Genomic DNA, 115,343 nt, shown 5'->3' with positions numbered 1-115,343 from the left:
GTTCGCCTCGGTGGCCGCCGCGGCCTTCGACCACACCGGGAGCCCTGCGGCGGCGATCGGCCTGACCGTCCCCAGCGCCCGGCCGGTCACGCCCGCCGCGCTGGCCGCGCGCGCCCGCGACGCCGCGGCCGAACTCACCCGCAGGCTGGGCGGTCGGGCGCCGGCCTGACGCCGACGCTCCGGACGCTCGAAGGACCGGGCCCGCCCCGAAGGAGCGCCCGGAAAAACGAGATGCCCCGCCGTCGGGCGGGGCATCGCCGTCGTGGTCGCCGGGTCCGGCTCAGTTGGCGTTGGCCCTCATCGCGGCGTCGATGGCCGCGCGGTCGGCCCGCAGCTTGGCCAGGGCCTCATCCAGGATGGCCTGGCCGTCGGCGTCGCTGCGCCGCTCCTTCACGTAGGCCAGGTGGGTCTTGTAGGGCTCGGTGCGCGGAGGGGCCGGCGGGTTCTCGGGGTCCTTGCCCGCGGGGAAGCCGCAGCGCGGGCAGTCCCACTCCTCGGGCACCTGAGCCTCGTGCGAGAAACTCGGCACGACCTCGTGCTTGTTGGCACAGTAGAACGGGACTCGAATCCGCGGCGCGGACTCGCCGCGCTCGGCCTCGCCCATCGGGCCGGCACCGACGCGGCTGCCACGGATGGCACTGCCACTACCCACGAAAAACTCCTTCGCAAGGACATACCCCGGTGAGGGGAAACCTGGTATGCGCTCCGCACGGCGGCAGGGTGCCGGGCGCTGGTGCCCGGACCGTAACGGGCACGAGGGGGTACTGGGGGGTTAGGCTCCCCGGTTGAGCAGCAGACCCAGGGCGACGACGCAGACGATCCACAGCGAAGCGGTGATGATCGTCAGGCGGTCGAGATTGCGCTCCACCACCGACGAGCCGCCCAGGGAGGAGGTGACGCCGCCGCCGAACAGGTCGGACAGGCCACCGCCCTTGCCCTTGTGGAGCAGCACCAGCAGGATCATCAGCACGCTGAAGATCATCAGGACAACGGACAGACCGAGGATCACGTGCTCACCCGTAACTCGACCCCAACGAGGGGGAATTGACGATCTAGGGTTCCTCCGCGGTCGCACCGCCCGAGGCGGTCGGCGGCCCGGCGGATGAGGAACCGGGGACAATACTGAATTTTACCGCGTGACTTGCGCATCGCGGACCGGTTCGACGAAGAACCTTGCGCGCAGTGTAGCGCGCGTTACCCTTCTGTACCGCCATGCGGGCGGCCGGATCGCGCCGTTTCGGGGACGAAGGGCCCTTCCCCGGGCATTCGGACCCGCACGCGGAGCAACGGCGCGGGCCCGAATGAATCGGCGCGGGAGGTCAGGACTGCTCGCGGAAGCGGACCAGCTTGACGAACTCGTCGGCCTTGAGGCTCGCACCGCCCACCAGGGCGCCGTCGACGTCGCTCTTGGCCATGATGCCGGCGATGTTGTCGCTCTTGACCGAGCCGCCGTAGAGGATCCGCGTCTCGCGCGAGGCCTCCGGCGAGTACAGCTCGCCCAGGCGCACGCGCAGCGCCGCGCACACCTCCTGGGCGTCGTCGGGGGTGGCGACCTCGCCGGTGCCGATGGCCCAGACCGGCTCGTAGGCGATGACCAGGCGGCGGGCCTGCTCCTCGGTGACGCCCTTGAGCGCGCCGTCGAGCTGGGCGACGGTGTGGGCCACCTGGTCGCCGGCCTTGCGCACCTCCAGCCCCTCCCCCAGGCACAGGAGCGGGGTGATGTCGTTGGCGAAGGCCGCCTTGACCTTGGCGTTGACGACCGCGTCGTCCTCGTTGTGGTGCTCGCGGCGCTCGGAGTGCCCGGCCAGCACGTAGGAGCAGCCGAGCTTGGCCAGCATCGGCCCCGAGACCTCGCCGGTGTAGGCGCCCTTCTCGTGCTGGGAGATGTCCTGGGCGCCGTAGCCGATCTTGAGCTTGTCACCGTCGACGAGGGTCTGCACGCTGCGCAGGCTCGTGAACGGCGGCAGGACCACGACCTCGGCGGCGTCGAAGTCGGCGCCGTTGAGCGAGAACGCCATTTTCTGGACCAGCGCGATGGCCTCGAAGTGGTTGTTGTGCAGCTTCCAGTTGCCCGCGATCAGCGGCTTGCGCTTGGCGTTTGCCATGATTGCCCTACTCTTCCAGTGCCGCGATGCCGGGGAGGGTCTTGCCTTCGAGGTACTCCAGGCTGGCGCCGCCGCCGGTGGAGATGTGTCCGAACGCCTTCTCGTCGAAGCCGAGCGCCCGCACGGCCGCGGCGGAGTCGCCCCCGCCCACCACGGTGAAGGCCCCGGAGTCGATCAGGCCCTGGGCGACGGCCCTGGTGCCGCCGGCGAACGGCGCCATCTCGAACACGCCCATCGGGCCGTTCCAGAACACGGTCCTGGCGTCGGCCAGCTTGGCGGCGAACAGCTCGGCCGAACGCGGGCCGATGTCCAGGCCCATCCGGTCGGCGGGGATGGCGCCGGCCTCGACCACGTCGTGCGCGGCGTCGGCGGAGAAGGAGTCGGCCGCGACGACGTCGACCGGCAGCACGAACTCCACGCCGTGCTCCTCGGCGCGGCGCAGGTAGTCGTTGACCGTGTCGATCTGGTCGCGCTCCAGCAGGCTGGAGCCCACCTCGTAGCCCTTGGCGGCGAGGAAGGTGAACACCATGCCGCCGCCGATGAGGATGCGGTCGGCGGTGGTGAGCAGATTGTCGATGACGCCGAGCTTGTCGGAGACCTTGGAGCCGCCCAGCACCACCGCATAGGGGCGCTCGGGGGACTCGGTGAGCCGACGCAGCACGTCGACCTCGGTGAAGACCAGGCCGCCCGCCGCGTGCGGCAGGCGCCGGGGCAGGTCGAAGACGCTGGCGTGCTTGCGGTGCACGGCACCGAAGCCGTCGCCGACGTAGAGGTCGGCGAGCCCGGCGAGGCGGTCGGCGAACTCGGCGCGCTCGGCGTCGTCCTTGCTGGTCTCCCCCGGCTCGAAGCGCAGGTTCTCCACCAGCGCGACCTCGCCGTCGGCCAGTTCGGCGCTCACCGCGCGGGCGGACTCGCCGGCGGTGTCGGTGGCGAAGCGCACCGGGGCGCCGAGCAGCTCGCCCAGCCGGACCGCGACGGGGCGCAGCGAGAACTCCGGCTTGGCCTCGCCCTTGGGGCGGCCGAGGTGGGCGCCGACGATGACGCGCGCGCCGCGCTCGCGCAGGTGGTTGATGGTGGGCAGGCTCGCCCGGATGCGGCCGTCGTCGGTGATGCGGTCACCGTCGAGCGGCACGTTGAGGTCGGCCCGGACGAAGACTCGCTTGCCCGCGACGTCGAGGTCCTCGATCGTCCGCATGCTTGACTTCCCCTCCTGGGAGGTGTGATGCGCGTACATGGGCGGTGACGCCCTCCCGCAGGGAGGGCGTCACCGTTGCCGTGGGCGGCGAGTTACAGGCCGGCGCCGACCAGCTTGGCCACGTCGACGAGGCGGCTGGAGTAGCCCCACTCGTTGTCGTACCAACCGATGATCTTGACCTGGTTGCCGAAGGTCATGGTCAGGGTGGCGTCGAAGGTGCAGGACGGCGAGGTGCCGACGATGTCGGAGGAGACGATCGGGTCCTCGGTGTAGCGCAGGATGCCCTTGAGCGGGCCCTCGGCCGCGGCCTTGAACGCGGCGTTGACCTCGTCCTTGCTCACCTCGCGCTCCACCTCGACCACGAGGTCGGTGACGGAGCCGTCCGGGACCGGGACGCGCATGGCCATGCCGTCCAGCTTGCCCTGCAGCTCGGGCAGGACCAGGGCGGTGGCCTTGGCGGCGCCGGTGGTGGTCGGGATGATGTTCTGCGCCGCGGCGCGGGCCCGGCGCAGGTCCTTGTGCGGGAAGTCCAGGATGACCTGGTCGTTGGTGTACGCGTGGACCGTGGTCATCAGGCCCTTGACGATGCCGAAGTTGTCCAGCACCGTCTTGGCCATCGGCGCCACGCAGTTGGTGGTGCAGGAGGCGTTGGAGACGATGTGGTGCTTGGCCGCGTCGTACTTGTCGTCGTTGACGCCCATGACGACGGTCAGGTCCTCGCCCTTGGCCGGGGCGGAGATGATGACCTTCTTGGCGCCGGCGTCGATGTGCTTCTTGGCGTCCTCGGCCTTGGTGAACCGGCCGGTGGACTCGATGACGACGTCCACACCCAGGTCGCCCCAGGGCAGCGCGGCCGGGTCGCGCTCCTCCAGCGCCTTGATGCTCTTGCCGCCGACGCTGATGCTGTCGGCGCCGACCTCGACGTCGCCCTCCAGCGTGCCGAGCACGGTGTCGTACTTGAGCAGGTGCGCGAGCGTGGCGTTGTCGGTGAGGTCGTTGACCGCGACGATCTCAACCTCGCTGCCCCCGGCGGCCTGGACCGCGCGCCAGAAGTTGCGGCCGATCCGACCGAAGCCGTTCACGCCTACACGGATGGTCACGGAACCATTCTCCTCACGTGTTCGATGTATCTCGGCACGGTTCGACGTGCTTCGACGTGCTCTGGCACGACCCGCGCCGAACCGCGGAAACATGCGTCGGGGTTGTGACCGAGCCTATCGCCAATTCCGGCGGGCGGCCGTGGCGGACCCGCGGTCGGTGACGGCCCCCCGAGTGCCGGTGACCATACTCGCACCACCACCCCGTAGAGGTCTAGACCATTTGGTCGGGTTTTTGCCTCATTCCACTCTGCGGCGGCGGTCGTCAGGGCACCAGCATGTCGGGGGTGAGGTTGGCGTCGGTGCCCGGAATGCCCTGGTCGGCGGCCCGCTTGTCGGCCATGGCCAGCAGGCGCCGGATCCGCCCGGCGATGGCGTCCTTGGTCAACTGCGGGTCCGACAACTGGCCCAGCTCCTCCAGCGAGGCCTGCTTGTGCGCCAGCCGCAGCCGCCCCGCCGCGACCAGGTGCTCGGGCGCGTCGTCGCCGAGGATCTCCAGCGCGCGCTCCACCCGCGCACCGGCCGCGACCGCGGCGCGGGCGCTGCGCCGCAGGTTGGCGTCGTCGAAGTTGGCGAGCCGGTTGGCGGTGGCGCGGACCTCGCGCCGCATGCGCCGCTCCTCCCAGGCCAGCACGCTCTGGTGGGCGCCCAGCAGGGTCAGCAGCGCGCCGATGGAGTCGCCGTCGCGTACCACGACCCGGTCCACCCCGCGCACCTCGCGGGCCTTGGCGTGCACCTTCAGCCGACGGGCCGCACCGACCAGCGCCAGCGCGGCCTCGGGGCCGGGGCAGGTCACCTCCAGCGACATCGAGCGCCCCGGCTCGGTGAGCGAGCCGTGCGCGATGAAGGCCCCGCGCCAGGCCGACTCCGCGTCGCACGTCCCGCCCGCGACCACGTGCCGGGGCAGCCCGCGCACCGGGCGGCCGTTGCCGTCGATCAGCCCGGTCTGGCGGGCCAGGCTCTCACCGTCCTTGATGACCCGGACGACGTAGCGGTTGCCCTTGCGCAGGCCGCTGGGAGACAGGACGACGACCTCGGACTCGTGGCCGAACACCTCGGAGATGTCCTTGCGCAGTCGCCGCGCCGCCGCGCCCGTGTCGAGTTCGGCCTCGATCACGATCCGCCCGCTCACCAGGTGCAGGCCGCCGGTGAAGCGCAGGACCGTGGAGACCTCGGCCTTGCGACAGCATGGCTTGAGAACGGTCAGCCTGCTCAACTCGTCCTTCACCACGCCGGTCATCGCCATGGATGTGGTCCTCCCCCTGGAACTCGCTGGAGCGAGGACGCCGTGTGAGAAGGCGTCCTCCCGTGGCAGACTACTGGCCGATCCGGGCTGTGCCACGCCCTTGGACGCGTGTCCATTGTCCCTGATCAATCCGGCGAGTCGGGTTTTCCGCTCTGAATGAGCTTGCCGTCTATCGCCGCTCATCGGCCGGGTCGGGCCCTTATGTCGGGCCGAGCGCCGATGCGGCCGCCGGCCGGCCGCGGCCGGTCACGGGGCCTCCCGGAACACCTCGTCGAAGGCCGCGGCCAGCAGGTCCGGGTCGTGGCGCGGGGAGCCGTCGCGCGCCGCGACGTCGGCCAGGACCAGGCGGCCGCCCAGCTTCTCCGCGGCGCGGCGCAGCCGTCCGGTGTCCTCCACGACATCGGGGTCTGCCAGCACGACGTCCACGCCCAGATTGGGCGCGTGGGCGCTGAGCACCTCCAGGTAGGTGTGGGCGGCGAAGTCGTCGGTCTCTCCCTGCTGCGGCGACAGGTTCAGCGCCACCACCCGGCGGGCCCGGGTCCGCACCAGCGTGTCGGCCAGCTCCGGGACCAGCAGGTGCGGCAGGACGCTGGTGAACCAGGAACCGGGGCCGAACACGACCCAGTCGGCCTCGCGCACCGCCTTGACCGCCTGCTGGGAGGCCGGCGGCTTCTCGGGCACCAGCGAGACCGAGCGCACCCGCCCGCGCGTGCTGGCGCAGGCCACCTGGCCGCGCACGGTCGTGACCTCGTCGGGGCGGGCCGGGTCGACGCCTTCGACCTCGGCCGCGATGTCCAGCGGCACCGACGACATCGGCAGCACCCTGCCGTGCGCCCCGAGCAGTTGGCCGACCCAGTCCAGGCCGGCCACCGAGTCGCCGAGCAGCTCCCACAGCGCGACGATGAGCAGGTTGCCGACGGCGTGGCCGTGCAGCTCCCCCTCGGAGCGGAAGCGGTGCTGGATCACCTCGCTCCAGGTGTGGCCCCACTCGTCGTCGCCGCACAGCGCGGCCAGCGCCATCCGCAGGTCGCCCGGCGGCAGCACCCCCAGCTCGCGGCGGAGGCGGCCGCTGGAGCCGCCGTCGTCGGCGACCGTCACCACAGCGGTGACATCGGTGGTCACCCGGCGCAGGGCCGAGAGGGAGGCGTACAGCCCGTGCCCGCCGCCCAGGGCCACCACCCGTGGCGGCAGGGCGTCGCTCCCGTGTTCCTGGCGCGCGTTCTCCGCGTCCTCATAGCCCGACATCTGAGCGTGCGTACCTCATGATCCGAATCCGTGCACGAGCCGTGTCAGCGCTCGCCGCGGGCCCCGGGCGACGCCCGGCGGCCGCTCGCGAGTGGAGCAATGCCCTGCAAAACACCCCATGAATGGAGCAATGCTATGGACGACCACCGCACTTGGCCACTCGTGCTGGTGCGGCCCCCGTTGCGCCGCTACTCCCGCCCGAGGTCGCGGTGGACGACGTGGACCTCCAGGCCCTCCTCCCGCATGCGGTCGCCGAACTGCTCGGCCATCGCGACGCTGCGGTGCTTGCCGCCGGTGCACCCCACGGCCAGCGTCATGTAGTGCTTGCCCTCGCGCAGGTAGCCGGAGACCAGCAGGCGCAGGACCTCGGTGTAGGCGTCGAGGAGCTCCTTGGCGCCGCGCTGGGCCAGCACGTATTCGCGGACCGGGGCGTCGCGGCCGGTCAGCGGGCGCAGCTCCGGCACCCAGTGCGGATTGGGCAGGAAGCGGCAGTCCATGACGATGTCGGCGTCCACGGGGAGCCCGTACTTGAACCCGAAGGAGACGACGTTGGCCCGCAGGTGGGCCTCTTCGGCCTCTCCGAAGAAGCCGATGACCTTGGCCTTGAGCTGGTGCACGTTGAGCTGGGAGGTGTCGATGACGAGGTCGGCCTCGCCACGGACCGCGCGCAGCAGCTCGCGCTCGCGGGCGATGCCGTCGGTGAGCCGGCCGTCGCCCTGCAGCGGGTGCGGGCGGCGCACCGCCTCGAACCGGCGCACCAGCGCCTCGTCGCCGGCCTCCAGGAACACCACGCGCGCCGCGATGCCGCGCAGGCGCAGCTCCTCGACGGTCGAGAGCAGGTCCTCGGTGAAGGCCAGGCTGCGCACGTCGACGACGGCGGCGACGCGGGGCACCGCGCCCTGCGTGCGGCCCGCCAGGTCGATCATGGTGGGCAGCAGCCCCGGCGGCAGGTTGTCGACGACGAACCAGTCGAGGTCCTCCAGCGCCCGCGCCGCCGTGCTGCGCCCGGCCCCCGACATGCCCGTGACGACGACGATCTCGGGCGGAAGCTCCCCACCGAGGCTGTTGGTCATCTGGTCATCCCCCATGGTCTCGCTCGCCCTCGTCTGATGGGTGGTGCGCGGTCGTGTGGCCGCCAGTATCGCCGGTCCCGGCCAGCAGCGCCGCGATGGTCTCGGCGGTTCGCCGGCCGACGCCCGGGACCTCGGTGATCTCCTCGACCGAGGCCGCGGCCAGCCGGCGCAGCGACCCGAAATGGCGCAGCAGCGCGGTACGGCGGGCGGGGCCCAGGCCGGGCACCTCGTCCAGGGCGCTGGAGGTGAGCGCCTTGGCCCGCTTCTGGCGGTGGTAGGTGATGGCGAACCGGTGCGCCTCGTCGCGCACCCGCTGCAGCAGGTAGAGGCCCTCGCTCGCGCGCGGCAGGATGACCGGGTCCTCCTCCTCGGGCAGCCACACCTCTTCCAGCCGCTTGGCCAGCCCGCACACCGAGACGTCGTCGATGCCCAGCTCGTCCAGGGCCCGGCGGGCCGCCTGGACCTGGGGCCGGCCACCGTCGACGACCACCAGGTTGGGAGGATATGCGAATTTGGCCGGCGGCGCGGGCGCGGTGGCCGGATCGCCGCCGGAACCGGCCGCGTCCGCGGGCGGCGCACCGCCCGGCGGCGCCTCCGCGGCCTCCCCCATCCGGGCGAGCTCGCCCGAGCGCTGGCTCTCCTCCAGGTAGCGGGTGAACCTGCGGCTGATGACCTCGTGCATCGCCGCGACGTCGTTCTGCTCGGCGCCGCCGGAGCCGCTGCCCCGGATGCTGAAGCGCCGGTACTCCGACTTGCGCGCCATGCCGTCCTCGAACACCACCATGGACGCCACCACGTTCTCGCCCTGCAGGTTGGAGATGTCGTAGCACTCGATGCGCAGGGGCGCCTGGTCGAGGCCGAGCGCCTCGGCGATGTCGGCCAGGGCCTTGCTGCGGGTGGTCAGGTCGCTCGCGCGCTGGGTCTTGTGCCGCGCCAGCGCCTGCTCGGCGTTCTTGGCCACGGTATCCAGCAGCGTCCGCTTGTCGCCCCGCTGGGGCACCCGCACCTCCACGCGCGCGCCGCGGTGCTCGCTGAGCCAGGCGGTGACCGCCTCGGGGTCGGCGGGCGGCGCCGAGACCAGCACCTCGCGGGGGATCGCGGCGGCGGCTCCGTCGGGGGCCCGCCCGGCGCCCTCGGGGGCGAGCCCGCCGTAGGTCTGGGCCAGGAACTGCTCGACGAGCTGGCCGGTGTCGACGTCCTCGACCTTGTCCACGACCCAGCCGCGCCTGCCCCTGATGCGCCCGCCCCGCACGTAGAACACCTGGGCCGCCGCCTCCAGGGGGTCCTCGGCGAAGGCGATGACGTCGCAGTCGGTGCTGTCGCTGAGCACCACCGACTGCTTCTCCAGCGCCGTGCGCAGCGCCTGGATGTCGTCGCGGATGCGGGCGGCGCGCTCGTACTCCTGCTCGACGGCGGAGTCGCGCATCCGCTGCTCCAGGGTCCGGATGAACCGGCCGGTGTCGCCGGCCATGAACGCGCAGAAGTCCTCGGCGAGGGCGCGGTGCTCCTGCGGGTCGACGCGGCCGACGCACGGCGCCGAGCACTTGTCGATGTAGCCCAGCAGGCAGGGCCGGCCGCTGGAGCGCGCCCGCTTGAACACCCCGGTCGAGCAGGTGCGCACCGGGAAGACCCGCAGCAGCAGGTCGACGGTCTCGCGGATGGCCCAGGCGTGGGAGTAGGGCCCGAAGTAGCGCACGCCCTTGCGCCTGGCGCCGCGCATGACCTGCACCCGCGGGAACTCCTCGTTGAGGGTGATCGCCAGGTAGGGGTAGCTCTTGTCGTCGCGGTAGCGCACGTTGAAGCGCGGATCGTACTCCTTGATCCAGGAGTACTCCAACTGCAGCGCCTCGACCTCGGTGCCCACCACCGTCCAGTCCACGTCGGCCGCCGTGGAGACCATGGTCTGGGTGCGCGGGTGCAGGCCGGCGAAGTCCTGGAAGTAGGAGGACAGCCGCGACCGCAGGTTCTTGGCCTTGCCGACGTAGATGACGCGGCCGTGGGCGTCGCGGAACCGGTACACCCCCGGCGAGGTGGGGATCGAGCCGGGCTCGGGCCGCAGGTGGGGTTGGGCTGCCATGGCTCCCATTGTGGTGGCCGGGACAGACATCTCGCACCTCGAGGCCAGATCCATGGCCGCTCCCCGGGTGAGGAGCGGCGGTCTACGGTTAGGTGGGGCGGAGGAGCCCGCGGCGGCCGCCGACGGTCCCCATGCGCTAACCCACACCCCCAAACGTCACGATTCGGTATCCACATGGCCTAAGTTGTGTTCGATACCCGGCGTTCGTCTACCTGCATCTAGTCATAAGGGGGCATCGTTCCCGTGCCGCTCGCATCTTGGATTGCCCTGGGCGTCAGCATCGTCGTCTCGGTGTCACTCGTCTCCGCGGTGCACTGGCTGCTGACCCACCAGCTGTCGAAGGTCTGGCGCGTCGCCGGGCCGCTGGTGAAACGCTGCCGCGCCTCCGCCTACGCTGCGGCGATCGTCGTCGGCGCGAACATCGCCCTCCCCGACAGCCGGGCGTTCGACGACTGGAGCTGGTACCTGGCCTTCCGGCACGGGATGCTGATCGCGCTGATCGCGTCGCTGACCTGGCTGGCCCTGACCGTCGCCTACGCGGTCACCGACACGGTCCTGGACAAACTCTCGGTCAAGAACGCCGACACCGACCGCAAGTCGCGCCGGATCCAGACCCAGGTCAAACTGCTGCGCCGGGTGGTCGCCACGGTCATCGGCGTCCTCGCCGTCGCCGCGATCCTGTTCACGTTCGACTCCGTCAAACCGCTGGGCGCCGGGCTGCTGACGTCCGCCGGTCTGATCGGCATCGTCGCCGGCGTGGCCGCCCAGTCCACGCTGGGCAACCTGTTCGCCGGGCTGCAGCTGGCGTTCAGCGACGCGCTGCGGATCAACGACGTCGTGGTCGTCGAAGGCGAGTGGGGCCGCATCGAGGAGCTCAGCCTCACCAACGTCATCGTCCGGATCTGGGACGAGCGCCGGCTGGTGCTGCCGGTCTCGCACTTCACCAACCACCCGTTCGAGAACTGGACCAAGCACGGCAGCCAGGTCACGGGCAAGGTGATGTTCCGGGTCGACTGGGAGGTGCCGATCGAGAAGCTGCGGGAGGAGGTCGGCTCCTACGTCACCAACCACCCGCTGTGGGACGGCCGCCGCTGGTCGCTGCAGGCCACCGACGTCCTGGAGAACGGCCTGATCGAGGTGCGGGTGGTGGTCACCACCGCCGACACCGACGCGCAGTGGGACCTGTGCTGCGACGTGCGCGAGCACATGGTCGCCTACATCACCGAGAACTACCCGCAGGCGCTGCCGCGCCACCGCACCGAGTTCGCCGGCGACGAGGAGAACGCCTACGCGGCGAGGTGGCCGACCTCGGCCTTCCGCCGCGCCGAGCCCTCCAGGGCCAACGGAAGCACCGAGGAGGGCTGAGCGCCCGCAGCGGCGTCTCCGGCGTGAGAAGGGGACGTGCGGGCCGCGCGCCCCCTTCGCGTCCCGGCTCACACCAGGATGATGTCGGCGCCCTCGATCCGCACCTCAAAGGGCTCCAGCGGCTCGCCGGCCGGGCCGCCCACCGCGTCGCCGGTCCCGATGTCGAACTCGCTGCCGTGGCACAGGCAGTGGATGTTGTCCTCGACCTCCTGCACCGTGCAGCCGGCGTGCGTGCACACGGCGCTGAACGCCTTGAACTCGCCCTTCTGCGGCTGGGTGACGACGAGCTTGGCGTCGATGACGACCGTGCCGCCGCCCACGGGCACGTCATCGGTGCGCGCGATCACCGTGCCGTGCAGCTTGTCCTGCGGCTGGGGATCGTCGCCGGGGCCGGCGCAGGCGCCGGCCCCCAGGGCGGCCGCCCCGGCCGCCCCCGCGGCGCCCAGCAGCCGCCGCCGACTCATCCCACAGGCACACGGCGTCCCCGCTGTCATGACGCGGCTCCCTTTCGTTCGACCGGGAAAAAATCCACTACTACGAACTGTAGTACCGGACTGGGAGCGCCCCGGCACCGCACGGACGCCGAGGGGCGGGTCCGCCGGGGCGGACTACCCGGCCTGCACGACGACGGTCTTGGCGATCTTGTCGTTGAGCGACTGCCGGTTCGGCTGGTCCCACAGCGGCCACAGCCCGTTGAGCAGCGGGTACAGCCAGACGATCCAGCTGACGACCGGGACGAACATCAGCGGGAGGTAGACCCACCAGGCGCCGGCGCGCAGGAACGCCGTTGCGGAGGGCAGGCCCTCCTGCCGCGCGCCGTCGAGTGGGACGACGCGCAGGCTCAGGAGCCGCTTGCCCACGGTCGCGCCCCACTTGGACAGGCACAGGCCCTCGTACAGCAGGGCGGCGGCCGAAGCGAGCAGGAACATGACGATGGTGACGGCGACGGTACCCCACGTCGACACACCCCCGGTGACCTCGCCGGTGCTGGGGTCGACCTCGACCGGCGACATGGCGGCCGTGAAGAACAGCAGGCCCAGGACGCCGTTGATGATCCCGAGCGGGACACCGACGATCACGCCGTCCACGATCCGCGCGACCAGGCGCTGCCACCACTCGGCGAGCCGCTGACCGCCGCCCGGGGCCCCGTGGCCCCCGTAGGGCTGCCCGCCGTAGGGGGCGCCCTGCGGCGGGCCGTAGCCGCCCTGCGGTCCGGGCGGCGGGGCCCCCTGGCCCGGGTAGCCGGGGTGGGCGCCGGGCGGAGGCCCCTGCGGGGGCTGCTGCGGGGGCTGCTGCGGGCCGGGACCGTAAGGCTGCTGGGGCCCCGGCCCGTAGGGCGGCTGCGGTCCCGAACCGGGCGGCGGCTGCTGCCCCGGAGGCGGCGGATAGGGCCCCTGGTTGCCGTATCCACCGCCCTCGGGCGGCTGGTTGGGCGGTGGCGGCGGTGGGTAGTTCATGGGTCCCCGAACCTCGTGGTGGTCGTAGGCGTGTTTCGGTTGATCAGCATTCCATGCCCGGCCGATGTCCGGCCAAATCGCGGTGCACCGGCGCGGCCGGGGTGGCGTCGGCCGCCCCGGCCGGGTCAGTCGGCGCGGAGCACGACGGTGCGGGCGATCTTGTCGTGGATCCCCTGCCGGTGCGGCCGGTCCCACAGGGGCCACAGGCAGAAGAAGACGAGACCGGCCAGGCTCAGCAGCACCTGGACCACGAAATGGGCCCAGACGAAGAGGTACAGGACGTTGAAGACCGCGGCCCTGGCCAGCACCGCGGCGATCGGGATCTCGCCCGGGCGGCCCGAACCCCCGATGGCCGCCACCCGGATCCGCATCACCTGCTTGCCGAGGGTGCGGCCCCACACCGTCACGCAGACGGCGTCGTAGGCGCCGACGAGCAGGAACCAGGTGATGCTGTAGATGATCCAGAAGCCCCGTTCGACCGAGGAGCTCGACGCCCCGAGGAGCGCGTCCGTGCCGGCCCAGAGCAGGCCGGCGATGAGTCCCAGCACCGTCGCCGGAATCAGCAGGGCCCCTGCGTCGATGAGCCGGGCGACCGCCCGCTGCCACCACTCCGCCGGCGCGGGCGAGGAGGGCCGCCCCGGCCCGCCGTCCGGCGCGGGCCCGGCGTAGGGGGACCGGTAGGGCGGCACGAAGGTGCCGGTGCCGCCGGCCTCGGGCGGCGGCTGGTAGGGCGGCGGCCGGTGGCCGACCCCGCCCGCGCGGGTGGATCCGGGATCGCCGCCGACGGAAGGCCCGCTGTACCGGGGAACGCCTCCACCGTCGTTCCAGGGCGGGGGGTGGCTCATGAACGCACGGACCTCCTACGGGACCGGGAAGAGGGAACGGGGCGCCGCGCCTGCGCGCTCATGGCGTGCCCTATGACGGTACCGAGCGTGCACGCCCGGTCACCACCACGGTACCGGCGAAGCCGTCGTGCAGGCCGCGGTGCGAGGACCGGTCCAGGACGGCCGAGACCACCGCGAACACCGACAGCACCAGGGCGAGCAGCCCCAGCACGGGGACGTAGTTGAACAGCACCGACGCGTACAGCACGCCGGAGCGCTTGACCAGCGCGAAAGGGCCGGGCCGCCCGCCCGCCGGGTCCGCGCCGCCGCCGTGCGCGGCGACGGACAGGCCGAAGAGGCGCTTGCCGGGCGTCCCGCCGTGCAGCATCGTGAACCCGACCTCGTAGGCCAGGTAGACGGCGAACGTCACCGCCGACAGTGCGATGCCGACCGGCAGGGACAGCCCGGTCGGCGTCCACCCGCCGGGCAGGGCCCGCACGGCCGCGCTCGCCACGAGCGCGGCGATGCCGGCCAGGATGACCAGGTCGACCAGCCTCGCCGCGAACCGCGCTCCGAGCGGCGCCGGCCGGAGGGCGCCGAGAGGGGCGCTGCGCCCCGCGCGGGCGTGGTCCATGCGTCCTCGTTTCCGACGGAGGTGGGGTACTGCGGTGCTGCCACCACCTTAGACCGGCCGCGCGCGAACGCCGACGCCCGCGGGGACGGGCCCGGCCGAGCGCGCTCCAGAGGCGATGCCGTGAAGTCGAGGTTCGCCGGACCGATGCCGACCGGTGTCCACAGGTCTCCCTGTACTCGAACAAGGCCGCAAAGGCTGCGGTCGGCCTGCCTCCCGCAGACTCCGGCCAAAGGGAGCAGCGGACCCGCAACGCCCCTCGGCAAATACCGCGCAGCGCCTGACCGAGCAGCATTGGCTCTAGAGGATCTTGCGCAGGAACTGGCCCGTGTAGCTCTCGTCGATGTCGGCGACCTCCTCGGGCGTGCCCGTGGCCACGACCGTGCCGCCGCCCGAACCGCCCTCGGGACCCATGTCGATGACGTAGTCGGCGGTCTTGATGACGTCGAGGTTGTGCTCGATGACGATGACCGTGTTGCCGTTGTCCACCAGCCGCCCCAGCACCCCGAGCAGCTTCTCGATGTCGGCGAAGTGCAGGCCGGTGGTGGGCTCGTCCAGCACGTAGACGGTGCGGCCGGTGGAGCGGCGCTGCAGTTCCGATGCGAGCTTGACCCGCTGGGCCTCGCCGCCGGACAGCGTCGTGGCGGGCTGGCCGAGCCGCACGTAGCCGAGTCCGACGTCGTTGAGCGTCTGCATGTGGCGCCGGATCGCGGAGATCGGCTCGAAGAACTCCAGCGCCTCCTCGATCGGCATGTCCAGGACGTCGGCGATGGTCTTGCCCTTGTAGTGGACGTCCAGCGTCTCGCGGTTGTACCGGGCGCCGTGGCAGACCTCGCACGGGACGTAGACGTCGGGCAGGAACTGCATCTCGATCCTGATCGTGCCGTCGCCCGCGCACGCCTCGCAGCGCCCGCCCTTGACGTTGAACGAGAACCGGCCCGGCTGGTAGCCGCGCACCTTCGCCTCGGCGGTCTGGGCGAACAGCTTGCGGATGTGGTCGAACACACCGGTGTAGGTGGCGGGGTTGGACCGCGGAGTGCGGCCGATCGGGCTCTGGTCGACGTGCACGACCTTGTCGAGCTGGTTCATCCCGTTGACGCGGACGTGCCGGCCGGGAACCGAGCGCGCGCCGTGCAGCTCCTTGGCCAGCGCCTTGTACAGGATCTCGTTGACCAGCGTGGACTTGCCGGAGCCGGAGACACCGGTGACCGCGGTGAACACGCCGAGCGGGAACGCGACGTCGAGGCCGTGCAGGTTGTTCTCGCGTGCGCCCCTCACCACGACCTCGCGCCCCTTGGTCAGCGGCCGACGCTCCTCGGGGACCTTGATGACGCGCCGGCCGGCCAGGTAGTCGCCGGTGTTGGAGTCGGTGCTGGCCAGCAGTTCCGAGACCGGGCCCGACACCACGACGTCGCCGCCGTGCTCGCCGGCGCCCGGGCCGATGTCGACCACCCAGTCGGCGGCGCGGATCGTGTCCTCGTCGTGCTCGACGACGATGAGCGTGTTGCCGATGTCGCGCAGCCGCTCCAGCGTCTCCAGCAGGCGGAAGTTGTCGCGCTGGTGCAGTCCGATCGACGGCTCGTCGAGCACGTAGAGCACGCCGACCAGCCCCGAGCCGATCTGGGTGGCCAGCCGGATGCGCTGGGCCTCGCCGCCGGACAGCGATCCGGCCGGGCGTTCGAGGTTGAGGTAGTCGAGGCCGACGTCGAGCAGGAAGCCCAGCCGCGCGTTGATCTCCTTGAGCACCTGGGCCGCGATGACCTGGTCGCGCTCCGACAGCTCCAGCCCGCCGAGGAACTCCGCGCACTCGCTGAGCGGCAGGGCGCTGACCTCGGCGATGGAGCGCCCGCCCACGGTGACGGCCAGCACGACCGGCTTGAGCCGGGCGCCCTCGCAGACCGGGCAGGGCACGACCCGCATGAACCCTTCGAGGCGCTCGCGGCTGAGGTCGCTCTCGCTCTCGGAGTGCCGGCGCCGCACCCACGGGATGACGCCCTCGAAGTCGGTGTAGTAGGAGCGGGTGCGGCCGTAGCGGTTGCGGTAGCGCACGTGCACCTGGGTGTCGTGGCCCTGCAGCAGCGCCCGCTGCGCCTTCTTGGGCAGCTTCTCCCACGGGGTGTCGAGGTCGAAGCCGAGCGCGTCGCCGACCGCCTGCATCAGGCGGCCGAAGTACTCGCTGGCGTGTCCGCCCGACCACGGCGCGATCGCCCCTTCGGCGAGCGTCTTGGCGGGGTCGGGGACGAGGAGTTCGGGGTCGACCTCCATGCGGGTGCCCAGGCCGCTGCATTCGGGGCAGGCGCCGTAGGGGGAGTTGAAGGAGAAGGAGCGCGGCTCCATCTCCTCGAACGACAGGTCGTCATAGGGGCAGAACAGGTGCTCGGAGTAGACCCGCTCGCGCTCGGAGTCGTCCTCGGGGAGGTCGACGAAGTCCAGCAGGATCGTGCCGCCGGCCAGCTGCAGGGCGGTCTCCACCGAGTCGGTCAGCCGCTTCTTGGCCGACTCCTTCACCGTGAGCCGGTCGACCACCACGGCGATGTCGTGCTTCTCGTACTTCTTGAGGGCGGGCACCTCGTCCAGCCGCACGGCCGCGCCGTCGACCCTGGCCCGGGTGAAGCCCTTGGTCTGCAGGTCCTTGAAGAGCTCGACGTACTCGCCCTTGCGTCCGCGCACGACCGGGGCGAGCACCTGGAACCGGGTGCCCTCCTTCAGCTCCAGCACCCGGTCGACGATCTGCTGCGGGGTCTGGCGGGCGATCAGCCGGCCGCACTCGGGGCAGTGCGGCCGTCCGATGCGGGCCCACAGCAGCCGCAGGTAGTCGTAGACCTCGGTGATGGTGCCGACGGTGGAGCGCGGGTTGCGGCTGGTGGACTTCTGGTCGATGGAGACGGCCGGGGACAGTCCCTCGATGAAGTCGACGTCGGGCTTGTCCATCTGGCCGAGGAACTGCCGGGCGTAGGCCGAGAGGGACTCGACGTAGCGGCGCTGGCCCTCGGCGAAGATGGTGTCGAAGGCCAGCGACGACTTTCCCGACCCGGAGAGTCCGGTGAACACGATCATCGCGTCGCGCGGGAGGTCCAGCGAGACGTTCTTGAGGTTGTGTTCCCGGGCGCCCCGGATCACCAGCTGTTCGGCCATGCTCCCATCAACCCCTTCGGCATCGGCACCACGCGGTGAGGGCGTGCCGGACCCCGGCTCCTGGCTGCCGCGCAAGGTGTGGCCTGCACCGACGGCCATGGGGACGGATACCGCGCTTGGGCCGTCGTGCGGCGCTCGGCCTCTAACAGTAACGACTCGAAGCGCCGGAAACTTCCGCCTCCGGCGCGCGAAGCGCCCGCCGGGAACCCGGCGGACGCTTCACTATAACCGAACAGCCGTTCGAGGAGAGGGTCGTCCGGGAATCCGGACGGCCCGCTCTTCAGAAGGGGGCGCCGGGGCCGGTCTTCTCCCCCGTCGGCTCCTTCTTCCCGCCGCCCTTGGACCTCAGCAGGCTCGCGACGATGGTGACGGTCATCACACCCAGGATCACGGTCAGGGACAGGCCGATACCGATCTCGGGCACGTGCACGCCGTTCTCGTGCAGCGCGTGCAGGATCATCTTGACGCCGATGAACACCATGATGGCGGCCAGGCCCCAGCTGATGAAGGCCAGCCGGTCCATCAGCCCGGCCAGCAGGAAGTACAGCTGCCGCAGGCCCAGCAGGGCGAAGGCGTTGGCGGTGAAGACGATGTAGGGGTCCTGGGTGAGGCCGAAGATCGCCGGGATCGAGTCGACCGCGAACACCAGGTCGGTGACGCCGATGGCGACGATGACCATGAGCATCGGGGTGACGTGGCGGCGGCCGTTCTGCTTCACCGTCAGGTGCGCGCCGTGGTAGTCGTCGGTGACCGGCCAGACCTTGCGGACCATCCGCACCGCGAAGCTGTCGGTGTAGTCCTGATCCTCCTCGTCCTTCTTGAGGTGGTCGCGGACGATCTTGATCGCCGTGTAGATGAGGAACGCGCCGAACAGGTAGAAGACCTCGCTCCAGGCGTTGATCGCCTGGGCGCCGATGACGATGAAGAAGCCGCGCATGACGAGCGCGATCACGATGCCGACCAGCAGGACCTCGTGCTGGTACTTCTTGGGCACCGCGAAGCTGCCCATGATCAGGTAGAAGACGAAGAGGTTGTCGACGCTGAGGCTCTTCTCGGTGACGAAGCCCGCGAAGTACTCGCCCGCGATGGTCGCGCCGGCGAAGTACCAGACGCCGAAGCCGAAGACGATCGCGATACCGATGTAGAAGGCCGCCCACCACGCGGCCTGCTTCATGCCGAATTCCTTCGGCCCGGACTTCTTGCTCCAGGGGTGGTCGACGATCGCCAGGTCCAGGGCCAGGATCACGACCATCGCGCCGATCGTGACAAGCCAGACCCACATGGGGACATCCATACGGATTCTCCTCCGGTTGCGGTGCCCGCCTGTGAAGTACGGGCATGGGTGCTACCGGAGGTCTCTCCCGCCCATGGCACGGCCACGGGCCGACGGCACCGGGTTCGCCTCGTTGCGATCCGTGATGACGACACCGCCGCGGAAGGGATACTCCCCTCACTCACTGATTGTTCTGACCGATCAACGTGGAATCATGCGGATGGGTTCCCGCCGATTGAAAGGCCGGGTCTCATCATGCCATCCCGGCCGTGCGCGGGACACCGCCCGGAAGGCCTCTTCTTGTGCACCCCGGGTGTGGGTCTTGTCACCGCGGGGACGGCCCGGCCGCGCGGGCCTTCAGGAGACCGCGCCGTTGCGGGCGGCGAGCCTGCGGTACAGGCTCAGCACCTGCTCGACGGTGTCGTCCTCGGTCGGCAGCGTCTCGGCCATGAGCGCGGCCTGCGTGCGCAGCCGTCCGGCCGTGGCGGGCTCGTCCAGGACCCGGCCGACCGCATCGGCGAGCGCGGACGCGTCCCCCGCGGGCACCAGCAGGCCGGCGTCGCGCACCACATCGGGCACCCCGCCCACCCTGGTCGCCACGATGGGCAGCCTGGCCCGCAGCGCCTCCTGGAGCACCAGCGGCTGGCCCTCCCACACGCTGGGCAGCACGAACGCGTCGGCTGCGGCGAGCAGGTCGGGGACGTCGGTGCGGCGGCCGAGCAGCCGCACCGGCAGGCCGCCCTCGGCGATGCGGGCGGCGAGGTCGGCTTCGAGCGGCCCGTCCCCCGCGATGGCCACGAAGGGCGCCGGATCGCGGCGCGCCCAGAGCGCGGCGGCCTCCAGCAGCGTCGGCAGCCCTTTCTGCTCGGCGAGCCTGGCCACCACCAGCAGCAGCGGACGGTCCTGCGCCACGCCCAGCTCGGAGCGGACCTCGGCGGCGGCGCGGTCCGGCGGCGGCATCGCCGGAGCCGGCACCAGGGCGCGCTCCACGGCCTTGGCGCCCCGCAGACGCATCCGCTCGACCAGGTCGCCCGAGACGCCGAGCACGAGGTCGGCGCGGCGCGCGACGACGCGTTCCAGCACGGGGAAGGCCAGGCCCAGCGGGCCCGAGACCGCGGGCGGGGCGTTGTGCAGCGTGACGATGAGCGGGGAGGCCTGGGCCAGCGCGCACAGCGCGCCGGCGCGGATGCCGTGGGCGTGCACGACGTCGACGCCGGCGAGCATGCGGCGCAGCTTCCCGATCGCCGCGAGGTCGGAGGCCGGCCTCGGCCTGGCGCCGACGTCGACGGGCGCGAAGCGGGCGCCGGCCGCGGTGAAGCCGAAGCGGTCCTCGGTCGCGGGCGGGCCGATCACGGCGACCCGGTGGCCGCGCGCGTCCAGGCCGGCGCTCAGTGAGCGGACGTGGTTGCCCACACCCCCGCCGCTGGTCGCGATGGCCATCGCGATCCGCAGCTCACTCATGCGTTCCCTCTCCACCTTCGTCCCTGTCCGGGGCCCGCGTCCCCGGGGTGTTCATCCGGCGGGTGAGCGCGGCCCGCACCGCCCGGCCGTCGATCACGGCGGCGACGGCGCCGAAGACCGCGAGGGTGACCGCTCCGCCGAGCAGGCCGACCCCGACATTCGACCATAGGCCGGTGACCTCGAAGAGGTGGACGACCGACGCTCCGCAGGCGTAGCCCAGACCGGCGCCGAGCAGCACGGCCAGCGCGGCGCGGCCCAGGCCCGCGAACGCGTCGCGGCCGTGGGCGCGCAGCGCCGCGGCGAGGAGCAGCAGGGCCGCCAGGCTCAGGCCCAGCGACGTGCCGGCCCCCAGCGCGGCGACCGCCCAGTCGCGCGGGGCGAGCGCCACCAGGACGGCGTTGGCCGCCATGGCCACCAGCCATCCCGCGATCTGGGCCAGTGCGGCCGGACGGCCGTGGTGCGAGGCGTAGAGCGCCTTGCCGAGCAGTGCGATCAGGCCGAAACCCGCGATGCCGGGGGCGTAGGTGAGCAGCGCCCGCTCCAGCGGCGCCGGGTCGCTGCGGGCGAACACCTGCGCCACCGGCCCGGCCGCCGCGGCCAGAGCCGTGGCCAGGGCCGCCGTGACCAGCAGGGTGGCGCGTGAACTCATGGCCAGGACGGCGTTGTAGCCGGGGCCGTCGCGCTTGCTGTGGCGCACCGACAGCGTGGTGAAGGCGCTGGTGGCGATCGGGATCGCGACGACGCCGTAGGGCAGGGTGAACAGGCTCCACGCGTAGCTGTACTGCACCGCGGCGCCTTCTCCCCCGCCCCGGTTGGCCAGCGTCAGAGCCAGCAGCATGCTGAGCTGCATGGCGACCAGTGGCAGCAGTGCGGCGACGGCCAGGCCGCGTACCCGGCGCGCCACACCGGGCGGGAAGGCCAGTGTGGGGCGCAGTCCCAGGCGCAGCCGCGCCACCGGGACGAACGCCGTGGCGAACATGGCGACCACGCCCGCGGTGGTGCCCACCGACAGCGTCAGCTCGGCGTCGAGGGGCAGGTCGGCGATGCGGTCGCGGTAGGCCCCGCCCAGCGGGACGAAGGCGATGTAGGCGGCGATGACCACGAGGCTGGAGACCAGCGGGGCCAGCGCGGGGGCGAGGAACCTGCGGTGCGCCTGCAGGATGCCGTACAGCACGGCGGCGAGCCCGTAGAACATGATCTGCGGGGTGAAGACCAGCAGGAAGCGCACGGACAGGGTGAGCAGCGCCTCGGGCTCGCAGCCGCCGCCACCGCCCAGCATCAGCGCCATCGCCGGCACCGACAGCGCGGCGAGCAGCAGGGTCAGCGGCACCGAGGCGAGCACCACCCAGGTCACCAGGGCCGAGGCCGTTCGCCGGACGTGCTCGCGGTCGCCCCGCTCGGCGGCCGCCGCCAGCACCGGGACGACCATGCCGGCCAGGGCGCCGCCGATGACGATCTCGAACAGGATGTTGGGGAGCTGGTTGGCGGTGACGTAGGCGGTGCCCAGGCAGTTGTCCCCGACCGTCTGGGAGAACACGACGGTGCGCCCGAACCCGGCGACGCGGGCGAAGGTGGTGACGACCGCGATCAGCACGGCCGCACCGGCGACGCCCGAGCTCAAGAGCCGGATTCGATGCCAGGTCACGGGAATGGCGCTCCAGTCGTGGGGGCGGACGAGCCCGGCGCGCATCGGGCCGTCCGTCTTGGGGCTACCGGCTTGGGGCTACCGGGCTAGAACCCCACTCTTACCGAGGTCTGCGGAAGTTGCGTCGGGTGGTCGGTGGCCAGGCGGCCAAGGCTCGCTGTGCGGCCTTGCTGGTCGGCCGGATAGCGGGCGGTCCTCAAGAAGAGCGGCGCCAAGGGCGGTGGCGGGCCCGGGCGGACGCAGATTTCGCACGTTTCCGCCGCACAGCAGGCGGTTCGGGCCGAGCACGGCCTCCGCGGACCTCTGCGTGGCGCACGGCTTCACGATCGCCGAAGCCGTTCCGGTTCGATCACTCCGACCACGTCGACCGATTCCGGTTCGAGCGGTTCGGCCAGCAGGTCGGCGGGGAGCGCCGGGCGCCGGGGCGCCGGCACGGAAGCGGGGCGCCGACCCAGCTCGTCGAGCCGGCGCAGCGGTGGCGTGGCACTGATGACCTTGGTGAAGCTGACGGCCTCGCTGGCCGCGGTCAGGGCGGCCACCCCGGCGAGCAGGCCGAGGCGCGCGCCGCGCGGCAGCCGCGCCGCCGCGGCGACGCCGAGCACGGCACCCAGCGCGTTGGCGCCGGCATCACCCAGCATGGCGCGTTCGCCCAGGTCCTCGGGCAGCAGTGCGGCGGCGGCGCCCAGTGCGGGACCCGCGACGGCACCGGCGACGGGATCGGCCAGTGCGGGGGCCCCGGCGAGCAGGCCGACCTTGACCGCGCGCCCGGGGCGCAGGTCGAACAGGTTCGCCAGATTGGCGCTCCCGGCGATCAGCGCGCCGTTGACCAGCACGTCGGCGGGGCGCCGGTCAACGGCCGCTGCCGCTGCCAGGCCGACGGCGCCGATGCCGAGGAGCTTCACCGCGCCGGTGGTGACCTCGCCGCGGGCCAGCGCCCCCAGATGCCCTTTGAAGCCGCGGGAGTCGCCGGAGCCCGAGAGGTCGTCGTAGCCGCCGAACGCCGCGGCGCCCGCACCCGCGATCACCGCGGCCGTGCGCAGCCGGAGCGGCTGTCCCGGGACCAGCGCCGCTCCGGCGCAGGTTCCGATGGCGAGCGCGGGTCCCTCCAGCAGGGTGACCGGCTCGCCCCGGAAGTTGGTGCGGGTCCAGGCGCCGCCGGGGCGGGGGGCGCGGCGGCCCGGTGCGGCGGACGCACCGGCCGGGGCGCCGCCCGCGGTGCCGGTGGCGCCGTGCGCGCGCGGACGGGTCAGGACCGCGTAGGCCAGCCGTGCGGCCGCGGCCCCCAGGGCCGCGCCCAGGATCGGCTTCCACGCGGATCGGCCGCGTGCGGTGCGGGGGCCGCCGCCGGTGAGACGTGGGGGCATGGGAGCTACTCCGCGTCCTCGTCCTGAAGGTTGTCGCCGGGATCCTCGGGCCGGGTGGGTTCGTTGGGCTGCGGCAGCGGGTCCGGCAGGAAGCCGTCGGCGTCCTCGCCGATGCCGTAGTGCCCGCTGCGTCCCTCGGTGGTGATGGCCAGGGCGAGCGTGGTGACGACGTCGCCGGTCGTGGTGCCCGCGGTGTCGACGGTGGTGAACCCGGCCTGCTCCTCACGGGCCTGGGCGAGCAGCCCTCCGGGCTCGATGGAGGTGGTGGTGCCGACCAGCACCGCGCCGCCGGCCTCGGCGTCGAGCGCGTTGGCCAGCGCGAGGAACGCCGTGTTCCCCGGCGGCGTGGCGTCGTCCTGCTCGGGCTCGGAGGCCGTAGCGGTGGTGAAGGGCTCGGCCGGCGCCAGGACCAGGCCGATGTCGGCCTTCCCGCTGGGCTCCCCCTGGACGGTGAGCAGTCCGGCTTCGGCGAACCCGGCGAGCACCGCGCCGGCGTCGGCCTCCTCGCCGCCGTCCTCCTCGGAGCCCTCTTCGGACTCCGAGGACTCCTCGAGCTCCTCCTCGGAGCGGATCACCGCTCGGGCGAGCTCGGCGCCGGCGCGCTCATGGGCGCTGCCCCGAGGCGGCTCGGCGTCTTCGGCGAGCTGGCCGGTGAGCTCCCGGATGAAGCTCGACTGGCCGGGGTCGATGTACTTGTCGGTGAAGGACAGGCGGCCGGTGACGACTCCGCCCGCCTGCTCGATCCGCGCCACGACCCCGTCGCGCAGTTCCTCCGGCACCCCCGGCGCCTCCATGACGACCACGCGGGTGCCGGTGAGCTGGTCGGTCAGCATGTCCTCGGCGTAGGCGGCGGCCATCTCGTCGGCACCGGCGCTGAGCCGGTCGGCGACGTCCTTCTCCTCGCGCAGCTCGTCGCTCTGGTCGCGCAGTTGGGAGGTCTCCGTCTGCAGCGTGTTGAGCAGCGGGTCCTGCAGCATCGTCGTGCCCAGCACGATGCCGACGGTCAGGGCCAGGAAGATGGCGACGATGGAGACCAGGTGATAGCGGAAATCGATCACGAGAACAATCCGGTTAGCCAGTAGTAGAACGCGTCCCAGCGCGCGGCGAGGAAGTTCATGTACACCTGCCCCGCCGGCGAGCTGTAGGCCGCGACCACGATGGTGAGCAGGGAGGCCGCCACGAGGGCGAGGAGCGTCCAGGGCGAGATGCGGCTCCGGTAGAGCCGGCTGACGCCCTTGGCGTCGATGAGCTTGCCGCCGACCCGCAGCCGGGTGAGGAAGGTGCTGGCCATGCCGGCGCGCCCCTTGTCCAGGAACTCCTCCAGCGTGGCGTGGGTGCCGACGGCGACGATGAGGGCCGCCCCCGCGTCGTCGGCCAGCATCATCGCGACGTCCTCGCTGGTGCCGGTGGCAGGGAACACGATGGCGTCGTAGCCGAGGTCGGTGATGCGCTTGAGGCCGGGGGCCCGGCCGTCCCGGTAGGCGTGCACGACCAGCTCGGCGCCGCAGGTGAGCGCCTTGTCGGAGACGGAGTCGAAGTCGCCGACGATGATGTCGGGCCGGTAGCCGGCCTCCAGCAGCGCGTCGGCGCCCCCGTCCACCCCGATGATGGCGGGCCGGTACTCCCGGATGTAGGAGCGCAGCGCCGCGATGTCCTCGCGGTAGTGGTAGCCGCGCACCACGATCAGGACGTGCTTGCCCTCGATCCTGGTGCTGATGTCGGGCACGCCGATGCCGTCGATGAGGAGTTCCCGCTCGCGCTTGAGATACTCCATGGTGTTGGCGGCGAACGCCTCCAACTGCACCGCCAGGCCGGCCCTGGCCTCGGTCATGGCCGCATCGACGGACTCGGCGTCCTGCTCGACGCCCTTGGCCACGGCGTCGTCGCCGCGGTAGAGGGTGCCGCCCTCCAGCCGCAGCTCCTCGCCCTCCTGCACGCGGGCGAAGACCTCGGGGTCGACGTCGTCGACGAGCGGGATGCCGGCCTCGACGATCAGTTGCGGGCCGAGATTGGGATAGCGCCCGCTGATGCTGCTGGCGACGTTGAGCACCGCCGAGACGCCGCAACTGACGAGCGCCTCGGCGCTGACCCTGTCGATGTCGACGTGGTCGATGATCGCCATGTCGCCGGGCTTGAGGCGCTTGGTGAGGTTCTTGGTCCGGCGGTCCGAGCGGGCGGGAGCGGAGACGCCGACGGATCCGTCGACCCTACCGCGACGGAATTTCGGGAATCTGGCGGCCAGCGCCGTCGGGACCTTCATCGCTTGCATCTTGCCAGAGGCGGCGGCACTTCCGTCACAACGCGGGGGGTGACGGCGTGTTCACCCGGAGACACAATTCACCGTCCTCACTGGCGCAGGGGTCGACGGCCGTGGACGGCACGTGCGCCGGTGCCGCCGGGCCCGGCCCGGGCCCGCGAGCGAGGCATCGCCCGCACCTTCCGAGGAAGCGCGGGGGCGGCCGGAACAGGCCGCGCGGGCGGTGGACGTCAGTCGCGGTCGGCTGCCGCGATCATCAGCAACTCCTCTGCGTGGGCCCGGCCGAGTTCGGAGTCTTCCAGCCCTGCCAGCATACGTGAGAGCTCCCGGACCCGGCCGGTGCGATCGAGCCGCGTCACGCCGCTCGCGGTCACCATGCCGTCGTTGGACTTCTCCACGACCAGGTGCGCATCGGCGAACGCGGCGACCTGGGGCAGGTGGGTGACCACGATGACCTGGGCGCGGCGGGCCAGCCGGGCCAGCCTGCGGCCGATCTCGACCGCGGCCTTGCCGCCCACGCCGGCGTCGACCTCGTCGAAGACGAAGGTCGGCACCGGGTCGGCACCGGCGAAGACCACCTCGATCGCGAGCATCACGCGCGAGAGCTCGCCCCCGGAGGCGCCCTTGTGCAGCGGCAGCGGTGGAGCGCTGGGGTGCGGGGCGAGCAGCAGTTCGATGTCGTCGCGGCCGTGCGGCCCGAACTCCCCGCCGGTGCTGACCCGCACCGTGACGCGGGCGTGCGGCATGGCCAGCGCGGTGAGCTCCTCGGTGACGGCCGAGCCGAACCGCTCGGCCGCGTCCCCGCGGATCTCGGTGAGCTCGTCGGCGAGCAGGGTCAGGCTGCCCCGCAGCTCCTCCTCCTCGGCGCGCAGCGCATCGATGCGGTCGTCGTCGCCTTCGAGCTCGCCGAGGCGCTTGGCCGCCTGCTCGGCCCAGGCGAGCACCTCGTCGGCCGTCTCGCCGTACTTGCGGGAGAGCTGGCCGAGCAGGGACCGGCGCTCCTGGACCGCGGCCAGCCGGGCGGGATCGGCCTCCACCGACTCGGCGTAGGAGGCCAGCTCGGTGGCGGCGTCGCTGAGCACGTAGCTGGCCTCGTCGAGGCGGTCGGCGACCGCGGCGAGGTCGGCGTCGTGCTCGCGCACGGCGGTCAGGGCCTGACGGGCCGCTGCGAGCAGGCCCGCGACGTCGGCCTGGACCTCGCTGGCTGCCGGGTCGCCCGCGAGGGCCTCGTGCGCGGTGGTCGCGGCGACCCGCAGCGCATCGGCGTGCCCGAGCCGGGTCTCCTCGGCGAGCAGTTCGGCGTCCTCCCCCGGCCGGGGTTCGGCGGCGGTGATCTCCTCCAGGCCGAAGCGCAGCACGTCGGCCTCCTGGGCGCGCTCGCGCGCCCGGGTCGTGAGCTCCCCCAGCGCCTCCGCGACCTCGCGGTGCCGCCGGTAGGCCGCGCCGTAGGCGTTGGCGGTCTTGGTCAGCCGCTCGCCGGCGTAGCGGTCCAGCGCGGCGCGCTGGCGCTCCTGGCGCAGCAGCCGCTGCTGGTCGGACTGGCCGTGCACGGCCACGAGGTCGTCGGCCAGGTAGGCCAGCAGGCTCACCGGCGCCGACCGGCCCCCCGACGTGGCCCGGGACCGGCCTTCGGCCGAGACGGTCCGGGTGAGGATCAGCACGTCGTCGTCGAGTTCGCCGCCGGCCTCGGCGACGCGCTCGGCGACGCGCCCCTCGCGCGGCACGCTCAGCCGGCCCTCCACGACCGCCCGGTCGGCCCCGGGGCGCACCCGCTGCGGATCGGCGCGCCCGCCGAAGAGCAGTCCCAGCCCGGTGACCACCATGGTCTTTCCCGCGCCGGTCTCACCCGTGACAACGGTGAACCCCGGCGACAGCTCCAACACCGCGTCGTCGATGACACCGAGTCCCTGGATTCGGACTTCTTCGAGCACCGGACCCTCTCCTGAAATACGCCAGCCGTATCGCCTGTCCTCTCCGGCGCAGCCTGAGCACCGGACGGCTCACCGGCCGTCGGGGTCGGCGAGTTCCGCGCGGCCCCGCCAGCCGGCGACGGGCAGTCCGAACTTGGCGACCAGACGGTCGGTGAACGGCGCCCGCTGCAGCCGGGCCAACCGTACCGGCACGTCCCCGCGCGAAACCTCCACGCGCGCCCCGGCCGGCAGTTCGACCATACGGCGTCCATCGCACCACAGCACGCCGTCGGTGGTGTCGGGCAGCACCTCCAGGGCGACGGTGGCCCTGGTCGAGACGACGATGGGGCGGGCGAACAGGGCGTGCGCGCTGAGCGGCACCACCAGTAGGGCCTCCACCTCGGGCCACATGATCGGGCCGCCGGCGGAGAAGGCGTGGGCCGTGGAACCGGTCGGCGTGGCGCAGACCACCCCGTCGCAGCCCCAGCGCGACAGCGGGCGGCCGTCGATCTCCAGCACCGTCTCCAGCATGCGGCGGGCCTCGGCCTTCTCCAGCGTGGCCTCGTTCAGCGCCCAGGTGCGGGTCGGCGGGGCGGTGCCGTTGCGGCCCCCGTTGTAGACGGCGATGTCCAGGGTCATCCGCTCCTCGACCTCGTAGTCGCGGTCGGCGACGCTGCGCACCGTGGCGGTGAGGTCCTCGCGCTCGGCCTCGGCGAGGAAGCCGACGTGGCCGAGGTTGACGCCGAGCAGCGGCGCACCGGCGGGTCGGGCGAGCTCGGCCGCGCGCAGCAGGGTGCCGTCCCCGCCCAGCACCATGACGAGCTCGACGCCTCGGGCCGCCTCGGGGGTGGCCCGCACGATCTCGACGGGATCGAGCGCGGCGCCGGCCTGCTTGAGCTCGTCGGCCTCGGAGGCCAGCATCCGCACGGTCATCCCGGCCTCGGTGAGGCTCTCGTGGACCAACTGGGCGCTGCGGATCGCGGCGGGCCGGCCGGTGTGCGCCAGCAGCAGCACGCTGCGGCGGACGGGGCCGCCCGCTGCGCCGACCTCGCCCGTGCCCCCACTGGTCATGGAGACGCCCTCCTCGTTGCCCTCACGGTCTTCGCCGTCACCGCGCGCGGTGACGATGCCGGATCCGGTCCGGCCGGGTCACGTTACCCGAAGCACCGGCGCCCCGCGCTGTGCGCCCCGTCGCTACCCGAACCCGACGTTATGCGATCCGCCGGATCGGTTTCCTTTCCCCCGGACCGTGCGGGGAGGGGGGCCGGGGGCCGCCGCGTCACTGCGGCCCGTCCTCGATCGCGCGGCGCAGCCGCTCCTCCTGCAGCGGCTGCGCGCCGGCGCGCAGCCACAGGAAGTACTCGACGTTTCCCGAGGGGCCGGGCAGCGGGCTGGCCGCCACGTCCTCGGCGCCCAACCCGAGGGTGGCCGCGTGCGCGGCGACGGTGCGCACCGCGTCGGCGCGCAGTTCGGGCTCGCGCACCACGCCTCCGGCGCCCACGTGCTCCTTGCCCACCTCGAACTGGGGCTTGACCATCATCGCGAAGTCGGCCTCGGGCCGGGCGCAGCGCACCAGCGCGGGCAGCACCAGCGTCAGGGAGATGAAGGAGAGGTCGCCGACCACGAGGTCGGGCAGCGGCTCGCCGACCTCCTCGGGCACGAGGTCCCGGACGTTGCGGCGCTCCCGGACGCTCACCCGCTCGTCGCTGCGCAGCGACCACGCCAGCTGGCCGTACCCCACGTCGACCGCTGTCACGTGCGCCGCGCCGCGGCGCAGCAGGACATCGGTGAAGCCACCGGTGGAGGCGCCGGCGTCCAGGCAGCGGCGGCCCGCGGGGTCGATCCCGAACGCGTCCAGCGCACCGATCAGCTTGTGGGCGCCGCGCGAGACATAGGCCGGCCCTTCCTCGGCCGCGGCCACCACGATCGCCTCGTCGGTGCCGACCTGGGTGGCGGCCTTGGCCGCGACGGTGCCGCCGACGCGGACCCGCCCGGCCTCGATGAGTTCGGCGGCGTGCCCGCGGGAACGGGCGTGGCCGCGCCGGACGAGTTCGGCGTCCAGCCGGCTGCGTTTGGCCATGGTGTGACGGTGCCTATCTGAATTGAGCTGTGGCCGGGGGCCGCGGGGGCCCGGGGCGATCCGGGACCGGTCGCGGCCGATGGCTGCGGGCGGTCCGGCGCCCGCGCCGGCCGGATGCCGGCGCTACTCCCGCCGTTCCCGGCCGCCGTCCTGGTCCTGGTCGAGTCGGCCCAGGACGGCGGAGAGCTCACGTTGGAGGGCGTCGAAGACGGCGACGTGCTCCGCCGTGGGCAGCCCGTCCAGCCCGTCGAGGCGCCGCCGCACGCTCTCCGCCGTCTGCTCGGCGAGGGCGGCCTCGCCGGGAGCGCCCCCCGGAGGAGCGGGGACCGGGCGCGGCCGGGGCGCCTCGCCGCTCACTTGTCGCCGTCCTTGCCCGACGCCGTGTTCTTGCCGCGGGCGCCGCCCGAGCGCTTGGAGCCGCCCTTGGCGGTGCGCGCGCGGGTCCCGGTCCCCTTGGTCCTGGCCCGCGACGCCGCGCCCTTCTTGGCGGTGCCGGCCGCGGCGGACTCCGCGGGGGCCGGGTCCGGCTGCTCCGGGGCCTGCTGCTCGGTCTCGGCGCCCTCCGCCGTCCCGGCCGTCTCCTGCGCCGCCTCAGCGGTCGCGGCCGGGGCCTCTTCCGCCGCCGCGTCCGGGGCCGTGTCAGGGGCCTCGGCCGGCTCCCGTGCCGGGGGCTCGGCCACGGTCGCGGCGGTGTCGTCCAGCGAAGCGGGCGCCGATTCGGTCTCGACGGGCTCCGGGGCCTGCTCCTCGTGGGCGCTCGCGGGCGAGGGCGCCGCAGCGGCCGGAGCGGTCGCGGTGCGGCGGGAGGAGCGCTGCGCGGCCGCCTGAGCGGCGAGCCTGCGCTCCAGTTCGGCGACGCGGCGCACCAGACGGTCGTGCTCGTCGCGGCGGACCAGGTCGAGCCGGTCGATGAGGCGCTCGACCTCACCCTCGACGAGGCTGCTCAGCGCGGCGCGGTTGGCCCTGCTGGTCTCGATGAGGTCGGCGGCCAGCGTCTGGATGTTGTGGCCGACCCTGGTCGTGCGGACCGAGGTCTCCACGCTCTCCACGGTGTTCCTGGCCGTGTCGGTGGCCCTGGTGATGGCGCCGCCGGAACGCTCGTCGCCCTCCTTGAGGAGGGTCTTGGCCGCCGCGACGGCGCGCTTGCGCGTGAGCTCGGTGAAGCCATTGGCGGCATCGAGATAGGTGCGTACCGCGTCGACGACCATTGAACGCGCTCCTCTTGAACCGGGTGCCACTGCTTGGGCCGGGTACCACTGCGGGGGAGGACCCAGCAGAACGCTACCCGCATCGCCGCGGTGGTGCTGCGGAAGCCGACATGTCGGCGATGTGCCGTGCGCCGCCCGCCGCGGGAGGCGTCTTCGGCCGCGGCGGCCGTGCGATCCGGGGAGCCCTCCGGCTAGGGCATGATGGAGGGCATGGCCAGCGTTGAGGAATGCCGTGCGGCGATCGCCAAGGTGTCCGACCGGATCATGGAGGTCGACGAGGACCGTCGGCGCAAGCACATCGTGGACCGCACGGTCAGCGTCACGGCCAGTGACCTGGACACCGTGTTCGACATGCGCCTGGCCATGCAGGGCCTGGTCGACGTCACCGAGCGCCGCGCCGGGGACCCCGCCGAGCGGGCCCAGGTCCGCCTCACCGCCTCCAGCGACACCCTGGTCGACCTCGCCGAGGACCGGCTGGACTTCGCCAAGGCGCTGCTTTCAGGCCGGGTGAAGCTCGACGCGAGCTTCGGGGACATGATGCGGCTGCGCAAGCTGCTGTGACACCTCCGTGCCTGCCGTCGCAGACTCCGGCCGACGGCGCGCACGGTGCGGGTATCGTTCGAGCGTGCGCAGAGAACAGTCGGGAGACGTACTTGAACTGGCGCCGTTTCGCGGATTGCGCTACGCCGCCTCCGACGCCCGAGCCCTGATCGACTCCCCCGCGCTGAACCTCGCGCCCGCGCTGGCTCCGCCCTACGACGTGCTGGACGCCGACACGGTCACCGACCTGATGCGCGCGGAGCCCCGCAACGCCGTCCGGCTCACCCTGCCCCCCGCCGCCCGCGAGTCCCGCGGCTTCCCCGCCGACCTGTCGGGGCCGGACCGCTACCGCAGGGCCGCGCACACGCTCCGGCGCTGGATCGCCGACGGCGTCCTCGTCCAGGACCCCGAACCCGTCCTCTACGTCTACGAGCAGACCGCTCCGGACGGGCGGCGGCAGCGGGGCCTCATCGGCGCACTGCGTCTGCCCGGGCCCGGCAGCGCCGCGGTCCGGCCGCACGAGGACGTCCTGCCCGGCCCCGTGGCCGACCGGGCCCGGCTGATGGCGGCCACCCGGGCCAACCTGGAGCCGATCTTCCTGCTGTACCGCGGAGGCGCCGGCGGTGAACGCGGCGCGGCCGGGCTGGCCGTGGACGAGGCCGCCGCGACCACCACGGCCGCGCTGGTGGACACCGTGACCGGTGACGGCGTGACCCACCGGCTGTGGGCGATCGCCGATCCCGGCGTCCAGGCGGCCGTCGCCGCCGACCTCGCCGGCCGCACCGCCCTCATCGCCGACGGCCACCACCGCTACGCCGCCTACCTCCGGCTGCGCGCCGAGGCCGGAGCGCAACCGGACGGTCCGTGGGAGCACGGGCTGGCGTTCCTCGTGGACTCCGACGCCTCACCGCCCCGGCTCGGCGCGATCCACCGGGTCCTGCCCGGTCTCGCCCCCGACGCGGCCGCCCAGAGCGCCCGCAAGGTCGCCGAGGTCGAGGAGTTCACGGCACCGGAGACCGCGTCGGCGATCCGGCGGCTGCACGCGGCCGCCGCGCAGGGGCCGGCGCTGCTGCTCGCCGGTGGAGGCTCCTGGTACCTGCTGCGCGGCTTCTCCGACGAGGACGTGGCCGAAGCCGCGCCGGAGCGTTCCGCGCCGTGGCGGGCGCTGCCCACCGCCGTTCTGAGCCACCTCCTCATGCCGCTGTGGGGCGCCACCGACGAGGGCGCGCGGCTGGTGCACGACGACGCGGCCGAGGCGGTGACCGCCGCCCGCTCCTGCGGGGGGACCGCCGTGATCGTGCCGCCGCTGAGCGTCGCCGACGTCTACGCCGTGACCGCCCGAGGCGAGCTGACACCGCGCAAGTCGACCTCGTTCGGCCCGAAACCGCGCACCGGCCTCGTCCTGCGCGCCTTCAGGTAGGCAGGGGCCCGGACCGTCGACGCAGAACCGGGACCGTGAACGCGTCGCCCGCCCACCGGCGATGGGCGCGGAGCAGCACCGCCCTTCTCACCGGCCGCGGACGGCACCGACGGCGGAGCGTTCCGGCCGGACGCATACGATTCATCCGATGGGCCCGTCCGCAATGGGCGCCGGCCGCCGCGGCCGCGCAACCGCGACACACCCCACCGACTCCACCGACGACAGTTACGGGCGCGATGACCCTCAAAGCCTCCTCCCACCCGCTGGGCACCGTCTACGACGCCGCTCTGCTGGACCTGGACGGGGTCGTCTACATCGGCTCCGCCGCCGTTCCGGGCGCACCGGAGGCGGTCGACAAGGCACGGGCCGGCGGGATGCGGGTGGCCTTCGTGACCAACAACGCAGCGCGGACCCCCGCGGCGATCGCCGAGCGCCTCACCGGACTGGGGGTGGCGGCGAGCGCCCAGGACGTGGTGACCTCCGCGCAGGCCGCCGCCCGGCTGGTCGCCGAGCGCTTCCCCGCGGGCTCGCCCGTGCTGGTCGTCGGCGACACGGGGCTGCGCCAGGCCCTGCGCGACCGCGGGCTGCGGCCGGTCTCGGTGGCCGCCGAGCAGCCCGTGGCCGTGGTCCAGGGCTACTCGCCCCGGCTGGGCTACGACCTGATCGTCGAGGGTTCGCTGGCGGTGGCTGCGGGGGCCCTGTTCGTGGCCACCAACGGCGACGCCACCGCGCCGCTGGGGCGCGGAGTGCTCCCGGGCAACGGGGCGTTCTCCCGGGTGATCGCCAACGCCACCGGACGGGAACCGGTCGTGGCAGGAAAACCGCAGCGGCCACTGCACGAAGAAGGCGTACGACGCACAGCAGCACGCAGGCCACTCGTCGTGGGCGACCGCCTGGACACCGATATCGAAGGCGCGACCAATCGCGACGTCGACTCCATGCTGGTGCTGTCGGGGGTGACCACCCCCGCGGAGCTGCTGCTGGCGGAGCCACGGCACCGTCCTTCCTACCTCGCCCACGACCTGGGCGGGGTGAATCTCGACCATCCCGAGACGCGTATCGACGATCACCTCGCGCGCTGCGGCGGCTGGAGCGCCGTCGCGCGCGAGGGACGGCTGGAGCTGGCCGGAGCGGGCGACCGGCTCGACGGGCTGCGTGCGCTGTGCGGGGCCGCCTGGTCCGCCCCGCAGGGGACGGACCCGGCGGCCGTGCCGGAGGCGCTGGCTCAGCTCGGCTGGTGATCCGGCCCCTGCGCCGTGCCTTCGACCGCCGGCTCGTCGGTGGGGTCGACCCGGCGCGCGGTCTTGGCCTCGACCTCGAACACGCTGGCCGATCCGTTGGGCGAGCGCCAGAAGCGGCGCCGCAGGGAGCCCGTGACCTGGACGACGTCGCCGATCCGCCAGCCGCGCGTGGTCTCCTCCATCGCGGGGCGGAAGCTGACACAGGTGATCGGGTCGGCCGGCTGGTTGGGACGCTGCTCGGCCGGCGGCCGGGTGATCGAAAGCCGCCAGGTGACCAGGTGATCGCCGCTGGGCAACTCGCGCACCGCCGGCTCGGCGGTCACCCTGCCGGCCAGGACGACCTCGTTGCGGTGCCCCTGGCGGTCGAGGGGGCGGGCGGGCCGCGGCGCCCCGCGTCCCGGGGAGGAACCGCCGGCCGGCGCGGCCGCGCGGAGCAGACCGGCTCCGGGGACCGGGGCGCGGCGGGCGGTGGCGTGGGTCGTGGACGGCTTGTGCATGCTGGATCCTCCCAGAGACGAGTCGGCGGCATCCGACGATCGCGCCGTGCGGCATGCCTTCGTGCACTTCCAGGATCAGCGCGCCGCGCCCGCCGGGAAAGACCGATCTACTTCCTGTGGACAACCGCCGCACGCCCGCTCCGGGCGGGCGGAAGGGACCGCGCGGCGGGTGCGCCGCGGCCCGCCCCTCCACGGCGCACCCCGGCCACCGGCGGGGACGGACCGGTGGACTAGATTCGGGTCCTGTCGGCGCGAGCCGGTGGAAGGGAGACCAAGCGGTGCACGACGCAGTGGACGCGACGCAACGGCAGGACATCACGCCCCTCGGCGACGAGATCTTCGCCATCGACACCAGAATGGCCGGATATCCGGGCATCACGTCGAGCTACCTGATCCGGACCGAGCGGCCGTGCGTCATCGAGGTCGGCACCGCCGGTTCCGCCCCGGTGCTGCGCGACGCGCTGGCGGACCTCGGGATCGAGGCCGCCGACCTGGCCACCATCGTGGTCACCCACATCCACCTGGACCACGCCGGCGGGGTGGGCGACATCGCGCGGATGTTCCCCAACGCCGAGATCGTCGTGCACCGGCGCGGCGCCCGCCACCTCGCCGACCCCGCCCGGCTCATGAGCAGCGCCCGCATGGTGTGGGGCGACCGGCTCGACGTGCTGTTCGGTGAGATGCGCCCCACCGAGGCGGGCCGCATCCGCGCGGTCGACACCGACGACGAGGTCGACCTCGGCGGCGGCCGCAGGCTCACCGCCCACTACTCCCCCGGCCACGCCAAGCACCACGTCGGGCTCGTGGACTCCACCACCGGCGACCTCTACGTGGGCGACGCGGTCGGCGTGTACAACACCCACACCGGCGACGTCCGCCCGGCCACGCCTCCCCCGGACTTCGACCTCGATGCCGCGCTCGGCTCGCTGCGGCTGTTCACCGACATCGACCCGCAGCGCCTGATGTTCTCGCACTTCGGGGCCGTGGACTCGGTGGCGGAGACGCTGCACAGGGCCGACGAGGAACTGCGGATGTGGGTGGAGACCGTACGCGAGGCGCACGCCGGCCCCGGCGACCTCGACCACGCCGTGGCGATGGTGCGCGAGCGCGTCGTGAGCCGCTACCGCCCGCTGCCGGAGTCCGCCCCGGCGGAGTCCCAGAAGGTCATGGACATCCTGAGCGGCGTCGAGAGCAACGTCGCCGGCATCACGCACTGGCTGGACCAGGTCGAGACCGACCAGCGGGAGGCGCGCGGCACCCGGTGAGCCCCGGCGGTGGAGCGGGCCGCCGCCGAGCGATGGCCGGGGCCTCGCGCAACGGTGGTCCCGCGGCCTTTCGCTTCGCCGGACGCCGCGCGCCTGACCGCGGCCTCACCAGGCCTGTAGTGGTCCGGCAGGACCTGGAGACGGTCCCCGCCTTCTCCCATCACCGGTCCCGGGGCCCGGAGACCGCCGGGGCACCCCGGCGGTCTCCGGCGAAACCTCTTTGCGGTCCGCATCCCCGACCGCGATGATCACGGCATGCAGATCAGAGACGCGACCCCCGAGGACTGGCCCGCGATCTGGCCCTTCCTGCACGGCATCGTCGCCGCGGGCGAGACCTTCACCTGGGACCGCGACGTCAGCGAGGAGCAGGCCCGCGCGATGTGGCTCCTCGATCCCCCGGGCCGCACGGTCGTCGCCGTCGCGCCCGAAGGCACCGTCCTCGGCACGGCCAAGATGAACCCCAACCACATGGGCCCCGCCTCCCATATCGCCGGCGCGAGCTTCATGGTCGCCCCCGAGCACGCCGGGTGCGGCGTGGGGCGGGCCCTGGGCGAGCACGTCCTGCGATGGGCGCGCGCCGAGGGCTACCGCGCGATGCAGTTCAACGCCGTCGTGGAGACCAACACCAGGGCGGTCGGCCTGTGGCGCTCGCTCGGCTTCGAGGTGCTGGCCACACTGCCGGAGGGCTTCCGGCACCCGGTCAAGGGCTACGTCGGGCTGCACATCATGTACCGCGGCCTCTGATCGACGGCCGGTCGGCGCCCGTGCGGCCGCATGCGCTATGGTCGTTGTAGTGACCATGCGGTTCACCGTAACGACCGGAAGGATATCCGTGCCCGACCGCGACACGGCGGCGGCGGTCGCCTGCAACGTGCGCGCCGCCCGCACCCGGCGCGGCCTGTCGCTGGACCGGTTGTGCGAACGCGCGGGCATCAGCAAGGGCGCGCTGGTATCGGTGGAGAACGGCGCCGGAAACCCCAGCCTCTCCACCCTGGTGCGGCTCGCCGACGCGCTCGCGCTCTCGGTGTCGGACCTGCTGGACCCGCCCGGGACCGAGGGGATCCGCGTGGTGCGCGCAGACAGCACGGAACCGCTGTGGACCGGCCCGGCGGGCGGCGAGGTGCGGCTGCTGCTCACCACGCCGGGACCCGCGCCCGTGGAACTGTGGCGCTGGCGGATGCTCCCGGGCGAACTGCACCGCAGCGCCCCGCACCTGCCCGGCGCGCACGAGACCGTCACGGTGCTCTTCGGCGAGCTGGCGCTGACAGTGGGCGACTCCGAGCAGCGGGTCCCCGCCGGCGCGACCGCCCTCTTCCACTCCGACACCGCGCACGCCTACGCCTGCGGCGGCGAATCCGCCTGCGAGTTCCTGATGACCGTCCACCTGCCCGGCCCGCACGATCGGCGATGACCGTGCGGCGCCGGCCCGGGACCGGACTCCTCGCCGTCTCCCACCCGCAACCGACGACCCTGGAGAAACCATGTCCGACGACCCGCGCTCCTGGCTCGACCTGGCCCACGTCGACGACGCCGTCTTCGAACTGCGCCCCGACTACCGGGCCCTGCTCGTCCTCGCCGACGGCCTGCGGCCGGGCCCCAGCGACGACGTCAGCGAGAAGCTGCTGGCCCACGCCGAGCAGCAGGCCCGCGAACTCCTCGACGGCGGCGCGCCCGAGGAACTGCCGCACGTCGCCGCGTGGCGGGACGCCTTCCGGGCCTTCGGCGCAAAGCCGCAGCGCACCCGGACCAGCGTCGAGGCTCTGCTGCGCCGCCTGGACACCGGGCTGCCGCGCGTGGACCGGCTGACCGACGCCTACAACGCCGTCTCGGTCTCCCGGGCGACGCCGCTCGGCGGCGAGGACGCCGACCGCTACCGCGGCCCGCTGCGACTGGTGCGCGCCACCGGCGAGGAGGAGTTCGAGACCACCAGGTCCGGCGAGCCCGCCGTCGAGCACCCGAGCCCCGGCGAGGTCGTGTGGCGCGACGACGCCGGCGTCACCTGCCGGCGCTGGAACTGGCGGCAGTGCCTGCGCACCCGGCTGACCGAATCGACCACGCGCGCCATCTTCATCATCGACATGCTGGCCCCGATGACCGGGGCCGACGCCGCCGCGACCGGCGACGCGCTCATCGACGCCCTGCGCGCGACCAGCCCCGACCTCCGGGCCGACGTACGGCTGCTGGCGAAATAATCGGCTGACAGCGCGGACGGCGGCGGCCTAGGCTCCCCGCATGGCCTTCCGGATCCGCACGTTCGAACGGGGCGACGCCGCGGCCGTCACCGCGATCCGCTCCGCCGTCGCCCCCTACCTGATCACCACGGCCGAGTCGCTGCTGTGGCGGATCGACCACGCGCCGCCGACCGAGCGCGGACGGCTGCTCGTCGCCGAGGTCGACGGGCGCATCGCGGGCCGGGCCGGCGCCCGCCTCGAATGGGAGACCTCCCTTCCCGGCCAGGGCACCTTCGACGTCACCGTGCTGCCCGAGCACCGGGGGCGGGGCATCGGCGGCGCGCTGGCCCGGGCCGCGGAGGAGCATCTGCGCACGGTCGGAGCGGTGACCCTGCGAACCCTGGCGCTCGACGAGGACTCGGGGCGCTTCGCCGAACGCCGCGGCTACCGGCGGCGCAGCACGGCCAGGTTCCAGGAGCTGGAGCTGGCCGCGCTCCCGCCCCTGCCCCGCCGGCCCGAGGGCGTCGAACTGCGCAGCTACGAGGACTACCGCCTCGACCCCGGCCCCGTGCACGCCGTCGAGGCGGCGGCCATCGCCGACGAGCCCGGCGACTTCCCCCTCGACGCGGTCTCCTACGACGGCTGGCTGGCCTCGGAGTGGGAGAACCCGCTGCTGGACCGGGAGCTGAGCACCGTCGCCGTCGTCGACGGGCGCGCGGTCGCCGCCGTCAACATCCAATCCGACGGGAGGTCGCGCATCGGCTCGGGCATGACCGGAACGCTCCGCGAGTACCGGGGGCTCGGACTGGCCGGATACACCAAGACGGCGGCACTGCACCGGGCCCGCGAGCGCGGCCACACCCACGCCTACACCGCCAACGACGACACCAACGCCCCGATGCTGGCGATCAACGACCGGCTGGGCTACCGCCCCTGCGGCCGGCAACTGGTGTACGCGCGCGAGCCGTGAGGGGCGCCGCGGCCTATGCGGGGCCGAGGATCGGCGGCGCCCCCGGCAGGCCGAGCACGTCGAGCAGGTGCGCGTAGATCCCGTCGTCCCAGGACAGGTCGGGCGGCAGGGCGTCGAACTCCCGGACGTCGGTCGTCTCGAACTCCCCCGACAGCGGCGCGAGCCCGGCGACCTGGGCGTGGGTGACCACGGTCGTGTGCCCGCCGGCCAGGACGTAGTAGCCCGCGACGCGCACCTCGGCCAGCTCAGCGCCGGCCTCCTCGCGGGCCTCGCGGCGCGCGGTCGCGACGATGTCCTCCCCCTCCTCGGCGTGCCCGCCCGGGAACTCCCAGGCGCGGTCGCGGTGCCGGACGAGGACCGGGCGCTCCCCGGCGAAGAGCAGGACGACCACCGAGTCGTAGGAGGGCGGCGGGCCGCCGAGGTGAACGGTCGCGCCGTTCAGCGGCTGTCGAGGGTCCATAGGGCGTCGGCCTCACGGGGGAACGGGGTGCTTCGGCGACCGGACCGGCCGTCGATCGGCCCAACGGTCCGGCGGGCCGGGCGGAGCCGGTGAACGGCGCCCCCCGAATGTTATCTCCGCTGGTGCCCCGCAACAGCGGGCGCGGGCCTCGGACGGCTCGGCTCGGGCAACCCGGGCGGCTCGGGAACGGCCGGGCCGCGCGGATGGGAGCCGTCGGGATCAGCGGGCGGCTCCGCCGAGCCCCGGGGCGGCCAGCGCCCGGAGGAGCTCGTCGACGCAGTCGGCGACCGCGCGGCCCGAGGTGTTCACGACGAGGTGGTCGCGGTCCCACGACTCGTACTCGCGGTCCAGCACCGCGGACCAGTCGGGCTTGCGCAGGCCGGGGACGTCGCTGGTGCGTGTGGTGACGCGACGCTCGTGCTCGGCCGCATCGGAGCAGACCGGTTCCACCTCCAGGCACGGACGGCCCGCGCGCGCGGCGACGTCGCGCCAGGCGTCCCTGGTGGCCGCCAGCGGGTTCACCGACTCGGCGATCACCGCCAGCCCCTGGTCCAGATGCTCCCCGGCCAGGGAGTAGCCGACCAGGTAGCCGGAGGGACCGAGGGGCCGGTCGGCCAGGCCGGAGTCGACGATCGCCTGCTCGATCGTGTCGATGCGCAGGTGGACCGCTCCGACGCGGCGGGCGAGGGCGCGCGACAGCGTCGTCTTTCCGGTGGCGGGCAGCCCGCCCATGACGATGAGCACGCGGCCCATCCTGCCCGACGCCCCGGGTCGCCGCCGCGGCAAGGACCTTCGGAAGGCCGTGCCCTCCGGAGGATCGACCACTGCCCCAGGGCTCGGCCACCGCCCGGCGACGGTGGCCGACGCCGTCCCACCGCCTTTTCCGTTGCCCCGAACCACTGGATCGAGGCGGTGGGACGGTCAGGAGCCCTTCCGGCCGATCAGTATCCCGTGGCGCCGTCGATCCGCTCGCGGAGCAGGTCGGCATGGCCGTTGTGCCGGGCGTACTCGGCGATCATGTGCACCAGGACCCGACGCAGCGACACCGGCTTGCCGGTCGCCCTGTGGATGCCGGTCTGGTCCAAAGAGGCCGCGCCGGCGATGATCTCCCTGGCGCGTTCGCACTCGGCCCGCCACACCGCGAAGGCCTCGCCGATGTCACCGTCCAGGGAGTCGAAGTCCTCGTCGGGCTCGTCGTCGCTGTAGTAGAGGTGCGGCACGTCCTCTCCGGCGAACTGCTGGCGGAACCACCACCGCTCCGTCCCGGCGAGGTGGCGGAGCAGTCCGTGCAGGCTCAACCCGGACGGCGGGACGCCCTTCTCGGAGAGCCGCTCCGATGGAATGCCGGAGCACTTGAGCTCGAACGTCTGGCGGTGCCAGTCGAGGAAGGCGGTCAGGATCTCGCGTTCGCCGCCGACGAGGGGAAGAGGGTCCCGGGTATCGGCGGCCCAGGTCTGCGCGTAGTTCTCCGCTGGGATATCGGTCACGGCACGAGAATGCCAGGCGGCGGTGACAGACCAGGGGACGGGAACCGGTGAGGACGCCGGAACCGTCGAGGTCTGCTGTGCGGCCTTGTCCGCGCCACCGGGAGACAGGCGGTCCTGAGCGAGAGGCAGCGGCAGAACGGCGAAGGCGGCAGGGGCCCACGTCGGCGCGTCCATCTGCGCCGATCTTGACTTCATCGGGGCCAGAACCGCCCGTTCTTGTAGACCTATCAAGACCGGCGAGGAAACCACCGCAGAACGGGCACCTTGGCGCACTCGGGCCCCCACCGCCTCCGTCGTCGTCTCCTGCCGCCCCGCGCCAGGCCGGACCGATCCCCGCCAGGCGCACCACAGGGCTTCCGAGGACATCGGTGAGCGACCCCGACCGGCCGGATCAGGAAACCGTGGCTCAGGACCGGGCGAGGAGCCCCGCCCTGGCGGTCACTCCTGGGCCTCCTCCTCGTTCTCGGTCTCCTGCTCTTCGATGCTGATCTCATGGCTCTCGTGGTTCTCCTCAATGGAGGAGCCCTGCGAGAACCCCAGGGTGCCGAGAGGAGTGTGCAGACCCCACTCATTCCGCCTGCTCTCGGAGTTCTCCTCTTGCGCTGCGGCGGGCGCGGCCACGCCGAGGAGCAGAGTGCAGCCGGCGGCTCCGGCTATGGCGGCGGCGATGATTCGCTTCACAACATTCCAATCACTAAGAGTAATGGGCAGTTGCAAAGAGTAGCATTTAGCAGGTCACAGCCCGTATCGCCGCGCCGCACGTCGCCCGCTGCCTCTCCTGAGCGCGGTCGGACAGGAGCCGGCCTTCGAACGCCCAGCCGCGACCCGGCCCTGCGACAGGGCTCCGCGGCCCGTCCGGAGCGGTGGGCAAAACGTGACTGACGCACGCCGGACCGGACGAGGCTCGGCCTCAGAGGCGGTCGGCGTCCTCCCCGGCACCGGGCGGGGTGCCGCCGGAACCGTTCCGCTCCTCGTCCTCATCCTCGTCGAACCCGCCGAAATCCGGGTCCTCGGCGTCGCTCCAGACCACGTCCTCGCCGATGTCGACGATCTCGACGCCCTCCAGCTCGGCCAGGCGCTCGTCGGCATCGGTCACGTTCTCCTGGTCAACCGCCGAGGCCCGCCCGAAGTACTCGCGCGCGTCCTTCTCCCGGCCCAGCTCCAGCAGCACGTCGGCGTAGGCGTAGAACAGCCGGGCCACCCACGGCCGCGCCCGTCGCTCCTTGAGCTCGGGCCCCTGCAGCTCCACCAGGGCGGCCCTGGGGTCTCCCAGGTCGCGGCGCGCCCCGGAGGCAACGATGCGCAACTCGATCTGGTCGGCGATGTCGAGCTTCCCGACCTCTTGGCTCCGGGCGATCTCCAACGCGCGCTCCGGACGGCCCAGGCCCCGTTCACAGTCGGCCATGATCGCAAGGTAGGCGTTGCGGCCGCTCATGCGCCGCGCGGCGCGCAGGTCCGACAGCGCCTCCTGCCACTTGCCGACCTTGTAGGCCGCGACGCCTGCCGCCTCGCGCACAGCGGCCACCCGCGACGCCTTGCGCCTGGCGTAGGCCGCGTGCTCGTAGGCACGCTCAGGGTCCTCGTCGAGCAGTTCACCGGCCACGACCAGGTGCCGGGCGACCACATCGGCCAGGGAGCGGGGCAACGTGCTGAGCTCGCCGCGGACCTCGGAGTCGAGCTGGCCCGGCATGACGTTCTCGGGCAACTGCGGAGCGACGTCGCGCGGGTCGCGCGGAGCATCGCTCCGATCGCGCTCTTCACGTCGAGGGCCTCGCGGGCCGTCGAAGCGGCCGCCGGAACGCCGCTCGCCGGAACGGAAGGGACGGTCGCCCCGGCCGCCGCCCCGGTTCGAACTCCCCCGGTAACCGCCGCGTTCGCCGCCGCGTCGGTCATCACCGTCACGTGAGGCGTCGCGAGAACGGGAACGGTCGTCACGACGGTAACCGGAGCGGTCATCACGACGCTCCGAACGCGAATCATCCCTCGACCAGCCACCACGGCCAGACCCACCCCGGTTCGAGCCGGCGCGGGAGCCACCACGCTCACCACCACGGCCGAAACCGGAGCGAGGACCATCGCCGCCCCTGCCGCCGGATCGGTGGCCTCCGTGGTCGCGGGCTCCGGAGCCGTCACGGCCCCCCGATCGGCTGTCGTCAGTCATGTCCCGTCCGTAAACATTCAAAAGCGCTGCCACTCATCCGTAGCAGCGCATGGTGATTCAAGATCCCTCTCACTTTACGGCATGTGGACTCCACGCACGTCAACGCGCATCCGCTCAGGACTCGCTCAGCGCCCGAACGCACGAGGGTCCACGCAGGTCGCGACCCACTCGCCTGCTGCCCACACGCCTCACGGCAGAGAGACACCTCTCAGATCATCAAGGAAGCCTTGACCCCGGGGGTTGTGAACCCCGGCCGCGGGAGGGATGGCGTGCGGGAGGGGCGATTTCCGTCTTCGGGCCTTCGACCGTGCAAGAGGACCACCCCACCACCGCGCACCCCACCCGCGGCCAAGACCCCCACCCCCCCCCGGAAAAGGGCGCAAAAAAAGGGGGGGGCGGGGCCGGCCAGACGATATCTGGCCAACCCCGCCCCCTCTGCAAGAAAATGCGGCGGCGTCCTACTCTCCCACCCCACACCATGGAGGCAGTACCATCGGCGCTGGGAGGCTTAACGACCGGGTTCGGAATGGGACCGGGTGTGACCCTCCCGCCATCACCACCGCAACCCTCACCCCCACACCCGAAAGCGCGGGGAAACCCAAGGACCACGCGGAAAAAAGCGCGAAACCATATGAAGAAATCAAACACGTGCGTGTCTCGTGTGTGCGTCTAGCATGCGCGAGCATCCAGTCATCTGCGGTGGACAAGCCCTCGGCCGATTAGTACCGGTCAGCTCCACACCTCGCAGTGCTTCCACACCCGGCCTATCAACCCAGTCGTCTACTGGAGGCCTTACCCACTCACGGTGGCAGGAGACCTCATCTCGAAGCAGGTTTCCCGCTTAGATGCTTTCAGCGGTTATCCCTCCCGAACGTAGCCAACCAGCCATGCCCCTGGCGGGACAACTGGCACACCAGAGGTTCGTCCGTCCCGGTCCTCTCGTACTAGGGACAGCCCTTCTCAAGTCTCCAACGCGCGCAGCGGATAGGGACCGAACTGTCTCACGACGTTCTAAACCCAGCTCGCGTGCCGCTTTAATGGGCGAACAGCCCAACCCTTGGGACCAACTCCAGCCCCAGGATGCGACGAGCCGACATCGAGGTGCCAAACCATCCCGTCGATATGGACTCTTGGGGAAGATCAGCCTGTTATCCCCGGGGTACCTTTTAGCCGTTGAGCGACACCGCTTCCACACGCCGGTGCCGGATCACTAGTCCCTGCTTTCGCACCTGCTCGACACGTCCGTCTCACAGTCAAGCTCCCTTGTGCACTTACACTCAACACCTGATTGCCAACCAGGCTGAGGGAACCTTTGGGCGCCTCCGTTACCCTTTAGGAGGCAACCGCCCCAGTTAAACTACCCACCAGACACTGTCCCCGAACCGGATCACGGTCCCAGGTTAGATGCCCGAAACAGTCAGAGTGGTATTTCACCAACGCCTCCACCCCCACTAGCGTGGCGGCTTCACCGGCTCCCACCTATCCTACACAAACCATCCCAAACACCAATGTCAAGCTATAGTGAAGGTCCCGGGGTCTTTCCGTCCTGCTGCGCGAAACGAGCATCTTTACTCGTAGTGCAATTTCACCGGGCCCATGGTTGAGACAGCGGGGAAGTCGTTACGCCATTCGTGCAGGTCGGAACTTACCCGACAAGGAATTTCGCTACCTTAGGATGGTTATAGTTACCACCGCCGTTTACCGGCGCTTAGATTCCCAGCGTCACCCGCCGAAACGGGCTGACCAGTCCTCTTAACGTTCCGGCACCGGGCAGGCGTCAGTCCGTATACCGCGTCTTACGACTTCGCACGGACCTGTGTTTTTAGTAAACAGTCGCTTCCCCCTGCTATCTGCGACCCCACCCAGCTCACACAGCACGTGTGCTCACCGGACAGGGCTCCCCTTCTCCCAAAGTTACGGGGACAATTTGCCGAGTTCCTTAACCATGGTTCACCCGAACGCCTCGGTCTACTCGACCTGACCACCTGCGTCGGTTTCGGGTACGGGCCGCCCACGCACTCGCTAGAGGCTTTTCTCGACAGCATGGGATCACTCACTTCGGCTCAACGCCTCGACATCACGCCTCACCCTCAACGGAGCACGGATTTGCCTGCACTCCGGGCTACACGCTTATCCCGGGACAACCACCGCCCGGTAGAGCTACCCTCCTGCGTCACCCCATCACTTACCTACTACCCCCTCAGGCCCCACGCCTCCACCGCCAGAAGCCCGAAGGCCACCAGCAGCTTCGGTGGTGGTTAGTCTCAGAGGCCCCGGTACGGGCGCACGTGAACGGGTACGGGAATATCAACCCGTTATCCATCGACTACGCCTGTCGGCCTCGCCTTAGGCCCCGACTCACCCTGGGCGGATTAACCTGCCCCAGGAACCCTTAGTCAATCGGCGCCGGCGTTTCCCACGCCGGTCTCGCTACTCATGCCTGCATTCTCACTCGCACACAATCCACCACACGGTCACCCCGCGGCTTCACCTCATGCACGACGCTCCCCTACCACACACACCCAACGGTGTGCATCCACAGCTTCGGCGGTGCACTTCAGCCCCGCTACATTATCGGCGCAGAACCACTTGACCAGTGAGCTATTACGCACTCTTTAAAGGATGGCTGCTTCTAAGCCAACCTCCTGGTTGTCTCAGCAACTCCACAACCTTTCCCACTTAGCACACGCTTAGGGGCCTTAGCTGATGATCTGGGCTGTTTCCCTCTCGACTACGAAGCTTATCCCCCGCAGTCTCACTGCCGCGCTAACTTCACCGGCATTCGGAGTTTAGCTGACCTCAGTAACCTTGTCGGGCCCATCAGCCAACCAGTCGCTCTACCTCCGGCAAGCAACACACGACGCTGCACCTAAATGCATTTCGGGGAGAACCAGCTATCACGGAGTTTGATTGGCCTTTCACCCCTACCCACACCTCATCCCCCAGGTTTTCAACCCTGGTGGGTTCGGGCCTCCACGAAGTCTTACCTCCGCTTCACCCTGGACATGGGTAGATCACCCCGCTTCGGGTCCACAGCATGCGACTCACACGCCCTCTTCAGACTCGCTTTCGCTACGGCTACCCCACCCGGGTTAACCTCGCCACACACCACGACTCGCAGGCTCATTCTTCAAAAGGCACGCCATCACCCCGAAAGGCTCTGACGGCTTGACAGCACACGGTTTCAGGTACTATTTCACAACCCCTCACCGGGGCACTTTTCACCTTTCCCTCACGGTACTCGTGCACTATCGGTCACCAGGACGTATTCAGGCTTGACAGGTGGTCCTGCCAGATTCACACGGAATTCCTCGAGCTCCGCGCTACTCGGGACCACACCAACGGCTAGACCGGGCCTTCACCTACGGGACTCTCACCCACTCCGGCGTCGCTTCCCAACGACTTCAGCTAACCCGACCATCACCGCGCCCAGCCGGCAGACTAGGCCAGATGCATCCCACAACCCCGCACACGCAACCCCTGCCGGGTCTCACACGCGCACGGTTTAGCCACCATCCCCTTTCGCTCACCACTACTCAGGGAATCACTATTGTCTTCTCTTCCTACGGGTACTGAGATGTTTCACTTCCCCGCGTCACCACCAACCACCCTATACATTCAGGCAGCGGCAACCTGCTATGAAACAGGCTAGGTTACCCCATTCGGAAACCCACGGATCAACGCCCGGTTGACAACTCCCCGTGGACTATCGCGGCCTCCCACGTCCTTCATCGGCGCCTGGTGCCAAGGCATCCACCGTATGCCACACTAACTTGGCCACCACAGATACAAGATGCTCGCGCACACTATCCACAAATCAAAACACACACCACACACCCGGCTAAAACAACCGGCAAACCCGAAACAACCCGGGACAACCAGCGTCTTCGCATGGGATGGCACCCGCGGAAAACAACCAGCGGTTGCTTCCTCAGACACCCAACAGCGCGCCCCCGGCCCTTCCAGACGACCAGGGGACTGCTCGTTCTCCTTCACGCCACCCCGACGACCTCCAGCAGAAACGCCAGAACATCGGGTCCACTCTCGAGTCCGTCAACCACGTCGGAAAAACGGCTGACTCTCACAGACTCCTTAGAAAGGAGGTGATCCAGCCGCACCTTCCGGTACGGCTACCTTGTTACGACTTCGTCCCAATCGCCAGCCCCACCTTCACGCACTCCCTCCCGCAAGGGGTTGGGCCACACGTTTCGGGTGTTGCCGACTTTCGTGACGTGACGGGCGGTGTGTACAAGGCCCGGGAACGTATTCACCGCGGCGTTGCTGATCCGCGATTACTAGCGACTCCACCTTCATGGGGTCGAGTTGCAGACCCCAATCCGAACTGAGACCGGCTTTAAGAGATTCGCTCCACCTCACGGCATCGCACGCCCTCTGTACCGGCCATTGTAGCATGTTTGCAGCCCAAGACATAAGGGGCATGATGACTTGACGTCATCCCCACCTTCCTCCGAGTTGACCCCGGCAGTCTCCCATGAGTCCCCACCACCACGTGCTGGCAACATGGAACAAGGGTTGCGCTCGTTGCGGGACTTAACCCAACATCTCACGACACGAGCTGACGACAGCCATGCACCACCTGTCACCCACCAACCAAATGACCCCGCATCTCTACGGGTACGTGGGCGATGTCAAACCTTGGTAAGGTTCTTCGCGTTGCGTCGAATTAAGCAACATGCTCCGCCGCTTGTGCGGGCCCCCGTCAATTCCTTTGAGTTTTAGCCTTGCGGCCGTACTCCCCAGGCGGGGCGCTTAATGCGTTAGCTACGGCACGGAGACCGTGGAAAGTCCCCACACCTAGCGCCCAACGTTTACGGCGTGGACTACCAGGGTATCTAATCCTGTTCGCTCCCCACGCTTTCGCTCCTCAGCGTCAGGTAAGGCCCAGAGACCCGCCTTCGCCACCGGTGTTCCTCCTGATATCTGCGCATTTCACCGCTACACCAGGAATTCCAGTCTCCCCTACCTACCTCAAGCCGGCCCGTATCCACTGCCCACCCGAAGTTAAGCCCCGGGCTTTCACAGCAGACGCGACCAGCCGCCTACGAGCTCTTTACGCCCAATAATTCCGGACAACGCTCGGACCCTACGTATTACCGCGGCTGCTGGCACGTAGTTAGCCGGTCCTTATTCCCCACCTACCGTCAACACCCGGAAAACCGGATGCCTGCGTGAGTGGTAAAAGAGGTTTACAACCCGAAGGCCGTCATCCCCCACGCGGCGTCGCTGCGTCAGGCTTCCGCCCATTGCGCAAGATTCCCCACTGCTGCCTCCCGCAGGAGTCTGGGCCGTGTCTCAGTCCCAGTGTGGCCGGTCGCCCTCTCAGGCCGGCTACCCGTCACCGCCTTGGTAGGCCATCACCCCACCAACAAGCTGATAGGCCGCGAGCCCATCCCCAACCGAAACAACTTTCCACACCGAGCCCATGCAGGCCGGCGTCGTATCCGGTATTAGACCCGGTTTCCCGGGCTTATCCCGAAGTCAGGGGCAGGTTACTCACGTGTTACTCACCCGTTCGCCGCTCGTGTACCCCGAAGGGCCTTACCGCTCGACTTGCATGTGTTAAGCACGCCGCCAGCGTTCGTCCTGAGCCAGGATCAAACTCTCCATCAAAGGCCAAACACCCCCCACCCCGACCAGGGCAGGAGGGAAACCTCGAAGAGAACAACCCCGACCAACCAACCCAACAAAAAGGGTCGGCCAATCAAAGGAACCCCACACCATCCAACGGACGATGCACGGGGCCAAAACAAACATGGCTATAAAGAAAAACAAACATCGCGCTGTTGAGTTCTCAAAAAACAACCGCTCATCCGACACAAGCCCGAAAGGCTCTTCTCAAGAGGCGGCGCTTCCGCTTTGTTGTGCTCTCCAATTTACCAGCGTTTCTCGGTCCCGCCAAATCGGCGCTTTCCGTGAAATCCGCTTGGTAACCACTCCGAATCTTCTCGGTGGAGGGCCGAGAAACAAGATTACCAGTGACCAGCGAGTGGTTTCACCGCTGATCTTCGGAAGGTGCTTCGCGGTTCGAGCCGGGGACCTTGCCGGTCGCCCATCGCCCCGCAGTGCGTAGATGAGTCTAGGGTCCGCGCACGGACGCGTCAAACCAGCCCCCGGCCCTGCGACGAGCGCCCAGGTCCGGGGCGAATCGACCTTGAAGCAGGTCGCGACGCTCCGAGCTCGCACGGGCCTCACATCAGGCCCGCACGGTACGTCAGGCTTGTTTGTTGCAAGGGTCTTCCTCCCCCTTGCTCCAAAGGGCTAAACACGCCTCTTCGAAAAAATGTTCCGGCCCGGCGGGTGACGACTCCCTGCGTCTGCCTACGTCGCGCTCCGCCGGGAACGGGAGGCGCCCGTCCCGGCACGGGCCCGGACGGGCACTCTCGTCGCGGCGCTCCTGCGAGCGGGGCGGCCGCTACTCCACGACCACGCCGCCGATGTTGCGCTTGCCGCGCCGCAGGACCAGGTAGCGCCCGTGCAGCAGGTCCTCGGGGGATACCCGCGCGTCGACGTCGCCGAGCTTGGTGTTGTTGAGGTAGGCCCCGCCCTCCTGGATCGCGCGGCGGGCTGCCGACTTGCTCGGCACCAGACCGGTCTCGGCGAACAGGTCGACCACCGAGGGGAGGTCGCCGACCGGGCCGGCGACCCGGGCGTTGGGCACCTCCGCCAGGGCGGCGCCGAGCGTCGCCCCGTCCAGGCCGACGAGCTCGCCCTGTCCGAACAGCGCCCTGCTGGCCTCGATCACGTCGCGGCACGCCTGTTCGCCGTGCACCAGGGTGGTGAGCTCCTCGGCCAGCGCGCGCTGGGCGGCGCGGGCGGCGGGGCGCTCGGCGATCTGGCGCTCCAGCTCCTCGATCTCCTCGCGGGAACGGAAGCTGAAGACCCGCAGGTAGCGGGCGACGTCGCGGTCGTCGGCGTTGAACCAGAACTGGTAGAAGGCGTACGGGCTGGTCAGCTCGGTGTCCAGCCAGACCGTGCCGGTCTCGGTCTTGCCGAACTTGGTGCCGTCGCTCTTGGTGAGCAGGTTGGTGGTCAGGCAGTGCGCCGGGCCGTGCGGTTCGTTGCCGTCCATCCGGCGGATCAGATCCAGGCCCGCGGTGATGTTGCCCCACTGGTCGCTGCCGCCGATCTGCAGCGTGCAGCCGTAGCGGCGGTAGAGCTCGACGTAGTCGTAGGACTGCAGCAGCACGTAGCTGAACTCGGTGTAGCTCATGCCCGCGCCGTCCAGCCGGCTCTTCACGGTCTCCCTGGCGAGCATCTGGTTGACGCTGAAGTGCTTGCCGACGTCGCGCAGCATCTCGATCGCGCTCATGGCGCCGAGCCAGTCGGCGTTGTTGTCCAGGACGGCGTCCGTGGGGTTCGCGACCTCCCCCTCGGGGGTGAAGCGCAGGAACGCCGAAAGCTGCCGTCCCAGGGTTGCGACCCAGCCCTCGATGGTCTCCACCGAGTTGAGGGATCGCTCCGCGCTGGGCTTGGGGTCGCCGATGAGGCCGGTGCCGCCGCCGACGAGCGCGATGGGCCGGTGCCCCGCCCGCTGGAACCGGGCCAGCGTCAGGACCTGGGTGAGGTGCCCGACGTGCAGGCTCCCCGCCGTCGGGTCGAAACCGCAATAGAGGGTGACCGGGCCATCGGCGAGTGCCTTGCGGAGTTCGTCAAGGTCGGTGGTCTGCGCGAGGAGGCCGCGCCATTCGAGTTCGTCGATGATGTCGGTCACTGTGGTCTTTCCGTATGGCTAGGTGACTTCGGGGCCGGACGGCCGAGCCGCCCCGCCGGACGCCACCTACGGTATCGGGTCGCCTCCCGCGCCGTCGCGTTCGTTCTATTCGCTCGCCTTCCTTGACACCATTGGCTAATGGTCCTAGCTTTTCGGCTATGGAGCTTAACAAGCAGGACGGCGAACACACCACCACGCGGTTCCTGGACCGCCCCCAGGGGCGCATCGCCTACGAGACGCACGGGGCGGCCGGCGGCGGCCCGCTCGTCGTCTGCGCACCGGGCATGGGCGTCCTGCGCAGCACCTACCGCCACCTCGCGCCGGCGCTGGCCTCGGCCGGATTCCGGGTCGCGGCCATGGACCTGCGCGGGCACGGCGACAGCGACACGACGTTCGACTCCTACGACGACATCGCCGCGGCCACCGACATGCTTGCGCTGGCCGAGAAGCTGGGCGCCGACGGGCCCGTCCTGCTGGCCGGCCACTCCATGAGCGCCGGCGCCGCGGCGTGGGCGGCCGCGGAGCGCCCCGACCTGGTGGCCGGGATCGTGATGCTCGGTCCGTTCGCGCGCCAACCGGCAACGGGCGCGTTCGGCCGGCTCGCCATGCGGACGCTGCTGGCCCGGCCGTGGGGCCCGGCCGCCTGGTCCGCGTTCCTCACCAGACTGCACGCCGGCCGGCTCCCCGAGGACTTCGCCGAGGAGCGCGCACGCATCAGCGCCGCGCTGCGCCGTCCGGGCGCATGGCGGTCGTTCGTCCGCACGACCGGCACCTCGCACGCGCCGGTCGAGGCGCGCGTGGCCGACGTCACCGCACCGGCCCTGGTGGTGATGGGCGAGCTCGACCCCGACTTCGGCGATCCCAAGGCCGAGGCGGAGTGGATCGCGCAGCGGCTGCACGGCACGGTGGTCATGGTCCCCGAGGCCGGCCACTACCCGCAGACCCAGCGGCCCGATCTGGTCTGCTCCGCCGTCACCGCGTTCGCCGCGGAGGTCCGCGATGCCTAGGGCCGGGCTGACGCCCGCGACCGTCGCGGAGGAGGCGGCGCGCCTCTGCGACGAGAACGGCTACGGGCGGCTCTCGCTCGCGGCCGTGGCCAAGCGGCTGGGCGTCGCGGTCCCGAGCCTCTACAAGCACGTGAACGGGTTGGAGGGACTGCGGCGCGACGTGGCGGTCCTGAGCGCACGCGAGTTCGGCGAGGTGCTGGGGCGCGCCGCGATGGGGCGTTCGGAGGCCGACGCGGTGCGCACCCTCGCCGCCGCCTACCGCTCTTACGCGCGGACCCGCCCCGGACGGTACGCGGCGGTCCAGCGGGCCCCCGATCCCGTCGACGACGAGGCGATCGCGGCGTCGAACTCGGTTCTTGAGGTGATCCTCGCGGTGTTCCGCGGGTTCGACCTCCCGGAGGAGGCACTGATCGACGCGGTCCGGGTGTTCCGCAGCGCCGTGCACGGATTCGTGGACCTGGAGGCCCGGGGCGGGTTCGGGCTGCCCCAGTCCACGGACCACACCTATGAGGTCCTCGTCGACGGGCTCATCACGGCCCTGCGGAATTGGCCCCGGCCCTCTGCGGGCGCGGGCGGAGAGGCGAGCTGACGCCGACGGGTGCGCATTGGAGTGGCCGGAATCACCGCGGCGCGGCGGCTCTCGCTGCCCATGGGGCGCCGCGGGACCGCCCCGGGCCGGACGCGGGCGCTGCTGCACAGCGGGGGCGTCGGCGCATTCCCGGCCGGGGTCCTCTTCGACCTGCTCGGCGGCTGAGCGTCCGAGCCTCTGCGGCCCGAACGGAGGTGTGCAGGGGTGGGCGGACCACATTCGGCCGCACTTCGTCACGTGTTGTTCACGGACCGCTATTGCCACGGTGGCCGACGGGGGTGAGTCTGTCCAGTGTCACAGGAAGGCACCCGCTCTGCTCTGGAGACGCACATGGACGCCATCACCTCCGCCCGGCGCACCGCCGGCCTGGCCGCGGCCGCGGTCGCGGCCCTCCTGCTCGTTCTCGGACCGGCCTCCCCCGCTTCGGCGGACCCGCCCCCGCCGCCCGGCCTGTCGGAGGCCCGTGCTCAGCTCGCCGGCCTGACCGTGGAGACGGAGGGGTCGTCCTCCGACTACGACCGCTCGCTCTTCCCGCACTGGTCGGCGGTCGAGGGCAATTGCAACGCGCGCGAGTACGTGCTGCGGCGCGACGGCGACGACGTGCGGGTCGGCAACGACTGCTACCCCACCTCCGGCAGTTGGACCAGCCCGTTCGACGGCGCGACCACGAGCGTTCCCTCCGAGGTCAGCATCGACCACATGGTGGCGCTCAAGGAGGCGTGGGACTCCGGCGCCGACACGTGGTCGACGAGCCGGCGCGAGCGCTTCGCCAACGACGTCTCGACCCCGCAGCTGTGGGCGGTGAGCGCCTCCAGCAACAGCTCCAAGGGCGACGACGACCCGGCCGAGTGGATGCCGCCGCGGACCGCCGTCCACTGCGCCTACGCGAAGAGCTGGATCAACGTCAAGCACGCGTGGGGCCTGAGCGTGGACTCCGCGGAGAAGGGCGCGCTGGAGGAGCTGCTCGGCACCGCCTGCTGAGCCGTCCGGCCGGGGTCGGCGCCCCGAAGGGTGGACCCCGGCCGTTCCGCTGCCGCCCGCCCGATCCGGACCGGCGCCGTTGTCAGTCCGCCAGCACCGTCGCGACCAGGTGCTCGGCGATGGCGAGGGAAGAGGTCGCGGCCGGCGAGGGGGCGTTGCGGACCAGGGTGATCCGGCCGTGGGCGTCGACGGCGAAATCGTCGAGGAGCCGGCCGTCACGGGCCAGGGCCTGGGCGCGCACCCCCGCCGGAGCCGGGCGCAGATCGGCGGGCCGGACCTCGGGGACGAGCTTGCGGGCCTCGTGGGCGAAGACGGCGCGCGAGGCCGAGACCGCCATCTCGCGGGCGCCCATCGTCCAGTGCCGGCGCGCCAGGTGCCAGAAGCCCGGCCAGGTCAAGGTGTCGGCGAGGTCGCGCGGCAGCACGTCGCGGATGCGGTAGCCCTCGCGGGCGGTGGCCAGGATCGCGTTGGGGCCGGCCATCACCTCGCCGTGCACGTGCCGGGTGAGGTGGACGCCCAGGAACGGGTAGCGGGGGTCGGGCACCGGGTAGACCAGGCCGCGGATGAGGTGGCGGCGCTCGGGGACCAGTTCGTGGTACTGGCCGCGGAAGGGGACGATGCGCGGGTCGCTCGGGGCGCCGGCGAGCCGGGCCAGGCGGTCGCCGTGCAGGCCGCCGCAGACGATGAGCGCGTCGAACCTGTGCCGCACGCGTTCGCCGCGGGGATCGCCGGTCAGGACGTCGACCCCGTCGCCGTTCTGGCGCAGCGCGATGACCGGCGTCGAAAGGCGGACGGAGCCTCCGGCCGCGCGGACGTCGGCGGCGAGGGCCTCGGTGACCGCCGCGTAGTCGGTGACGGCGGTACTCGGCGAGTGCAGACCGGCGACGCCCCGCACGTGCGGCTCCAGTTCGCGCAGGCCCTCGGGGCCGAGCCGGCGCACGCCGGGGACGCCGTTGGCCCGGGCCGTGCGTTCGATCGCGTCCAGGCGCGCGGCGTCGTCGGCGTCGCGCGCCACGAGGACCTTGCCGACCTCCTGGTAGGGCAGTCCGTGCTCGGCGCAGTAGTCGCGCAGGAGTCCCACGCCGCGCCGGCACAGCGTGGCCTTCAGCGACCCCGGCCGGTAGTACAGGCCGGCGTGCACCACTCCGCTGTTGTGCCCGGTCTGGTGCGCGGCGACGCGGTCCTCCTTCTCCAGCACGGTGACCCCGGTCCCGGGTCGCTCCATGGTGATCCGCCGCGCCAGGGCGAGCCCCACGATCCCCGCGCCGACGATGCCGATGTGCCCGCCGCTCATCAGTCCCCTTTCCGTCCCCTTCTGCCACCGCCGCCGTCAGCAGCGTCCGGATCAGGTCTACCACCACGCGGCCGCCGGTCCTGACGGCGTGCGGGAGGCGACCCGGGGCTCGCGCCCCGAAGGAGTCCCAGGGCGGGTGCCTCACAGTGCGCGCAGGCCGTCGAGGACGGCCTGCAGGATGGCGGCGGACTCGCCGGGGCAGGGGTCCGGGGATTCGGAGGTGCGCAGGGCCGCGTCGGCGATCATGTCGGCGACCAGGAGCTTGACCGCGCTCAGCGGCAGCTCCAGGTATCCCGACAGTTCGGCGATGGAGCGCGGGCGCCCGCACAGGCGCAGGATCGTCTCGCGCTCGGGGGTGAGCCCGTCCCGCTCGGTGGGGGTGCGGGTGGCGACCACGATGCTGACCAGGTCCAATGCCTTGGCGTCGGCGGTGGCTCCTGCGACGGCGAAGGGCCGGACGAGCCGGCCGGGGTCGCCGCATCCCGTTCTACTGCTCATGAGCGCGCCCCACGGTCCGTCCCAGCCGGCGAAGGAGTTCCAGGCCGCCGTCGTCCTGCCGGGGCACGGTCTCGCGCACCGGCCCGGGCTCCGCAGCGGGCGGGGCCGCGCTCTCCAGCAGCGCGTCGGGCAGGACCGCGACCGCGCGGGTCCCGCCGTAGGGGGACGGGCACAGCCGGACCCGGACGCCGTGGCGCGCGGCCAGCCGCGCCACCACGAACAGCCCCAGCCGGGGTTCCTCGGTCAGGGCCATGACGTCGAACTCCGGCGGGTGCGCGAGGGTCCGGTTGGCCTCGGCGTAGGCGTCGCCGGTCATTCCCAGGCCGCGGTCCTCCACGTCGACGGCGAGGCCGTTGGGCACCCGGCCGCTGTTGACGTCGACGTGGGAGTCGGCCGGTGAGAACTGGGCGGCGTTCTCCACCAGTTCGGCGATCAGGTGCACCACGTCGGCCACGGCGAACCCCTGCACCCGGACTTTGGGCGCCGACCTCAACCGCACGCGCTCGTAGTCCTCGGTCTCCGAGATCGCCCCGCGCAACACGTCCACCAGCGGCATCGGCTCGCGCCATCGGCGGGCCGCCCCCGCGCCGCCGAGGATGATCAGGTTGTCGGCGTAGCGCCGCCCCCGGGTGACCAGGTGGTCCAGGCGGAAGAGCGCGCGCAGGGCGCGCGGGTCCTCCTCCTTGCCCTCGATCTCGTCCAGCATCCGGAGTTGGCGCTGTACGAGGGTCTGGTTGCGGTAGGCGATGCCGAGGAAGACCCGGTTGGCGCCCTCACGGATCTCGGCCTGCTTGACGGCCGCGCCCACCGCGGTGCGCTGGGCGGTGTTGAACGCGTCGGCCACCTGCCCGATCTCGTCGTCGCCGTGCCGCAGGGACGGCAGCTCCGCCGCGACGTCGACCCGCCGCCCGCGCTGCGCTCGGGACACGATGGCGGGCAGCCTGGTGTCGGAGACCTCCAGGGTTTCGGTCCGCAGCCTGCGCAGGCGCTCGGTCAGCCGCCGCGAGGAGCGCAGCGCGATGACGATGGCGGTGATGCCGGTGGCCAGGGTGAGCAGGCATCCGAAGACGTTGAGCGCGATGGCGTGCAGCGCCGCGGCCCACGCCGTTTCGTTGGAGGCCCGGATCTGGGCGAGGACGAGGTCGTTGAACAGCGGCGCGGAGGCCGCCATGGCCTCGTCCCACTCCCGCGCTTCGACGGGGACGTCGCCGTTCCACCCTCCGGCCTCGGGGTCGTCGGATCCGCCGACCGGTTCGCGGGTGACGACGCTCCTGCTGAGCCGCTCGGCCGCGGTCCAGGCCGGTGTGCCCAGCATCGCCTCGTGGCGGTCGCGCGCCTCGGGGGCCATGCCGGGCCCGGCGTCGGCGAGGGCGTCGCGGTAGGAGGCGGTGAGGTAGGTGAAGTGGGCGGTCTCCTCATAGGACATCTCGCCCTCGGCGATCACCCCCGCCAGCAGCGCGTCGGCCTGGGAGTACTCGTCGCGGGCGCGCATGAGATCCAGCGCCAGGGCGCCCTGGGAGAGCCCCTCGTGGTCGGCGAGCTCGACGACGATGGCGTCGGAGATCAGGTGGATGCCCGCGACGAACTCCGAGTAGCGGTGCAGCGCCGAGGCCCGGTCGAGGGACCGGTCGTCGACCTCGGAGCGCAGCCCGCCCAGGCTCTTCCAGTCGTCGAAGAAGTCCCTCGTGGCGTCGCGGGTGGCGTCGCCGCCTCGGGTGAGCAACCTGGATGCCTGCTCGTACCGCGCGGCGAAGGCGTCGTCGGTGCGCGTGCGCTGGCGCTCCAGCTCGGCCGTTGCCCTGGCCGTCGGATCGCCGAGGTAGACCTGGGTGAGTCTGCGCTCCTCGCGCAGCTCGACGGCGATGGCGCCGAAGCCGGCCACGCCGTCGCGTCCGTTGAGCACGGACAGGGTCAGGCCGACCGCGTGGGCGCTGCCCGCCGCGGTCATGATCGCCCACAGCAGCAGGAAGCTGATGCTGGGGATCAGGACGATGCGGGTGAGCTGTCTGCGAATCGTGGATTTCGCGGTCCGTCCGCGTGTTGTGCCCATGGCGCCTCCCCCTACGGCCGGGTGCGTGGCGCGTGAACGAGAGATCACCACACGGGCACGGCCCGGTGAACGCCACTTCACCTCACGGGAACAGGACGCTATCGGAAACTGTCGCTGTGCGTCGCGGCTTCGTCACAATTAGTTGCCGAGGGGTGCGGGGGCGGACACGCGAACGCCTCCGCTGCCGCGGTGACGGAGCGGGACGGGCGGTCCCGAGCCGTCACAACGGCGGCGGAGGCGCGAAGGGTGCGGCTCCCGAGCCGGCCGGATCAGTTCTCCGGGCGGTGCCGGGAGCCGACGGGGGCCGGGAGGTCCTCCAGCGTGGGCGATTCCTCGATCCCGAGCGAGTTGAGGATCTCGGCGTAGCGCAGGGCGACGATCTTGGCCAGCGTGCCGGTGGCGCCGAGCGGGGCGCTGACGCGGGCCCCGAACCGGCCGGCCAGTGCGGCGAGGTCGGCACCGGAGACCTCGCCGCCGAGGATGCTCGGGGCGATCACCGGCCGCGCGCAGCCGGCGGCCTCGATCTGGCCGAAGACCTCGCTCAGGCTCGCCGGGTCGTCCAGCGCCGCGGGCAGCACGGTGACGCCGAGGCGGGCGGCGAGCAGCACCGCGGTGACACCGGCGACGTTGACCGACTCGGCCCCGCCCACGCAGCCCACGACGACGCCGTCGGCCATACCGGTCCCCATCGCCGCGACGCTGATCAGCCGCATGCGGTCGGCCCGCACGAACCCGGCCTCGGCCAGGCGCAGGTGCAGCGCCTCGGCCAGCATCGGGTGCGGTCCGAGGCCCTCGGTGACGCGGACGTCGGCGCCCGTGGCCGCCACGGCGGCGTGGACCGCCTCCAGTGTGGGCGGGTGCGCGTCGGCGACCAGGGGGACCACGACGGCGCGGACGGCGCGTCCCTCCTGGGGCTCCAGGTCGGCGAGGGCTTCGGTGAGACCGGCCTCCTCTCCCTCGGTGTAGCCGAACCTGATGGTGACCTCGGGGCGGTGGGTCCGGACGAGGTCGGCCATCCGGCGGCCGAGCGAGCCGGTCCCTTCTTCGGCGCCCGCCTCGGCGGCTTCTCGCGCGTCCGCGTCGGCGCTGCCGGGAACGGCGAGCACGAGCGTGGGCGTGCCGACCCAGCTGTCGAAGGACAGCGGATCGCGGTGCCGACCGGAGCGGCGCCGGGGCAGGCCGCGGGGAGGAAGTCTGTCCGGATTCTGCGTAGTGTCAGGATTCACGGAAAAATGCTAACGACTCGGGAGTAATGATCTTGCCTCGGTCGATCTTCACCAGTGAAGATCGCACCTCGGTAACGGACCATCTCGTGGGCGGGAAAACGTGGACGGAGCAGGCGGCGGAAGGGCGTTTCAGCCGGTGACCGCCGGACTGCGGCGGCGCATGACGTGCTCGACGAGGGTGAGCAGCACCTCCTTGCTCGACTCCCGCCGCCGGGCGTCGGACAGCACGACGGGCACGTCGGGGGCGAGGTCGACGGCCTCGCGGATCTCCTGCTCGGTGTAGCGGTCGGCTCCTTCGAAGCAGTTCACCGCCACGACGAACGGGATGTCGCGGTGTTCGAAGAAGTCGATGGAGGGGAAGCAGGTGTCGAGCCGCCGGGTGTCGGCGAGCACGACGGAGCCGAGCGCCCCGTGGGCGAGCTCGTCCCACATGAACCAGAACCGGCCCTGGCCGGGGGTGCCGAAGAGGTAGAGCACCACCGCGTCGTTGACGGTGATGCGGCCGAAGTCCAGGGCGACCGTGGTGGTCGTCTTCTCCTCGACCCCTTCGAGGTCGTCGACGCCGAGGCTGGCCTCGGTCATGACCTCCTCGGTGCTCAACGGGGTGATCTCGCTGACCGAGCCCACCATCGTGGTCTTGCCCGCGCCGAACCCGCCCGCGATCAGGATCTTGACCGCCAGCGGGATCGTCTCGGGGTCCTGCCGGGCCTCAGAGTCTACGGATGCCATCGAGTACCGCCTGAAGTACGTTCATCTGGGGGAGTTCGGCCGCGGGCAGCGGCGCGCGGGCGAGCACGTCGCCCTTGCTGATGAGGTCGCTCAGCAGCACCTTGACCACCGTCAGCGGGATGTCCAGGTGGGCGGAGATCTCCGCCACGGAGACCGGCCGCCGGCACAGGTCCAGGATCGAGGCGTGCTCGGGTTCCAGGGCGACCTGGTCGACGTGCCGGCGCGTCGCGACGACGACGCTGATCATGTCGAGTCCGGTGTCGACCGGGCGGGTGCGCCCCCCTGTCATCGTGTAGGGCCGGACCAGCGGGCCGGCCGCGGCGTCGAGGTAGGAGAAGCCCTGGTCCCGCGCCGCCTTCGGCGGGACCGGCGGGGCCGGGTCCACCGGCGCGGCGGAGGTGTCGCGCGCCCGCGGGTCGCGGCGGACGCGCGCACCGCGGGACGGGTCGCGCGGCGGCCCGTCCCCGGCCCCGGGGTGATCGCCCGTGTCCCTCATGATCCCGATGAGCCCGATGTCGTCGCGGACTCGGGGAAGCGCGGCGAGGAGCTGAGGAACTGCCCGACCCGCTTGATCCGCATGTTCATCTCGTAGGCGACGAGGCCGACATCGGCGTCCTCGGAGGCCAGCACCGCCAGGCAGGCGCCCTCGCCCGCCGCGGTGACGAACAGGTAGGCGTACTCCATCTCGACCACCGTCTGCCGGACGGCGCCGCCGCCGAACTGCCGACCGGTGCCGCGGGCCAGGCTCTGGAACGCCGAGGCCACCGCGGACAGGTGCTCGGCGTCCTCGGTGGACAGGTTGCGGGACCGGCCGATGAGGAGGCCATCGGCGGACAGCACGATGGCGCGATCGGCGCCGACGACGCGATCGATCAGGTCGTCGAGCAGCCAGTTCAGGTCGCCTGCAGCGTTGCTCATCTCCACCATCATTCACTCTCTTCGGTGTGGTCGCCCGGCATGAGGTCGGCGGTCGGCCGCTCCGCTGCGGAGCGCACGTCGCCGTGCTCCGCCGCGGCCGTGCCGGACGCCTGGTCAGCGGTCGGGTCGACGTCGGCCTCCCGCCCGCGCCGCGTTCCGCTCTGGAACGCGTTCATCATCCGGCGGACCTCCTCGGGCGAGCGAGTGGACTCCGACTCCGCGTCCGCCTCGGCGGCCGAATCGTTGCGCAGTTGCGGTGCCAGACTGGCCTGCCGCCGGCGCTTGGGCAGCGCCGGGCGGCCGGGCGACTCCGCGGGCGCGCCGCCCCGGTCGGCCGGCCGCCGGGCGGGCAGCGGCGGGCGGCTGCCGTCGCCGGTGGCCGGTTCGGCCGCCGGGCCGGCTCCGTCGGGAGAGGTCTCGGCGCCGTTGTGGCGGCCGTTGGGGGAGGCGGGGACCTCCGGCCGGGCGTGCTGGCCGATCGGGCCGGTGACGTCGGAGCGGTTCGGTCGGCCCGGCTCCCGGCCGGGCGGTGCCAGGAGATCGCCGGCGGCGTCGGGGTCGGCGTCGGGCCCGGCGGACGCACGCGGCACGGGCGCCGCCGCGGGGGCCGTGCGGGGAGGCCCGGGTACCGGTGCGTCCCCGGACACGATCAGCTCGGCGGGGATGAGGATGATGGCGCGCGTACCGCCGTAGGGGGAGCTGCACAGCTCGACGTTGATGTCGTGCTTGGCCGCCAGCCGCGCCACGACGAACAGGCCGAGCCTGGCGTCCTCGTTGAGGGCCATGACGTCGAACTCCGGCGCCGCGGACAGCGTCCGGTTGGAGCCGGCGTAGTCCTCGTCGCTCATGCCCAGGCCGCGGTCCTCGATCTCCACCACCACGCCCTTGGGCACGATCTCGCTGTGGATGTGCACCTTGGTGTGCGGCGGGGAGAACGCCGTGGCGTTCTCGACGAGCTCGGCCACCAGGTGGATGATGTCGGCGACGACGGCGCCGCGCAGCGACAGGTTCGGCACGATCCGCAGCTTGACCCGCGCGTACTCCTCGGTCTCGGAGATGGCTCCGCGCAGGATGTCCACCAGCGGGATCGGATTGCGCCAGCGCCGACCGGGCTGGGCTCCGCCGAGGATGATCAGGTTCTCGGCGTTGCGGCGGCCGCGGGTGGCCAGGTGGTCCAGTTGGAAGAGGTCCTCCAGGAGGTCGGGGTCCTCCTCCTCGCGCTCGACCCGGTCCAGCAGCTGGAGCTGGCGCTGCACCAGGGACTGGTTCCGGTGGGCGATGCCGAGGAAGACCCGGTTGGCGCCCTCGCGGATCTCGGCCTGCTTGACGGCCGCGCCCACCGCGGTGCGCTGGGCGGTGTTGAACGCGTCGGCCACCTGCCCGACCTCGTCGTCGCCGTAGTCGAGCTGGTGCATCTCGGCCTCGACGTTGATCGGGTCGCCGCGCTCCAGGCGTCGGACGATCTTGGGCAGGTCCTCCCTCGCCAGGTTGAGCGCGTCCTGGCGCAGCCGGGCGAGGCGGCCGGTGAGCCGGTTGGCGGACTTGGAGGCGACGCCGTAGGCGAGGGTTCCGGCGAAGAGGGCGAGGATGCTGCCGCCGATGGCGATCGAGAGCGCCCGGTCGCCGGCGGCGTCGGTGACGGCGACGCCGGCCCTGGCCTGCTCGCCGGCCAGCGTGATGAGGCCGGTGTTGACCGCGTCGGCGGCCTCGCGCCAGTCGTTCACGGCCGCGGGCGGCTCCAGGGAGGTCTGCTCCTCCCCGGTGACGGGGTCGACGGCGACGGTGACCTCGCGCTCGGCGACCGCGTCGGCGATGCGGTTCATCTCCCGCCATTCCGGGCCCTCCAGCAGCGCGGAGCGGGCGGCGGCGACCTCGTCGTCCAGGGTCTGGCCGTTGGCGTCGAGACCGCGCCGCGCCGCGTCGACGAGACCGGCGAAGTCGATCTGCTGCGCCGAGGTGAGCTCATCGGCCGCGATCGCCCCGGAGAGCAGCGCGTCGGCCCGGGAGAAGAGGTCCTGGGCGCGCAGCAGTTCCAGGGCGGTGGCGCTCTCGGCGACGGCCGGGCCGTCCTGCAGCCGCCGTCCGCCGGCGTCGTAGAGCTGGAAGCCGAGGTCGACGATCTCGCTGTAGCGCTCCAGGGCCGCGGGGCGGTCGACCTCCCCGGCCATCACCTCTTCGCGCAGGCCCGAGCGGCCGTTGAGCGCGGTGCGGAGGTCGGCGGTCCGGTCCTGGATCTCGGCCTCGTCCCCGCTGTCGGGGGTGAGGGCGTCCTCGACCGCGCGCACCGCCTCGTCGGTGGCCGCGGTCTGCTCGCGCAGCAGCCGCAGGGACCGGTCGGAGGGGTCGCCCAGGTACTGCACCGCCTGGCGGCGCTCCGCCTGCACCTCCACCATCACCTGGTGGATGCCGACACCGCTCTCCCCCTCGGCCGCGGCGTCGCGCAGCGAGAAGGCCTGCAGCAGCGTGGCCCCGCTCAGTACCGCGAACAGCAGCAGGAACGTGATGCTGGGGATCAGCACGGTCCTGTTGAGCTGCGACCTGATGCTGCGGACGGTACCGCCCGACTGGCCCATTGAGCTCCTCCCACGGCTGGGCATGCGGACACCGACCGAAATCGGGGCGGATCTTCGGCCAGGGACGAGAAGGGGACGGGGAGCAGCGGCTCCCCACCGGGGCGCGCTCGAAAGAACCCGCGTCCACTCCCCCGCTCGGCACGGGGGCGCCCCTCACGTTCCGCCAGGGAGCGCCCACCCATGGTGCCCACAGCATCTGGACGCTACAGCATTGACGGGCATTTTGACGCGGGTTTGCCGAAATCCGCGGGCCAAGCATCCCGATATGCACCCTTTGTCGGCAACAGCGGAGCATGATCCGGTATGCGACTGATATGCCGCGGCACGTTCTCCGGACCGGCCGACCCCGCCGTCAGCGCCCCGCTGCCTCCGGAGCGGCGCCGAAGCGCTCCCGGTGCTCCTCGACCGCCGCACGCAGCCGCTCCAACTGCTCCCTGACCCTCGCGGGGGCCGTGCCGCCCTTGCCCGCGCGCGAGTCCAGCGATCCGGCGACCGTGAGCACCTCGCGGACCTCGGGGGTCAGGTGCGGCGAGATCGCGGCGAAGTCGGCGTCGGCGAGCTCGGGCAGGTCGATCCCGCGCTCCTCGCACGCCCGCACGCACGCGCCGGCCAGCTCGTGGGCTTCGCGGAACGGCACGCGCCGGCGGACCAGCCACTCGGCGATGTCGGTGGCCAGCGAGAAGCCCTGCGGGGCCAGCTCGGCCATGCGCTCCCGGTTGAACGCGAGCGTGGCGACCATCCCGGTGAACGCGGGCAGCAGCAGCCGGAGGGTGTCGACGGCGTCGAACACCGGCTCCTTGTCCTCCTGCAGGTCCCGGTTGTAGGCGAGCGGCAGCCCCTTGAGCGTGGTGAGCAGGCCGGCCAGGTCGCCCACGAGCCGGCCGGACTTGCCGCGGGCCAGCTCGGCGATGTCGGGGTTCTTCTTCTGCGGCATGATCGACGATCCGGTCGCGAACGCGTCGTCGAGGGTGACGAAGGAGAACTCCTTGGTGGACCACAGGATGATCTCCTCGGCGAACCGGGAGAGGTCCACGCCGATCATGGCGGCGACGAAGCCGAACTCCGCGACGACGTCACGGGCGGCGGTGCCGTCGATGGAGTTCTCCACCGACGTCGAGAAACCCAGGTCGGCGGCGACGGCCCCGGGGTCCAGGCCCAGCGAGGAGCCGGCGAGCGCGCCGGAGCCGTAGGCCGAGGCGTCGGCGCGCCGGTCCCAGTCGCGCAGCCGCTCCACGTCCCGGACCAGCGGCCAGGCGTGCGCCATCAGGTGGTGGGCGAGCAGGACCGGCTGGGCGTGCTGCAGGTGGGTGCGGCCCGGCATGGCGACGTCGATGTTGGCGTGCGCCTGCTCGGCCAGCGCGGCCACCAGGTCCAGGACCTCATCGGCGATGGCGCGCGCCTGCTCCCGCAGGTACATGCGCACGAGCGTGGCGATCTGGTCGTTGCGGGAGCGCCCGGCGCGCAGCCGCCCGCCCAGCTCCGGCCCGACGCGCTCGATGAACCCGCGCTCCAGGGCCGTGTGCACGTCCTCGTCCTCGAGCACCGGCGTGAACGCGCCGGAGGCCACGTCGGCCTCCAGGCGGTCCAGCCCTGCCAGCATCCGGTCGAGCTCCTCGGAGTCGAGCAGGCCCGCGGAGTGCAGGACGCGGGCGTGGGCCCGGGAGCCGGCGATGTCGTGGCGGGCCAGCCGCCAGTCGAAGTGGGTGCTCAGGGAGAGCCGGGCCAGCGCCTCGGAGGGACCGCCGGCGAACCGGCCGCCCCACAGCCGGGTGACCTGGGTGTCTGGCTCGTTGGCCACGGGAAGGGTTCCTTGTCTGTCTTCGACTCGTTCGCGCGCGCCGCCCCGCGGGCGCCGCGGGAGGGCCGCGCGCCCGCCGGACGGGCGGGCGCGCGGCCGCGGGTTCGGGCGGCCGGGTCTCAGCCCAGCTTCTGGTCGCGCAGGCTGGCGATCTTGGCCGGCATGCTCCACACGTCGATGAAGCCCCGGGCCAGGCTCTGGTCGTACCTGTCGCCGGTGTCGTAGGTGGCGAGCTCGTAGTCGTAGAGCGAGGCCTCGCTGCGCCGGCCGGTGGCCACGGCCCGGCCCCCGTGCAGCACCATCCGGACGTCGCCGGAGACGTGCTGGTTGGCCTCGGTGACGAAGCCGTCGAGGGCCTTCTTCAGCGGCGAGAACCACAGGCCGTCGTAGACGAGTTCGCCCCAGCGCTGGTCCACGCCCCGCTTGAACCGGGCGAGCTCCCGCTCGACGGTGACGTTCTCCAGCTCCTGGTGCGCGGCGATGAGCGCGATCGCGCCGGGGGCCTCGTAGACCTCGCGGCTCTTGATGCCGACGAGCCGGTCCTCGACCATGTCGATCCGGCCGACGCCCTGGGCCCCCGCCCTCCGGTTCATCTCCTCGATGATCTGCAGCGGGGTGAGCTCCTTGCCGTCGATCGCGGTGGGCACGCCCGCGGTGAAGGTGATGACGAGCTCGTCGGCCTCCCGCGGCTCGGCCGGGTTCTCGGTGTAGGAGTAGACGTCCTCGATCGGGCCGTTCCAGATGTCCTCCAGGAAGCCCGTCTCCACGGCCCGGCCGAACAGGTTCTGGTCGATGGAGTAAGGCGACTTCTTGCTGACGTCGATCGGCAGGCCCTTCTCCTCGGCGAAGGCGATGGCCTTGTCCCGGGTCATGCCCGAGTCGCGGACCGGCGCGAGGACCTTCAGCTCGGGGAAGAGCGCGGCCAGGCCGGCCTCGAAGCGGACCTGGTCGTTGCCCTTGCCGGTGCAGCCGTGGGAGACCATGGTCGCGTTGTGGTAGCGGGCGGCGTCGGCCAGGTGCTTGACGATCAGCGGCCGCGACAGCGCCGAAACCAGCGGGTAGCGGTCCATGTAGAGGGCGTTGGCCTGCAGCGCGGGGACGCAGTACTCCGTGGCGAACTCGTCCTTGGCGTCGGCCACGACGGCCTCGACGGCACCGCAGTCCAGCGCCCGCTGGCGGATGACGTCGAGGTCCTCGCCGCCCTGGCCGCAGTCGATGGCCACGGCCACGACCTCGGCGCCGGTCTCCTCGGCGATCCAGCCGATGGCGACGGAGGTGTCCAGGCCCCCGGAGTATGCGAGTACGACCCGTTCGGTCATGGTGTTCTCCTCGTGAGATGAGTGCTGTGTGCGCCCGGCGGGTCCCGGTGGACGGGTCGGGCCGTGTCTTTCTCGTTGTCGGTTCGCCGGACCTGCTCCCGCCTCCCCGCGGCGGGTCCCCTCGCGCGGCGGCGCGTGACCGGCCGCGGTGTTCAGGGGCGCCGGTCGGCCAGCCGCAGCAGCGCCGATGCCAGCTCCTCGCCGCCCTGGGGGTCGCGGGCGATCACCAGGATGGTGTCGTCGCCCGCGATGGTGCCCAGGATGGCGTGGACGTCGGTGTGGTCGATCGCCGAGGCCAGGTACTGGGCCGCCCCCGGAGGGGTGCGGACGATGACCATGTTGGCCGACGCTTCAGCGGAGACCAGCAGGTCCTCGGCGAGACGACTCATGCGTGCGTTGGTCACGTGCTCCAGATCCAGGGTGTCGGGGCGCGCCCGCTGGAGGCGCTCACCGCCTTCCCCGGGCAGGACGTAGACGAGGCTGCCGTCGACGGTGCGCAGCTTGACCGCCCCCAGTTCGTCCAGGTCGCGCGAGAGCGTGGCCTGGGTGACCTGGACCCCGGAGTCGGCGAGCAGCTTGGCCAGCTCACTCTGGGAGCGGACGTCGTTCTTCGTCAGCACCTCGGTGATGCGGGCGTGGCGCGCGGTCTTGGTCAGGGCGACGGGGACCGCGGTGCCGTCGTCGGCCGGTGCCGGCCGCTCCCCGTCTCCACCGGGCGGCGCGGGGTCCTCCTGGGCCCCGGTCCGGTGCAGATCGGTGGAACGGCCGGTCATCGTCGCCCGTCCTCTCTGCGCGAGGGGCCGAGAAGGCCGGCCGCTCCGGGTCGCCGGCACCGTGCGGACGCCCGCTGCGTCGGAGAGGTCATCCGGACGCCTCCCGTCCGGCGGCGGCCTCGTCGAGGACGGCGGGCAGCGCGCCGGTGAACTCCTCGATCTCGGCGCGCGTGATCGTCAGCGGCGGAGCGATCCGGATGACGTCGGGGGCGACGGCGTTGACGAGGAGGCCGTGCGCGGCCGCGCGGGCCTGCACCTCCGCCGCGGCCTGCTGCGACAGCCGGATCGCGCGCCACAGCCCGGCCCCGCGGACCTCGGCGACCAGCGGGTGGCCGATGGCGCGGACGCGTTCGGCCAGCAGCTCGCCGAGCTCGACGGCGTTGGCCAGCAGCTTCTCGCTCTCGATGGTGTCGAGGACGGCCAGCGCCGCGGCGACGGCGACCGGGTTGCCGCCGAAGGTGGAACCGTGGTCGCCCTTGGCGAACGCGGTCGCGTGGTCGCCGAAGCCCACGCAGGCGCCGATCGGCAGGCCGCCTCCCAGCCCCTTGGCGAGGGTCAGCACGTCGGGGACGACGCCGGCGCCCTGGTGCGCGAACCAGTGGCCGGTGCGGCCGACGCCGCTCTGGATCTCGTCGAGGACGAGGGCGGCCCCGGCGGCGTCGCAGGCGGCGCGGACGTCGCGCAGGTAGTCCCGCGGCGGGACGACCACGCCGGCCTCGCCCTGGGTGGGTTCGACGAACACCGCGATGCAGGAGTCGGTGACGGCCTCGCGCAGCGCCGCGGCGTCGCCGTAGGGGACGAACCGCACGTCCAGGCCGAAGGGTCCGAACGGCTCCCTGATGGCGGCCTTGCCGGTGAGGGCGAGCGCGCCGAGGCTGCGGCCGTGGAAGCCGGACGCGGCCGCGACGATGTGGTCGCGGCCGGGCCCGGCGGCCCGCTTGACCAGCTTGAGCGCCGCCTCGTTGGCCTCGGTGCCGGAGTTGGTGAAGAAGACCCGAGCGCCCTCGCCCGCGCCGCCGAGCAGGCCGATGAGCCGTTCGGCGAGCTCGACCTCGCCCTCGTGCAGGAAGAGGTTGCTGGTGTGGGCGAGCCTGGCGACCTGCGCCGAGACCGCCTCGGTCAGCGCGGGGTGGCCGTGGCCGAGCGCGGAGACGGCGATGCCGGCGATGAGGTCGAGGTAGCGCCGGCCGTCGACGTCCCAGACGTACCGGCCCTCGCCGCGCGCGAGCGCGATCGGCGGCGTGCCGTAGGTGGGCATCAGGGCGGCGTCGAAGCGCGCCTGCAGTTCCTCGGTCGCGCCCATCACCGCTCCTCTCCGTGGATGCCTTCGGGCCGGCCCAGCTTGCCGGCTTCGAGGATCTCGTCCACCACCATCGTGCCGATGCCCTCGTTGGTGAAGACCTCCAGCAGCATCGCGTTGGGGACGCGGCCGTCGATCACGTGGGCCTGGGGCACGCCGCCGCGCACGGCCCGCAGGCACGCCTCCATCTTGGGCACCATGCCGGAGGACAGCTCCGGCAGCAGCTCCTCCAGTTCGCCGACGGTGAGCCGGCTGATCAGCTCGGTGTTGGCCGGGTAGTCGGCGTAGAGGCCCTCGACGTCGGTCAGCACGATGAGCTTGCTCGCGTCCAGCGCCGCGGCCAGGGCCGCGGCCGCGGTGTCGGCGTTGACGTTGTAGACGCCCTCGTCGGAGCGGGCGACGCTGGAGACGACCGGGATGCGCCCGTCGTCCAGGAGCGTGCGCACCGCGCCGGGCTGCACCTCGACGACCTCGCCGACCATGCCGATGTCCACGGGCGTGCCGTCGACGATGGCCGGCTTGCGCTCGGCGGTGAACAGGTGGGCGTCCTCGCCGGACATGCCGATGGCGAACGGGCCGTGGGCGTTGACCAGGCCGACGATCTCGCGGTTGACCTGGCCGACCAGGACCATCCGGACGATGTCCATCGTCTCGGGCGTGGTGACGCGCAGCCCCGCGGTGAAGGAGGTCTGCACGCCGAGCCGGTCCAGGTGGGCGCTGATCTGCGGGCCGCCGCCGTGCACGACGACCGGGCGCAGTCCGGCGTAGCGCAGGAACACGATGTTCTCGGCGAAGCGGGCGCGCAGGTCGGGGTCGGTCATGGCGTTGCCGCCGTACTTGACCACGACGGTCTTGCCGTGGAAGCGGCTCAGCCACGGCAGGGCTTCGATGAGCGTGTTCGCCTTGTCGAGGGCGTCGATTCGCGAGTTCATGTGCTGTAGGCCGAGTTCTCGTGGACGTATTCGACGGTCAGATCGGTGGTCCACACGGTGGCGGCGTCGCTGCCGGCGGACAGGTCGACGGTGACGGTGACCTCCCGGGGCTTCAGGTCGACCTTGGAGCGGTCGTCGCCCACCGCGCCGCCCCGGCAGATCCACACGCCGTTGATCGCGACGTTGACCTGGTCGGGGTCGAATTCGGCGTCGGTGGTGCCCACCGCGGCCAGCACCCGCCCCCAGTTGGGGTCCTCGCCGTAGACGGCGCATTTGAACAGGTTGTTGCGGGCGACGGCGCGGGCCGCGGTGAGGGCGTCGTCCTCGCCGGCCGCCCCGACGACCTCGATGGCGATGGTCTTGGACGCGCCTTCGGCGTCGTTGACCAGTTGGCGGGCGAGGTCGTCGCAGATCTCGGTGAGCAGCGCCGCGAAGTCCGCCTCGTCGGGGACGGTCCCGGCGGCGCCGCTGGCCAGCAGCAGCACGGTGTCGTTGGTGGAGATGCAGCCGTCGGAGTCGATCCGGTCGAAGGTGACGGCCGTGGCGCGCCGCAGCAGGCGGTCGCACTGCTCGGCCGTGAGATCGGCGTCGGTGGTGAGCACCGCCAGCATCGTGGCCAGGGAGGGGGCGAGCATGCCCGCGCCCTTGGCCATGCCGCCGATGGTGTAGCCGGATCCGCGCTTGAACGCGATCTTGGCGACGCTGTCGGTGGTGCGGATGGCGTCGGCGGCGGCGAGGCCGCCGTCGCGCGCGGCCGTGCCGATCGCCTCGTCGGCGCCGGCCAGCAGCTCCGGCATCGGCAGCCGTTCGCCGATGAGGCCGGTGGAGCAGATCGCGACCTCGGCCGCGGAGTCCTCCAGCGCCTCGGCGACGCGCTCGGCCGTGGTGTGGGCGTCCTGGAAGCCCGGCGCGCCGGTGCAGGCGTTGGCGCCGCCGGCGTTGAGGACGACCGCGCGGACCCGGCCGCCGCGCAGGACCTGTTCGGACCACAGGACCGGGGCCGCCTTGATCCGGTTGCGGGTGAAGACCCCGGCGGCGGCGCGCGAGGGGCCGTCGTTGATGACGACGGCGACGTCGCGCGCGCCGTCGGCCTTGAGACCGGCGGCGACGCCGGCGGCTCGGAAACCGCGGGGAGCGGTGACACTCACGGTGCGACTCCTGTCAGGGGAAGTCCGGTGGTTTCGGGCAGCCCGAGCGCGATGTTCGCGCTCTGGACGGCGCCTCCCGCGGTGCCCTTGGTCAGGTTGTCGATGGCGGCGATCGCGACCAGCCGGTTCGCGGCCTCATCGACGGTGACCTGGACCAGCGCGGTGTTGGCGCCCAGCGTCATCGCCGTGGTCGGCCAAGTCCCCTCGGGCAGCAGGTGCACGAAGGGCTCGGCCGAGAGTCGTCGCTCGTAGGTCGTTCTGGCGGCCTGAACGGTGACACCGGGCTTGAGCGGAGCCGTACAGGTGGCGAGGATGCCGCGCGACATGGGCGCCAGCACCGGGGTGAAGGACAGGGTGACGGGGGTTCCGGCGACGCCGGACAGGTTCTGGACGATCTCGGGGTTGTGCCGGTGCGCGCCGCCGACGCCGTAGGGGCCGGCCGACCCCATGACCTCGCTGCCGATCAGATGCGGCTTGGGCGCCTTGCCCGCGCCGGAGGTGCCGGTGACCGCCACCACGACCACATCGGGTTCGGCGATGTCGGCGTCGAACGCGGGGGCGAGGGCGAGCGTGGCGGTGGTCACGTGGCAGCCGGGCACCGCGATCCGCCTGGCTCCGGCCAGCGCCTCCCGCCCGCCGGGGAGCTCGGGAAGTCCGTAGGGCCAGGTGCCGGCGTGCGGCGAGCCGTAGAACCTCTCCCATGCGGCGGAGTCGGCGAGCCGGAAGTCGGCGCCGCAGTCGACGACGAGGACGTCGTCGCCGAGCTGCTCGGCGATGGCGGCGGAGCGCCCGTGCGGCAGCGCCAGGAAGACGACGTCGTGCCCCGCGAGGTTGTCGACGCTGGTCTCGGCCAGGATCCGGTCGGCCAGCGGCAGCAGGTGCGGCTGGTGCTCCCCCAGACGGGTGCCCGCGCTGCCCCCCGCGGTCAGCGCCCCGATCTCGATGCCGGGGTGGGCGAGCAGGATGCGCAGCAGCTCGCCCCCGGCATAACCGCTGGCACCGGCGACCGCCGCTGTCCGTCCCATCCTTGACGCCCCCTCGACCGTGGACTCGACATGGACCATCATGCATGCTCTTGCAAAACTATGCAAGTTTCCGCATAAGGATCCCCCGAAAGCCGGCCGCCGCGGCGGGCCTCGTGCGGCTCGCCGCGGCGGCCGGCCGTCAGCCTTTGCTCATCAGACTCTGACCACTGCGTTCGCGGAGCGAGACGGGATCTCGGGGCCGGATCCGCCGCGCCGCCGGCGGCTCGCGCGCACTGCGGCAGCCGCTCTCTGGGCGAACCCGACCGTCGGACATCGGTCAGCGTCCCGCGATCCTTCCGGCCATCCGGGCCAGGGTGGAGGTGTGGGAGACGCGGTCGGCCTCCCTGCGGTCGGCGGTGCGGTAGAGGCCGTAGATCACCTGGGTGCCGACCCAGCGCAGCGGCTCGGGCTCCCAGCCGCGTACCCTGCGGCCGACCCACGGCAGCCGGGTCAGCTCGGTCTCGCGGCGCAGCAGGAGGTCGCGCAGGGTGCGCCCGGCCAGGTTCGAGGTGGTGACTCCGCTGCCGACGTAGCCGCCGGCCCAGCCGAGTCCGTCGGCGTGGTCCAGGCGCACGGTCGGGCACCAGTCGCGGGGCACCCCGAGGACGCCCGACCAGGCGTGCGCGATCGGGGCTTCGGAGGCCGCGGGGAAGAGCCGGGCCAGGGCGCGCCACAACTCGGCGATGGCCTGGGGCTGGGTGGCGCCGTTGTCGTCGTGGCCCGATCCGAAGCGGTAGGGCACGCCGCGGCCGCCGATGGCGATGCGGTCGTCGGCGGTGCGCTGGGCGTAGACGTAGGCGTGCGCGGCGTCGCCGAGGACCTCCCGGCCCTCCCAGCCGATGTGCTTCCAGGTCTCCGGGCTCAGCGGCTCCGTCACGATCATCGAACTGTTCATCGGCAGCCACTGGCGGCGCTGCCCGTTCAGGGAGGCGGTGAATCCCTCGGTCGCGCGGATGACGTGTTCGGCGCTGACCGTGCCGTGCTCGGTCACGGCCGCGGGGGCGGTCGCGCCGTCGCGCGGCCGGATCTCGGTGACGGCGGTGTCCTCGAAGACCTCGACGCCGAGCCGCTCCGCCGCCGCGGCGAGCCCGAGGGCGAGTTTGGCCGGCTGGATGCGGGCGGCGTGCGGGCTGTAGGCGGCGGCCACGGTGCCGTCGACGCGCAGGCGGGGCTCGTGGTCGTGTTCGAGCAGGTAGATGTCCTCGGGCCAGTAGCCCCACTCCTGCAGGTGGCCGACCTCCTCGAGCAGGCGGGCCTTCTGCGCCGGGTTGGTGGCGACCAGGCGCATGCCTCCCTTGACGATGTCGGCCTCGATCCCCTCCTCCCGCGCGACCTCGATGACCTCGTCGACGGAGGCCATCATGGCCCGCTGCAGCGCGATCATCGCGCCCTTGCCGTGCGACTCGGCGTAGCGCTCCCTGGAGCCGGCGAACTCCGCGGACAGCCAGCCGCCGTTGCGCCCGGAGGCGCCGAAACCGGCGAACTCCCGCTCCAGGACGGCGATGCGCAGGTCGGGTCGGGCCTTCTTGAGGTAGTAGGCGGTCCACAGGCCGGTGTAGCCGCCGCCGACGATGCACACGTCGTAGTCGGCCGATCCGGGGAGCGCGGGGCGGCGTGCGGGCAGGCCCGCCTGCCGGTACCAGAACGACACGCCGCCGTTGCGGAAGTGCGGTGAGCGGGGAACGGCCCGCATCTCGGCGGCGCTGGCGACGAGTTTCATTGGCCCCCCGGTCTCCTCACGGCTGATCTGCGACCTCTCGCCGGCCCGGGGCGGTGCGCGCGGACCACGAGCGGTCGCGAACAGGGTATCGGGAGGTTTCTGCGAGGATATGCGCGGTTGGCCGGGCGGCCCCGGGCCCCCGCCGACGGGGTTCCTCGGGGCTCCCTGATCGAACTCTGACTCCCGCGTCCGCGGGGTGGAACTTCAGGGATCGGACCTGCTGTGCCGCCGGCGCCGCGCGCACTGCGGCAGCCGACCCCCTGTGCGAGCGCGACCGTCGGACATCGGTGAGTTCACGGCCTCGCTCGGTTAGTCGGCGGCCTGCTCGCGGGAGTGGTCGCGCAGCATCCTGGCCTGCCGGGCGAACTGGCGCAGTCCTTCGGCGCCGAGCGTGCCCAGCACGTGTTCGCGCAGCAGGGCGATGTGCTTGGAGCGCGCCTGCTCCGCCAGCTCCAGCCCTTCGGGGGTCAGCGCGGCGTAGGTGACCCGCCGGTCCGACGGGCAGGACTGGCGGACCAGGTAGCCGTGGCGCTCCAGGCGGTCGGCGAGCTTGGTGAAGCCGCCGCTGCTCAGGGAGACCTCGCGGGCGAGCTGGCTCATGGGCAGCCGGTGGTCGGGCGAGCGCTGCAGTCTGATCAGCACCTCGAACCAGGGGCCCGACATGTCCTTGCCGCACGGGTCGATGCCGCGCAGCAGGACGGGCCCGGTGGCGCTGAGCGCCTCGTGGAACAGGCCCCAGGCGGTGATCAGGTCGTCGTCGCGGATCTCCCGGACGCCGCCTTCACTCGGTTGCGATGTCATGTTCCCTCCCCCGGCCGGCTCTGAGCAGCCGACTTTTTAGCATACCAAGGAAATATCTTCCTCGATAACTAAGGGGGCGGCCGCTCCGCCGGGGGAGGTCGCCGGACCGGGCGGGCGCGGCCCGCCCGGCGGTTCTTCAGTCGACGTGGCGCTGGGCCACCGCGTCCAGGCTGGCCCGGAGCGTGGACACCAGGTGTTCGATCTGCTCCCAGGCGATCACCAGGGGCGGCGAGATCAGCAGCGCCGTGGGGACCGCCCGCAGCACCACGCCGCGGGCCCGGCTCTCCTGGAAGATCTCCGCCGTCGTGATCCCCGCGGCGAGCGCCTCCTCGGTGAGCTCCACCGCGGCCATCACGCCGACGCCCGAGCGGACCTCGCGCACCATCGGGTGCGTGGCCAGCGTGCGCACGGCCGAGTCGAGTTGCACCTCGATCTCCCTGCTGGCCGTGAACAGGTCCTCGCGCTCCAGGATGTCGAGGTTGGCCAGGGCCGCGGCGCAGCAGGTCGGGTGCCCGGCGTAGGTCGTCCCGTGGTGCAGGGGGTGCCCGGGCTCGTTCCAGAACGGCTCGGCCACCGCCCCGCTGACGATGACGCCGCCGAGGGGGAGGTAGCCGCTGGTGACGCCCTTGGCGAAGACGATCATGTCCGGGCGCACGCCCCAGCGCTCGATGCCGAACCAGTTGCCCAGGCGGGCGAAGCCGCAGATGACGCTGTCGACGACGAACAGGATCCCGTAGTACTCGCACAGGGCCGCCACCCGCGCGAAGTAGTCGGGGCCCGGTGCGTACACCCCGCCCGCGCCGATGACCGGTTCGGCGAAGAACGCCGCGACGCGCTCCGGCCCGACCCGCAGGATCTCCGCCTCCAGTTCCTCGATCGAGTCGTGGGCGACAACGGAGGTGTCGGTGACCAGCGGGCCGTAGCCGGTGCGGAACCGGTCCATGCCGATGATGCTGGTGCCGAAGCCGTTGAGGCCGTGGTAGCCCCCGGTGCGGCTGATCAGGTGGACCCGTTCGGGCCGTCCCCGGACCGCCCAGTACTGCCGGGCGACCTTGGCCGCGGAGTCGATCGCCTCTCCCCCGCCGCAGGTGAGGATGACGCGCGGATCGGCCACCGGCGCGTGGGAGGCCAGCCGCTCGCTGAGCTCCAGCGCCGGCGCGTTGGCGAAGTCGCCGTACACGGCGTAGGCGTCGAGCCTGCCGAGCTGGCGGTGGACGGCATCGGCGATCTCGGCGCGCCCATGCCCCACGTTGCAATACCAGAGACTGGCGGTGCCGTCGAGGTAGCGGTCACCGTTGTCGTCCCAGAGCCAGACGCCCTGGGCCTCCGACACCACGAACTTGGGTCCCTGAACGACCTTGTTCATATCGGAGAAGGTGTGCCAGAAGCGGCTGGGCTCCAGCTGCTCCAGTGGACTGCGGGCATACGAAACCACTGTTTCGGTCATAGAGCGACCTCCGAGCCAGGTTGTGCGGAAAACGCACAAAAAACGCCGAATGAAACAGCTGTTCCGCGAAGGCACATGACCCTGTATCGCGGCAGATGTCTGCACACTAAATTCTCAGGAGCCGACCCCGCAAGAGACGAAACGGGAATTAATTCCCCGATTTACACGGGCCATGCCGGGTACCCCGGCACCCAGCCTCCAAAACCCTTGCCCAACAGGGAAAACAGGACGAAAAAAATGTTTCGAGAACACGGATGAGGGCTGCCGTTCGCGGCCGGAGACGCCGGCCGCGCCCCACGGCGAGGCCCCGCCGACCCGAGTCGGGTCGGCGGGGCCTCGGGCCGGGGGGAGGCGGTCAGGGCCGGGGCGCCCGCGCCGCCGCGACCGTGCGCATCGCGCCCTCCCCCGACGGGTCGGTGATCATGGCGCGGTCAGCCTCGCAGGGCGGCTCCGGTGCGCTCCGCCGCGGCCGCCACCGCCGCGTCGCGCGCCGCCGTGGCCTCCTCCGCCGTCAGCGTGCGGTCGGAGGCGCGGAAGCGCAGCGAGTAGGCCAGCGACTTGCGGTCGGCGCCCACCTGCTCACCGGTGTAGACGTCGAACAGGCCGACGCTCTCCAGCAGTTCGCCCGCACCGGAGCGCAGCGCGGCCTCGACCTCGCCGGAGGGCACCGACTCGTCCACGATCAGCGCCACGTCCCGGGTCGCCACCGGGTAGGTGGAGACCTCGGGGGCGATGACCTTCGCGCGCGCCGCCTCGACCCGGTCGAGCTCGACCTCCATCGCCACGGTGCGCTCCGGCAGGCCGTAGGCCTTGATGACGCGCGGGTGCAGCTCACCGGCGTGGCCGACGAGCATCTCGCCGTCGGCGCCCTGCGTCCCCACCGCGTACAGCGCGGCGCAACGGCCCGGGTGCCACGGCGCGTGCCGATCGGCGCGCACGACGAGGTCGACGCCGGCGGCACGGCCCACCTCGCGGGCGGCCTCGATGGCGTCGGCCCAGATCGCGGGCCGCCCCTGGCCCCACCAGCCGGCGGGCTCGCGGGCGCCGGCCAGCACCGCCGCGATCCGGCGCGGCTGCTCGGGGATCGCGGCCTCCACCGAGGCGAGCTCCTCGGCGGTGGGGCCGCGGTCCACGCCCAGCATCGGGGCCGTGGCCGGGGCGTCCGGCCCGGGCCGGTAGACCAGACCCGTCTCGAACAGCGCGACGTCGCCGAATCCGCGGCCGACGTTGCGGACCAGGGCCTTCAGCAGCCCCGGCAGCAGCGTGGTGCGCAGCAGCGGCTCGTCGTCGTTGATCGGGTTGGCCAGGCGCAGCGCCAGGCGGCGGTCGTCACCGGACTCCAGTTGCAGTGCGTCGAAGTCGCGCTCGCCCGTGAACGGGTAGTTGAGGACTTCGACGAAGCCGGCCCCGGCGAGGGCCCGGCCCACGGCGCGGCGCAGCCGCTGGCCCGGCGTCAGCCCGCGGCCGGCCGGCGCGCGCGGCGGGATCGAGGGGATGTTCTCGTAGCCCTCGTAGCGGATGACCTCTTCGGCGAGGTCGTTGGGGTCGGTGAGATCGGGGCGCCACGACGGCGGGACGACCCGCAGCACCGCGCCCTGCTCCGCCTCCTCGACCCCGCAGCCCACCTGCCGCAGCCGGTGTGCGGCGGTGCCGGCCGGGTAGTCCACGCCGGCGATGCGGCTCGCGTGGTCGGCCGGGATCGTGATCGGCTCGCGCGGCTCGCTCAGGTCGACGTGGGTGACCCCCGGCTCGACGGTGGCGCCGCCCAGCTCGGCGAGCAGCGCGACGGCGCGGGTGGCCGCCGCGAGCTGCACCTCGGAGTCGATCCCGCGCTCGAACCGGCGCGAGGACTCCGAGGAGAGCTGGTGCCGCCGGGAGGTGCGGGCGATGTGGGTGGCGGCGAAGTGCGCCGCCTCGATGACGATCTCCGAGGAGGTCTCGCTGATCTCCGTGTCCAGACCGCCCATGACGCCGGCGATGTTGATCGGCCCGGACTCGTCGGTGATCAGGATGTCGTCGGGGTCGAGCTCGCGGACGACGTGGTCCAGCGTCTCCAGCCGCTCGCCCTGCTCGGCCCGGCGCACCTCGATGGGGCCGCGCAGCCTGGCGCGGTCCCAGGCGTGCAGCGGCTGGCCGAGCTCCATCATCACGTAGTTGGTGATGTCGACGGCCAGCGAGATGGAGCGGACGCCGACCATCTGCAGGCGGCGCTGCATCCACAGCGGGCTCGGCGTCTGCGCGTCGAAGCCGGTGACCCCGCGCAGCACGTAGCGCGAGCAGATCGCGGGGTCGGCCACGGTGGCGGGGTAGCCCTCGCCGCCGGAGCGGGGCGCCTCCGTGCTCTCGGCCGGATCCCGGAAGGCCACCCCGTAGACCACGGCGGCCTCGCGCGCGACGCCGCGCATGGACAGGGCGTAGCCGCGGTCGGGGGTGACGGCGATGTCGAGGACGTCGTCGCGCAGCCCCAGCACCTCGAAGGCGTCGGCGCCGGGCTCGGCCGCGCCCTTGGGCAGCACGATGATGCCGGAGTGGTCGTCGCTCACGCCCAGCTCGGCGGCCGAGCAGATCATGCCCTCCGACACCTTGCCGTAGGTCGTGCGGGCCGAGATGGCGAAGCCCCCGGGCAGCTCCGCGCCGGGCAGTGCCACCACGACGCGGTCGCCGGCCGCGAAGTTGCGGGCGCCGCAGACGATGTTCTGCGGCTCGCCGGAGCCGTTGGCCCCGCCGACGTCGACCCGGCAGTAGCGGATCGGCTTCTTGAACCCGGTGAGCTCCTCGATCTCCAGCACCTCGCCGACCACGAGCGGGCCGGTGACGTCGGCGCCGAGCTCGTCGACGGTCTCGACCTCCAGGCCGACCGCGATGAGCCGGGCCGCCAGGTCGCGGGCGGTGACGCCGGCCGGCAGGTCGACGTAGTCGCGCAGCCAGGAAAGGGGGACGCGCATCAGATCTCCATCCCGAACGCCGAGGTGAACCGGACGTCACCTTCGACCATGTCGTGCATGTCCCGGACCCCGTGGGCGAACATCAGGGTCCGCTCCACGCCGATGCCGAACGCCCAGCCGCTGTAGCGCTCGGTGTCGACGCCGGCCGCCGTGAGCACCCGCGGGTTGACCACGCCGCAGCCGCCGATCTCGATCCAGCCCTCGGAACCGCAGGTGCGGCAGGACGCGTCGGGGTTGCCCACCGAGGCGCCGCGGCAGACGAAGCACTCCATGTCGACCTCTGCCGAGGGCTCGGTGAAGGGGAAGTAGGACGGGCGGAACCTGGTCTTCAGGCCCTCGCCGAACATCCGGGTGACGAACGCGTCGATCGCGCCGCGCAGGTGCGCCAGCGTGATGCCCTCGTCCACGACCAGGCCCTCCAGCTGGTGGAAGACCGGGCTGTGGGTGGCGTCGAGCTCGTCGGTGCGAAACGTCCGGCCGGGGACGACGACGTAGACGGGCGGCTCGCGGTCCAGCAGCGAGCGCACCTGCACCGGCGAGGTGTGGGTGCGCAGCACCAGGCCCGAGTCGGCGCCGTCGGGCCCCTCCACGAAGAACGTGTCCTGCATCGTGCGCGCGGGGTGGTCGGGCAGGAAGTTCAGCGCGTCGAAGTTGAACCACTCGGCCTCGACCTCGGGCCCCTCGGCGATCTCGAAACCCATGCCGACGAAGATGTCGGCCATCCGCTCGGCGATGGTGGTCAGCGGGTGCCGCGCGCCGCGCGGCGCGCGGCCCCAGGGCAGCGTGACGTCGACGGACTCCTCGACGAGGACGCGCGCGTCGCGCTCCTCCTCCAGTTCGGCCTGGCGGGTCTTGAGCGCCTCGGCGACGTCGCGCCGGGCGCCGCCGACGCGCTTGCCCGCGTCGGCCCGGGCGGCCGGCGGCAGGGCGCCGATCTCGCGGTTGGCCAGCGCCAGCGGAGCGCGGTCGCCCGCGTGCGCGAGGCGGACCTCTTTGAGCCCGGCCAGATCGGCGGCCCCGGCGATGGCGGCCAGCGCCTCCTCGCGCATGCGGGCGACCTCGTCCGGGTGCAACGGGGTCACCTCGACGGGATCATAGGAATTGTTCGGTGCAGACATGGTGGTTGCCTCGCCGCCCACGCGCGCTGCGGGGCGGCCGTCACGGTCCACCGCCGACGGGCGGCGGACTCAAGCCGACAAGGAAGCCGTGGTATCGCCCGCCGTCCGAGGTCGTCTAGACGAACTCGGGGGTGCCGGCGGGCACGGTAAATCGGAACTCCGCGCCACCGCTGGGCGCGCGGCCGACCGTGATCGTGCCGCCGTGGGCCTCGATCAGCCCCTTGACGATGAACAGCCCCAGGCCGGTGCCACCCCGGCGCTTGTTGCGCCAGAACTGGCGGAAGACGCGCGGAACGGCCTCGGGCGCAATGCCCTCGCCCTCGTCGCGCACCGACACCGCTGCTCCTCCCTCGTGCGGCTCAATCACAATGGTGACAGTACCAGCGCCGTGTCGCACTCCGTTTTCCACCAGGTTGGCCATGATCTGCTCGAGCTTGTCGGCGTCGAGCCAGAGCTCGGGCAGCCGGCCGCACACCTCCAGGCGGAACCGGTCCTCGGCTTCGCCTGCGGCCACCCGCCCCGCGATGACCTTGCGGGCGCGTTCGGCGAGGTCCACGACCTGCCGGTGCAGCTCCAGCCGGCCGGATTCGATCCGGGAGACGTCCAGGAGCTCGGCGATCAGCCGGGTGACGCGGTCGGCGTCGGCGTTGACCGTCTCCAGCATGAAGAGCTTCTGCTTCTCGGTGAGCCGGCTCCACTTGTTCAGCAGCGTGGCCGTGAATCCCTTGACGCTGGTCAGCGGGGAGCGCAGTTCATGGGCGACGGTCGAGACGAGGTCGGCGCGGCTGCGCTCGCTGCGCGCGCGGTGGGCGGCGTCGCGCAGCGTCACGACGAGCCGGGTGACGTCGCCGCAGCGGCGCTCGCGGACGTAGCGGGCCGACATCAGGACCTCGCGGTCGTCGGCCATCAGCAGGAGGCGTTCGGGCTGGCGGGTCCGGGTGCGCAGGCCGCCGTAGGGGTCGGTGCACTTCCACCAGTCGCGCCCGTCGGGGTCGTGGAGTGGGAGGGCGTCGCGGAGGTCGCGCCCCAGGGTCGGGCCGGTCGGCAGACCCGTGAGGCGGGCCGCCATGCGGTTGAAGACGATCACCCGACCGAGGTGGTCGGCCACGATCAGTCCGTCGGGAAGGTCCTCGGCAGAGAGCGATCCCGCGTGCCGTGTGGCACCGTCCGCCGACTGGTCGCCACCCACGACCGCCTCCAAAACCATATGTGAACATCCGCCGCTGAAGTGCGAAACCGCCCGTATTTGTGTGCCGTGCGCCGCGCCCGTTCCCGCCTCGTGCGCCACCGGCGTCCGACCGGACGGCGCCACCGAAGGTCATTACCCGCTGTTTGCATTCGCTACGCGCCGGAGCACGTACCTGGACCCGCATGATGCGTGACAAGCATCAGCGAGCGGAACCGACGGAGCAGCCTCACGTGAGGAAACGAGCGTATCGGCAACTGTGGGTAGGCGAGCAACCCGGCAAGCACCACGTTTTCCGAGAATTCGGTGACGAACGGGTACAGCGCGTAGCCATTGACGGATACCGCCGGGTGCGGACCAGCGAGGACGCCGCGCTACCCGGATCGGGGGTCACTACGCGCCTCGCGCATAACCGCGCGGCCGCGGCGCGGCCGGGTGGAGGACCGCCGGCGGCCGGGCGCCGATCGGGTCGTCCGCCGCAGCGCCCCCGGACGGTCGGGAGCGGGATCAGCGGCTCGCGGCCTCGGGCCTCCGCTGCTGGCGCGCCGTGGTGTAGAGGCAGACCGCCGCGGCCGTGGCGAGGTTGAGGCTTTCGGCTCCGCCGTAAATGGGGACGCTGACGGCCCCGTCGGTCAGCGCGACGGTCTCCTCCGGCAGCCCCCACGCCTCGTTGCCGAAGACCCAGGCGACCTTGTCGGCGAGCGCCCCGGAGTCGGCCGCGTCGTCGAGGGTGCTGCCGCCGCTCCCGTCGGCCGCCAGGACGCGCGCGCCGGAGGCCCGCAGGTGCTCGACCACCTCGTCGATGCGCGGGCCGACGACGATCGGCAGGTGGAACAGGCTGCCGGCGGAGGCGCGCACGCACTTGCCGTTGTAGGGGTCGACGGAGGCGTCGGTGAAGACGACGACGTCGGCCCCTGCAGCGTCGGCGGTGCGCAGCACCGTTCCGGCGTTGCCGGGGTCGCGGACGTGGGAGAGCACCGCGGCCAGACGGACGCCGGTGGCATCGGCCAGCGGCACGTCGACGAAGGAGCAGACGGCGAGCAGTCCCTGGGGGGTCACCGTCTGGGCGAGCTCGCCCATGACCTCCATGGTGACCCGGTGGACCGGGATCTCCGAGGACGCGGCGGCGCCGACGAGGTCGGCGTGGCGGTGCGTGGCCTCGGCCGTGGTGTAGAGCTCGTGCACGGTGCCCGGTCTGGCCAGCGCCTCGCGCACGGCCTGGGGGCCTTCGGCGAGGAACCGCCGTTCGCGCTGCCGGAAGGCGCGCTTGGCGAGCCGACGAGCCCCCTTGATCCGGGGGGAGCGGATGCTCGTGAACTCGTGGCTCGCCATCGATCGTGCCGCTTCGCCGCTTTAGGCCGCGGACTGCGCGGGGGCCGGCAGCGCCTTCTTCGCGGTCTCGACGAGCGCGGCGAACGCGGCCCCGTCGTTCACGGCGAGCTCAGCGAGCATACGGCGGTCGACCTCGATGCCGGAGGCCTTGAGGCCCTGCATGAACCGGTTGTAGGTCAGGCCGTTGGCGCGGGCGGCGGCGTTGATGCGCTGGATCCACAGCCGGCGGAACTGGCCCTTGCGGTCCTTGCGGTCCCGGTAGGCGTAGGTCATCGAGTGGAGCATCTGCTCCTTGGCCTTGCGGTACAGGCGCGACCGCTGGCCGCGGTAACCGCTGGCGCGCTCGAGAACGACCCGGCGCTTCTTCTTGGCGTTGAGAGCCCGCTTCACGCGTGCCACTGGAACTCCCTCATGAGTAGCCGGCGCGCAGAAATCGCGCACCGGGCGGCCTCGGTCGGTTCAGCGAACCGGCCGGCCGGTTGGAACGTATGCCTCCACCTGCGTGGAGATCAGCCGGGGTCGGCCGTGGTCACCGCCTCGGGCGAGACGGATCCTCGTTAGGAGGCGTCTAGCCGAGCAGCTTCTTGATCTTCTTGGCGTCGGCCGGAGCGAGCACCACCTCGGAGCTGAGGCGGCGGGTGCGCTTGGTCGGCTTGTGCTCCAGAAGGTGGTTCTTGTTGGCGCGGCGACGCATGACCTTGCCGGAGCCGGTCACCCGGAAACGCTTGCTGGCTCCACTGTGCGATTTGTTCTTCGGCATTGTCGCCGTCGTCTCCTTCAGCTACTTCATCGGCGTGCCGCCGAAGACCGGCGGCACGGATACTGAAACGCTCTGCTGCGCGAGGCGACCGGCGCTCACGGGTCGGGACCACGTGGCCGTGCGGCGCCGACTCGCGCTGTGGCGGGGCGGCCGGGCGGTGCCGCGGCCCGAAGGCACGCGGCGGCCCACCCGGCTCCCCGCTGTTCACGGGCGAGGACCGATGGTCGGGGCCGTCACCCGGGGACCTGAGGGGTCAGCTCCCCTGCTCGGCCCCCGCGGCGGGACGCGGCTCGCGCGAGCCGCGGGACCGGCCGCCCCCTGCTGCGGCGCGCGCCTCGGCCTTGTGCTCGGAGCGGCGCTTGTGCGGACCGATCACCATGACCATGTTGCGGCCGTCCTGCTTGGGCTGGGACTCGACCTGACCCAGCTCCTGCACGTCCTCGGCCAGCCGGCGCAGCAGGCGGAAGCCCAGTTCCGGACGGGACTGCTCCCGGCCGCGGAACATGATCGTCACCTTGACCTTGTCGCCGCCCTTGAGGAACCGCACCACGTGACCCTTCTTGGTCTCGTAGTCGTGCGGGTCGATCTTCGGGCGGAGCTTGATCTCCTTGATGATCGTGTTCGACTGGTTCTTGCGCGACTCGCGCGCCTTGACCGCGGACTCGTACTTGAACTTGCCGTAGTCCATCAGCTTGGCGACCGGCGGCCGGGCGGTCGGCGCGACCTCGACGAGGTCGAGATCGGCCTCCTGGGCGAGTCGGAGGGCGTCGCCCACGGGGACGATGCCGACCTGCTCGCCGTTGGGTCCGACGAGTCGGACCTCGGGAACCCGGATGCGGTCATTAATGCGGGGCTGCTCAGCGCTGATGGGACCCCTCCCTAATCTTTGTCGAGTTCTTCATGTGTGGGGGGTCGCCCGGGCCCGTGAGCCAACGCAAAAACCCCGCCAGCGGGTGCAAGCGGGGTGATCCACCGGAAGGACGCGATGACGGCGGCCCCGGAGGAACCGCCTGCGCGCCGCGACGCGGATTGCGCGGGCCGCGCGGTGAACGCGTGGACCGCATCCGCATCGTGTACCGGAACCTACGTGGGTGTTGCTCCCCGCAGGTGGGAGGATCGGCCTCCGCTTACGTGTCCGCCGCCCGAGGGCGCCGGATCAGGTTCGTCCGCTAACTCTACCAAGAAAACGGACCGATCAGGACACGGGCGTCGCCGGCTTCGACACCGGCGCCCCGAAGTGTGACAACACCCCCGAAACGACCGCTATTCCCACTCCTTCTCGCGGCGGGCGAGCTCGGCCTCCCCCGCCGCGCGCATGGCCGCGACCGGTGCGGGCGCGCGGCCGGTCATCAGCTCCACCTGGGCGCCGGCCTGGTGCAGCAGCATCGGGAAACCGCCCACCACGGTGCCGCCCGCGGCGGTGACGGCGCGCGCCAGGGCGGTCGGCCAGTGCGCGTAGACGACGTCGAACACCGCGGCCCGACTCGCCGCGACCGCGGGCGCGTAGGCGTCGGCCGCGCCGGCCGGAACCGTGGAGACGACCAGGTCCACGTCGAGGTGGGTGTCGATCTCGCTCAGCGGGGCGAATCCGATCGCCGCCGACATGCGCTCGGCCGCCTCGGCCAGCTCGGCGGTGCGCCCCAGGTAGCGGGCCAGGGCGGTGACCGCCCCCGGCTCGGTCGCGCCCAGTTCGCGCACCGCGGCCAGCGCGGAGGCCGCGGTGGCCCCCGCGCCCAGGATCACCGCCGAGCGCACGGCGTGCACCCCGGCCTCGCGCAGCGCCGCCACGATGCCGGCCACGTCGGTGTTGTAGGCGTGCCGGCGGCCGCCGCGGAAGACCATGGTGTTGGCCCCGCCGACGGCGGCGGCGGGTTCCTCGACCTCGTCGGCCAGGGACAGCGCCAGGCGTTTGAGCGGCATGGTCAGCGACAGCCCGGCCCAGGACTCGTCGCAGCCGTCCAGGAACGCGGCCAGCCCCGCCTCCTCGCACTCGAACCGCTCGTAGCTCCACTCCCGCGCGATGCCGAGTTCGGCGTAGGCGGCCGAGTGCAGCACGGGCGACAGCGAGTGCGCGATGGGCGAGCCGAGCACGGCCGCGCGCCGCACCTTGCCCTGCGGGTCCGCGCCGGTCCCGGCGTCGTCGGCGTCATCGCGCACGGCCCGGGATCCGTTTCCGCCGGGATCGGCGGGGAAGACGGTCACCACTGGTCACTCCTGCTGGCTCTGGTTGAACTTCTCCACCAGCTCCCAGAACTCGGCCTCGGTCTCGGCGAACTCCGTGACGCCGTTCTCGGGATCGGTGGCCACGAAGAAGAGCCAGTCGGTCTCGGCCGGGTCGAGCGCGGCGTCGATCGCGTCCGCGCCGGGGCTGACGATGGGGCCGACGGGCAGGCCCTTGCGGAAGTAGGTCTTGTACTCGCTGTCGGAGGCCTCGCAGCGGTCCTGCTGGTCGGAGTTCATCGCGATGCCGTACTCGCCGATGGCGTAGAAGCAGGTGCTGTCCATCTTCAGCTCCATGTCCGCTTCGAGCCGGTTGTAGACCACGCTCGAGATCTCGGGCATGTCCTCGACCCCGCCGGTCTCGGCCTGCACGATGGCCGCGATCGACATGACCTCGTTGGGGGTGAGGTCGGCCTCCTCGGCGCGCCGCTCCAGTTCGAGCTCCTCGACCACCTGCTTGTAGCGGTCGACCATCTGGGCCAGCACCTCGGTGGCGTCGGCGCCGGGGTCGAAGGTGTAGGTGGCGGGGAACAGGTAGCCCTCGGCCCCTTCCGTGGCGTAGTCGGGCAGGTCCAGCGACTCGGAATCCTGGTAGGCGGCCTCCAGCTCCTCCAGCGGGATCCCGGTGCCCTTCGCGGTCTCCTCGAGGATCTCGGTGGAGCGCAGGCCCTCGCGGATCGTCACCTGGGCCGCGATGCGCGAGGAGGGGTCGAGCAGCAGGGACACCGCGGCGTCGGCGCTCATCTCGGAGCGCAGCCGGTAGGTGCCCGGGGCGAGGCTGTCGGCGTCCTCGCCGCGCAGGGCGTTGGTGAACGCCCGCACACTGGCGACGACGCCCGCCTCCTCCAGGGTCGTGCCGACCTCGGTGCCGGTGTCGCCCTCCTCGACGACGACCTCGACATCGCCGGTGCCCTCGCCCTCGAAGTCCGGCGGGATGAGGTAGGTGCGCAGCAGCGTGTAGCCGCCGGCACCGGCCGCGCCGACGAACAGCACGATGACCAGCACCGCGGTCAGCGGGGCGAGCCTGCCGCGCCTGCGGCGGCGGCTGGAGCGGCGCCCGTCGCCGCGCCGGCCCCGGGAGCGGGACTCCCGGCGCCGCTGGGAGCGGCGGCGCGGGGGCTCGTCCTCGTCATCGTCGTCCTCGAACGGGAGGTCCAGGAGCTCGGCGGGCTCCTCCTCGGGCCCGGCGGCGCGGGAGCGGCGGGAGCGCCGCCCGCGCGGCTCGGGTCCGGCCTCGGCGGACGCCCGTCTGCGGCCGCGGGCGGGGAGCTCCCCCGTTGCGGGCTCGGACCGGTCCAGGGGGTCACCGGCCTGCGACTCGGTCCCGCGACGACGGCGGCCCCTGGGCGGGGCGTCGTCCTCCGGGGCGGACCCGCGGTCGGGGGACGGGGGCGGCTCGGCCCCGCGGCGTCGGCGGCCCCTGGGCGGGGCGTCGCGGTCGGGGGCGGGATCCGCGGCGGCGCGGCCGCGTTCGCGCTCCGGGCCGCCGGGCGCGGGCCGGGGCAGGTCGCGGTCGGCGTCGAGGGCCGGATCGGGGCGGCGGCGCCGGCCGCGGGGCCGGTCCAGGACGGGGTCGGGCTCCGGGGCGTCGGCGGGAGCGGGATCGGCCCGCCTGCGGCGGCCGGCACGACCGTCACCGAAGGACTCCGGGCCTCGGGACCATCCGTCCTGCTCCGGAACGGTGCCCTCGCGCCGCTGCCGCAGCGGCGCGGGTTCGCGCATCCAGGGGTCGGAGTCGGGATCGGCCGGACCCTCGGCCGTCCCCGTGGAGTGCCGGCCGTGGCGCGCCCGGCGCGGGCGGTCTCCGTAGCGGCCGCTGTCGTTGTCGCTCATGCCGTCACCTCAACGAGTTCGCCCGGGACCCGGCCGGTGCTGCGCTCGGCGTCGAGTGCGCTCTGCAGCAGGACCGTCGCCGCGGCCTGATCGATCACCTCGCGGCGGGCGCGCCCGCCCTGAGCCCCCCGCTTGCCGAAGGAGGCCCCCGCGTGCAACTGGCTCTGCGCGGTGACGGTGGTCAACCGCTCGTCCACCAGCCGTACCGGCACCGGGGCGAGCCGGGCCGCCAGGGCCCGGGCGAAGGAGCGGGCGCCGCGTGCGGCGGGCCCCTCCTCGCCGGAGAGCGACGCCGGGTAGCCGACGACGACCTCGCGGGCCTCGTGTTCGAGCACCAGCTCGGTGATCCGGTCGAGATCGCCCCTGCCGCGCCGGACCGTCTCGACCGGGGTCGCCAGCGTGCCGCTGGGGTCGCTGCGCGCGACCCCGATGCGCGCGTTGCCGGGGTCGACCGCGAGACGTACGCCGTGCCTCAACGGCCGGGCTCCCCCGGACGCCGAACAAGGGGCGGTGCGCCGGCCGCGGCCGGCGCGTGATCCGGGGAGGTCATGGGGCCTCCGAGACTCGCTGCTCCACCGCGCGCAGCGCGGCGCCGACGGCGGTGGCGTCGTTGCCGCCGCCCTGCGCGACATCGGGCTTGCCGCCGCCACCGCCGCCGAGCGCGCGCGCCGCCACGCCGACGAGGTCGCCGGCCCGCAGGCCCGCGGCCTGGCCGGCCTTGTTGACGGCGGTCACCACGACGGGGCGGTCCTTGGAGACGCCGGCGATCGCGACGACGACCGGGCGGTCCTCGCCGAGCCGTCCGCGCACGTCCAGCGCCAGCCTGCGCAGGTCGTCGGCGCCGGTCCCGTCGGGGGCGCGGTGTGCGACGACGAGCGCCGAGCCGTGCTCGCGGGCGCCGGCGGCCAGCCCCTCGGCGGCCTGGAGGACCTGCGCGGCGCGCAGCTTCTCGATCTCCTTCTCCGCGGCCCGCAGCCGGGAGACCATGGTGTCGATGCGCTGCGGCAGTTCCTCGCGCGGCGCCTTCAGCTGCTCGGAGAGCCGGCCGACCAGCAGGGACTCCTTGGACAGCCGACGGAACGCGTCGAGGCCCACGGCCGCCTCCACCCGGCGCACGCCGGATCCGACGGAGGACTCGCCCAGCAGCTTGACGATGCCGAGCTGTCCGGTGGCGTTGACGTGGGTGCCGCCGCACAGCTCGCGGGAGTAGTCGCTCATCTCCACGACGCGCACGCGGTCGCCGTACTTCTCGCCGAACATCGCCAGCGCGCCCATGGACAGCGCCTCGTCCAGGGAGGTCTCGAAGTCGCGGACCTGGATGTCGCCGGCCAGGACCGTGTTGACCTCCTCCTCGACCTCGGCGAGCTCGGCGGGGGCGAGCGCCTTGTTCGCGGTGAAGTCGAAGCGGAGCTGGCCCGGCCGGTTCTCCGAGCCGGCCTGGCCGGTGGAGGGGCCCAGCGCGTTGCGCAGCGCCGAGTGGATGAGGTGGGTGGCCGAGTGGGCACGCGAGACCGAGGCGCGGCGGTCGGAGTCGATCACGGCGTGCACCCGGTCGTCGACGGCGATCTCACCGGAGCGGACCGTGCCCCGGTGCACGAACAGGCCGGCGATCGGCTTCTGCACGTCGTCGACGTCCACGGTGCCCCTGCCGTCGGCGGCGACGGTGCCCTTGTCGGCGAGCTGGCCGCCGCTCTCGGCGTAGAACGGGGTGCGGTCCAGCACCAGCTCGACCTTGTCGCCGGCGCGCGCGGCGGTCACCGGCGCGCCGTCGACGATCAGGCCGAGGACGCGGGACTCGCTCTCGGCGTCGGTGTAGCCGAGGAAGTCGGTCGCGCCGGAACCCTCCAGCAGCTGCGCGTAGGTGCTGATGTCGGCGTTGCCGAGCTTCTTGGCCTTGGCGTCGCGCTTGGCGGTGTCCTTCTGCTCCTGCATGAGACGGCGGAAGGCGTCCTCGTCGACGCTGAGGCCCTGCTCGCCGGCCATCTCCAGGGTGAGGTCGATCGGGAAGCCGTAGGTGTCGTGCAGTTGGAAGGCGTCGGCACCGGAGATCTGCGCCGACCCGCTGCCCCTGGTGCGCTCGGCGGCGCGGCCGAACAGCGCCGTGCCCGAGCGCAGGGTGTCGGAGAAGTTCTTCTCCTCGGTGTCGACGACCTCGTGGATGCGGTCGGCGTTGCCGCGCAGCTCCGGGTAGATGCCGCTCATGGCGCTGATCGCGGTCTCGGTGAGGTCGTGCAGGAAGGAGGCGTCGGTGCCGGAGAGCAGCCGCAGGTTTCGGATCGAACGCCGCAGGATGCGGCGCAGGACGTAGCCGCCCTTCTCGTTGCCGGGCCGGACGCCGTCGGAGACGAGCATCGTGGCGCTGCGCACGTGGTCGGCGACCACTCGCAGCATGACGTCGGAGCGCTCGTCGGCCCCGTAGGCGACGCCGGTGCGCGCCGCGGTGTCCTGCAGGATGCGGCCGAGGGTGTCGGTCTCGTAGATGTTGTCGACGCCCTGCAGGAGGGAGGCCAGGCGCTCCAGGCCCATGCCGGTGTCGATGTTCTTGCGCGGCAGCTCGCCGAGGATCGGGTAATCCTTCTTCGCTCCGCCCTCTCCCCGCTCGTACTGCATGAAGACGAGGTTCCAGATCTCGACGTAGCGGTTCTCGTCGGCGACCGGTCCACCCTCGGCGCCGTAGGCGGGGCCGCGGTCGTAGAAGATCTCCGAGCACGGGCCGCAGGGGCCGGGCACGCCCATGGACCAGTAGTTCTCCTCGACCCCGAAGCGCTGGATCCGGTCGGCGGGGACGCCGACCTCCTCCCGCCAGATCCGCTCGGCCTCGTCGTCGTCGAGGTAGACGGTGACCCAGAGCCGGTCGGGGTCGACCCCGAAGCCGCCGTCGGCCACCGGCGTCGTCAGGAGCTTCCAGGCCAGCGGGACGGCCTTCTCCTTGAAGTAGTCGCCGAAGGAGAAGTTGCCCAGCATCTGGAAGAAGGTCGCGTGCCGCGACGTCTTGCCCACTTCGTCGATGTCGACGGTGCGGATGCACTTCTGGACGCTGGTGGCGCGGTCGTAGGGCGGCGTGCGCTGGCCCAGGAAGTACGGTTTGAACGGCACCATGCCGGCCGGGACGAACAGCAGCGTGGGGTCGTCGGCGACCAGGCTGGCCGACGGCACCACGGTGTGCTCGTTCTGCTCGAAGAAAGCGAGGAAGCGGCGAACGATTTCTGCCGTCTCCATCAGCGGCCGTCCTTCATGTCGTGGGCTTCGATTGTTCTGGCGTGCGCGGTCCGCGCGGACTCCGGTGCTCGACCGCTATCGGCGGGGGCGTGGCGGCGGCGCAGTTCGGCTTCGTGTTCGGCCACGGCGCCGGCGATGTCCTCGTTGAGCTCGCGGAGGGCGGCGCGGTAATCGGCGACGCGGCCCTCGACGCGGTCGGCGATGCCGCCCGGACTCCACGCACGAGCGGTGCGGTTGAGCTTGTGCACAAGATACCCGCCGAGGGCGGCACCGGCGACAAAATAAAAGGTCCTGCCGATCATGCGCGCTCCCGTCTGCGGCGCGTGCGGATGAGGGCGAGGGCGCGGCGCCGGCCGAGCACCCTGCGCATCCCGTAGGAGAACGAGGCCGCCTTGACCAGGGGGCCGGTGACCACCGAGCGGGTGAGGGCGGTCACGCTCGACACGTCCTCCGTGGTGGTGGCGACGTTGGCGGTGATCTCCTCGACTCGCTCCAGGGACACGTTGGTGCGCTCCACGGTCGCGGCGACGTCGTCCAGCAGGGGCGCCGTGCGCTCGCCGAATTCGGATACGACCTTGGTGGCCTCGGCCAACAGCCGCGTGAGCCTGATCAGCGCCACGCACAGGAACGCGACCAGGACCGCCCAGACCACCGCGGCGATCAGGGCGGCTACCTCTCCTCCGGTCAGCATGCGGACTCCGCTAACGGTTGGGGTCGTTCGGGGTACGAACGGGGGACGGACCCAGGGGTCCGGGGGGTCACCGGCTGCGGTGACGGCGGCCGTCGCCGTGCGGCGAGGGCCGGCTCCTCCCGGCTACCCGCCGCTGCCGGTCTCCGCCCGCGGGTGCGGCGGATCCGGACGGCTGAGCCGAAAGAGCCGAATAGGGCTGACCCTATCGTGTCCGGAGAAGAGGCAACCCCGATCCGCGTCCGCGCGTCTTAATAGATCGTCCTCGCGTGGTCGCGGTCGCATCGGCAATTCAATCACGCTTCGCGACACCGACCGGCCGGAACATCACCGAACGTGACGACCTTCGGGGGCATCGCGGTTCCTCTCCGAGGCGGGGCGCCCGCTGGAGCGGCCCGTGATCAGCGCCACACGGCGATCGACGAAGGGATCCACATGGCCGACAATCGTCGAATCAGCGCTTTGGTTACGATTGCGCCGCGCCGCTCCGCGCCCCGCTTCGCGTCCCACCACGGATCCGACCTTCAGACAGGACCCCCATGAGCCGACGTTCCGAGCGGACGATGTCCGTTCTGGTGCCGCCGAACCTCGTCCCCCTGGCCGCAGAGGACCCCCGGACGGTCGGCCCCTACGTGGTGATCGGGCGCATCGGTTCGGGGCGCACGGGCACGGTGTACGCGGCGGTCAACCCGACGGTCGCCTCCGACGCCGTCCTGGCGGTCAAGACCCTGCACTCCTCGCACCTGACCGACGACTGGACCCGCGCCGAACTGGAACGGCGGCTGCACGCGCTCTCGGCCGTGGACGGGCGCTGCTACGTGCCGCCGGTGGCCTTCGACGCCTACGCCACTCCCCCCTGGCTGGCCATGCCCTACACCTCGGGTGTCCCGCTCGCCCAGTACGCGCGCAAGCGCGGCGCCATGGGGGCCGGACGGCTCATCGCGCTGGCGGCCGGCATCGCCGAGGGGCTGCAGGCGCTGCACGGCTCCGGTCTGGCCCACGGCGACCTCAAACCCAGCAACATCCTGCTGAGCTCGTCCGGGCCGCGCATCCTCGACTGCGCCCTGCCCGGTGACGCGACCGCCCTGCGGCAGTCGGCCGCGTGGATGAGCCCGGAGCGGCACCGCGGCGAACCGCCCAGCCAGTCCGGCGACGTGTTCGCCTGGGGCGCCGTGGTGGCGTTCGCCGCCACCGGGCGGCTGCCCTTCGGCCTCGGCGAGCCGGAGGTGCTCGCCGCGCGGGTGGCCGATACCGAACCGGACCTGGACGGGGTGCCCGCCGACCTCGTGCCCCTGCTGCGCCGGGCCCTTTCCAAGCAGGCGGGGGCCCGGCCCTCGGTGCGCGAGCTGCTGGGGGCCGCGATCGCGGTGTGGGAGCGCGCCTCGATCGCCGAAGCCGCCGAGCACGGTGTGCCGGGCACGGCCGTGACCCGGCTGCTGAGCCGCGAGTGGCAGGGCATCGTGGAGCCCGCCTGGCTGCCGAGGGTCATCCACCTCGACGGCGCCCCCTCCGGCGGGCGCGGCCGGGTGCCGCTGGTGGTCGGCGGAGCCGCACTGGCCCTCGCGCTGATCGGCGGCGGGATCTGGGCCGGGGTCTCGGCGCTGACCGGCGGCGGCGCGGCCGAGCAGGCCGCGGCCGACTCCACGCCGTCGGCGAGCCCGGCGCCGGAGGGGCCGCGGACCGCGGTGGTGCGCTTCGGCGAGGTCCCGCAGCCCGATCCGGTCGACGGCCCGTGGGTCTACACCGAGGTCGAGCGGGTGGAGGAGGGGGCGGCGGCGCCGACCGGGGAGATCCCGACCCAGCAGGAGTGGAGCGGGCAGTGGGAGGACGCCGAGGCCTCCGGCGACCCGCTGGAGGCGCGGATCGCGCCCGACGCCGAGGTCCTGTGCGCGCGGTTCTGCCTCACCCCCGGCCAGCTCTACACCGATGAGGAGGGCCGCGGCACCTTCGAGGTGACCGGGCAGGACTTCATCAATTACCTGAGCTGGGGCGACGTGGTGATCGCCGAGGTCACCTACGCCGAAGAGGAGACCGAGGACGGCCTCCCCGAGATCGTGCGGATCACCGAGCTGTACCGGCCGGCGGACCGGTAGGGCCCCGCCGCGCTGCCGGGGCCCGGGCGCCGCCGTCCGTTCCGGCCGGGTTTCCAGCGGTTCGCCCCGTAAGGACTAGGATCATCGGACCGGTGCGCGACGCCTGCGGCGGGCGGCCCCGAAGCGGCCGACATGCCGCTCCCTCCCCTTGCCCCGTGGCGGACGGTCGGCGACGACCTCGGATTCCCTGACCATACAGACGAGAATCGGTATTCCCTCCCGTGAAAGCCGCGAACGCGTTCTCCGTCGTCCTTCCCTCCACCGCCACCGACCTGACGGAGGCGGACCCGGCGGAGATCGGCCCGTGCCGCCGGGGTCGTCGAGGACGGTGACGACGCAGTTCTTGCCGGTGGAGTCGCTGCAGGTCAGGTACACCGTGGCCTTGCCGGGGATCTGGGCGGAGTTGACAACGGAGTGGCCCGATCCGCAGACGCCGTTGTAGGACCCGCCGAAGCGGGTGCGGCCGAAACGGCCGAACCCGTCAGCAGCGCCGCCGCGGCCGGCGCCGCGGCGGCCGGCTTCTTCTTCATCTGTCCCCTGTCCGAGGTATCCGCGCCGCGGGCGGCGGCGCCTCACGGGCGCCGCGATCCGCCCCGCAGCACGCCCCTGATCCGCTCCAGGACCTCGCCGAAGCGGCGTTCGGCGCCGTGGGTGGTGGGCCGGTAGTACTCCCGCCCGGCGACGGAGTCGGGGGCGTAGCGCTGGGCGACCACGCCGCCGGGGTGGTCGTGGGCGTACTCGTAGCCCTCGCCGTGCCCCAGCGCCTTGGCGCCCTTGTAGTGGCCGTCGCGCAGGTGCGGCGGGACCGCTCCGGCCCGGCCGGCCCGGACATCGGCCATCGCGGCGTCGATGGCGCCGATCACCGCGTTGGACTTGGGTGCGAGCGCGATGTGGATGACGGCCTGGGCCAGGTTGATGCGCGCCTCGGGCAGTCCGATCAGGTCCACCGCCTGGGCGGCGGCGACCGCCACCTGCAGGGCGCCGGGGTCGGCCATGCCGACGTCCTCGCTGGCGTGCACGACGATGCGGCGCGCGATGAAGCGCGGGTCCTCCCCCGCCTCGATCATCCGCGCCAGGTAGTGCAGGGAGGCGTCGACGTCGCTGCCGCGCATGCTCTTGATGAACGCGCTGACGACGTCGTAGTGCTGGTCGCCGGAGCGGTCGTAGCGCACGGCGTGCCGGTCCACCGCGCGCTCGACGTCGGCGACCGTGATCTCCGAGCGCGTACCGGCCACGAGGTCGGCGGCCTCCAGGTAGGTCAGCGACCGGCGGGCGTCGCCCCCGGCGAGGCGGACGAGGTGCTCGGCGGCCTCGGCGTCGAGCGTGTGGCGCCCGTTCAGCCCGCGCTCGTCGGCGAGCGCGCGTTCGATGACGGTGCGGACGTCGTCGTCGGTGTGCGGTTCCAGCGTGAGCAGCAGGGAGCGCGACAGCAGCGGGCTGATCACGGAGAAGAACGGGTTCTCGGTGGTGGCGCCGATGAAGCTCACCCAGCGGTTCTCCACCGCGGGCAGCAGCGCGTCCTGCTGGGCCTTGTTGAAGCGGTGCACCTCGTCGACGAAGAGCAGCGTCCGCGTGCCGCGCATCCCCATCTGACGGCGGGCGTCGTCGATGACGGCCCGCACGTCCTTCACTCCCGCGGTGACGGCGGACAGCTCCACGAAGCGCCGCTGCGTGACCCGGCTGACGACCGTGGCCAGGGTGGTCTTGCCGGTGCCCGGCGGCCCCCACAGGAACAGCGACATCGGCGCGTCGTCCTCGACCAGCCGGCGCAGCGGACTGCCCGCACCGAGCAGGTGCCGCTGGCCGACGACCTCGTCGAGCGTGCGCGGCCGCATGCGCACCGCGAGCGGCTCCTGGCCGCGCTGGGCTTCGGCTCCGGCGTCGTCGAACAGGGTTTCGGACACGGTCCCAGCCTAGTCGTCGGCCGCGCGGACCTGCTCCGGGGCGGGCTCCGATGGGGCTCGGGTGACCGGAACGAGTCCCGGCAGCGCGAACGCCCACCACGTCACCAGCGCGATCCCCCACCCCAGCAGGGCGCCGGCGACCGTGTCGGAGAACCAGTGCACGCCGAGGTAGATCCTGCTCCAGCCCATCACCGCGGTGAACAGCAGCGCGCCGACGAGAGCCCACCCGCGGTGCCGGACGGCCACGGCGACGACGGCCATGCCGAGGACCGCGGCGTAGGCCGCGTGGCCGGACGGGAACGCCGGAGAGGTCTCCTGGATCAGCTGGTCGACCGGCCGTTCGCGGCCCAGCAGCTCCTTGAGCGCCTTGACCGCGATCGCCGACGTGGCCAGCCATGCGGTCAGCACCAGCAGCAGGCTCCACCACCGCCGCAGGTACACCAGCGGGGCCGCCACCGCGGCCAGCAGCAGCACCCCCCACGGCCGCTGGCCGATGTGGTGCAGCAGGACGGCGACGGCGGTGAGCGGGTCGGCGCGGACCTCCAGGGCCCACAGGGTCACGCTCGCGTCCAGGCCCTGGAAGGGCGGCACCGCGTCGCCGATGAGGACGACCGTGACGGCGGTGAACGCTGCCAGTGACACCAGCCCTGCCAGCAGGGGGAGGTGGCGGGAAATGAGGCGGCCTCCTTTTGCCTTCCGGGACTCCGGGGCGTGCTCGGCGGGTCGATGTCCTGCCGCGCGGCATCCCGGAAGCGCTTCGCGCGGTCGTGAGGCGCACGCGGGTGCGCCGCTCCTCGCGGACCTACCCGCCGAACGCGTCTTCAGGCATCCGCGCGATGAGGATGGCGATGTCGTCCCCGCGCCCGGCCGGGGCGAGGTCGGCCAGCGAGGTCGCGGCCGCGTGCACGTCGGTGGCCATGGAGCGCAGCGCCTGCCCGACGCGCTCAAGGCCGTCGTCCATGCGCACCTCGGAGCTCTCCACCAGCCCGTCGGAGCACATCAGCAGCGTCTCACCGGGGGCGAGCCGGCGCGTCGTCACCGGGTACTTGCTCTCGCCGTCGACGCCGACCGGCGGACCGGTCTCGGGCCCCCACACCTCGAAGCCCTCGGTCGTGGCGATGATCGCCGGCGGCTGGCCGGCCCAGGCGGCCTGCATCTCGCCGCTGTCCAGGTCGAGCACGAGGTAGCCGCAGGTGGCGAACACGATCTCGCCGGTCTCGGTGAGCAGCCGGTTGGTCTCGGCCAGCACCACTCCGGGATCGCTCTGGTTGGTGGCGTAGGCGCGAAACGCCACACGGATCTGGCCCATCGCCGCCGCGGCCTCGACACCGTGGCCCTGCACGTCGCCCACGACCAGGCCGATGCGGCGGTTCGGCAACTGGATGGCGTCGTAGAAGTCGCCGCAGACCCGCCAGCCCGCACGCGAGGGCAGGTAGCGCGTCGCGACGTCGAGTCCGGGGAAGTCCGGCAGCTGCGGCGGCAGCATCCGGCGCTGCATCGCGTCGGCGAGCTCCAGTTCGGCCTGCTGGCGGCTGACCCGCTGCAGCGCCTGGCCGGCGAGTCCGGCCAGGGTGAGCATGAGGGCCCGCTCGTCAGGGGTGGCGTGGTGCGGCTGGGTCCAGGCTACCTGCCACACGCCCAGGGCGATCCTGCGGTCGCCGAAGATCGGCACCGTCGCCCAGGACTGCGCGTTGGTGCGGTGCAGGAGCTCCTGGACGGCCGGGAAGCGCTCCAGCACCTCGGCCCTGCTCTCGAAGAACCGGGGCTGGCGATCCTGCAGCACCGCGCCCATGGGGAAGGACGTGTCGGTGGCGTCGCGTCCGTCGATCATCTGCAGCGTGCCGTTGGGCTGCGTCGACGACGAGACGGCGCGCAGCACGCCGTCCTGGAGCAGCACGACGGCGGCGGTACTGCCGCCGAAGATCGGCACGAACTCCTCGGTGAGCAGCCCGGTGACCTCGTCGACGGTCGTCGCCGAGACGAGCTTGGCGGCCAGCTCGTTGACCTGGCGGCCCTGCGCGGCCTCGATCCGGCGGCGGTCGGCCAGGCGGCGCACCAACTGGACGTGCTCGGTGACGTCGTCGATGATGCCCACCAGTCGGGGGGTGCCGCCCTCGAGGTAGCGCGCCCGGGCGTGCAGCCAGCGTTCGTCGCCCACCTGGTCGAACATCCGGAACCGCTGCTCGTAGTCGCGCCCCTGGTAGGAGGCCTCCATGGCGTCGCGCAGCCGCGCGATGTCGTCGCGGTGCACCCGGGCCAGGCACTCCTCCAGGGTGCGGCTCTCCCCTGCGAGCAGCCGGCCCAGCGGGGAGGGGCCGAAGAGCTCCCCGAGCTCGCCGGTGCGCAGGTCCAGCGTCCACAGCGCGGTGTCGGAGTTCTCGGTGCGCAGTTCGGTGATGGCGCGCAGCGTCTCCTCGTCCCGCATCGGCCCGCGGCACATGACCACGATCCCGGCGGGCTGCGCGCCGTCCCCGCCGGCCAGCGGCCGCGGCTCCACGACGACGTGGTGGGCGGTTCCGTCGGAACCGGTGAGGCGCAGGCTGCGGTGCGGCGACTCGTGAGGGCCGCTCAGCGCCAGGCGGTGCAGCTCCCAGCCGCGTTCGACGTCGCTGTCGGCGAGCAGGTCCGGCCAGGGGCCCCGCGGCGGTTCCGCGGACCGGTATCCCGTGAGGTGCGCGAACGCCCGGTTGGTCAGCAGGATGGCGCCCGTGCGATCGGCCACGAACATGGCCGCCGGCGCATGGTGAAACGCCGCGCCGGCGGGGTCGCCGATCTCGGCCGCGAAGGCGGCACCGGTCGACCCCCCGGAACCGGCGAAGTCGTCAGTGGTGCCGGTTGTGCCATTCACGTATAGATCATCCCTGTGTCGTTACGAATGCCCCACCCACCCGTGCAGGCCTCCCCCGTGAACATCCGATTCGGCTTAGTTTAACGACATAGTCACCCGTTTGAGCAGGTGAGGGCCGCCACGATCGGACCGTGCACCGCGGCCTCCCGTTCCTCCTCACGTCCCGTCGGGCATTCCACCGCCCGCAATACAAAACGCGGCCGGGCGAGAGAAATACAAACGAATCGCTATCTCGCCCGGCCGCCATTTGCCGAAATCGTTACTCCGGCGTGACTAGTCGTAGAGGATCGCAGGCGGCGCGCACCGCCCATCGCAGACAGGCACTCTACGCCAGAACGGCGACCCGATCGACACGGCGACAGCGGGTCCCCGTCCGGGAAAGGGCACGCGCCCTAGGCGTTCTCGTCCTCCGGGACGAAGTCGATGCCGGCCTCCCTGCGCTGACCGGCGGTGATCGGCGTCGGCGCGCCCGTCAGCGGGTCGCCTCCCGAAGCCGTCTTGGGGAAGGCGATGACGTCGCGGATGGAGTCGCCGCCGGTCAGCAGGGTGATGATGCGGTCCCAGCCGAAGGCGATGCCGCCGTGCGGCGGCGGGCCGAACTTGAACGCCTCCAGCAGGAAGCCGAACTTCGACTCGGCCTCGGCCTTGCTGATCCCCAGCACGTCGAAGACCCGCTGCTGGATCTCGCCGCGGTGGATACGGATCGATCCGCCGCCGATCTCCGAGCCGTTGCAGACCATGTCGTAGGCGTAGGCCAGTGCGTTGCCCGGGTCCTCGTGGAAGTTCTCGCTCCACTCCGGTTTCGGCCCGGTGAACGGGTGGTGCACCGGGGTCCAGCCGCCCTCGCCGTCCTCCTCGAACATCGGGGCGTCGACGACCCACAGGAACGACCAGCGCGACTCGTCGATCAGGCCGAGCCGGTGGCCGATCTCCAGCCGGGCCGCGCCCAGCAGCTCCTGGGAGGCTCGCCGCGCACCGGCCGCGAAGAAGACGCAGTCGCCGGCCTCGGCCCCGACCGCCTCGACCAGTCCGGAGCGCTCCTGCTCCGAGAGGTTCTTGGCGACGGGGCCGCCCAGCGTTCCGTCCTCCTGGACGAGCACGTAGGCCAGCCCCTTGGCGCCGCGGGCCTTCGCCCAGTCCTGCCAGGCGTCGAGCTCCTTGCGCGTCTGCGACGCGCCGCCGGGCATCACCACGGCACCGACGTAGGGAGCCTTGAAGACGCGGAACGGGGTGTCGGCGAAGTAGGCGGTGAGCTCGGTGAGCTCCTGGCCGAAGCGCAGGTCCGGCTTGTCGGAGCCGAAGCGGTCCATCGCCTCGAAGAACGGCATGCGGGGCAGCGGCAGCGGGACCTCCTGCCCCAGCACCTCGTTCCACAGCCGCGCGACCAGCTGCTCGCCGACGTTGATGACGTCCTCTTGGTCGACGAAGCTCATCTCGATGTCGATCTGGGTGAACTCCGGCTGCCGGTCGGCGCGGAAGTCCTCGTCTCGGAAGCAGCGCGCGATCTGGTAGTAGCGCTCCATGCCGCCGACCATGAGCAGCTGCTTGAACAGCTGGGGCGACTGCGGCAGCGCGTACCAGTGGCCGGGCTGCAGGCGGACCGGCACCAGGAAGTCGCGGGCGCCCTCGGGCGTGGAGCGAGTGAGGTAGGGCGTCTCGACGTTGACGAAGCCGTGCTCGCGCATGACGTCGTGCACCACGTAGGTGGCCTGGGAGCGTACCCGCAGCGCCGAGGCGCGCTCGGGGCGGCGGATGTCGAGGTAGCGGTAGCGCAGCCGGGCCTCCTCGGAGACGTCCTGCGACCCGTCCAGCGGGAACGGCAGCGGGGCCGCCTCGCTGAGGACCTCGATCTCCTCGGCGACGACCTCGACCGCCCCGGTGGGGATGTCGGGGTTCTCGTTGCCCTCCGGGCGGACGCGCACGCGCCCTCGCACCTTGATGCAGTACTCGGCGCGCAGGTCGTGGGCGAGGTCGTCCTCGCGGACCACGACCTGGACGACGCCGGAGGCTTCGCGCAGGTCCAGGAAGACGACGCCGCCGTGGTCGCGGCGGCGGGCCACCCAGCCCGCCAGGACGACGGTCTCGTCGGCATGTTCGGCGCGCAGGGCGCCCGCGTCATGCGTGTGGATCAACGGGGTTCTCCTTCAACGTTCCAGTGCCTTCTCATCTTGCCTGACGTGCGCGAAGGTCCGGTCCCGGGTCGGTGGGGATCGGTGGGACCGGTGCCGCTATCTCGGCGGTCGAGGGAACCCGCGAAAGGGGAGTTGCTCGTCATCTCTTCACGTGGTGTCGTGCGGCGCGCGGGCCACCGCTGTGGCGGCTCAGCTTTCGGTGATGCCGCGCAGGAACGGGTTGGTGGCGCGTTCGCGGCCGATCGTGGTCTGCGGGCCGTGGCCGGGCAGCACGGTGGTGTCGTCGGAGCGGCGCAGGCAGACCCGCTCCAGGCTGCGCAGGATCGTCGGGTGGTCGCCACCGGGGAAATCGGTGCGGCCGATCGATCCGGCGAACAGCAGGTCACCGGTGAACAGCACCTCGGGGTGCTCCTCCCCTGCAGGGAGCGCGTAGGCGACCGAACCGGGCGTGTGGCCGGGGGCGTGGTCGACGGCGAACTCCAGGCCGGCGAGGGCGAGCACGGCGCCGTCGGCCGCCTCCAGCACCTCGGCGGGTTCGCGCATGGGCTCGTCGCCGAGCAGGCCGGAGAGCTGGGCGGCCAGGCCGGGATCCAGCCCGGCGGCGGGGTCGGTCAGCAGCGCCCGGTCGCCGGGGTGCAGGTAGGACGGGACGCCGTGGGCCTCGCTCACCTGGGCCGCCGACCAGACGTGGTCGAAGTGCCCGTGGGTGAGCAGCACCGCGGCCGGGGTGAGGTCGTGCTCGGCCAGCAGCTTCTCCATGCCCTCGGCCGCTCCCTGGCCCGGATCGATGATCACGCACTCCGCACCCGTGGCCGCGGCGACCACGTAGCAGTTCGCGGCGAGTGGTCCGGCGGGGAAGGCGGCGATGAGCACGGCGGGCGGTGACCTCGTTTCCGGATCGAATACGGCGCGGCCTCACGTACGACAACGAGCGTACCGAGGTCGCGGAGGGGCGGCGACCTGTTATGGGCGCCCGGCGCGAGCCGCCGGAACAGGGCCGGGTCCCGCCCCGCCGCCGATCATCACCATTCGGTCACCACGCGCCTGATGGCTCTTTGCCAAACGCCTTGACAGTGCCATATTGGTCCAAGCCCGAACAGCGCGCGTTCCGGGCGGACCGATCCCGGCGGCGCGGCGCCGGTGGCGGGGCCGGGCGTCCGCGGCGCCGATGCTCGGCGGCACGATGACGCGGTACGGCGCGGCGCACAGTGCGGTGCGGCTCCGTGCAGGGCAGCGCAAGTTAATAAAGGTCGATATCAGCCATTGCGTATGGATATCGTGCATAGTCACGGCAGCTCACACCCGGTTCCGGCCCCGGCCGCGGGCCGACCCACCGACGCCGGTGCTGCCGCGACCACACGGACCTGACGGACGTCAGGCTCATCACGGCAGGAGGACACGGTGACCACGGACCCCTGGGGCCGCGTAGACGATGACGGCACGGTCTACGTGCGCACGAGTGAGGGCGAGCGTGTCGTCGGGTCGTGGCAGGCCGGCGCTCCCGAGGAGGCCTTGGCGTTCTTCCGCCGCAAGTACGACGCGCTGGTGACCGAGGTCGAGCTGCTGGAGAGGCGGCTCAGCACGACCGACCTGTCCGCGGCCCAGGCGCTGTCCAGCGTGGAGAAGTTGCGCGCCGCGGTGACCGACGCGCACGCGATCGGCGACCTCGACGCGCTCTCGCGCCGGCTGGACGAGCTGACCGCGAGGGCCGAAGAGCGCAAGGTCGAGCAGAAGCACGCGCAGGAGCAGGCCCGCCACGAGGCCCGCGACATCAAGGAGCGGATCGTCGCCGAGGCCGAGCGCGTGGCCGAGGAGACCACGCACTGGAAGTCCGGCGGCGAGCGGATGCGCCAGCTCATCGAGGAGTGGAAGGCCGCGCCGCGCGCCGACCGCGCCACCGAGCAGGGACTGTGGAAGCGCATGTCCAGCGCGCGCAACGCCTTCTCCAAGCGCCGCAAGGCCTACTTCGCCGGGCTCGACGAGCAGCGCGAGCAGGTGCGCGCGGAGAAGGAGAAGATCGTCGCCGAGGCCGAGGCCGTCTCCGACTCCACCGACTGGGGCCCCACCGCGGGGCACTACCGCGACCTGATGCAGCAGTGGAAGGCCAGCGGCCGCGCCGATCGGGCCAGCGAGGACAGGCTGTGGCAGCGGTTCAAGGCCGCCCAGGACCGCTTCTTCCAGGCCCGCAACGCGGTGTTCGCCGAACGCGACGCGGAACTGCGGGTCAACGCCGAGGCCAAGGAGAAGCTGCTGGAGGAGGCCCAGCGCGAGCTGCTCCCGGTGAGCGACCCGCGCGACGCCCGCGCGCGGCTGCGCGACTACCAGGAGCGCTGGGAGGCCGCCGGGACGCTGCCGCGCGACTCCCGCGACCGGCTGGAGGGCGCGTTCCGCAAGATCGAGGACGCCGTACGCAAGGCCGAGGACCAGGAGTGGCAGCGCACCAACCCCGAGGCGCGCGCCCGCGCCGAGGCGACGGTCAGCCAGCTGCGCGACTCCATCGATCAGCTGGAAGGCCGGCTGGAGAAGGCCCGCGCCGCCGGCAACGACCGCAAGGCCCGCGAGGCCGAGGACGCCCTGACCGCCCGCCGCTCATGGCTGAACGAGGCGGAGAAGGCCCTCGAAGAGATGAGCTGAGCCCGAAGGCCCGAACGGCGCGGGGCCCGGCACTCCTTCGGGGGAGCCGGGCCCCGCGCCGTTGTCCGTCGACCGGCCCTCGGGGCTCGCGTCCCTAGTTCTTCATCCGGTACACGTCGTAGACGCCGTCCACGCCGCGCACCGCCTTCAGGACGTGGCCCAGGTGGGTGGGGTCGGCCATCTCGAAGGTGAAGCGGCTCAGCGCGACGCGGTCGCGGCTGGTCTGCACGGTCGCCGACAGGATGTTGACGTGCTGGTCGGAGAGCACGCGGGTGATGTCGGAGAGCAGACGGGTGCGGTCCAGCGCCTCGACCTGCAGGGCCACCAGGAACATCGAGTCCTCGGTGGGCTGCCACTGGACCTCCACCATCCGCTGGGGGTCGAGGTGGTTGGTGTTGACGCAGTCGCTGCGGTGCACCGAGACGCCGTTGCCGCGCGTCACGAAGCCGACGATCTTGTCGCCCGGCACCGGGGTGCAGCACTTGGACAGCCGCACCCAGACGTCGGCGTCGCCCTCGACCACGACACCGGGGTTGCCCGCGGGCCGCTGCCGGGTGCGCGAGCGGGTGGGCAGCGAGGTCTCGGCGAGGTCCTCCTCGGCGCTCTCGATCCCGCCGAGGGAGTCGACCAGCTTCTGGACGACGTTCTGGGCGCTGATCTGGTTCTCGCCCACCGCGGCGTAGAGGGCGTCGACGTCGGGATAGCGCAGGTCGTGGGCGAGCGCGATCAGGGCCTCGCCGCTGAACAGCCGTTTGATCGGCAGCTCCTGCTTGCGCATGACCCTGGCGATGGCGTCCTTGCCCTGCTCGATCGCCGCCTCGCGGCGCTCCTTGGTGAACCACTGCCGGATCTTGTTGCGCGCCCGGGCGCTCTTGACGAAACCCAGCCAGTCGTGGCTGGGACCGGCGTCGAGGGCCTTGGAGGTGAGGATCTCGACCGTCTCGCCGTTGTTGAGTTCGCTCTCCAGCGGCACCAGCCGACCGTTGACGCGGGCGCCCACGGTGCGGTGGCCGACCTCGGTGTGCACGGCGTAGGCGAAGTCCACGGCGGTCGCGCCCTGCGGCAGCGAGATGACGTCGCCGCCCGGGGTGAAGACGAAGACCTCCTGCACCGACAGGTCGAAGCGCAGCGACTCCAGGAACTCGCCCGGGTCCTTCGTCTCCTGCTGCCAGTCGATGAGCTGGCGCAGCCACGTCATGTCGCCGGTGCCCTTGGACTTGGCCGCCTCCTTGCCCCCGGAGCCGCGGTCCTCCTTGTACTTCCAGTGCGCGGCGATGCCGTACTCGGCGCGGCGGTGCATGGCCCGGGTGCGGATCTGCAGCTCGACCGGGTTGCCCTCCGGACCGATCACCGTGGTGTGCAGCGACTGGTACATGTTGAACTTCGGCATCGCGATGTAGTCCTTGAACCGTCCCGGCACCGGGTTCCAGCGCGCGTGGATGGTGCCCAGCGCCGCGTAGCAGTCGCGGACGCTGTCGACGAGGACGCGGATGCCGACGAGGTCGTAGATCTCGTCGAAGCCGCAGTTGCGGGCGATCATCTTCTGGTAGATCGAGTAGTAGTGCTTGGGCCGGCCGCGCACCGTGGCCTTGATCTTGGACTCGCGCAGGTCGGCGGAGACCGCCTCGATGACGTCCTGCAGGCCGACGTCGCGGCGCGGCGCGCGCTCGGAGACCAGGCGGGCGATCTCGTCGAAGCGCTTGGGGTACATGGTGGCGAACGCGAGGTCCTCCAGCTCCCACTTGATGGTGTTCATGCCCAGGCGGTGGGCGAGCGGGGCGAAGATCTCCAGCGTCTCGCGGGCCTTCTTCTCGCGCTTGGCCTGCGGGAGGTAGCGCAGGGTGCGCATGTTGTGCAGCCGGTCGCACAACTTGATGACCAGCACCTTGATGTCGCGGGACATCGCCACGACCATCTTGCGCACGGTCTCGGCCTGGGTGGCCTCGCCGTACTTGACCTTGTCGAGCTTGGTGACGCCGTCGACCAGCTCGGCGATCTCGTCGCCGAAGTCGGTGCGCAACTGGTCGAGCTTGTACTCGGTGTCCTCGACCGTGTCGTGCAGCAGCGCCGCGGCCAGCGTCGGCTCCTGCATCCCCAGTTCGGCCAGGATGGTCGCGACCGCCAGCGGGTGGGTGATGTAGGGGTCGCCGCTCTTGCGCTTCTGGTCGCGGTGGTGGTAGGCGGCGACCTCGTAGGCGCGCTCGATGAGCCGCACGTCGACCCGGGGGTGGGTCGCCCGCACAGTCTTGATGAGTGGTTCGAGGACCGGGTTCATGGTCACCCCCCGCTGGGCGCCGAGTCGCGCGAGTCTGCGGCGTACTCGCACGGTAGAGGACAGGCTGGGCGGTGTGGTGGAGGCGGGCCGCTCCTCCTCGGCGGGCCCGGGGCCGGTCTGCCCGGAGGGTTCCGGGCCGGGCGGTTCGGGGGCCGCGGCGGGCTGCTGCGCCTCGGCTGCGGCGAGGTCGTCGGGGACTCGGGGCGCCGCGGAATCCGCGACGCCCCCTTGACACTCGGGCCGGTCCTGGCCGCCGCCGACGGCGGACCCGCCGGACGGATGCTCCCGCGCCGATTCGAGCGGCTCGGTGCGCGTGGCCACCGCCTCGGTCGAAACCGCTTCACTGCGCATGGACGTCCTCCCGCGGCTCACCCGGCGAGCGTCTGCCGGGCCCTTTGCGAGCGGTGCTCTGCGAGCCCTGCTCCCGCCGGGCTGTGGGGGTCCCGGTCGGACCCTCAAGGTCGATCCGGTCGTGTGTGGACCAACCGGTCTCTATGACCGGCGATAGGGGACGCCAACACTGCCGCCACCCCGGATACGCCGGTTCTTCGTCTGTGCGGTGGGCCGGGCGGCCCACCTGTTCCAACGCGCGGCTCGGGTGCCGTATGCCCTCAGTCTATTGACGCGCCCTGCCGTATCCGCACGTCGACGCGTTCGGACGGCATCGTCGGCCCGTGCCCGAGGGCGGGGACCTCAGACCGTGGTCAGCGTGCGGAGTTCGACGTCGGAGAGCTTCTCGCGGCCCTTGAGGAACGCCAGTTCCATCAGGACCGAGAATCCAACGACGGTACCACCGGCCCGGCGGACGAGTTCCACCGCGGCCCGTCCGGTGCCGCCGGTGGCGAGCACGTCGTCGACGATCAGCACCCGGCTGCCCGGGGCGATCGCGTCGGTGTGCATCTCGATCGTCGCGGTACCGTACTCGAGATCATAGGACTCCCGGAAGGTCCGCGCGGGCAGTTTCCCGGCTTTGCGGATCGGGACGAAGCCCGCTGCGAGCTCCAGCGCCACGGGCGCGGCCAGGATGAACCCCCGCGCCTCCAGTCCGATCACGTAGTCGACCGCGCTCGGCTCGTAGGCGCCGGCGACCGCCTCGACCACGGCGGCGAACGCCTTGGGGTCGGCCAGCAGCGGGGTGATGTCCTTGAACATCACCCCGGGCTTCGGGTAGTCGGGGATTTCGCGGACGCACTGCTCGATCAACGCGGTCAGGTTCTGGGGCATGGTCCCGGTCTTCTCGGCGTGGAGGGGGCAACGAAACGACGGTACCGGCCCCGCTCGCAAGCGGAGCCGGTACCCCCCGGCTGTTGGCGCGCGAAAGCGCGGGGACCGCTAGGACCTCGGGTTGTCCTTGTCGTCGTCGGAGCCGTTGGCCGGGAAGTCCGGACGGTCCTCGACCGGCGTGTCGTCGTCGGGCTCCTGCGGGGTGACGACCTCGCCGATGCCGGCCTTGACCATGCGGATCCGGGTGCCGGGGGAGATCTCCAGCTCCACGTCGTTGTCGCGGACCTCCACGACGGTGCCGTAGATGCCGGCCTTGGTCATCACCTCGACGCCCGGGGTCAGCGTGTTCTGCATCCGGCTCTCCTGCTGGCGGCGCTTCTGCTGCGGACGCCAGAACAGCAGGTAGAAGACCACGATGATGAGGACGAACGGGAGGATCGTCTGGAGGAGGCCAGGGGTTTCCTGGGCTTCTGCTGCGAAAGTGAAAAGGCCCTGCACGGGGGCGTCCTTCCTAACGTTCTGCGGTGGCCGCGCCGGGACGGGCGGCGCACGGACGGCACGCCCTGCTCCAACGAACGGACCGGTCACCGGGTTCCCGCGTGGAACCGGCCGCGTGGTCGGCCGCGGTGGTGCGGGACTGTTGCGGCAGGCGGCACGCGCAGTCTAGAGTTCCCGGTCGCGGGTGACAACGATCGCCCGACGCACCGGTTTCCCCACCCAGCTTACGCGCTGCACGCAACCTCTCTGACCAGTGCATATATCGACTGTTAACGGTTCGGTGTCCTTTTGGTCCCGCGTTCGGGCGGTCATCGGGCTCTGACCGCCGCGTTCCCGGGTCGGGACGGGATTTCCGGGGTTCGGACCCGCCGTGCCGCCGGCGCTGCGCGCACTGCGGCGGCCACCCCCTGGACGAACCCGATCGTCAGACGCCAGTCAGTCTCCGGTGGGCTCGCCGCCCTCGTCGAAGAGCGCGGTCGCGGCACCGAACGCGGCGTCGGGCGGCGGGGTGAGGCCCATGTGCGCCCACGCCTCCGGGGTGGCCACCCGTCCGCGCGGGGTCCGGGCGATGAAGCCGGAGCGCACCAGGAACGGCTCCGCGACGACTTCGACGGTCTCGGGCTCCTCCCCCACCGACACGGCGAGCGTGGACAGGCCGACCGGGCCGCCCCGGAACCGGCGCAGCAGCGCGTACAGCACCGCGCGGTCCAGGCGGTCCAGGCCCTTCTCGTCCACCTCGTAGAGGTCGAGCGCCGCGCGTGCGGTGTCGAGGGTGAGCCGGCCGTCGCCGCGCACCTCCGCGTAGTCGCGCACCCGGCGCAGCAGCCGGTTGGCGATGCGGGGGGTGCCGCGGGAGCGCCCGGCGATCTCCCCGGCGGCGTCGGCCCCCAGCTCCACGTCGAGCAGGCCGGCCGAGCGGTTGAGGATGCGCTCCAGCTCCTCGGGGAAGTAGAAGTCCATGTGCGCGACGAAGCCGAACCGGTCGCGCAGCGGGGCCGGCAGCAGGCCGGCCCTGGTGGTGGCGCCGACCAGCGTGAACGGCGCGATGTCGAGCGGGATCGCCGTCGCGCCGGGCCCCTTGCCGACGATGACGTCGACCCGGAAGTCCTCCATGGCGACGTAGAGCATCTCCTCGGCGGGCCGGGCCATGCGGTGGATCTCGTCGAGGAAGAGCACCTCGCCCTCGTGCAGCGTCGACAGCACCGCGGCCAGGTCGCCGGAGCGCTCGATCGCCGGACCCGAGGTGATCCGCAGCGGCGCCCCCAGCTCGGCGGCGATGATCATCGCCAGGGTCGTCTTGCCCAGGCCGGGCCCGCCCGACATCAGGATGTGGTCGGGGGCCCTGTTGCGGCGCTGGGCGCTGCGCAGCACGAGGGAGAGCTGCTCGCGCACGCGCTCCTGGCCGACGAAGTCCTCCAGCCGCTTGGGGCGCAGGGCGCCTTCGACCGCGCGGTCGTCGAGATCGGCGTCGGCGGAGACCAGGTCCCGCTCGTGCTCCGACATCGGCGGACACCTCCCTTTTGTCCATGTCTTAGATCGTTGGTGGGAAGTAAGGGGATTGTGTCCAGGCCCTGCTTGGCCTCTGCGGGCCTGGTGGGGCTGTCGTCAGCGCGCAGCGTCTGGCAACGCGAAAGGGCGCGGGATCACCGCTGTGCAGGTCCCCGGCCATCTGTGGCGGGCGACCGGCGCGGCCGCATACAGCGCGACCTCTCGTACCGCCACCGCTGGCGCGCTGACGGCAGCCTGCCCAGGTCATCAGTGGTGAATGAAGGATTTTTCGACCAGAGCTCCCAACCCCATCACCGGCCTAGGCCCGACTCAGTCTGCGCAGGGCGCTGCGCAGCAGTACCGCGACGTCGGTCTCCTCACCGGCGTCGGCCGCGACGGCGTCGGCGGCCGATTCGGCGTCCTTGGCCGGCCACCCCAGGTTGACCAGGCCCGAGACGACCTGCGGACGCCAGGGAAGCGCGGCCGGGGCCGGGGCCGCGCCCGCATCGGCCGCGTCCTCGTACCCTCCCAGCGGCGCGCCGAGCTTGTCCTTGAGCTCCAGCACGATGCGCTGGGCGCCCTTCTTGCCGATGCCCGGGACCTGGGTGAGCGCACCGGTGTCCTCGGTCATGACCGCGCGGCGCAGGGAGTCGGGGGTGTGCACGGCCAGCATCGCCTGCGCCAGGCGGGGGCCGACTCCGCTCGCGGCCTGCAGCCGCTCGAAGACGTCGCGCTCGTCGTCCTCGGCGAAGCCGTACAGGGTGAGGGACTCCTCCCTGACCACCAGCGACGTGGCGACGGTCGCGGTCTCCCCCACCCGCAGCCGCGCGAGGGTGGCCGGCGTGCACTGCACGGACACGCCGACGCCGCCCACCTCGATGACGGCGGAGCCGCTGCCCCGGCCGGCCACGCGGCCGTTCAGGAACGCGATCACTGTTACCTTCCTCGTGCACTCGGGCGGTGTGGGCGGGGCCGCGGCTACAATCCGCGCGTCCGGCGGGTCAACTCGACCTTGCGGGCGAAGTCCTGCTGGGCCCGCGCCACGCGGGCCTGGGCGCCGCCGCGCCAGATGTGGCAGATCGCCAGCGCGACCGCGTCGGCGGCGTCGGCCGGCTTCGGCGGGCCCTCCAGGTGCAGCAGCCGGGCGACCATGGTGCCGACCTGGACCTTGTCGGCGCGGCCGTTGCCGGTGATGGCGGCCTTGACCTCGCTGGGGGTGTGCAGCGCGACGGGCAGCCCGCGGCGCGCGGCACAGGTGATGGCGATGGCGCTGGCCTGGGCGGTCCCCATGACGGTGCTGACGTTGTGCTGGGCGAAGACCCGCTCCACGGCGACCGCGTCGGGGCGGTGCTCGTCGAGCCATTCCTCGACCCCCCGTTCGATGCCGAGCAGCCGTTCCGGCAGTTCGGCATCTGCCGACGTGCGGATGGCCCCGGCGGCGACCATGTCGAGCCGGCGCCCGACGGAGCCGTCGACCACGCCCACGCCGCACCGGGTCAGCCCCGGGTCGATCCCCAGAACGCGCACCCCGTCCCCCGTCCCGCTTCCCGCCTCGAACGCCCGTTCGCAGAGCCTACCGGGCACCGGTGCCACCGCGCGCCCGGACCGGCCGAGCGGGCGCCGCGCGGTAGGACATCGGTCCACCGGGCACGCCCTCCACGCGGGCGCGCCCCCGCCAGGGCCGTGGGGCTCCTGCCGGGGGCGCGCGGGTGCGTGGGCCGGGCGGGCCGGCTAGCCGATCCTCTCCATGATCTCATCGGGGATGTCGGCGTTGGTGAAGACGTTCTGCACGTCATCGGAGTCGTCGAGGGCGTCGACGATGCGCAGGACCTTCTTGGCGTCGTCCTCCTGCAGCGGGATCTCCATGCTCGGCAGGAAGTCGGAGTCGGCCGACTCGTAGTCGATGCCGGCCTCGACCAGCGCGGTGCGCACGGCGACGAGGTCGGTGGCCTCACTGACCACCTCGAACGACTCGCCCAGGTCGTTGACGTCCTCGGCGCCGGCGTCGGCGACCGCGAGCATCACGTCGTCCTCGGTGGTGCCCTCCTTGGGCACGATCACGACGCCCTTGCGGTTGAACAGGTAGGCGACCGAACCGGCGTCGGCCATGGAACCGCCGTTGCGGGTGATGGCGACGCGCACCTCCGAGGCCGCGCGGTTGCGGTTGTCGGTCAGGCACTCCACCAGCAGCGCCACGCCGCCCGGCGCGTAGCCCTCGTACATGATGGTCTGCCAGTCGGCGCCGCCGGCCTCCTCACCGCCGCCGCGCTTGCGCGCGCGCTCGATGTTGTCCAGCGGCACGGAGTTCTTCTTGGCCTTCTGGATGGCGTCGTAGAGGGTCGGGTTGCCGTCGGGGTCCCCACCACCCGTGCGCGCGGCCACCTCGACGTTCTTGATCAGCTTGGCGAAGAGCTTGCCGCGCTTGGCGTCGATGACGGCTTTCTTGTGCTTGGTGGTGGCCCACTTGGAGTGGCCGCTCATGCCTGTCCTTTCACCATGTCGACGAAGAGTCGGTGGATACGCGCGTCCCCGGTGAGTTCGGGATGGAACGAGGTGGCCAGCAGGCTCCCCTGTCGTACCGCGACGATCCTACCGGCCCGTTCGCCGTGCACGACCTGTCCGAGCGCGCGGACGTCGGCTCCGGTGGACTCAACCCAGGGGGCGCGGATGAAGACCGCCTCGACGGGTTCGTCCCCGATCCCCTCGATGCGGACCGGCGCCTCGAAGGACTCGGTCTGGCGGCCGAAGGCGTTGCGGCGCACCGTCATGTCGATGCCGCCGATGGTCTGCTGACCCTCGATGCCGTCGAGGACCCGGTCGGCCAGCATGATCATGCCGGCGCAGGTGCCGTAGACGGGCAGCCCTTCGTGGACGTGCTTGCGCAGCGGCTCCATCAGCTCGTAGCGCACCGCGAGCTTGGACATCGTGGTGGACTCGCCACCGGGGACGACCAGTCCCTGGACCGCGTCGAGCTCCTCGGGGCGCAGGACGGGGACGGCGCGCACACCGAGGCCGTCGAGGACGCGCAGGTGCTCGGCGACGTCACCCTGGAGGGCGAGTACGCCGATGGTGGGTGTGGCGGACAAGGGGGACCTCGCTTGCGGTAACGGGCTGGGCGCGGTCGGCGGTCGGCCGCGTGCGTGCGGGCCGCCGCGCGGCGGCCCGTCTCCATCAGAGTAGGCGCCTGCGCCGAACAACACCGCGGCGGCCGCGGATCATTCCGCCCGGGGCGGCGGCCGCGCGCCCGCCCCGAACGGCAGGGGCGCCCGGTGGTCGGCCACCGGGCGCCCCGACGGGCACGGTCGCGACTACCAGCCGCGGCCGGCGTAGCGCTGGGTCTCGTCGAGCTCGTCGAGGTTGATGCCGACCATGGCCTCGCCCAGGCCTCGGGAGACCTTGGCGACGACCTCGGGATCGTTGTAGTGCAGCGTGGCCTGCACGATGGCGTCGGCGCGCTTGGCGGGGTCGCCGGACTTGAAGATGCCCGACCCCACGAACACGCTCTCGGCGCCGAGCTGGCGCATCAGCGCCGCGTCGGCCGGGGTGGCCACGCCGCCGGCGGAGAACAGCGGTACCGGCAGCTTGCCGAGGCGGGCCACCTCCTTGACGACGTCGTAGGGCGCGCGCATCTCCTTGGCCGCGCCGAACAGCTCGGCCTCGTCCAGGGTTCCCAGGCGCTTGATCTCGGACCTGATCGAACGCATGTGCCGGGTGGCCTCGACGACGTTGCCGGTGCCGGCCTCGCCCTTGGACCGGATCATGGCCGCGCCCTCGGCGATGCGGCGCAGGGCCTCGCCGATGTTGGTGGCGCCGCAGACGAAGGGGACGGTGAACGCCCACTTGTCGATGTGGTGGGCCTCGTCGGCCGGGGTGAGGACCTCGGACTCGTCGATGAAGTCGACGCCGAGGGACTGCAGCACCTGGGCCTCGACGAAGTGGCCGATCCGGGCCTTGGCCATGACCGGGATGGAGACGGCCTCGGTGATGCCGTCGATCATGTCCGGGTCGGACATGCGCGCGACGCCGCCCTGCTTGCGGATGTCGGCGGGCACCCGCTCCAGCGCCATGACCGCGACGGCGCCGGCGTCCTCGGCGATCCTGGCCTGCTCGGGCGTGACCACGTCCATGATCACGCCGTTCTTGAGCTGCTCGGCCATGCCTCGCTTGACGCGGTCGGTGCCGACCCTGCTCTCGGTCGGGTTCTCAGCGGTGTTGGCCACGGTGGCGGACTCCAAGTTCTGGGCGGACACGGGTGTTACCTCGCTTGCGAGGAGGATGGTCTCTTCGGTGCGCCGGCCGCGTGCGGGCGGTCGCCGGTGCACCTGTCGTCTCCATGGTAGATCCTTCCCTCAGCCGCCCTTTCAGGACATAACGGCGCCGTGTCGAGGGAAGTCCTTACATTTTGTCGACCGTCGCGCCGGTCGCGACACCGAGTAGAACACCGTCGACCCGCCATCCATTTCCCGACCCGCTCCCGATGACCGGGGCCGAGCGGAGCCTCCTTCCCGGCGCGGCCCCTTGCGCCGGGCGCGTCGCGGATTCGGTGGATCTCAACGTCAATATCCGGAAAAACCCGGACTCCGAATTCTCTGTGTTACCGTCGTTTCACACTTGGTGACGAATGTCCAGAGTCGGGGACCGAATAGGTGAATTCCCGACCGGGCATGCTCCCTGTCCCTGACCGGGCGATCAAGGGAGGGGCCCGGTCACCGGATCGAAGGAGGAGCGATGCGTAAGTTCTTCGCAGTCCTGATCACCGGAATCGCCGCGGCCACGGTCTCCTTGGCCGGGGCCGCACCGGCCTCGGCGAGCGACGACCACCACCATGGCAACGAATACCACGGGATCAACGTCCTCAACGACCTCATCGACATCGGATAGCCGCGAGACATCGATCCGCCTTTTTCGTGCTCCGTGCACGCGCAGCGCCCGGCGGAACCCGCCGGGCGCTGCGGGGTGTCCGGGCGGTGCCGGGCGAAAGGACCGGGTGCGTGCGGGAGCCGCGCGGCGGACGGCGGCGCTGCGGCGGGCCCGGCCCCGGGCGCCCTCAGGCCGCCGTGAACACCGGCGGGTCGTCGTCCATCTCGAAGAAGTCCGGCATCGGCGCGTGCCCGGCCAGGCGCAGCACGCGGACCAGGCGGCCGGCGCGGGCCTCGCGGATGGCGGCCACGGCGTCGTTGTAGAACCGCCGGGCGATGTGGACCCGCCTGGCCGCGGCCTCCACCTCCGCCGGCAGGTCTTCGCCCGCGTCGTCCCCGGTCCGCGCGCCGCCGAACCCGTCCTCCTCGGCCACCGCGCGCAGCACCCGCGACAGGTTGCTCTCCGCCAGCTCGCGCGCACCGGGGTCGGCCGCGCGGCGGGTCCGGCCGACGGCGTCGGCGAGCAGCACACTGGAGGCCGGCTCCAGCTCTCCCGCGCAGGCGAACTCCAGCACGACCGCGCTGCGCCGCAGCAGGGCCGCGTCCAGCGCCGCGTGCGCGGTCTCCACGCGGGTGTGCAGCCGGTCGAGCCGGCCCGCCCGCCAGGAGATGTAGAAGGAGAACAGCACCACCAGTACGAAGGCGGCGGCCAGGACCGGAACCAGGTCGGCCGTCACGGCTGCTCGGCCTCCCTGCGGTCCGCGCTGACCGCGGCGCCCATCCCGGCCGGCAGGACGGTCTCGTAGACCCGCACGACGTCGGCGGCGACGGTACGCCAGTCATAGGCCCGCACGGCCGCGCGGGCCGCCTCGGACAGCGACGCCCTCCGGTCCGGATCGTCCAGCAGTTCACCGGCCGCGCGGGCCAGCGCCTCGGGCTCGCCCGCCTCGAACAGCGCTGCGGCGGCGCCGTCGCACAGGACCCGGCGAAACGCCGGGATGTCGCTGGCGGCGATCGGCGCGCCGGCCGACATGGCCTCGGTCAGCACGATGCCGAAGCTCTCCCCGCCCAGGTTGGGCGCGCAGAAGACGTCGACGGAGTGGTAGGCGCGCACCTTGTCGGCCTCGCTGACCCGGCCCAGAGCGACCACCCGGTCGCGCAGGTCCGGATCGACCGCGGAGCGCACGTCGTCGGCGTCGCCGGGACCGGCCAGGAGCAACCGCAGTCCGGGGCGTTCCCGGCCGAGCAGGTTGAACGCCCGCAGCAGCACCGGCAGGCCCTTGCGGGGCTCGTCCATCCGGCCGAGGAACCCGATCGCGCCGCCCTCGCCGGGCCAGCCCTCCAGCGGTTCGGCCTTCTCGTAGTGGCGCACCGCCACGCCGTTGGGGATGAGGACGGCGTCGCCGCCCAGGTGCTCCACGAGCGTCTTGCGGGCGGCCTCCGAGACCGCGATGCGGCCGTTGATCTTCTCCAGGGCCGTGCGCAGCGCCGCGGCCGACACCGCCATGGCGCGCGAGCGCGGGTTGGAGGTGTGGAAGGTGGCGACGATCGGCCCTTCGGCCACCCAGCAGGCCAGCAGGGACAGGCTCGGCGCCGCGGGCTCGTGGACGTGCAGCACGTCGAAGCCGCCGTTGCGGATCCAGCGCCGCACCCGGCCGGCCGCGCGGAAACCGAAGGAGAGCCGGGCCACCGAGCCGTTGTAGGGCACCGGGACGGCCCGGCCGGCACTGGCGATGTGGCCGGGCAGCTCGGTCTCGGAGTCGCAGGGGGTCAGGGCCGACACCTCGTGTCCGAGGTCCATGAGCGCCTCCGCGAGGTCGCCCACGTGCTGCTGCACGCCTCCGGGGACGTCCCAGGTGTAGGGGCAGACCAGACCGACGCGCATCGACTCACCGCCTCCGTGGGGGACCGGGCTCGTGCGGCGGTCTCGGCGCCGCCGACACCGCGGGGACGCCGTCAACGGTGGCGCCGGGAGCCGGGACCCGCCGGGATTCGAGGTCGGAGACGAACACGCGCTGCAGCATGTGCCAGTCCTGCGGGTGCTCGGCGATCGCGCCCTCGAACACCCGGGCCAGCTCCTGGGTCATGGCCCGGATCCGCTGCGCGCGGTCGCCCTCGGCCGGGACGGCGATCTCCTCGTGCACCCGGATGCCCCAGTGGGGGCCGTCGAACCACAGCGACACCGGCATCAGCGCGGCACCGGTACGCATGGCCAGCGTGGCGGGGCCGGCCGGCATCCGGGCGGCCTCGCCGAAGAACTCCACCTCGACGCCGCCGGCGGTCAGGTCGCGATCGGCGAGCAGGCAGACCAGCCCGCCCGCGCGCAGCCGGCGGGCCAGCGCGGCGAAGACGCCGGCCTCCCCGCCGGTGAGCGGGAGCACCTCCATGCCCAGGCTCTCGCGGAACGCGACGAAGCGCTGGAACAGGCCCTCCGGTCTCAGCCGTTCGGCGACGGTGGTCAGCGGGATCCCGCGCAGCGTGATCCACGCCCCCGCGTGGTCCCAGTTGCCCATGTGCGGCAGCGCGGCGACCACGCCCCGCCCGGCGGCGATGTGGGCCTCCAGCGCCTCGATCCCGCTGCTGCGGACGCGGCCCAGGATCTGCTCGCGCCCCATGGCGGGCAGCCGGAACATCTCGTACCAGTAGCGCAGGTAGGAGCGCATGCCCGCCCGTGAGAGCGCCCGCAGCCGCGCCTGCGGGGCCTCGGGGCCGATGACGCGGCGCAGGTTCGCCTCCAGCCGCCGCGCGCCCCCGCCGCGCCAGACGCGGTCGGCGATGCGGGCGAAGGCCCAGCGCCCGGCGCGCTCGGGGAACCGGCGGACGAGCGCCCAGCCCAGCGAGTAGGCCAGCGTCGATGCGCGTTCTCCCATGCGTCGTCTCCTCATGAGGCCCCCGAGATCCTCGGGCGCGGCCGGGTGGTCAGGGGTTGTCCGCGTGCTGGCGGGGTTCGCCGAGCCGGTTGCGGGTCTCGATCAGGCGCTGCACGATGGTCACCGCGCTGAGGACCGCGAGCAGCCACAGCCCGCCGGCCAGCACGTAGGGCACGTCCAGGCCCCCCAGCCCGATGGCGACCAGGCCGATGACCAGCCGTTCGCTCCGTTCGGCGACGCCGACATCGCAGTTGACCCCGAGCCCCTCGGCACGGGCCTTGATGTAGGACACACCGAATCCGCTGACCAGGCAGAACAGGGTCACCCACGCGAGCGTCTCGTCGTCTCCGTCGCCGATGAACCACAGCAGCAGGCCGGAGAAGACGGCGGCGTCGGAGAGCCGGTCCAGGGTCGAGTCCAGGAAGGCGCCCCACCGGCTGGAGGCGTCCGTGGCGCGGGCCACCGCTCCGTCGAGCATGTCGAACAGCACGAAGACG

At 72.1% G+C, this 115,343-nt stretch carries 98 protein-coding genes and 3 rRNA genes (2 of these 101 cut by a window edge); 17 read left to right on the top strand and 84 right to left on the bottom strand.

Features of this window, described 5'->3' with window-relative positions; all coding sequences use genetic code 11:
* On the top strand, positions 1-169 hold the 3' end of the coding sequence (locus HDA32_RS08640; protein ID WP_179642694.1) for an IclR family transcriptional regulator. Its footprint begins 593 nt before the window's first position; the window shows 169 of its 762 coding nt (coding positions 594-762); its start codon lies off the left edge, out of view; its stop codon occupies positions 167-169.
* A gap of 111 nt (positions 170-280) precedes the next feature.
* Here HDA32_RS08640 and HDA32_RS08635 read toward each other — a convergent pair whose 3' ends face one another.
* The 9 genes from HDA32_RS08635 to uvrC all read right to left on the bottom strand — a co-directional run bounded on the left by HDA32_RS08635 (position 281) and on the right by uvrC (position 10,038).
* Positions 281-652 (bottom strand): RNA polymerase-binding protein RbpA, encoded by a 372-nt coding sequence (locus HDA32_RS08635; RefSeq protein WP_179642693.1) that lies wholly within the window; start codon positions 650-652, stop codon positions 281-283.
* A 120-nt stretch (positions 653-772) separates the two neighbouring features.
* A complete protein-coding gene (secG, locus tag HDA32_RS08630; RefSeq protein ID WP_179642692.1) occupies positions 773-1,009 on the bottom strand; it encodes a preprotein translocase subunit SecG in 237 nt (78 codons plus the stop codon).
* Between the two features lie 310 nt (positions 1,010-1,319).
* Positions 1,320-2,105, bottom strand: coding sequence for a triose-phosphate isomerase (tpiA, locus tag HDA32_RS08625; RefSeq protein ID WP_179642691.1), 786 nt, complete (start codon positions 2,103-2,105; stop codon positions 1,320-1,322).
* 7 nt (positions 2,106-2,112) lie between these two features.
* The gene (locus HDA32_RS08620) at positions 2,113-3,300 is read right to left on the bottom strand and encodes a phosphoglycerate kinase (protein WP_179642690.1); all 1,188 of its coding nucleotides are present in this window, start codon (positions 3,298-3,300) and stop codon (positions 2,113-2,115) included.
* Between the two features lie 92 nt (positions 3,301-3,392).
* Positions 3,393-4,400: a type I glyceraldehyde-3-phosphate dehydrogenase gene (gap, locus tag HDA32_RS08615; protein ID WP_179642689.1), complete on the bottom strand. Its 1,008-nt coding sequence runs from the start codon at positions 4,398-4,400 to the stop codon at positions 3,393-3,395.
* 262 nt (positions 4,401-4,662) lie between these two features.
* On the bottom strand, positions 4,663-5,643 hold the full coding sequence (gene whiA / locus HDA32_RS08610) for a DNA-binding protein WhiA (protein WP_179642688.1): 981 nt from the start codon (positions 5,641-5,643) through the stop codon (positions 4,663-4,665).
* A 246-nt stretch (positions 5,644-5,889) separates the two neighbouring features.
* Positions 5,890-6,888, bottom strand: coding sequence for a gluconeogenesis factor YvcK family protein (locus HDA32_RS08605; protein WP_179642687.1), 999 nt, complete (start codon positions 6,886-6,888; stop codon positions 5,890-5,892).
* A 188-nt stretch (positions 6,889-7,076) separates the two neighbouring features.
* Positions 7,077-7,961, bottom strand: a complete 885-nt coding sequence (rapZ, locus tag HDA32_RS08600) for an RNase adapter RapZ (protein ID WP_179642686.1) — start codon at positions 7,959-7,961, stop codon at positions 7,077-7,079.
* A 4-nt stretch (positions 7,962-7,965) separates the two neighbouring features.
* Complete coding sequence (gene uvrC, locus HDA32_RS08595; protein WP_179642685.1) at positions 7,966-10,038, bottom strand: excinuclease ABC subunit UvrC; 2,073 nt, start codon at positions 10,036-10,038, stop codon at positions 7,966-7,968.
* Between the two features lie 243 nt (positions 10,039-10,281).
* Between uvrC and HDA32_RS08590 the strand changes: the two genes are divergently transcribed.
* Complete coding sequence (locus HDA32_RS08590) at positions 10,282-11,403, top strand: mechanosensitive ion channel family protein (RefSeq protein ID WP_179642684.1); 1,122 nt, start codon at positions 10,282-10,284, stop codon at positions 11,401-11,403.
* A gap of 68 nt (positions 11,404-11,471) precedes the next feature.
* On the opposite strand, the gene HDA32_RS08585 is transcribed toward HDA32_RS08590, so the two are convergent.
* The 16 genes from HDA32_RS08585 to HDA32_RS08510 all read right to left on the bottom strand — a co-directional run bounded on the left by HDA32_RS08585 (position 11,472) and on the right by HDA32_RS08510 (position 30,648).
* The gene (locus HDA32_RS08585) at positions 11,472-11,867 is read right to left on the bottom strand and encodes a Rieske (2Fe-2S) protein (RefSeq protein ID WP_179642683.1); all 396 of its coding nucleotides are present in this window, start codon (positions 11,865-11,867) and stop codon (positions 11,472-11,474) included.
* Between the two features lie 144 nt (positions 11,868-12,011).
* Positions 12,012-12,860 (bottom strand): RDD family protein, encoded by an 849-nt coding sequence (locus HDA32_RS08580; RefSeq protein WP_179642682.1) that lies wholly within the window; start codon positions 12,858-12,860, stop codon positions 12,012-12,014.
* Positions 12,861-12,985: 125 nt separating this feature from the next.
* Positions 12,986-13,705, bottom strand: a complete 720-nt coding sequence (locus HDA32_RS08575) for an RDD family protein (RefSeq protein ID WP_179642681.1) — start codon at positions 13,703-13,705, stop codon at positions 12,986-12,988.
* 70 nt (positions 13,706-13,775) lie between these two features.
* Entirely contained in the window at positions 13,776-14,318 is a 543-nt protein-coding gene (locus tag HDA32_RS08570; RefSeq protein ID WP_179642680.1) for an RDD family protein, read from the bottom strand.
* Between the two features lie 297 nt (positions 14,319-14,615).
* Positions 14,616-17,450 (bottom strand): excinuclease ABC subunit UvrA, encoded by a 2,835-nt coding sequence (uvrA, locus tag HDA32_RS08565; RefSeq protein ID WP_179642679.1) that lies wholly within the window; start codon positions 17,448-17,450, stop codon positions 14,616-14,618.
* Between the two features lie 280 nt (positions 17,451-17,730).
* Positions 17,731-18,744 (bottom strand): TerC family protein, encoded by a 1,014-nt coding sequence (locus HDA32_RS08560; protein ID WP_179642678.1) that lies wholly within the window; start codon positions 18,742-18,744, stop codon positions 17,731-17,733.
* Between the two features lie 336 nt (positions 18,745-19,080).
* Positions 19,081-20,184, bottom strand: coding sequence for a glycosyltransferase family 4 protein (locus tag HDA32_RS08555; protein ID WP_179642677.1), 1,104 nt, complete (start codon positions 20,182-20,184; stop codon positions 19,081-19,083).
* Positions 20,177-21,829 carry a murein biosynthesis integral membrane protein MurJ gene (gene murJ, locus HDA32_RS08550; RefSeq protein ID WP_312863095.1) on the bottom strand — a complete coding sequence of 551 codons (1,653 nt, stop codon included), beginning with the start codon at positions 21,827-21,829 and terminating at the stop codon, positions 20,177-20,179. The genes HDA32_RS08555 and murJ overlap by 8 nt, the downstream gene beginning before the upstream one ends.
* A gap of 320 nt (positions 21,830-22,149) precedes the next feature.
* A complete protein-coding gene (locus HDA32_RS08545; RefSeq protein ID WP_246334266.1) occupies positions 22,150-23,193 on the bottom strand; it encodes a hypothetical protein in 1,044 nt (347 codons plus the stop codon).
* A 5-nt stretch (positions 23,194-23,198) separates the two neighbouring features.
* Entirely contained in the window at positions 23,199-24,251 is a 1,053-nt protein-coding gene (locus HDA32_RS08540; protein WP_179642675.1) for a copper transporter, read from the bottom strand.
* Positions 24,248-25,453, bottom strand: coding sequence for a putative cytokinetic ring protein SteA (gene steA / locus HDA32_RS08535; RefSeq protein WP_179642674.1), 1,206 nt, complete (start codon positions 25,451-25,453; stop codon positions 24,248-24,250). Before steA ends, HDA32_RS08540 begins: the two co-directional genes overlap by 4 nt.
* Positions 25,454-25,680: 227 nt before the next feature.
* Positions 25,681-27,381 carry a DNA repair protein RecN gene (gene recN / locus HDA32_RS08530; protein ID WP_179642673.1) on the bottom strand — a complete coding sequence of 567 codons (1,701 nt, stop codon included), beginning with the start codon at positions 27,379-27,381 and terminating at the stop codon, positions 25,681-25,683.
* A 69-nt stretch (positions 27,382-27,450) separates the two neighbouring features.
* Entirely contained in the window at positions 27,451-28,431 is a 981-nt protein-coding gene (locus HDA32_RS08525) for an NAD kinase (protein WP_179642672.1), read from the bottom strand.
* A 208-nt stretch (positions 28,432-28,639) separates the two neighbouring features.
* Positions 28,640-29,440 (bottom strand): TlyA family RNA methyltransferase, encoded by an 801-nt coding sequence (locus HDA32_RS08520; protein WP_179642671.1) that lies wholly within the window; start codon positions 29,438-29,440, stop codon positions 28,640-28,642.
* A gap of 123 nt (positions 29,441-29,563) precedes the next feature.
* Positions 29,564-29,797: a hypothetical protein gene (locus tag HDA32_RS08515; RefSeq protein WP_179641194.1), complete on the bottom strand. Its 234-nt coding sequence runs from the start codon at positions 29,795-29,797 to the stop codon at positions 29,564-29,566.
* On the bottom strand, positions 29,794-30,648 hold the full coding sequence (locus HDA32_RS08510; protein ID WP_179642670.1) for a hypothetical protein: 855 nt from the start codon (positions 30,646-30,648) through the stop codon (positions 29,794-29,796). The genes HDA32_RS08515 and HDA32_RS08510 overlap by 4 nt, the downstream gene beginning before the upstream one ends.
* Positions 30,649-30,858: 210 nt before the next feature.
* On the opposite strand from HDA32_RS08510, the gene HDA32_RS08505 reads away from it, so the two are divergent.
* From HDA32_RS08505 to HDA32_RS08495, 3 genes are all read left to right on the top strand, one after another.
* Complete coding sequence (locus tag HDA32_RS08505; RefSeq protein ID WP_179642669.1) at positions 30,859-31,209, top strand: SCP2 sterol-binding domain-containing protein; 351 nt, start codon at positions 30,859-30,861, stop codon at positions 31,207-31,209.
* A gap of 64 nt (positions 31,210-31,273) precedes the next feature.
* A complete protein-coding gene (locus tag HDA32_RS08500) occupies positions 31,274-32,608 on the top strand; it encodes a DUF1015 family protein (RefSeq protein ID WP_179642668.1) in 1,335 nt (444 codons plus the stop codon).
* Between the two features lie 236 nt (positions 32,609-32,844).
* A complete protein-coding gene (locus tag HDA32_RS08495) occupies positions 32,845-33,849 on the top strand; it encodes an HAD-IIA family hydrolase (protein ID WP_179642667.1) in 1,005 nt (334 codons plus the stop codon).
* Here HDA32_RS08495 and HDA32_RS08490 read toward each other — a convergent pair.
* The gene (locus tag HDA32_RS08490) at positions 33,834-34,346 is read right to left on the bottom strand and encodes a single-stranded DNA-binding protein (RefSeq protein WP_179642666.1); all 513 of its coding nucleotides are present in this window, start codon (positions 34,344-34,346) and stop codon (positions 33,834-33,836) included. The genes HDA32_RS08495 and HDA32_RS08490 overlap by 16 nt on opposite strands.
* Before the next feature lie 278 nt (positions 34,347-34,624).
* On the opposite strand from HDA32_RS08490, the gene HDA32_RS08485 reads away from it, so the two are divergent.
* The 5 genes from HDA32_RS08485 (at position 34,625) to HDA32_RS08465 (ending at position 38,752) form a co-directional block, all read left to right on the top strand.
* The gene (locus HDA32_RS08485) at positions 34,625-35,611 is read left to right on the top strand and encodes an MBL fold metallo-hydrolase (protein WP_312863094.1); all 987 of its coding nucleotides are present in this window, start codon (positions 34,625-34,627) and stop codon (positions 35,609-35,611) included.
* 255 nt (positions 35,612-35,866) lie between these two features.
* The gene (locus HDA32_RS08480) at positions 35,867-36,355 is read left to right on the top strand and encodes a GNAT family N-acetyltransferase (protein WP_179642665.1); all 489 of its coding nucleotides are present in this window, start codon (positions 35,867-35,869) and stop codon (positions 36,353-36,355) included.
* 88 nt (positions 36,356-36,443) lie between these two features.
* On the top strand, positions 36,444-37,022 hold the full coding sequence (locus HDA32_RS08475) for a helix-turn-helix domain-containing protein (RefSeq protein WP_312863093.1): 579 nt from the start codon (positions 36,444-36,446) through the stop codon (positions 37,020-37,022).
* Between the two features lie 70 nt (positions 37,023-37,092).
* Positions 37,093-37,803, top strand: a complete 711-nt coding sequence (locus HDA32_RS08470) for a B3/B4 domain-containing protein (protein WP_179642664.1) — start codon at positions 37,093-37,095, stop codon at positions 37,801-37,803.
* Positions 37,804-37,843: 40 nt separating this feature from the next.
* The gene (locus tag HDA32_RS08465; RefSeq protein ID WP_179642663.1) at positions 37,844-38,752 is read left to right on the top strand and encodes a GNAT family N-acetyltransferase; all 909 of its coding nucleotides are present in this window, start codon (positions 37,844-37,846) and stop codon (positions 38,750-38,752) included.
* Between the two features lie 13 nt (positions 38,753-38,765).
* Here HDA32_RS08465 and HDA32_RS08460 read toward each other — a convergent pair whose 3' ends face one another.
* From HDA32_RS08460 to tyrS, 9 genes are all read right to left on the bottom strand, one after another.
* Positions 38,766-39,212: an NUDIX domain-containing protein gene (locus HDA32_RS08460; protein ID WP_179642662.1), complete on the bottom strand. Its 447-nt coding sequence runs from the start codon at positions 39,210-39,212 to the stop codon at positions 38,766-38,768.
* Positions 39,213-39,431: 219 nt separating this feature from the next.
* Entirely contained in the window at positions 39,432-39,956 is a 525-nt protein-coding gene (locus HDA32_RS08455; protein ID WP_179642661.1) for a P-loop nucleotide/nucleoside kinase family protein, read from the bottom strand.
* Between the two features lie 197 nt (positions 39,957-40,153).
* A complete protein-coding gene (locus tag HDA32_RS30520; RefSeq protein ID WP_312863092.1) occupies positions 40,154-40,699 on the bottom strand; it encodes a DinB family protein in 546 nt (181 codons plus the stop codon).
* 438 nt (positions 40,700-41,137) lie between these two features.
* Positions 41,138-41,380 carry a hypothetical protein gene (locus HDA32_RS08445; protein WP_179642659.1) on the bottom strand — a complete coding sequence of 81 codons (243 nt, stop codon included), beginning with the start codon at positions 41,378-41,380 and terminating at the stop codon, positions 41,138-41,140.
* 229 nt (positions 41,381-41,609) lie between these two features.
* Positions 41,610-42,404 (bottom strand): tetratricopeptide repeat protein, encoded by a 795-nt coding sequence (locus tag HDA32_RS08440; protein ID WP_246334265.1) that lies wholly within the window; start codon positions 42,402-42,404, stop codon positions 41,610-41,612.
* A 901-nt stretch (positions 42,405-43,305) separates the two neighbouring features.
* A 5S ribosomal RNA gene (rrf, locus tag HDA32_RS08435) occupies positions 43,306-43,424 on the bottom strand.
* A gap of 134 nt (positions 43,425-43,558) precedes the next feature.
* A 23S ribosomal RNA gene (locus tag HDA32_RS08430) occupies positions 43,559-46,640 on the bottom strand.
* Positions 46,641-46,956: 316 nt separating this feature from the next.
* A 16S ribosomal RNA gene (locus tag HDA32_RS08425) occupies positions 46,957-48,491 on the bottom strand.
* Together the 16S, 23S and 5S rRNA genes form the textbook arrangement of a ribosomal RNA operon.
* A gap of 802 nt (positions 48,492-49,293) precedes the next feature.
* Positions 49,294-50,592 (bottom strand): tyrosine--tRNA ligase, encoded by a 1,299-nt coding sequence (tyrS, locus tag HDA32_RS08420; RefSeq protein ID WP_179642658.1) that lies wholly within the window; start codon positions 50,590-50,592, stop codon positions 49,294-49,296.
* A gap of 158 nt (positions 50,593-50,750) precedes the next feature.
* Between tyrS and HDA32_RS08415 the strand changes: the two genes are divergently transcribed.
* From HDA32_RS08415 to HDA32_RS08400, 4 genes are all read left to right on the top strand, one after another.
* Positions 50,751-51,599 carry an alpha/beta fold hydrolase gene (locus tag HDA32_RS08415; protein ID WP_179642657.1) on the top strand — a complete coding sequence of 283 codons (849 nt, stop codon included), beginning with the start codon at positions 50,751-50,753 and terminating at the stop codon, positions 51,597-51,599.
* Positions 51,592-52,188, top strand: coding sequence for a TetR/AcrR family transcriptional regulator (locus HDA32_RS08410; RefSeq protein ID WP_179642656.1), 597 nt, complete (start codon positions 51,592-51,594; stop codon positions 52,186-52,188). The genes HDA32_RS08415 and HDA32_RS08410 overlap by 8 nt, the downstream gene beginning before the upstream one ends.
* Positions 52,189-52,209: 21 nt before the next feature.
* Positions 52,210-52,353 (top strand): hypothetical protein, encoded by a 144-nt coding sequence (locus HDA32_RS08405; protein ID WP_179642655.1) that lies wholly within the window; start codon positions 52,210-52,212, stop codon positions 52,351-52,353.
* A gap of 165 nt (positions 52,354-52,518) precedes the next feature.
* Complete coding sequence (locus HDA32_RS08400; protein ID WP_179642654.1) at positions 52,519-53,169, top strand: HNH endonuclease family protein; 651 nt, start codon at positions 52,519-52,521, stop codon at positions 53,167-53,169.
* An 82-nt stretch (positions 53,170-53,251) separates the two neighbouring features.
* On the opposite strand, the gene lhgD is transcribed toward HDA32_RS08400, so the two are convergent.
* The 31 genes from lhgD to HDA32_RS08245 all read right to left on the bottom strand — a co-directional run bounded on the left by lhgD (position 53,252) and on the right by HDA32_RS08245 (position 90,024).
* Entirely contained in the window at positions 53,252-54,466 is a 1,215-nt protein-coding gene (lhgD, locus tag HDA32_RS08395) for an L-2-hydroxyglutarate dehydrogenase (protein WP_179646556.1), read from the bottom strand.
* Positions 54,467-54,604: 138 nt separating this feature from the next.
* Positions 54,605-54,961, bottom strand: coding sequence for a DUF742 domain-containing protein (locus HDA32_RS08390; RefSeq protein ID WP_179642653.1), 357 nt, complete (start codon positions 54,959-54,961; stop codon positions 54,605-54,607).
* Positions 54,951-57,011, bottom strand: a complete 2,061-nt coding sequence (locus HDA32_RS08385; RefSeq protein WP_246334264.1) for a sensor histidine kinase — start codon at positions 57,009-57,011, stop codon at positions 54,951-54,953. Before HDA32_RS08385 ends, HDA32_RS08390 begins: the two co-directional genes overlap by 11 nt.
* Positions 57,012-57,280: 269 nt before the next feature.
* Positions 57,281-58,237: a sirohydrochlorin chelatase gene (locus HDA32_RS08380; protein ID WP_179642652.1), complete on the bottom strand. Its 957-nt coding sequence runs from the start codon at positions 58,235-58,237 to the stop codon at positions 57,281-57,283.
* A 129-nt stretch (positions 58,238-58,366) separates the two neighbouring features.
* A complete protein-coding gene (locus tag HDA32_RS08375; RefSeq protein WP_179642651.1) occupies positions 58,367-58,966 on the bottom strand; it encodes a GTP-binding protein in 600 nt (199 codons plus the stop codon).
* Positions 58,947-59,462: a DUF742 domain-containing protein gene (locus HDA32_RS08370; protein WP_179642650.1), complete on the bottom strand. Its 516-nt coding sequence runs from the start codon at positions 59,460-59,462 to the stop codon at positions 58,947-58,949. The genes HDA32_RS08375 and HDA32_RS08370 overlap by 20 nt, the downstream gene beginning before the upstream one ends.
* Positions 59,459-59,893 (bottom strand): roadblock/LC7 domain-containing protein, encoded by a 435-nt coding sequence (locus HDA32_RS08365; protein WP_179646554.1) that lies wholly within the window; start codon positions 59,891-59,893, stop codon positions 59,459-59,461. Before HDA32_RS08365 ends, HDA32_RS08370 begins: the two co-directional genes overlap by 4 nt.
* Entirely contained in the window at positions 59,893-62,457 is a 2,565-nt protein-coding gene (locus tag HDA32_RS08360; RefSeq protein ID WP_179642649.1) for a sensor histidine kinase, read from the bottom strand. Before HDA32_RS08360 ends, HDA32_RS08365 begins: the two co-directional genes overlap by 1 nt.
* Before the next feature lie 352 nt (positions 62,458-62,809).
* Positions 62,810-64,255, bottom strand: a complete 1,446-nt coding sequence (gene argH, locus HDA32_RS08355; protein ID WP_179642648.1) for an argininosuccinate lyase — start codon at positions 64,253-64,255, stop codon at positions 62,810-62,812.
* Positions 64,256-64,374: 119 nt separating this feature from the next.
* A complete protein-coding gene (locus tag HDA32_RS08350) occupies positions 64,375-65,574 on the bottom strand; it encodes an argininosuccinate synthase (protein ID WP_179642647.1) in 1,200 nt (399 codons plus the stop codon).
* A gap of 152 nt (positions 65,575-65,726) precedes the next feature.
* Entirely contained in the window at positions 65,727-66,347 is a 621-nt protein-coding gene (locus tag HDA32_RS08345) for an arginine repressor (protein ID WP_179642646.1), read from the bottom strand.
* A gap of 88 nt (positions 66,348-66,435) precedes the next feature.
* Entirely contained in the window at positions 66,436-67,650 is a 1,215-nt protein-coding gene (locus HDA32_RS08340) for an acetylornithine transaminase (protein WP_179642645.1), read from the bottom strand.
* Positions 67,650-68,579 (bottom strand): acetylglutamate kinase, encoded by a 930-nt coding sequence (argB, locus tag HDA32_RS08335; protein ID WP_179642644.1) that lies wholly within the window; start codon positions 68,577-68,579, stop codon positions 67,650-67,652. The genes HDA32_RS08340 and argB overlap by 1 nt, the downstream gene beginning before the upstream one ends.
* Complete coding sequence (gene argJ, locus HDA32_RS08330; RefSeq protein WP_179642643.1) at positions 68,576-69,727, bottom strand: bifunctional glutamate N-acetyltransferase/amino-acid acetyltransferase ArgJ; 1,152 nt, start codon at positions 69,725-69,727, stop codon at positions 68,576-68,578. The genes argB and argJ overlap by 4 nt, the downstream gene beginning before the upstream one ends.
* Complete coding sequence (gene argC / locus HDA32_RS08325) at positions 69,724-70,752, bottom strand: N-acetyl-gamma-glutamyl-phosphate reductase (RefSeq protein WP_179642642.1); 1,029 nt, start codon at positions 70,750-70,752, stop codon at positions 69,724-69,726. Before argC ends, argJ begins: the two co-directional genes overlap by 4 nt.
* A 277-nt stretch (positions 70,753-71,029) precedes the next feature.
* Positions 71,030-72,472 (bottom strand): NAD(P)/FAD-dependent oxidoreductase, encoded by a 1,443-nt coding sequence (locus HDA32_RS08320; protein ID WP_179642641.1) that lies wholly within the window; start codon positions 72,470-72,472, stop codon positions 71,030-71,032.
* A gap of 309 nt (positions 72,473-72,781) precedes the next feature.
* A complete protein-coding gene (locus HDA32_RS08315) occupies positions 72,782-73,273 on the bottom strand; it encodes a MarR family winged helix-turn-helix transcriptional regulator (RefSeq protein WP_179642640.1) in 492 nt (163 codons plus the stop codon).
* Between the two features lie 136 nt (positions 73,274-73,409).
* Complete coding sequence (locus HDA32_RS08310; protein WP_179646553.1) at positions 73,410-74,639, bottom strand: aminotransferase family protein; 1,230 nt, start codon at positions 74,637-74,639, stop codon at positions 73,410-73,412.
* Positions 74,640-75,151: 512 nt separating this feature from the next.
* Positions 75,152-77,665 carry a phenylalanine--tRNA ligase subunit beta gene (gene pheT / locus HDA32_RS08305; RefSeq protein WP_179642639.1) on the bottom strand — a complete coding sequence of 838 codons (2,514 nt, stop codon included), beginning with the start codon at positions 77,663-77,665 and terminating at the stop codon, positions 75,152-75,154.
* Positions 77,665-78,783 (bottom strand): phenylalanine--tRNA ligase subunit alpha, encoded by a 1,119-nt coding sequence (gene pheS / locus HDA32_RS08300; RefSeq protein WP_179642638.1) that lies wholly within the window; start codon positions 78,781-78,783, stop codon positions 77,665-77,667. The genes pheT and pheS overlap by 1 nt, the downstream gene beginning before the upstream one ends.
* A gap of 115 nt (positions 78,784-78,898) precedes the next feature.
* Entirely contained in the window at positions 78,899-79,990 is a 1,092-nt protein-coding gene (locus tag HDA32_RS08295; RefSeq protein ID WP_179642637.1) for a sensor histidine kinase, read from the bottom strand.
* A gap of 486 nt (positions 79,991-80,476) precedes the next feature.
* On the bottom strand, positions 80,477-81,301 hold the full coding sequence (locus tag HDA32_RS08290; protein WP_179642636.1) for a TrmH family RNA methyltransferase: 825 nt from the start codon (positions 81,299-81,301) through the stop codon (positions 80,477-80,479).
* A 21-nt stretch (positions 81,302-81,322) separates the two neighbouring features.
* Positions 81,323-81,700, bottom strand: a complete 378-nt coding sequence (rplT, locus tag HDA32_RS08285; RefSeq protein ID WP_179642635.1) for a 50S ribosomal protein L20 — start codon at positions 81,698-81,700, stop codon at positions 81,323-81,325.
* A gap of 169 nt (positions 81,701-81,869) precedes the next feature.
* Positions 81,870-82,061, bottom strand: coding sequence for a 50S ribosomal protein L35 (rpmI, locus tag HDA32_RS08280; RefSeq protein ID WP_179642634.1), 192 nt, complete (start codon positions 82,059-82,061; stop codon positions 81,870-81,872).
* Between the two features lie 253 nt (positions 82,062-82,314).
* Positions 82,315-82,929, bottom strand: a complete 615-nt coding sequence (gene infC, locus HDA32_RS08275; protein ID WP_179646552.1) for a translation initiation factor IF-3 — start codon at positions 82,927-82,929, stop codon at positions 82,315-82,317.
* Between the two features lie 395 nt (positions 82,930-83,324).
* A complete protein-coding gene (locus HDA32_RS08270; protein ID WP_179646551.1) occupies positions 83,325-84,167 on the bottom strand; it encodes a shikimate dehydrogenase in 843 nt (280 codons plus the stop codon).
* A gap of 102 nt (positions 84,168-84,269) precedes the next feature.
* Complete coding sequence (gene mltG, locus HDA32_RS08265; protein ID WP_179642633.1) at positions 84,270-86,114, bottom strand: endolytic transglycosylase MltG; 1,845 nt, start codon at positions 86,112-86,114, stop codon at positions 84,270-84,272.
* Positions 86,111-86,590 carry a Holliday junction resolvase RuvX gene (gene ruvX, locus HDA32_RS08260; protein WP_179642632.1) on the bottom strand — a complete coding sequence of 160 codons (480 nt, stop codon included), beginning with the start codon at positions 86,588-86,590 and terminating at the stop codon, positions 86,111-86,113. The genes mltG and ruvX overlap by 4 nt, the downstream gene beginning before the upstream one ends.
* A 70-nt stretch (positions 86,591-86,660) precedes the next feature.
* Positions 86,661-89,333 carry an alanine--tRNA ligase gene (alaS, locus tag HDA32_RS08255; RefSeq protein WP_179642631.1) on the bottom strand — a complete coding sequence of 891 codons (2,673 nt, stop codon included), beginning with the start codon at positions 89,331-89,333 and terminating at the stop codon, positions 86,661-86,663.
* Positions 89,333-89,635: a DUF6167 family protein gene (locus HDA32_RS08250; protein ID WP_179642630.1), complete on the bottom strand. Its 303-nt coding sequence runs from the start codon at positions 89,633-89,635 to the stop codon at positions 89,333-89,335. The genes alaS and HDA32_RS08250 overlap by 1 nt, the downstream gene beginning before the upstream one ends.
* Positions 89,632-90,024 (bottom strand): DUF948 domain-containing protein, encoded by a 393-nt coding sequence (locus tag HDA32_RS08245; RefSeq protein WP_179642629.1) that lies wholly within the window; start codon positions 90,022-90,024, stop codon positions 89,632-89,634. The genes HDA32_RS08250 and HDA32_RS08245 overlap by 4 nt, the downstream gene beginning before the upstream one ends.
* Before the next feature lie 536 nt (positions 90,025-90,560).
* Between HDA32_RS08245 and HDA32_RS08240 the strand changes: the two genes are divergently transcribed.
* Positions 90,561-92,114, top strand: coding sequence for a serine/threonine protein kinase (locus HDA32_RS08240; RefSeq protein WP_179642628.1), 1,554 nt, complete (start codon positions 90,561-90,563; stop codon positions 92,112-92,114).
* 572 nt (positions 92,115-92,686) lie between these two features.
* On the opposite strand, the gene HDA32_RS08235 is transcribed toward HDA32_RS08240, so the two are convergent.
* From HDA32_RS08235 to HDA32_RS08215, 5 genes are all read right to left on the bottom strand, one after another.
* Positions 92,687-94,018, bottom strand: coding sequence for a replication-associated recombination protein A (locus HDA32_RS08235; protein ID WP_179642627.1), 1,332 nt, complete (start codon positions 94,016-94,018; stop codon positions 92,687-92,689).
* A 9-nt stretch (positions 94,019-94,027) separates the two neighbouring features.
* Positions 94,028-94,660, bottom strand: a complete 633-nt coding sequence (locus HDA32_RS08230) for a phosphatase PAP2 family protein (RefSeq protein WP_179642626.1) — start codon at positions 94,658-94,660, stop codon at positions 94,028-94,030.
* 160 nt (positions 94,661-94,820) lie between these two features.
* The gene (locus HDA32_RS08225) at positions 94,821-96,866 is read right to left on the bottom strand and encodes a SpoIIE family protein phosphatase (protein WP_312863091.1); all 2,046 of its coding nucleotides are present in this window, start codon (positions 96,864-96,866) and stop codon (positions 94,821-94,823) included.
* Between the two features lie 392 nt (positions 96,867-97,258).
* Positions 97,259-98,998, bottom strand: a complete 1,740-nt coding sequence (gene aspS / locus HDA32_RS08220) for an aspartate--tRNA ligase (protein WP_179642625.1) — start codon at positions 98,996-98,998, stop codon at positions 97,259-97,261.
* Between the two features lie 189 nt (positions 98,999-99,187).
* Complete coding sequence (locus tag HDA32_RS08215) at positions 99,188-99,871, bottom strand: MBL fold metallo-hydrolase (protein WP_179642624.1); 684 nt, start codon at positions 99,869-99,871, stop codon at positions 99,188-99,190.
* A gap of 528 nt (positions 99,872-100,399) precedes the next feature.
* On the opposite strand from HDA32_RS08215, the gene HDA32_RS08210 reads away from it, so the two are divergent.
* Positions 100,400-101,632, top strand: coding sequence for a DUF349 domain-containing protein (locus HDA32_RS08210; protein WP_179642623.1), 1,233 nt, complete (start codon positions 100,400-100,402; stop codon positions 101,630-101,632).
* Positions 101,633-101,726: 94 nt separating this feature from the next.
* Here HDA32_RS08210 and HDA32_RS08205 read toward each other — a convergent pair whose 3' ends face one another.
* From HDA32_RS08205 to pdxS, 9 genes are all read right to left on the bottom strand, one after another.
* Complete coding sequence (locus HDA32_RS08205) at positions 101,727-103,907, bottom strand: RelA/SpoT family protein (protein ID WP_179646549.1); 2,181 nt, start codon at positions 103,905-103,907, stop codon at positions 101,727-101,729.
* A 693-nt stretch (positions 103,908-104,600) separates the two neighbouring features.
* Complete coding sequence (locus HDA32_RS08200; protein WP_179642622.1) at positions 104,601-105,131, bottom strand: adenine phosphoribosyltransferase; 531 nt, start codon at positions 105,129-105,131, stop codon at positions 104,601-104,603.
* A gap of 108 nt (positions 105,132-105,239) precedes the next feature.
* Positions 105,240-105,629: a preprotein translocase subunit YajC gene (gene yajC / locus HDA32_RS08195; protein WP_179642621.1), complete on the bottom strand. Its 390-nt coding sequence runs from the start codon at positions 105,627-105,629 to the stop codon at positions 105,240-105,242.
* Positions 105,630-106,064: 435 nt separating this feature from the next.
* The gene (gene ruvB, locus HDA32_RS08190) at positions 106,065-107,132 is read right to left on the bottom strand and encodes a Holliday junction branch migration DNA helicase RuvB (RefSeq protein WP_179642620.1); all 1,068 of its coding nucleotides are present in this window, start codon (positions 107,130-107,132) and stop codon (positions 106,065-106,067) included.
* A 304-nt stretch (positions 107,133-107,436) separates the two neighbouring features.
* Positions 107,437-108,051, bottom strand: a complete 615-nt coding sequence (gene ruvA / locus HDA32_RS08185; RefSeq protein ID WP_179642619.1) for a Holliday junction branch migration protein RuvA — start codon at positions 108,049-108,051, stop codon at positions 107,437-107,439.
* Between the two features lie 44 nt (positions 108,052-108,095).
* Positions 108,096-108,644: a crossover junction endodeoxyribonuclease RuvC gene (gene ruvC, locus HDA32_RS08180; RefSeq protein WP_179646548.1), complete on the bottom strand. Its 549-nt coding sequence runs from the start codon at positions 108,642-108,644 to the stop codon at positions 108,096-108,098.
* 204 nt (positions 108,645-108,848) lie between these two features.
* Entirely contained in the window at positions 108,849-109,598 is a 750-nt protein-coding gene (locus HDA32_RS08175) for a YebC/PmpR family DNA-binding transcriptional regulator (protein ID WP_179642618.1), read from the bottom strand.
* Entirely contained in the window at positions 109,595-110,203 is a 609-nt protein-coding gene (gene pdxT, locus HDA32_RS08170; RefSeq protein WP_179642617.1) for a pyridoxal 5'-phosphate synthase glutaminase subunit PdxT, read from the bottom strand. Before pdxT ends, HDA32_RS08175 begins: the two co-directional genes overlap by 4 nt.
* Before the next feature lie 222 nt (positions 110,204-110,425).
* Positions 110,426-111,352, bottom strand: coding sequence for a pyridoxal 5'-phosphate synthase lyase subunit PdxS (pdxS, locus tag HDA32_RS08165; protein ID WP_218882899.1), 927 nt, complete (start codon positions 111,350-111,352; stop codon positions 110,426-110,428).
* Between the two features lie 493 nt (positions 111,353-111,845).
* Between pdxS and HDA32_RS08160 the strand changes: the two genes are divergently transcribed.
* Complete coding sequence (locus HDA32_RS08160; RefSeq protein WP_179642616.1) at positions 111,846-111,998, top strand: hypothetical protein; 153 nt, start codon at positions 111,846-111,848, stop codon at positions 111,996-111,998.
* Positions 111,999-112,164: 166 nt separating this feature from the next.
* Here the strand turns inward: HDA32_RS08160 and HDA32_RS08155 are convergent, their stop codons facing one another.
* The 4 genes in view from HDA32_RS08155 to pgsA are tightly spaced (at most 49 nt apart) and all read right to left on the bottom strand, a layout consistent with a single transcriptional unit that may run on beyond the window.
* Positions 112,165-112,713, bottom strand: a complete 549-nt coding sequence (locus HDA32_RS08155; protein WP_312863090.1) for a hypothetical protein — start codon at positions 112,711-112,713, stop codon at positions 112,165-112,167.
* Positions 112,710-113,861, bottom strand: coding sequence for a glycosyltransferase family 4 protein (locus tag HDA32_RS08150; RefSeq protein WP_179642615.1), 1,152 nt, complete (start codon positions 113,859-113,861; stop codon positions 112,710-112,712). Before HDA32_RS08150 ends, HDA32_RS08155 begins: the two co-directional genes overlap by 4 nt.
* 4 nt (positions 113,862-113,865) lie before the next feature.
* Entirely contained in the window at positions 113,866-114,846 is a 981-nt protein-coding gene (locus HDA32_RS08145) for a phosphatidylinositol mannoside acyltransferase (protein WP_179642614.1), read from the bottom strand.
* 49 nt (positions 114,847-114,895) lie between these two features.
* On the bottom strand, positions 114,896-115,343 hold the 3' portion of the coding sequence (gene pgsA / locus HDA32_RS08140) for a phosphatidylinositol phosphate synthase (protein ID WP_179642613.1). Its footprint extends 176 nt past the window's final position; the window shows 448 of its 624 coding nt (coding positions 177-624); its start codon lies beyond the right edge, outside the window; its stop codon occupies positions 114,896-114,898.

This window comes from Spinactinospora alkalitolerans (assembly GCF_013408795.1).
GTDB classification, from domain to species: Bacteria; Actinomycetota; Actinomycetes; order Streptosporangiales; family Streptosporangiaceae; genus Spinactinospora; species Spinactinospora alkalitolerans.
This window is presented reverse-complemented; position numbering and strand designations above follow the sequence as displayed.

What these genes read in the sequence shown, in the direction of transcription:
- alaS (WP_179642631.1), bottom strand. Translation starts at nt 89,333, where the DNA reads ATGGAGACGGCAGAAATCGTTCGCCGCTTCCTCGCTTTCTTCGAGCAG.
- HDA32_RS08580 (WP_179642682.1), bottom strand. Translation starts at nt 12,860, where the DNA reads ATGAACTACCCACCGCCGCCACCGCCCAACCAGCCGCCCGAGGGCGGT.
- HDA32_RS08360 (WP_179642649.1), bottom strand. Translation starts at nt 62,457, where the DNA reads ATGGGCCAGTCGGGCGGTACCGTCCGCAGCATCAGGTCGCAGCTCAAC.
- HDA32_RS08345 (WP_179642646.1), bottom strand. Translation starts at nt 66,347, where the DNA reads ATGACCGGCCGTTCCACCGATCTGCACCGGACCGGGGCCCAGGAGGAC.
- uvrC (WP_179642685.1), bottom strand. Translation starts at nt 10,038, where the DNA reads ATGGCAGCCCAACCCCACCTGCGGCCCGAGCCCGGCTCGATCCCCACC.
- HDA32_RS08315 (WP_179642640.1), bottom strand. Translation starts at nt 73,273, where the DNA reads ATGACATCGCAACCGAGTGAAGGCGGCGTCCGGGAGATCCGCGACGAC.
- HDA32_RS08465 (WP_179642663.1), top strand. Translation starts at nt 37,844, where the DNA reads ATGGCCTTCCGGATCCGCACGTTCGAACGGGGCGACGCCGCGGCCGTC.
- rapZ (WP_179642686.1), bottom strand. Translation starts at nt 7,961, where the DNA reads ATGACCAACAGCCTCGGTGGGGAGCTTCCGCCCGAGATCGTCGTCGTC.
- rpmI (WP_179642634.1), bottom strand. Translation starts at nt 82,061, where the DNA reads ATGCCGAAGAACAAATCGCACAGTGGAGCCAGCAAGCGTTTCCGGGTG.
- HDA32_RS08620 (WP_179642690.1), bottom strand. Translation starts at nt 3,300, where the DNA reads ATGCGGACGATCGAGGACCTCGACGTCGCGGGCAAGCGAGTCTTCGTC.
- HDA32_RS08350 (WP_179642647.1), bottom strand. Translation starts at nt 65,574, where the DNA reads ATGACCGAACGGGTCGTACTCGCATACTCCGGGGGCCTGGACACCTCC.
- HDA32_RS08560 (WP_179642678.1), bottom strand. Translation starts at nt 18,744, where the DNA reads ATGGATGTCCCCATGTGGGTCTGGCTTGTCACGATCGGCGCGATGGTC.
- HDA32_RS08245 (WP_179642629.1), bottom strand. Translation starts at nt 90,024, where the DNA reads ATGCTGACCGGAGGAGAGGTAGCCGCCCTGATCGCCGCGGTGGTCTGG.
- HDA32_RS08480 (WP_179642665.1), top strand. Translation starts at nt 35,867, where the DNA reads ATGCAGATCAGAGACGCGACCCCCGAGGACTGGCCCGCGATCTGGCCC.
- HDA32_RS08400 (WP_179642654.1), top strand. Translation starts at nt 52,519, where the DNA reads ATGGACGCCATCACCTCCGCCCGGCGCACCGCCGGCCTGGCCGCGGCC.
- HDA32_RS08290 (WP_179642636.1), bottom strand. Translation starts at nt 81,301, where the DNA reads ATGGCGAGCCACGAGTTCACGAGCATCCGCTCCCCCCGGATCAAGGGG.
- HDA32_RS08390 (WP_179642653.1), bottom strand. Translation starts at nt 54,961, where the DNA reads ATGAGCAGTAGAACGGGATGCGGCGACCCCGGCCGGCTCGTCCGGCCC.
- HDA32_RS08160 (WP_179642616.1), top strand. Translation starts at nt 111,846, where the DNA reads ATGCGTAAGTTCTTCGCAGTCCTGATCACCGGAATCGCCGCGGCCACG.
- HDA32_RS08510 (WP_179642670.1), bottom strand. Translation starts at nt 30,648, where the DNA reads ATGGTCGTCGACGCGGTACGCACCTATCTCGATGCCGCCAATGGCTTC.
- HDA32_RS08555 (WP_179642677.1), bottom strand. Translation starts at nt 20,184, where the DNA reads ATGAGTGAGCTGCGGATCGCGATGGCCATCGCGACCAGCGGCGGGGGT.
- HDA32_RS08495 (WP_179642667.1), top strand. Translation starts at nt 32,845, where the DNA reads ATGACCCTCAAAGCCTCCTCCCACCCGCTGGGCACCGTCTACGACGCC.
- HDA32_RS08250 (WP_179642630.1), bottom strand. Translation starts at nt 89,635, where the DNA reads ATGATCGGCAGGACCTTTTATTTTGTCGCCGGTGCCGCCCTCGGCGGG.
- HDA32_RS08365 (WP_179646554.1), bottom strand. Translation starts at nt 59,893, where the DNA reads ATGGTGGAGATGAGCAACGCTGCAGGCGACCTGAACTGGCTGCTCGAC.
- whiA (WP_179642688.1), bottom strand. Translation starts at nt 5,643, where the DNA reads ATGGCGATGACCGGCGTGGTGAAGGACGAGTTGAGCAGGCTGACCGTT.
- HDA32_RS08240 (WP_179642628.1), top strand. Translation starts at nt 90,561, where the DNA reads ATGAGCCGACGTTCCGAGCGGACGATGTCCGTTCTGGTGCCGCCGAAC.
- argC (WP_179642642.1), bottom strand. Translation starts at nt 70,752, where the DNA reads ATGGGACGGACAGCGGCGGTCGCCGGTGCCAGCGGTTATGCCGGGGGC.
- HDA32_RS08520 (WP_179642671.1), bottom strand. Translation starts at nt 29,440, where the DNA reads ATGGCCAAACGCAGCCGGCTGGACGCCGAACTCGTCCGGCGCGGCCAC.
- HDA32_RS08340 (WP_179642645.1), bottom strand. Translation starts at nt 67,650, where the DNA reads ATGGGCGCGACCGAGGAACTGCAGGCGCGCTTCGACGCCGCCCTGATG.
- HDA32_RS08150 (WP_179642615.1), bottom strand. Translation starts at nt 113,861, where the DNA reads ATGCGCGTCGGTCTGGTCTGCCCCTACACCTGGGACGTCCCCGGAGGC.
- pheS (WP_179642638.1), bottom strand. Translation starts at nt 78,783, where the DNA reads ATGTCTGCACCGAACAATTCCTATGATCCCGTCGAGGTGACCCCGTTG.
- HDA32_RS08460 (WP_179642662.1), bottom strand. Translation starts at nt 39,212, where the DNA reads ATGGACCCTCGACAGCCGCTGAACGGCGCGACCGTTCACCTCGGCGGC.
- HDA32_RS08205 (WP_179646549.1), bottom strand. Translation starts at nt 103,907, where the DNA reads ATGAACCCGGTCCTCGAACCACTCATCAAGACTGTGCGGGCGACCCAC.
- tpiA (WP_179642691.1), bottom strand. Translation starts at nt 2,105, where the DNA reads ATGGCAAACGCCAAGCGCAAGCCGCTGATCGCGGGCAACTGGAAGCTG.
- HDA32_RS08490 (WP_179642666.1), bottom strand. Translation starts at nt 34,346, where the DNA reads ATGCACAAGCCGTCCACGACCCACGCCACCGCCCGCCGCGCCCCGGTC.
- HDA32_RS08410 (WP_179642656.1), top strand. Translation starts at nt 51,592, where the DNA reads ATGCCTAGGGCCGGGCTGACGCCCGCGACCGTCGCGGAGGAGGCGGCG.
- HDA32_RS08470 (WP_179642664.1), top strand. Translation starts at nt 37,093, where the DNA reads ATGTCCGACGACCCGCGCTCCTGGCTCGACCTGGCCCACGTCGACGAC.
- HDA32_RS08175 (WP_179642618.1), bottom strand. Translation starts at nt 109,598, where the DNA reads ATGAGCGGCCACTCCAAGTGGGCCACCACCAAGCACAAGAAAGCCGTC.
- pheT (WP_179642639.1), bottom strand. Translation starts at nt 77,665, where the DNA reads ATGCGCGTCCCCCTTTCCTGGCTGCGCGACTACGTCGACCTGCCGGCC.
- uvrA (WP_179642679.1), bottom strand. Translation starts at nt 17,450, where the DNA reads ATGGCCGAACAGCTGGTGATCCGGGGCGCCCGGGAACACAACCTCAAG.
- HDA32_RS08415 (WP_179642657.1), top strand. Translation starts at nt 50,751, where the DNA reads ATGGAGCTTAACAAGCAGGACGGCGAACACACCACCACGCGGTTCCTG.
- HDA32_RS08320 (WP_179642641.1), bottom strand. Translation starts at nt 72,472, where the DNA reads ATGAAACTCGTCGCCAGCGCCGCCGAGATGCGGGCCGTTCCCCGCTCA.
- HDA32_RS08575 (WP_179642681.1), bottom strand. Translation starts at nt 13,705, where the DNA reads ATGAGCCACCCCCCGCCCTGGAACGACGGTGGAGGCGTTCCCCGGTAC.
- HDA32_RS08505 (WP_179642669.1), top strand. Translation starts at nt 30,859, where the DNA reads ATGGCCAGCGTTGAGGAATGCCGTGCGGCGATCGCCAAGGTGTCCGAC.
- HDA32_RS08375 (WP_179642651.1), bottom strand. Translation starts at nt 58,966, where the DNA reads ATGGCATCCGTAGACTCTGAGGCCCGGCAGGACCCCGAGACGATCCCG.
- ruvB (WP_179642620.1), bottom strand. Translation starts at nt 107,132, where the DNA reads ATGTCGGAGCACGAGCGGGACCTGGTCTCCGCCGACGCCGATCTCGAC.
- HDA32_RS08570 (WP_179642680.1), bottom strand. Translation starts at nt 14,318, where the DNA reads ATGGACCACGCCCGCGCGGGGCGCAGCGCCCCTCTCGGCGCCCTCCGG.
- argB (WP_179642644.1), bottom strand. Translation starts at nt 68,579, where the DNA reads ATGAACTCGCGAATCGACGCCCTCGACAAGGCGAACACGCTCATCGAA.
- mltG (WP_179642633.1), bottom strand. Translation starts at nt 86,114, where the DNA reads ATGAGCGACAACGACAGCGGCCGCTACGGAGACCGCCCGCGCCGGGCG.
- HDA32_RS08385 (WP_246334264.1), bottom strand. Translation starts at nt 57,011, where the DNA reads ATGGGCACAACACGCGGACGGACCGCGAAATCCACGATTCGCAGACAG.
- HDA32_RS08585 (WP_179642683.1), bottom strand. Translation starts at nt 11,867, where the DNA reads ATGAGTCGGCGGCGGCTGCTGGGCGCCGCGGGGGCGGCCGGGGCGGCC.
- HDA32_RS08200 (WP_179642622.1), bottom strand. Translation starts at nt 105,131, where the DNA reads ATGCCCCAGAACCTGACCGCGTTGATCGAGCAGTGCGTCCGCGAAATC.
- HDA32_RS08295 (WP_179642637.1), bottom strand. Translation starts at nt 79,990, where the DNA reads ATGGTTTTGGAGGCGGTCGTGGGTGGCGACCAGTCGGCGGACGGTGCC.
- HDA32_RS08525 (WP_179642672.1), bottom strand. Translation starts at nt 28,431, where the DNA reads ATGACCAGTGGGGGCACGGGCGAGGTCGGCGCAGCGGGCGGCCCCGTC.
- HDA32_RS08310 (WP_179646553.1), bottom strand. Translation starts at nt 74,639, where the DNA reads ATGAACAAGGTCGTTCAGGGACCCAAGTTCGTGGTGTCGGAGGCCCAG.
- HDA32_RS08545 (WP_246334266.1), bottom strand. Translation starts at nt 23,193, where the DNA reads ATGCCCCCACGTCTCACCGGCGGCGGCCCCCGCACCGCACGCGGCCGA.
- HDA32_RS08370 (WP_179642650.1), bottom strand. Translation starts at nt 59,462, where the DNA reads ATGAGGGACACGGGCGATCACCCCGGGGCCGGGGACGGGCCGCCGCGC.
- steA (WP_179642674.1), bottom strand. Translation starts at nt 25,453, where the DNA reads ATGAAGGTCCCGACGGCGCTGGCCGCCAGATTCCCGAAATTCCGTCGC.
- HDA32_RS08605 (WP_179642687.1), bottom strand. Translation starts at nt 6,888, where the DNA reads ATGTCGGGCTATGAGGACGCGGAGAACGCGCGCCAGGAACACGGGAGC.
- HDA32_RS08145 (WP_179642614.1), bottom strand. Translation starts at nt 114,846, where the DNA reads ATGGGAGAACGCGCATCGACGCTGGCCTACTCGCTGGGCTGGGCGCTC.